69 protein-coding genes and 2 pseudogenes (1 of these 71 running past the window's edge) are annotated in these 86,256 nt (G+C 67.0%); 34 read left to right on the forward strand and 37 right to left on the reverse strand.

Features of this window, described 5'->3' with window-relative positions:
- The 3 genes in view from CK625_RS04090 to CK625_RS04100 are tightly spaced (at most 24 nt apart) and all read right to left on the reverse strand, a layout consistent with a single transcriptional unit that may run on beyond the window.
- A protein-coding gene (locus CK625_RS04090; protein WP_238945488.1) for a type 4a pilus biogenesis protein PilO crosses the window boundary here: on the reverse strand, window positions 1–358 show its 5' portion. 266 nt of this gene lie to the left of the window's left edge; the window shows 358 of its 624 coding nt (coding positions 1–358); its start codon is at window positions 356–358; its stop codon lies off the left edge, out of view.
- Between the two features lie 24 nt (window positions 359–382).
- A complete protein-coding gene (locus CK625_RS04095) occupies window positions 383–976 on the reverse strand; it encodes a PilN domain-containing protein (protein WP_095538924.1) in 594 nt (197 codons plus the stop codon).
- Window positions 973–2,052 (reverse strand): pilus assembly protein PilM, encoded by a 1,080-nt coding sequence (locus CK625_RS04100; RefSeq protein ID WP_095538925.1) that lies wholly within the window; start codon window positions 2,050–2,052, stop codon window positions 973–975. The genes CK625_RS04095 and CK625_RS04100 overlap by 4 nt, the downstream gene beginning before the upstream one ends.
- A gap of 333 nt (window positions 2,053–2,385) precedes the next feature.
- Between CK625_RS04100 and CK625_RS04105 the strand changes: the two genes are divergently transcribed.
- The 4 genes from CK625_RS04105 (at window position 2,386) to CK625_RS04120 (ending at window position 10,526) form a co-directional block, all read left to right on the forward strand.
- Window positions 2,386–4,824, forward strand: coding sequence for a penicillin-binding protein 1A (locus CK625_RS04105; protein ID WP_095538926.1), 2,439 nt, complete (start codon window positions 2,386–2,388; stop codon window positions 4,822–4,824).
- Window positions 4,825–4,951: 127 nt separating this feature from the next.
- Window positions 4,952–5,929, forward strand: a complete 978-nt coding sequence (locus CK625_RS04110; RefSeq protein WP_095538927.1) for a tripartite tricarboxylate transporter substrate binding protein — start codon at window positions 4,952–4,954, stop codon at window positions 5,927–5,929.
- A 330-nt stretch (window positions 5,930–6,259) separates the two neighbouring features.
- Entirely contained in the window at window positions 6,260–8,074 is a 1,815-nt protein-coding gene (locus tag CK625_RS04115) for a PhoH family protein (RefSeq protein ID WP_095539092.1), read from the forward strand.
- Window positions 8,075–8,429: 355 nt separating this feature from the next.
- Window positions 8,430–10,526, forward strand: coding sequence for a M3 family metallopeptidase (locus CK625_RS04120; RefSeq protein WP_095539093.1), 2,097 nt, complete (start codon window positions 8,430–8,432; stop codon window positions 10,524–10,526).
- Window positions 10,527–10,553: 27 nt separating this feature from the next.
- Here CK625_RS04120 and nrdR read toward each other — a convergent pair whose 3' ends face one another.
- From nrdR to CK625_RS04135, 3 genes are all read right to left on the reverse strand, one after another.
- A complete protein-coding gene (gene nrdR, locus CK625_RS04125; protein WP_095538928.1) occupies window positions 10,554–11,018 on the reverse strand; it encodes a transcriptional regulator NrdR in 465 nt (154 codons plus the stop codon).
- A 155-nt stretch (window positions 11,019–11,173) separates the two neighbouring features.
- The gene (gene glyA, locus CK625_RS04130) at window positions 11,174–12,418 is read right to left on the reverse strand and encodes a serine hydroxymethyltransferase (RefSeq protein ID WP_095538929.1); all 1,245 of its coding nucleotides are present in this window, start codon (window positions 12,416–12,418) and stop codon (window positions 11,174–11,176) included.
- 210 nt (window positions 12,419–12,628) lie between these two features.
- Window positions 12,629–13,705 (reverse strand): lytic transglycosylase domain-containing protein, encoded by a 1,077-nt coding sequence (locus CK625_RS04135; RefSeq protein ID WP_095539094.1) that lies wholly within the window; start codon window positions 13,703–13,705, stop codon window positions 12,629–12,631.
- Window positions 13,706–14,380: 675 nt separating this feature from the next.
- Here CK625_RS04135 and mnmD point away from each other — a divergent pair.
- Window positions 14,381–16,603, forward strand: a complete 2,223-nt coding sequence (gene mnmD / locus CK625_RS04140; protein ID WP_238945489.1) for a tRNA (5-methylaminomethyl-2-thiouridine)(34)-methyltransferase MnmD — start codon at window positions 14,381–14,383, stop codon at window positions 16,601–16,603.
- Between the two features lie 181 nt (window positions 16,604–16,784).
- Here mnmD and rpsT read toward each other — a convergent pair whose 3' ends face one another.
- The 5 genes from rpsT to CK625_RS04165 are packed head-to-tail and all read right to left on the reverse strand — an operon-like array spanning window position 16,785 to window position 21,023.
- Window positions 16,785–17,084 (reverse strand): 30S ribosomal protein S20, encoded by a 300-nt coding sequence (gene rpsT, locus CK625_RS04145; protein WP_095538931.1) that lies wholly within the window; start codon window positions 17,082–17,084, stop codon window positions 16,785–16,787.
- Window positions 17,085–17,130: 46 nt separating this feature from the next.
- Entirely contained in the window at window positions 17,131–17,940 is an 810-nt protein-coding gene (locus CK625_RS04150) for an ABC transporter ATP-binding protein (protein ID WP_095538932.1), read from the reverse strand.
- 46 nt (window positions 17,941–17,986) lie between these two features.
- Window positions 17,987–18,982, reverse strand: a complete 996-nt coding sequence (locus CK625_RS04155; protein ID WP_238945490.1) for an iron chelate uptake ABC transporter family permease subunit — start codon at window positions 18,980–18,982, stop codon at window positions 17,987–17,989.
- 35 nt (window positions 18,983–19,017) lie between these two features.
- Window positions 19,018–19,989 (reverse strand): ABC transporter permease, encoded by a 972-nt coding sequence (locus CK625_RS04160; RefSeq protein WP_095539096.1) that lies wholly within the window; start codon window positions 19,987–19,989, stop codon window positions 19,018–19,020.
- A 50-nt stretch (window positions 19,990–20,039) separates the two neighbouring features.
- Entirely contained in the window at window positions 20,040–21,023 is a 984-nt protein-coding gene (locus CK625_RS04165) for a siderophore ABC transporter substrate-binding protein (RefSeq protein ID WP_238945491.1), read from the reverse strand.
- A gap of 404 nt (window positions 21,024–21,427) precedes the next feature.
- Between CK625_RS04165 and CK625_RS04170 the strand changes: the two genes are divergently transcribed.
- Together CK625_RS04170 and cutA are read left to right on the forward strand one after the other, a co-directional pair.
- Window positions 21,428–21,697: an SWIB/MDM2 domain-containing protein gene (locus CK625_RS04170; protein WP_095538933.1), complete on the forward strand. Its 270-nt coding sequence runs from the start codon at window positions 21,428–21,430 to the stop codon at window positions 21,695–21,697.
- Window positions 21,698–21,910: 213 nt separating this feature from the next.
- Window positions 21,911–22,228 (forward strand): divalent-cation tolerance protein CutA, encoded by a 318-nt coding sequence (cutA, locus tag CK625_RS04175; protein ID WP_095538934.1) that lies wholly within the window; start codon window positions 21,911–21,913, stop codon window positions 22,226–22,228.
- Between the two features lie 5 nt (window positions 22,229–22,233).
- On the opposite strand, the gene CK625_RS04180 is transcribed toward cutA, so the two are convergent.
- Window positions 22,234–23,034 (reverse strand): RNA methyltransferase, encoded by an 801-nt coding sequence (locus tag CK625_RS04180; RefSeq protein ID WP_095539098.1) that lies wholly within the window; start codon window positions 23,032–23,034, stop codon window positions 22,234–22,236.
- 244 nt (window positions 23,035–23,278) lie between these two features.
- On the opposite strand from CK625_RS04180, the gene CK625_RS04185 reads away from it, so the two are divergent.
- Entirely contained in the window at window positions 23,279–24,244 is a 966-nt protein-coding gene (locus tag CK625_RS04185) for an inositol monophosphatase family protein (protein ID WP_095539099.1), read from the forward strand.
- A 152-nt stretch (window positions 24,245–24,396) separates the two neighbouring features.
- Entirely contained in the window at window positions 24,397–27,231 is a 2,835-nt protein-coding gene (locus CK625_RS04190) for a DUF349 domain-containing protein (RefSeq protein ID WP_095538935.1), read from the forward strand.
- A 171-nt stretch (window positions 27,232–27,402) separates the two neighbouring features.
- Here CK625_RS04190 and erpA read toward each other — a convergent pair whose 3' ends face one another.
- The 7 genes from erpA to cphA (CK625_RS04225) form a co-directional block, all read right to left on the reverse strand.
- Window positions 27,403–27,780 carry an iron-sulfur cluster insertion protein ErpA gene (gene erpA / locus CK625_RS04195; protein WP_172424698.1) on the reverse strand — a complete coding sequence of 126 codons (378 nt, stop codon included), beginning with the start codon at window positions 27,778–27,780 and terminating at the stop codon, window positions 27,403–27,405.
- 55 nt (window positions 27,781–27,835) lie between these two features.
- The gene (locus CK625_RS14245; RefSeq protein ID WP_095538936.1) at window positions 27,836–28,471 is read right to left on the reverse strand and encodes a bactofilin family protein; all 636 of its coding nucleotides are present in this window, start codon (window positions 28,469–28,471) and stop codon (window positions 27,836–27,838) included.
- A 152-nt stretch (window positions 28,472–28,623) separates the two neighbouring features.
- A complete protein-coding gene (locus CK625_RS04205) occupies window positions 28,624–29,466 on the reverse strand; it encodes a DUF6776 family protein (protein ID WP_095538937.1) in 843 nt (280 codons plus the stop codon).
- A gap of 346 nt (window positions 29,467–29,812) precedes the next feature.
- A complete protein-coding gene (locus CK625_RS04210) occupies window positions 29,813–31,525 on the reverse strand; it encodes a long-chain fatty acid--CoA ligase (RefSeq protein WP_095538938.1) in 1,713 nt (570 codons plus the stop codon).
- A 429-nt stretch (window positions 31,526–31,954) separates the two neighbouring features.
- Window positions 31,955–34,465: an RNA polymerase sigma factor RpoD gene (gene rpoD / locus CK625_RS04215; RefSeq protein WP_095538939.1), complete on the reverse strand. Its 2,511-nt coding sequence runs from the start codon at window positions 34,463–34,465 to the stop codon at window positions 31,955–31,957.
- A 537-nt stretch (window positions 34,466–35,002) separates the two neighbouring features.
- Window positions 35,003–37,585, reverse strand: a complete 2,583-nt coding sequence (gene cphA, locus CK625_RS04220; protein ID WP_095538940.1) for a cyanophycin synthetase — start codon at window positions 37,583–37,585, stop codon at window positions 35,003–35,005.
- A 36-nt stretch (window positions 37,586–37,621) separates the two neighbouring features.
- The gene (cphA, locus tag CK625_RS04225; RefSeq protein ID WP_095538941.1) at window positions 37,622–39,937 is read right to left on the reverse strand and encodes a cyanophycin synthetase; all 2,316 of its coding nucleotides are present in this window, start codon (window positions 39,935–39,937) and stop codon (window positions 37,622–37,624) included.
- Window positions 39,938–40,202: 265 nt separating this feature from the next.
- Between cphA (CK625_RS04225) and CK625_RS04230 the strand changes: the two genes are divergently transcribed.
- The 17 genes and pseudogenes from CK625_RS04230 (at window position 40,203) to CK625_RS04310 (ending at window position 58,237) form a co-directional block, all read left to right on the forward strand.
- Complete coding sequence (locus CK625_RS04230; RefSeq protein WP_095538942.1) at window positions 40,203–42,443, forward strand: ABC transporter ATP-binding protein; 2,241 nt, start codon at window positions 40,203–40,205, stop codon at window positions 42,441–42,443.
- Window positions 42,444–42,494: 51 nt separating this feature from the next.
- Window positions 42,495–43,130: a DUF1854 domain-containing protein gene (locus CK625_RS04235; RefSeq protein ID WP_095538943.1), complete on the forward strand. Its 636-nt coding sequence runs from the start codon at window positions 42,495–42,497 to the stop codon at window positions 43,128–43,130.
- A gap of 193 nt (window positions 43,131–43,323) precedes the next feature.
- Window positions 43,324–43,614, forward strand: coding sequence for a BTH_I0359 family protein (locus CK625_RS04240; protein WP_095538944.1), 291 nt, complete (start codon window positions 43,324–43,326; stop codon window positions 43,612–43,614).
- Window positions 43,615–43,624: 10 nt separating this feature from the next.
- The gene (locus tag CK625_RS04245; RefSeq protein WP_095538945.1) at window positions 43,625–44,848 is read left to right on the forward strand and encodes a hypothetical protein; all 1,224 of its coding nucleotides are present in this window, start codon (window positions 43,625–43,627) and stop codon (window positions 44,846–44,848) included.
- Between the two features lie 54 nt (window positions 44,849–44,902).
- Window positions 44,903–45,760 (forward strand): formyltetrahydrofolate deformylase, encoded by an 858-nt coding sequence (gene purU, locus CK625_RS04250; RefSeq protein ID WP_095538946.1) that lies wholly within the window; start codon window positions 44,903–44,905, stop codon window positions 45,758–45,760.
- 15 nt (window positions 45,761–45,775) lie between these two features.
- Entirely contained in the window at window positions 45,776–46,675 is a 900-nt protein-coding gene (gene ubiA, locus CK625_RS04255) for a 4-hydroxybenzoate octaprenyltransferase (RefSeq protein WP_095538947.1), read from the forward strand.
- Between the two features lie 16 nt (window positions 46,676–46,691).
- Window positions 46,692–47,327, forward strand: coding sequence for a cytochrome b (locus tag CK625_RS04260; RefSeq protein WP_095538948.1), 636 nt, complete (start codon window positions 46,692–46,694; stop codon window positions 47,325–47,327).
- Window positions 47,326–47,911, forward strand: a pseudogene (locus CK625_RS14065) (integrase core domain-containing protein); the annotation flags it as partial. The gene CK625_RS04260 and the pseudogene CK625_RS14065, both read left to right, overlap by 2 nt.
- Window positions 47,908–49,362: an FAD-binding oxidoreductase gene (locus CK625_RS04270; RefSeq protein WP_095538950.1), complete on the forward strand. Its 1,455-nt coding sequence runs from the start codon at window positions 47,908–47,910 to the stop codon at window positions 49,360–49,362. The pseudogene CK625_RS14065 and the gene CK625_RS04270, both read left to right, overlap by 4 nt.
- Before the next feature lie 74 nt (window positions 49,363–49,436).
- Window positions 49,437–50,159 carry a toxin-antitoxin system YwqK family antitoxin gene (locus CK625_RS04275; RefSeq protein ID WP_095538951.1) on the forward strand — a complete coding sequence of 241 codons (723 nt, stop codon included), beginning with the start codon at window positions 49,437–49,439 and terminating at the stop codon, window positions 50,157–50,159.
- A 106-nt stretch (window positions 50,160–50,265) separates the two neighbouring features.
- Window positions 50,266–51,477, forward strand: coding sequence for a tryptophan synthase subunit beta (gene trpB, locus CK625_RS04280; protein WP_095538952.1), 1,212 nt, complete (start codon window positions 50,266–50,268; stop codon window positions 51,475–51,477).
- A gap of 242 nt (window positions 51,478–51,719) precedes the next feature.
- Window positions 51,720–53,273: a DASS family sodium-coupled anion symporter gene (locus tag CK625_RS04285; protein ID WP_095538953.1), complete on the forward strand. Its 1,554-nt coding sequence runs from the start codon at window positions 51,720–51,722 to the stop codon at window positions 53,271–53,273.
- Window positions 53,274–53,605: 332 nt separating this feature from the next.
- The gene (gene grpE, locus CK625_RS04290; RefSeq protein WP_095539101.1) at window positions 53,606–54,121 is read left to right on the forward strand and encodes a nucleotide exchange factor GrpE; all 516 of its coding nucleotides are present in this window, start codon (window positions 53,606–53,608) and stop codon (window positions 54,119–54,121) included.
- 122 nt (window positions 54,122–54,243) lie between these two features.
- The gene (gene dnaK, locus CK625_RS04295; protein WP_275250407.1) at window positions 54,244–56,220 is read left to right on the forward strand and encodes a molecular chaperone DnaK; all 1,977 of its coding nucleotides are present in this window, start codon (window positions 54,244–54,246) and stop codon (window positions 56,218–56,220) included.
- Between the two features lie 34 nt (window positions 56,221–56,254).
- Window positions 56,255–56,620 (forward strand): four helix bundle protein, encoded by a 366-nt coding sequence (locus CK625_RS04300; RefSeq protein WP_238945492.1) that lies wholly within the window; start codon window positions 56,255–56,257, stop codon window positions 56,618–56,620.
- A 14-nt stretch (window positions 56,621–56,634) separates the two neighbouring features.
- A complete protein-coding gene (dnaJ, locus tag CK625_RS04305) occupies window positions 56,635–57,771 on the forward strand; it encodes a molecular chaperone DnaJ (protein ID WP_095538955.1) in 1,137 nt (378 codons plus the stop codon).
- A 25-nt stretch (window positions 57,772–57,796) separates the two neighbouring features.
- Window positions 57,797–58,237: an HIT family protein gene (locus CK625_RS04310; protein ID WP_095538956.1), complete on the forward strand. Its 441-nt coding sequence runs from the start codon at window positions 57,797–57,799 to the stop codon at window positions 58,235–58,237.
- Between the two features lie 205 nt (window positions 58,238–58,442).
- Here CK625_RS04310 and CK625_RS04315 read toward each other — a convergent pair.
- The 11 genes and pseudogenes from CK625_RS04315 to CK625_RS04350 all read right to left on the reverse strand — a co-directional run.
- Window positions 58,443–58,646: pseudogene (locus tag CK625_RS04315) on the reverse strand (integrase core domain-containing protein); the annotation flags it as partial.
- Between the two features lie 95 nt (window positions 58,647–58,741).
- The gene (locus CK625_RS13590) at window positions 58,742–59,041 is read right to left on the reverse strand and encodes a hypothetical protein (protein ID WP_143326171.1); all 300 of its coding nucleotides are present in this window, start codon (window positions 59,039–59,041) and stop codon (window positions 58,742–58,744) included.
- The gene (locus tag CK625_RS04320; RefSeq protein ID WP_238945493.1) at window positions 59,013–59,528 is read right to left on the reverse strand and encodes a helix-turn-helix domain-containing protein; all 516 of its coding nucleotides are present in this window, start codon (window positions 59,526–59,528) and stop codon (window positions 59,013–59,015) included. Before CK625_RS04320 ends, CK625_RS13590 begins: the two co-directional genes overlap by 29 nt.
- Window positions 59,525–59,992 (reverse strand): hypothetical protein, encoded by a 468-nt coding sequence (locus CK625_RS14070; protein WP_238945494.1) that lies wholly within the window; start codon window positions 59,990–59,992, stop codon window positions 59,525–59,527. The genes CK625_RS04320 and CK625_RS14070 overlap by 4 nt, the downstream gene beginning before the upstream one ends.
- Window positions 59,993–60,114: 122 nt before the next feature.
- Complete coding sequence (locus CK625_RS04325; RefSeq protein WP_343030377.1) at window positions 60,115–60,420, reverse strand: thermonuclease family protein; 306 nt, start codon at window positions 60,418–60,420, stop codon at window positions 60,115–60,117.
- A 115-nt stretch (window positions 60,421–60,535) separates the two neighbouring features.
- Window positions 60,536–61,189, reverse strand: coding sequence for a hypothetical protein (locus CK625_RS13600; RefSeq protein WP_143326173.1), 654 nt, complete (start codon window positions 61,187–61,189; stop codon window positions 60,536–60,538).
- A gap of 4 nt (window positions 61,190–61,193) precedes the next feature.
- Window positions 61,194–62,915, reverse strand: coding sequence for a C13 family peptidase (locus CK625_RS04330; protein WP_172425082.1), 1,722 nt, complete (start codon window positions 62,913–62,915; stop codon window positions 61,194–61,196).
- Between the two features lie 311 nt (window positions 62,916–63,226).
- Window positions 63,227–64,039: a sulfite exporter TauE/SafE family protein gene (locus CK625_RS04335; RefSeq protein ID WP_095538959.1), complete on the reverse strand. Its 813-nt coding sequence runs from the start codon at window positions 64,037–64,039 to the stop codon at window positions 63,227–63,229.
- A gap of 91 nt (window positions 64,040–64,130) precedes the next feature.
- The gene (locus CK625_RS04340) at window positions 64,131–66,098 is read right to left on the reverse strand and encodes a TRAP transporter large permease (RefSeq protein ID WP_095538960.1); all 1,968 of its coding nucleotides are present in this window, start codon (window positions 66,096–66,098) and stop codon (window positions 64,131–64,133) included.
- Between the two features lie 23 nt (window positions 66,099–66,121).
- Window positions 66,122–66,745 (reverse strand): TRAP transporter small permease subunit, encoded by a 624-nt coding sequence (locus tag CK625_RS04345; protein ID WP_095538961.1) that lies wholly within the window; start codon window positions 66,743–66,745, stop codon window positions 66,122–66,124.
- A 158-nt stretch (window positions 66,746–66,903) separates the two neighbouring features.
- Entirely contained in the window at window positions 66,904–68,337 is a 1,434-nt protein-coding gene (locus CK625_RS04350; protein WP_095538962.1) for an SLC13 family permease, read from the reverse strand.
- Between the two features lie 412 nt (window positions 68,338–68,749).
- Between CK625_RS04350 and CK625_RS04360 the strand changes: the two genes are divergently transcribed.
- On the forward strand, window positions 68,750–69,832 hold the full coding sequence (locus tag CK625_RS04360) for a TRAP transporter substrate-binding protein (protein ID WP_095538964.1): 1,083 nt from the start codon (window positions 68,750–68,752) through the stop codon (window positions 69,830–69,832).
- Window positions 69,833–69,967: 135 nt separating this feature from the next.
- Here CK625_RS04360 and dxs read toward each other — a convergent pair whose 3' ends face one another.
- The 3 genes from dxs to xseB all read right to left on the reverse strand — a co-directional run bounded on the left by dxs (window position 69,968) and on the right by xseB (window position 73,329).
- Complete coding sequence (gene dxs / locus CK625_RS04365) at window positions 69,968–71,935, reverse strand: 1-deoxy-D-xylulose-5-phosphate synthase (protein ID WP_095539103.1); 1,968 nt, start codon at window positions 71,933–71,935, stop codon at window positions 69,968–69,970.
- 103 nt (window positions 71,936–72,038) lie between these two features.
- Complete coding sequence (locus CK625_RS04370; RefSeq protein WP_429001291.1) at window positions 72,039–73,043, reverse strand: polyprenyl synthetase family protein; 1,005 nt, start codon at window positions 73,041–73,043, stop codon at window positions 72,039–72,041.
- A gap of 46 nt (window positions 73,044–73,089) precedes the next feature.
- Window positions 73,090–73,329 (reverse strand): exodeoxyribonuclease VII small subunit, encoded by a 240-nt coding sequence (gene xseB, locus CK625_RS04375; protein ID WP_095539105.1) that lies wholly within the window; start codon window positions 73,327–73,329, stop codon window positions 73,090–73,092.
- 553 nt (window positions 73,330–73,882) lie between these two features.
- On the opposite strand from xseB, the gene CK625_RS04380 reads away from it, so the two are divergent.
- On the forward strand, window positions 73,883–75,022 hold the full coding sequence (locus tag CK625_RS04380; protein ID WP_095538965.1) for an aromatic ring-hydroxylating oxygenase subunit alpha: 1,140 nt from the start codon (window positions 73,883–73,885) through the stop codon (window positions 75,020–75,022).
- Window positions 75,023–75,111: 89 nt separating this feature from the next.
- Here the strand turns inward: CK625_RS04380 and CK625_RS04385 are convergent, their stop codons facing one another.
- The 3 genes from CK625_RS04385 to rnhA all read right to left on the reverse strand — a co-directional run bounded on the left by CK625_RS04385 (window position 75,112) and on the right by rnhA (window position 77,516).
- Complete coding sequence (locus CK625_RS04385) at window positions 75,112–75,771, reverse strand: methionine ABC transporter permease (RefSeq protein ID WP_095539106.1); 660 nt, start codon at window positions 75,769–75,771, stop codon at window positions 75,112–75,114.
- A complete protein-coding gene (locus CK625_RS04390) occupies window positions 75,764–76,951 on the reverse strand; it encodes a methionine ABC transporter ATP-binding protein (protein ID WP_095538966.1) in 1,188 nt (395 codons plus the stop codon). Before CK625_RS04390 ends, CK625_RS04385 begins: the two co-directional genes overlap by 8 nt.
- 124 nt (window positions 76,952–77,075) lie before the next feature.
- The gene (rnhA, locus tag CK625_RS04395; RefSeq protein ID WP_095539107.1) at window positions 77,076–77,516 is read right to left on the reverse strand and encodes a ribonuclease HI; all 441 of its coding nucleotides are present in this window, start codon (window positions 77,514–77,516) and stop codon (window positions 77,076–77,078) included.
- Between the two features lie 257 nt (window positions 77,517–77,773).
- On the opposite strand from rnhA, the gene CK625_RS04400 reads away from it, so the two are divergent.
- Window positions 77,774–78,796 carry a Bug family tripartite tricarboxylate transporter substrate binding protein gene (locus tag CK625_RS04400; protein ID WP_238945495.1) on the forward strand — a complete coding sequence of 341 codons (1,023 nt, stop codon included), beginning with the start codon at window positions 77,774–77,776 and terminating at the stop codon, window positions 78,794–78,796.
- A 70-nt stretch (window positions 78,797–78,866) separates the two neighbouring features.
- Here CK625_RS04400 and CK625_RS04405 read toward each other — a convergent pair whose 3' ends face one another.
- Window positions 78,867–80,072, reverse strand: a complete 1,206-nt coding sequence (locus CK625_RS04405) for a M20 aminoacylase family protein (protein ID WP_095538967.1) — start codon at window positions 80,070–80,072, stop codon at window positions 78,867–78,869.
- 159 nt (window positions 80,073–80,231) lie between these two features.
- Here CK625_RS04405 and CK625_RS04410 point away from each other — a divergent pair, with 159 nt between their 5' ends.
- The 5 genes from CK625_RS04410 to CK625_RS04430 all read left to right on the forward strand — a co-directional run.
- Window positions 80,232–81,293, forward strand: a complete 1,062-nt coding sequence (locus tag CK625_RS04410; protein ID WP_172425083.1) for a phosphoglycerate mutase — start codon at window positions 80,232–80,234, stop codon at window positions 81,291–81,293.
- 73 nt (window positions 81,294–81,366) lie between these two features.
- Window positions 81,367–83,076, forward strand: a complete 1,710-nt coding sequence (gene recJ / locus CK625_RS04415; protein WP_095538969.1) for a single-stranded-DNA-specific exonuclease RecJ — start codon at window positions 81,367–81,369, stop codon at window positions 83,074–83,076.
- A 100-nt stretch (window positions 83,077–83,176) separates the two neighbouring features.
- Window positions 83,177–85,267, forward strand: coding sequence for a DNA primase (gene dnaG, locus CK625_RS04420; RefSeq protein ID WP_095539109.1), 2,091 nt, complete (start codon window positions 83,177–83,179; stop codon window positions 85,265–85,267).
- Between the two features lie 135 nt (window positions 85,268–85,402).
- Complete coding sequence (locus CK625_RS04425; protein ID WP_238945497.1) at window positions 85,403–85,879, forward strand: DUF302 domain-containing protein; 477 nt, start codon at window positions 85,403–85,405, stop codon at window positions 85,877–85,879.
- A gap of 132 nt (window positions 85,880–86,011) precedes the next feature.
- A partial coding sequence (locus CK625_RS04430) for a transposase domain-containing protein (protein WP_172425090.1) occupies window positions 86,012–86,256 on the forward strand: 245 nt, incomplete at its 3' end.

The raw sequence follows: 86,256 nt of genomic DNA on the forward strand, positions 1-86,256 counted from the left end.
TGAACAATTCAAACTGCAAGCCTCGCCCGACTCCTGCCTGGTTGATGTCGGAAAGCAAGGCAGCCATCTCTGCTTGATTGGGAAGCTGTTTTTCCAACAGGTTCACATACTGAATGGCTTGCTCGCGCTGCTTCTTCAAGGCTTCCAGGTTAATCGCTTTCTTGTAATCCTTGCTGAACTCTGCGCGCAGTGTTTCCTCTTTGGCCCGGGCCGCTTCCAGTTCATCCTTGAAGTTCACGAGCCACAAAAACCACAGCAGGACAGCAACACCTGCAGCGATGAGTGCAAACACGAACAGGCGTGGAACGATCGGCCACAACCAGGGGTCCCGGCCACTGGTTTGCTGAAACTGGGACATTAAACTAGCCATGATCCCCTCCTGTCATTTCTTTGCGCCTGACGATTCTTCATCAGCGCCTTTTTTGTTCAAACCAAAATTCAAGGAGTAGCCAAATGCCTGACGCTCCCTGTTGGCCCCAAGGTTGATCTTGGCCACCTTGGTCTCAACCAGCTGCGGCTTGGAATCCCAAGGCATATCGTCAGTGATGTTTCTCAACAAATCGGCAACGGTCTGGTTGGATTGGGCAATGCCCATCAACGCCACTGTTTTTGCTGTTTTGTTCAGCGATGTCACGTAAGAGCCATTGGGGGTCTCCTGCACGATTTCGTTGAGCAACTCCACAGGCAGGTTACGCTCGGACTGGAGATTCTCCACGGCTTCTTGCCGGGCTTTGAGCGCCGCAATTTCCGCCTCGATATTGGCAACCTCCTTGATTTGATCCTTGAGCCGGGCATTTTCCTGCTCAATCATGCGGTTGGCATTTTCCTGATCGGCGATCAAGGTTTGGAAAAACAGATAAATCCCCCCGGCAATGGCCGCCCCGGCAATGGCCGAGAGCACGCAACTGGCCATGAAGGTTTCTTTGCGGACCTTTTTCGCAGCCTCCCGGTGAGGCAACAGGTTAATCTGAATCATTGATCAAATCTCCTCAAGGCCAGACCACATGCCGTCAAATAACTGGGGGCCTCGCGCATGACGGTTTTCATGCGCACGCCACCGCCCATTTCCATGCCTTCGAACGGGCTGACGACCTGACACACCGTCTCGGTAGTCTGCGTGACGGCGGCAGCCAACCCATCGACGATGGCAGTGCCGCCAGCCAGCAGGATTTTGTGCACCGAGTTATAGGGCGAGCTGGTGTAGAAAAACTGCAGCGAGCGGCTGATTTCCTGCGTGATGCTGTTGACGAACGGGCGCAGCACCGCCAAGTTGTAATCCTCCGGCATATCCCCGCTGCGCTTTTTGTTTTCCGCCTCTTCGGCAGAAATCCCATAGTGACGCGCAATGGCCTGGGTCAACTGCCCACCGCCGAAGGACTGCTCTCGCTCAAACAGAATTTCCTCGCCCTGCATCACCAGCAGGTTGCTGGTCGAAGCGCCGATTTCCAACAAGGCCACCAAGGGGGCTTCGGAAGACTTGGGCCAGGCCTTGGCCAGGCGCGTGACGGCCAGACGCGATGCGTAGGATTCGATGTCCAGCACCACGGCTTTCAGGCCAGCGGCCTCTGCCAGCCCCTGGCGATCCTGCACGCGATCCTTGCGCGATGCGGCGATCAGCACCTCCACATCGTCGCTGGAATGCTTGGAAGGACCTATGACGCAAAAGTCCAGGCTCACCTCATCCAGGGAGAAAGGGATGTAGTGGCTGGCCTCGGACTCCACCTGGATTTCCAGCTCCTCTTCCGAAAGCCCCGATGGCAGCACGATCTTGCGCGTAATCACCGCCGAGGACGGCAAGGCCAACGCAGCCTGGCGCGTCTTGGTGCCGCTTTTCTTCACCAGACGGCGCAAGGCCTCTGCCACCTCATCGAAGTTCTCGATGTTGCCCTCACTGACCCAGCCTTTTTCCAGGCGCTCAAGAGCCGCGCGCTCCAAGGTGATCTTGCCATCGCGCGAGCCACTGAGCTCGACCAGCTTCACACTGGATGTGCTCACATCGATGCCGACCAGCGGCGTCGACTTGGCACCGAACAGAGATCTCGTTGAGACCACATTACCCCCTTCTTGCCCTGTTAAATAGAGCAACAAAATGTACGACTTGACACACATACTATCAGCATGACTGGGCAATGCAAAGAACAAGTTACGCTTGTTTTTGCGCCTCTGTTGTCAAAAGCACACGTGATTGTCATTATTCTGTCGGGCGGGGATTGTGCGTTATCCTCGCTGCCGCAATCTCGTCACCGATACGCGTAGACAACGACATTTGAGGAAGGTCGAACGGATCTCAGAGCGCCTGATCAAGCTCTCGGCGCACACTTTGCCGCCCGATCCCCGTGCAGACCTTTCTTTGAGCACGCCCTGCCAGGCCCAAGCCCCTCAAACATGCCCTTGAACTCCTCCCGCGGCGGCAGTGGCCGTCAGCGCGCCTCTGCCAATCCGCCCCCCCCGCAAGCTGCCGCGCCTGCGGCATCCAAAGAACAGGCGCGGCCGCGGCGCACTTCGCTGCTGTGGCGCGTGCTGGCCTGGCTGGCAGGGCTGACCATCACAGGCATCGTGGCGGGCCTTGCCGTCCTCGTCGTCGTCGTCGCCACCATCTACCCCAAGCTGCCGGACATTTCGGATCTGGCCGACTACCGGCCCAAGCTGCCGCTGCGGGTGTATTCGGCCGAAGGCGCGCTCATTGGCGAGTTCGGCGAGGAGCGCCGGCGCCTCATGCCCATCGAGGAAATCCCGCAGGTCATGAAGCATGCCATTCTGGCCGCCGAAGATGCGCGCTTCTTCCAGCACAGCGGTGTGGACTACCGCGGCATTGCCCGCGCTGCGCTGGCCAATATCCGCGATCTGCGCAGCCAGGGCGCCTCGACCATCTCCATGCAGGTCGCGCGCAATATGTACCTGTCGTCCGAGCGCACCTTCACCCGCAAGCTCTACGAAGTGCTGCTGACGATGAAGATCGAGCACATGCTCTCCAAGAATGAAATCCTGGAGATCTACATGAACCAGATCTTCCTGGGCAACCGCGCCTACGGCTTCTCCGCCGCCTCGGAGACCTATTTCGGCAAGCCCCTGGAGGAAGTCAGCATCGCCGAGGCGGCCATGCTCGCCGGCCTGCCGGTCGCCCCCTCGCTGTACAACCCCATCCGCCGCCCCGAGCGCGCCCGCATCCGCCAGCTGCACATCATCAACCGCATGCTGGAAAACAACTTCATCACCGCCGAGCAGGCCCAGCAGGCGCGCGATGAAAAGCTCCACATCCGCCGCACGATGGACAGCTTCCCCATCCGCGCGGAGTTCGTCGCAGAGATGGTGCGCCAGTCCATGGTCGAGCGCTATGGCGACGAGGCCTACACCCGCGGCCTGAACGTCTACACCACCATCGCCCTCTCCGACCAGGAGGCGGCCTACCAGGCGCTGCGCACCGGCATCATGAACTACGAGAAGCGCCAGTACTACCGCGGGCCGGAGAACTTCATCACCTTGCCCGCCGATGCGGCCGAGCGCGAGGACGTCATCGACAAGGCCCTGGTGGCCCACCCCGACAATGGCGAGCTGCTCTCGGCCGTGGTACTGCAAGCCTCGCGCCAGAAAGTCACCGTGGTGCGCGCCGACGGCAGCCAGATCGACATCACCGGCGAGGGCCTGCGCCCAGTGCAGTCGGGCCTGTCGGGCAAGGCCGCGGCCAACATCCAGATCCGCCCCGGCGCCATCGTGCGCATCATGCAGACCGCCAAGGGCGGCTGGGAGATGACGCAACTGCCCGAGGTCGAAGGCGCCTTCGTTGCCATGGACACCCAGACCGGCGCCATCAAGGCCCTGGTCGGGGGCTTTGACTTCAACAAGAACAAGTTCAACCACGTCACGCAGGCCTGGCGCCAGCCGGGCTCGGCCTTCAAACCCTTCATCTACTCGGCCGCGCTGGAGGAAGGCTTCATGCCCGCCACCCTCATTGCCGACACCCCCATGTACTTCCCCCCCTCCAGGGCCGGGGGCAAGGCCTGGGAGCCGCGCAATTACGACCGCAGCTTCAGCGGCCCGATCAGCATGCGCGTGTCGCTGGCCAAATCGCGCAACATCCCCACCGTGCGCCTGATCCAGGCCGTCGGCGCCAAGAACGCCCAGCAATGGGCCACACGCTTTGGCTTCGACGCCAGCCGCATCGTGCCCGTGCTGCCCATGGCCCTGGGCGCGGCCGAGGTCACGCCGCTGCAAATGGCCGCCGCCTACACCGTGTTTGCCAACGGCGGCCACCGCGTCGATCCCTGGCTGATCGAGCGCGTGACCGACTACCGCGGCCGCGTCCTCTCGCAAACCACGCCGCCGGCGCTGGCCGACATGCCCCAGGCCATCGACCCGCGCAACGCCTTCATCACCAGCAGCCTGCTGCAGGAAGTCACCCGCTCGGGCACCGGCGCCAAGGCGCGCGGCATGCTCAAGCGCCCCGACATCTACGGCAAGACCGGCACCACCAACGACGCGCACGATGCCTGGTTCGCAGGCTTTCAGCCCTCCATCAGCGCCGTGGCCTGGATTGGCTACGACAACCCCCGGGATCTGGGCAGCCGCGAGACCGGCGGCGGGCTGGCGCTGCCCATCTGGGTGCAGTTCATGCGGCATGCCCTCAAGGACGTGCCCGTGGCCGAGCTCAAGCCCCCCAAGGGCGTGACCCGCTCCGGCGGCGACTGGGCCTACAACGAATTCTCGGCCGGCCGCGGCGTTGCCAGCCTGGGCATGGAGAGCGTCTACAGCGAAAGCGTCACCGGCGGCTACACCGCCCCGACCAGCCAGGAGCGCGAGCAAATCATGGACTTGTTCCGCAATTGAGAGGCCTGTTCAAAGCCTCATTGCAGCCCGCTGAAGCCCCCGGGTTTGCATCGAGTCATTCCATAGGATTCCCCCCACGGCCACTTCCAGCAAGTGGCCTTTTGATCTTTTGCCCCTCGCCCACGACATGTCTTACCTGCACAAACTGCTGTCCCTGTCTTTGCTGCTGACCTGCCTGAACGGCTGGGCGGCAGCCCCCGCCGCCGATGGCACAGCCCCAGAAGCGCGCATCGCCGGCCCGGCCGCCGAGCTGGTCGTGCCCTGGCCGCCTGGCGGGGGCACCGATTCCGTGGCGCGGGCCTTCGCCCAGCTGGCCGCCCCTTTCACACAGCAAGCGCCGGCCGTGGTCAACCGGCCCGGGGCCAGCGGCGCCATCGGCTTTCAATACGCATTGACGCCCGCCCCCAACAGCAAGCTGGCCATGGTGTCGGCCGAAATCCTGCTGCTGCCTCTGCAAGGCATTGGCCAAGTGCAGCTCGGCCAGTTCGAGCCCATCGCCCAGCTGACCAATGACCCGCTGGCCATCACCGTGCGCGCCGATGCGCCATGGCAGTCGATCGAAGAATGGCTGGCCTCCGCGCAATCGGCGCCTGGCCTGACCATCTCCACCGCCGGCGTGGGCACCACACACCACATGGCCGTCATCTCGCTGGCCCAGGCCACGGGCGCGCTGCTGACCAGCGTTCCCTACCAGGGCACGGCCCCTGCAGTCATGGGCGTGCTCAGCGGTGAAGTGCACGCTACCATCGCCGCCTATGCGGAGCTGGCCCACTTCGTCGAGGCCGGCAAGCTGCGCACCCTGGCCGTGCTGGCCAAGCAGCGCATCCCCGCCATCGCCCAGGTGCCCACGCTGCGCGAGCGCGGCCACGACCTGCAGTGGAGCGTCTGGCGCGGCCTGGCCCTGCCCAAGGGCAGCGCGCCAGAAGTCGTGCAAGCCTGGCAAGAGGTGGCGCACCGCGTCGCCACCTCGCCGCAGTTCGCCCGCACGCTCAAGGGCCTCTCGATCACGCCCGCCTATCTGGACCGCCAAAGCTTCACCGCCCGGCTGCAGGCTGAGGAGCGGGCCTACCGCGCCTTGCTGCCGCACCTCAAACCGGCGCAATAGCGCCAGGGATGCCCTGCAGCATCCCAGTCGGCAGCCAGAGACCAAGGCCGGCAAAACCCTGGGCTATGATGAGCGCCGGCTCAGAACCTCTGCACAGCGGGCCATCCGGCGGCATCGAGATGTCTGCGGCTTTGCAACGCCTTGCAGCCCATCCCCAAACCACTTCCTGGCCACTGGCGCCAAAACTTTGAACAGGTTCTGAGCGCGCACTTCCCCTCGGGCCCCAGCCCAACCTCAGCAGTCAGCGCCGGCCATGATGGCGGGCGCCGCACGCGAGGGTTTTGCAAAAGCGCCCTGATTGCCATCTTTCGCTTGATCCATCGCACTGCCATGCCCCTGCCACCAGCCCCCAAACGCCGCGGCGACAGCGTCCAGGCCACCAGCGCCACGCCGGCTGCCGGCCCCAACCGGAAAAAACTGATCGCCACCAGCGCCAGCGGCGATTTGCTGCCCCCCGCTGAGGCAGCAGCCAGCCCCGCTGCCGCAGGCAAGGCGCGTCAGACCCCAGCCCCCGCAGCCCCAGCGCCCCAGGTGGCCGCCGCCACGCCCCGCCAGCGCGCCGCCAGCCAGAAGGCCAAGGCCACTTTGCCAGCCCAGGCCAGCGCCACGCCGGCAGCGGCGCCGGCCAGCGTCAACAGCCCGGCCAGTGCCGCCAATACAACCAATGCCGCTGCGCTGTCGCAGCGCAGCAAACGCAGCGCCTCCAAGGCGCGGCGCGGCGGCAAGGCCCAAACCCAGGCCAATGGCCAGCACACGCGCCTGTTCGTGCTCGACACCAATGTGCTCTTGCACGACCCCACTGCCTTGTTCCGCTTTGAAGAGCATGACATCTACCTGCCGCTGGTGGTGCTCGAAGAGCTTGACACCCACAAGCGCGGCGCCACCGAAGTGGCGCGCAATGGCCGCCAAGTCAGCCGCAGCCTGGACGCGCTGGTGTCCATCGCCGGGCAAAACGATCTCAGCGCCGGCCTGCCGCTTGACTCCACAGGGCAAAAGCAGGCGCGCGGCAAGCTGCTGTTCCAGACCGCGCTGCTGGAGCAGGAGCTGCCCCAGGCCCTGCCCCAAGGCAAGGCCGACAACCAGATCCTGGGGGTCGTGCACGCCCTGCAAAAGCTGCATCCCGAGCGCGAGGTGATCCTCGTCTCCAAGGACATCAACATGCGCGTCAAGGCCCGCGCGCTGGGCATGGCGGCCGAGGACTACCAGAGCGACCGCACGCTCGATGACGACGAGCTGCTCTACAGCGGCGCGCTGGCCCTGCCCGAGAACTTCTGGGCGCGCCAGGGCAAGAAGCTCGAGAGCTGGCAATCGCAGGGCGATACCTTCTACCGCGTGCATGGCCCAGCCGTGCAAAGCATGCTGCTCAACCAGTTCGTCTACTACGAAAAGCCGGGCGAAGCGGGGCTGTACGCCATCGTCGAATCGCTGCAAGGCGACAGCGCCGTGCTGCGCACGCTGCGCGACTACACCAGCATCAAGCACAACGTCTGGGGCGTGACGGCGCGCAACCGCGAGCAGAACTTCGCGCTCAACCTGCTGATGAACCCGGAGATCGACTTCGTTACCATCACCGGCACGGCCGGCACGGGCAAGACGCTGCTGGCCCTGGCCGCCGGGCTGACGCAAGTGCTCGACGAGCGCCGCTACAGCGAAATCATCATGACCCGCGCCACCGTCAACGTGGGCGAGGACATCGGCTTTCTGCCCGGCACCGAGGAAGAAAAAATGGGCCCGTGGATGGGCGCGCTGGACGACAACCTGGAGTTCCTCAGCAAAGGCACGGGCAACCAAAGCGGCGGCGACTGGGGCCGCGCCGTCAGCACCGACCTGATCCGCAGCCGCATCAAGATCAAGAGCATGAACTTCATGCGCGGGCGCACCTTCCTGAACAAATGGGTCATCATCGACGAGGCGCAAAACCTCACCCCCAAACAGATGAAGACCTTGATCACCCGCGCCGGCCCGGGCAGCAAAATCATTTGCATGGGCAACCTGGCGCAGATCGACACCCCGTACCTGACCGAGGGCTCCTCGGGCCTGACCTACGCGGTCGATCGCTTCAAGGGCTGGCCTTACAGCGGCCACATCACCCTGGAGCGCGGCGAGCGCTCACGCCTGGCCGACTTTGCCAGTGAGGTGCTGTAAGCGCCTGCTCAAGTGGTCTGCTTGGGCGGGCAATGAGCGCCGCCTGGGGCAATCTGCAGCCATTGCAAAGCATTGCTGGCCTGCCCCCGGTGCCGCGCCTGGGCACGGCCATGCGGCTTGCGCCATGCCGCCGCGCCTGGCCCCCAAGCGCGCACCGCCTTGAAATCATCCCGCCCCACCCCAACTGCAACGGCACCGGGCAGGCTGCGCGCCTACCCCTGGCTATGCCCTGTTCACCCCCCATCACCTGTTCCATCTGGCGCTGTCGCCCTGCCCCTGCCATCTTGCCCGGCATGATGCCGAGCCGCAGCCAATGGGGCCGCGCACCGCTGGCGCCTTGTCCATTCCCATCACCATGAACCCATCCAGCCCTGCCCCTGCCAACACCGCCGCCGAGCCAACCAACCCGCTGCTGGCCATCACCGACTTGCCGGCCTTCGACCAAATCGAGCCGGCCCAGGTGATGCCGGCCATCGAAGCCTTGATCACCCAGGCCGACGAGGCCCTGCAGCGCGTCACCCAAGCCGATTTCCCGGCCGACTGGCAGGCGCTGGCGCGCGTGCTGGACGTGGCCACCGAGCGCCTGTCCAAGGCCTGGGGCGTGATCGGCCACCTCAGCGGCGTGGCCGACGACGCCCAGCTGCGCGCGGCCTACAACCAGGCATTGCCCATCGTCACCGACTTCTGGACCCGCCTGGGCGCGCACGAAGGCCTGTACGCCAAGTACAAGCAGATCGACCCCGCCGGGCTGAATGCCGCGCAGCGCCGCGCGCTGGAGCTGGCGCTGCGCGGCTTCGTGCTCTCCGGCGCCGAGTTGCAGGGCCAGGCGCGCGTGCGCTTTGCGCAAATCCAAGAGCGCCTGGCCGCGCTGCAACAGAAATTCAGCGAGAACGTGCTCGACGCCACCGACGCCTACCACTACTACGCCAGCGAGGACGAGGTGCGCGGCCTGCCCGAAGACGTGCTGCAGGCCACGGCCGAGGCCGCGCGCGCCGATGGCCAGCAAGGGCGCTACAAGCTCACGCTGAAAATGCCCGTCTACCTGCCCGTGCTGCAGTACGCCGAGGACCGCGCACTGCGCGAGCGGCTGTTTCATGCCAACGCCATCCGCGCCTCCGATCTGGCCCCTGCCGAGCAGCGCCACCTGGACAACAGCGCCGTGATGGACGAAATCCTGCAGCTGCGCGACGAGGAGGCACGGCTGCTGGGCTTTGCCAACTATGCCGAGCTCTCGCTGGCGCCCAAGATGGCCCAATCGCCCGAGCAGGTCGTGGACTTTCTGCGCGACCTGGCCCGGCGCGCGCGCCCCTTCGCCGAGCGCGACGTGGCCGACCTGCGCGCCTTCGCGCGCGAGCAGCTGGGCCTGGACGACCCACAGCCCTGGGACTGGACCTACATCTCCGAAAAGCTCAAGCAGGCCCGCTACAGCTTCAGCGACCAGCAAGTGCGCCAATACTTCAGCGCCAGCAAGGTCGTGGCTGGGCTGTTCGCCATCATCGAGCGGCTGTTCGGCGTGCAGATCAAGGCCGACCAGGCCCCCACCTGGCACCCGGCGGTGCAGTTCTTTCGCATTGAGCGCGGCGGCCAGCTGGTGGGGCAGTTCTACCTGGACCAGCCCGCGCGCGCCGGCAAGCGCGGCGGCGCCTGGATGGACGACATGCGCGGGCGCTGGCTGCGCCCGGACAGCGGCGCGCTGCAAACGCCGGTGGCCTACCTGGTGTGCAACTTCGCCGCCGGCAGCGGCGGCCAGGACGCGCTGCTCACGCACGACGACGTCATCACGCTGTTTCACGAGTTCGGCCACGGTCTGCACCACCTGCTGACCCAGGTCGATGAGCGCGATGTCTCGGGCATCAGCGGCGTCGAGTGGGACGCCGTGGAGCTGCCCAGCCAGTTCATGGAGAACTTCTGCTGGGAATGGCCCGTGCTGCAGGACATGACCGCCCACGCCAAGACGGGCCAACCGCTGCCGCGCGCGCTGTACGACAAGATGCTGGCGGCCAAGAACTTCCAAAGCGGCCTGCTCACGCTGCGCCAGGTCGAGTTCGCGCTGTTCGACATGCTGCTGCACCAAAATGCCCAGCCGCAGGTGCTGGAGCTGCTGCGCCGCGTGCGCGACGAAGTGGCCGTGCTGCCGCCGGCCCCCTACAGCCGCACGCCGCACGCCTTCTCGCACATCTTCGCCGGCGGCTACGCGGCCGGCTACTACAGCTACAAATGGGCCGAGGTGCTCAGCGCCGACGCCTATGCCGCGTTCGAGGAGGAAGCCCTGGCCCCAGGCCAGCCCGATCCGGCCACCGGCCAGCGCTACCTGCACAGCATCCTGGAAGTGGGCGGCAGCCGCCCGGCCATGGAATCGTTCAAAGCCTTCCGCGGCCGCGAACCCCAGCTCGACGCCCTGCTGCGCCACCAGGGCATGGCCGAGACGGCGCAGGCCTGCACGGTCGAATAACGCGCGAGGCGCGCCCGTGCGCCAGCGCTACTTGCCGGCCTGCTCGTTGCCGGCCTGCTCGATCAGGTGCTTGAAGGCATCCAGATCGCCCACGCTGCGGTAGACGCTGCCATAGCGGATGAAGGCCACCTTGTCCAGCCGCTGCAACTCGTGCATCACGGCCTCGCCGATGCGGCGTGATTCCACTTCACGCCCGCCCAGGCCGATCAGATGCAGCTCGATGCGCGCCACGGCGTCGTCCACATCCTGCGTCTTGACCGGGCGCTTGCGCAGCGCCAGGTTGATGGAGTCGCGCAGCTTCTGGCGCTGGTAGTCCACGCGGCGACCATCGCTTTTGACCACCGCCGGCATGCTCACCTCGGCCCGCTCGTAGGTGGTGAAGCGCTTCTCGCAGGCGCCGCACTGGCGCCGGCGGCGGATGCTGGTGTTGTCATCGGACAGGCGCGTTTCCACCACCTGGGATTCTTCATGTCCGCAAAAAGGGCATTTCATGCTGCTTGGCTGCGATGGCGCAATCGGTAGGGGGGGCAGAACCTGCGGCGGATACAAGAACCGCGCCGTGGAGTGCGATGGCTCCATGGCGCGGTCAAAGCAAATCTGAGCCTATGGCCGCTGCCCGGCAGGGGCCTTGGCAGCGACCGGCCGCATCAGCGATAGACGGGGAAGCGGTAGGTCAGCTCATGCACCTTCTCGCGCACCTTGGCAATGTGCTGCGCATCGCTGGGCTTGTCCAGCACATCGGCGATCAGGTTGGCGGTGACGAAGGCTTCCTCATCCTTGAAGCCGCGCGTGGTCATGGCCGGCGTGCCCACGCGGATGCCGCTGGTGACCATGGGCTTTTCCGGATCGTTGGGGATGGCGTTCTTGTTGACCGTGATGTGGGCCTCGCCCAGCACGCGCTCGGCTTCCTTGCCGGTGATCTGCTTGGCGCGCAGATCCACCAGCGCCAGGTGGCTTTGCGTGCGGCCGCTGACGATGCGCAGGCCGCGCTCGGCCAGCACGTCGCTGAGGATCTTGGCATTGGTCAGCACCTGCTGCTGGTAGGTCTTGAAGGCCGGCTGCAGCGCCTCCTGGAAGGCCACGGCCTTGGCGGCGATGACGTGCATCAGCGGGCCGCCCTGCAGGCCGGGGAAGACGGCGCTGTTGATGGCTTTTTCATGCTCCTTCTTGCACAGGATGATGCCGCCGCGCGGGCCGCGCAGGCTCTTGTGCGTGGTCGAGGTCACCACGTCGGCATGGGGCACCGGGTTGGGGTACAGCCCGGCGGCGATCAGGCCGGCGTAGTGCGCCATGTCCACCATGAAGATGGCGCCCACGGCGCGCGCGACCTTGGCGAAACGCTCGAAGTCGATGTGCAGGCTGTAAGCAGAAGCGCCGGCAATGATGAGCTTGGGCTTGTGCTCGTGCGCCAGGCGCTCCATCGCGTCGTAGTCGATCTCCTCCTGCTCGTTCAGGCCGTAGGAGACGACGTTGAACCACTTGCCGCTCATGTTCAGCGGCATGCCATGCGTCAGGTGGCCGCCTTCGGCCAGGCTCAGGCCCATGACGGTATCGCCCGGCTGCAAAAAGGCCAGGAACACGGCCTGGTTGGCCGAAGCCCCGCAGTGCGGCTGCACATTGGCCGCCTCAGCGCCAAAGAGTTTTTTCACGCGCGCCAGCGCCAGCTCCTCGGCAATGTCCACGTACTCGCAACCGCCGTAATAGCGCCGGCCCGGATAGCCCTCGGCATATTTGTTGGTCAGCTGCGAGCCTTGCGCCCACATCACGGCCGGCGAAGCGTAGTTCTCGCTGGCAATCAGTTCGATGTGCTCTTCCTGGCGCTTGTTTTCGGACTGGATGGCGGCGAACAACTCGGGGTCGACCTGTTCGACCAGCAGATCGCGTTGGTACATGGTGGTGGTGATCCTTGACTGGGAGAAAAGACTGGGTGCCACGGCCGAGCCTAGATCAAACGGCAAGAGGCCTTGGCCGGGGCCTGCGCGGCAAAGGCGCTAGTGTAATAGGGCCCGCAGCCTGTTGGTAAAAGGTACAAGCGGCGTGCAGCCAGCCCTGGGGCTGGCTGCTCATCTGCAAGAAATGCCGCATACGGGCCCGTGCCCGCATCACTGCGCCAGGGCTTCGGAGACCTGCTGCGGCACGCCATCCAGGTTGGAGCGGGCTGCCAGCAATTGCTGCGCGCCATGCTCTTCCACCAGGCGCGCCAATTGCTCCATGTGTACGGCCGATTGCACCGTCTGCGCCTGCGCCACCTGCGCGGCCTTCTCGGGCTGCGCCGGCGCGGCACTTTCGCCCGTCTTGCGCAGCTGTGGCGCAGCCTGCGTCAGCGCGGCCACCGTGGGCTGCAGGCCCAGCGGCTGGGCGGTGGGCGCCAGGCCGGTCGTCTGGGCCGGCTCTTGCTCGGCCAGGGCCAGATCGGCCTGGCGCTGCAACCGGGCCGTCTTGAACGAGGCCGGCAGAACCTTGGCGGCATTGCGCGTGGCCTCCTTGAGCCGCTCGTGCTCGGCCAGCACCTTGCTGGAATAGCCGCCATCGTTGGGCAGCTTGGCCGCGCCGACATAGCACACCAGACCGCGCTGCACGCCGCCAAAGCGGTCGATGCAGTCCTTGAGGATCAGCGAGCCAACCTGCATGTTGCTCACCGGATCGAAGGCGGCCAGCGTGCCGCCGAAGTGCTGGTATTTGTCCTCATGCACGCTCGTCATGACCTGCATCAGCCCTTGCGCGCCCACGGCGCTTTGCGCAAACGGGTTGAAGCGCGATTCAATGGCCACCACCGAGAGGATCAGACGCGGATCCAGGCCGCGCTTTTCGCCCAGCGAGTAGGCCTGCGCCACCAGCGCGCCCATGGGCTCGGGGGCGACGCGGTATTTCTTGCTCAGCCAGAAGGCGGCCGCGGCCTGCTCCTCGGACAGATCCAGCAGATCCACGGCCGTGACGCGCTCCAGGGCTTCGTGCTCGACGTCCAGATCGACTTGCGCCACCTTGCGCTGATAAAGATGGCTGTAGAGCCATTGCTCGCCCCGGTTCAGCAAATCGGGGTGGGTGTAGAGCACCAAGGCGGCAAATACGGCCACGGCGCCCAGCATGGCCAGGATGTTCAGCATCACCGTGTGGATGCCTTTACCCACCCAGCCCAGACCAGCGGCCAGCAGCCGCAGCCAATGCGTCAGCAGAGACATTCGCTTCTCCAACGTGCGGCTGAGCCAATTCAGCCGCTTCAGTGTTTCGACCCGCCGCCGCACATGCTGTGCAGCGCCCACAGGGCCATGCTTGCCATGGCCCGCGTCATGCGGCTTGCCGGTCTTGGCATTGAACAATGCGAGCTTGCTCCAGGTCTTGTGCCTGTCCCCTGTTGCACTGCGCCGCCGGCGCCCGGGCTGAAAGCCGTTGGGCCGATGGCGTTGCAATCCCAAGCATTCAGGGCCAGCGCGATTGCGATGGCCGTGGCCGGCGGGCGATGCCCGCCAGTGCCTGCGCTTGCCAGCAAACTCCTCGTAGGGCTCAGGGCCTGCGCAGGATCTCGGCGCGGGCCGAAATCCTGCGCAGGCCTTCAATGGATTGTGCGCTGCACAAATATTGCAAAAATGTGGATTTTCTGAATCTGCACATGGCTGTCAATGCACTGCCGCCCGTCTTTCATGTAATTTTGTGTATATAAATTCGTGCCAACGCAGATGCCCGATCAGCACTTGGCCTTAACTGGCTGATTTGCATGGGCCTTCTGCGCCGGGCCCGCCGCGCCATTTGTAAGCCTGCGGCGACGGCCCGGATGGCACTCCGAACCACTGTTTTCGCAGCGAAAAAACAACATGTGCAGCACCGCACCCCCTTCTTGCCCGCCCCCAGGCCAAGCCTTGCAAGGGCCGGCCCCAGGCCCGCTGCAGCCGGGGCCAGCCGTGCAGTGGCTGGCCGATGGCAGCCCCTATTCGCCACAGTTCGGCGATCGCTACCACAGCCATGCCGGCGGCGGCCTGGCCCAGGCGCAGGGCTGCTTCTTGCAGGGCTGTGGCCTGCCCGAGGCCTGGCGGGGCCAGCGCCAGTGGCGCATCCTGGAGACGGGCTTTGGCCTGGGCCTGAACTTTCTCGCCACCTGGCAGGCCTGGCGCGACGATCCGCAGCGTTGCGATCGGCTGCACTTCATCTCCACCGAGGCCTGGCCCGTCTCGGCGCAGGACTTGCTCGCCGCTGCACGCAGCCGCTACCCGCAGCTGCTGCCACTGGCCGAGGAGCTGGCCTTGCAGTACCGCGATCTGCACAGCGGCATCCATCGCCTGAGCTTTGAGCAGCAGCGCGTGCATTTGACGCTGGCCATCGGCCCGGCGCACGAATACCTGCGCAGCGAGGGCTGGCAGGCCGACAGCGTGTACCTGGATGGCTTCAGCCCGGCCAAGAACCCGGACATCTGGAGCGCCGCCGCCCTGCGCGCCGTGGCGCGCTGCTGCATCCCCGGCCACACGCAGCTGGCCACCTGGTGCGTGGCCAGCGCGGTGCGCCAGGCCCTGGAGCAGTGCGGCTTCAGTGTGCAGCGCGTGCCTGGCATCCCGCCCAAGAAGCACAATCTGCACGCCCGCTATACGCCGCCCTGGCCCACCCGGGTGCGCAGCGCGCCAGCCGCAGCCCAGCACCTGCCCTGGCCTGCGCCGCTGCCCGTGGCCTGGCATTCGGCCGCCAGGCCGCGGGCCATCGTCATCGGCGCCGGGCTGGCCGGCGCCAGCATGGCCCATGCCCTGGCCGAGCGGGGCTGGCAGGTCGAGGTGCTGGAGCAGGCCGATGCCCCCGCGCAAGGCGCCTCGGGCCTGCCCGTGGGCCTGTTTGCGCCGCACATCTCGCCCGACGACGCGCCGCTGTCGCGGCTCAGCCGCGCCGGCCTGCGCTGCACCCGGGCCCTGGCCGCGCGCCTGCTGCGTCACGGGCAGGATTGGCAGGACAGCGGCGTGCTGGAGCACCGCATCGGCAAACGCCTGGGCCTGCCCACACCTGGCGCCCCCACCGCACCAGGGCAGCCCCCGGCAGACTGGCCGGCAACGCCGCAGATGGCCAGCCAGGCCTCGCGCCCGGCGCAGGCCAGCCAGCGCCTGGCCGCCGGCCTGGACTGGGCCAACCCCGACACAGCGCAGCCACCGCAACAGGGCGAGCACCCAGCCGTCTGGCACGCCGAGGCCGGCTGGATTCGCCCCGCCGCATTGGTGCAGCGCCTGCTGCAACACCCCCAGATCACGCTGCGCACGCGCTGCCGGGTGCAGGCCATTGCACCAACCACGCCAATCGCGCCAACCACGCCCATCGCCCCCACCAGCGCCGAGCAACCCTGCAACCCACGCCCCGACGCCCCGGCGCTGCCGCGCTGGCAGGTGATGGTGCAGGCCGATGCGGCCGGCAGCGGGCAGGTGCTGGAGGCCGATTGCCTGGTCATCGCCGCCGCATTCGACAGCCTGGCCCTGGCCCAGCCCTGGGCCCAGGCCCGGCTGCCGCTGAACCCCGTGCGCGGCCAGATCGCCTGGGGCGTGGCGGCGGCTGATGCGGCCGGGCCTGTCTGGCCAGCGATGCCGGTCAATGGCAAGGGCAGCTTTGTGCATGTCCCAGCGCCCCCCGATTGCAGCACCCCAGGGCAGGCCGCCGCCCAAAGCGATCACGCAGCCAGCGCGGCGCAGCCGCTGCGGCTGTGGGTCAGCGGCGCCACGTTCGAGCGCGAAGCGCCATTGGAGCCGCCCAGCGCCGAGGCCATGGCCGCCGCCTGGTGGCAGAACCGGCAACGCCTGGCGCAGCTCATGCCCGCCATCGGCCCGGCCCTGGCGCAGCATTTGTTCCAGCACAGCGCCCGGGGGCCGCAGCGCTGGGGCGCCGTGCGCTGCACCACGCCCGATCGCACGCCCTGCTACGGCCCCATCGGCCCGCAGGCTGCCAATGTGCTGCTGGCCACGGGGCTGGGCGCGCGCGGCCTGACGCTGGCCGCGCTGTGCGCGGACATCCTCTGCGCCCTGCTGCACGATGAGCCGCTGCCGGTGGCGCGCCAGCTCGCGGCCTTGGTGTTGAGCAGCCGCCTGCCCCTGGCCGCCAGCGCCGCTGCGCCGCGCTGATGCGGCGCCGGCACAGGCCCTGCCCCGCCACGCTGAGCACGGCCCAGGCAACAAAAAACCGTTTGAAGCGCCAGGGCTTCAAACGGTTCTTGCTTTTGCAAACAGCGCACCCGTTGCAAACGGCAGGCTGGTTCAGTGCCCAGCCTGGGCGGGTGGATGAGATGGGTTTTTGAGCAGGCTCTTAGGCTGCGGCCTTGACCAGGGCCTTGACCTTGGCGCTGAGGCGGCTCTTGTCGCGGGCGGCCTTGTTCTTGTGGAAGATGCCCTTGTCGGCCACGCTGTCGATCACGCTCTGGGCCTTGGCAAAGGCTTCGGTGGCCTTTTCCTTGTCGCCAGCCAGCACAGCCTTTTCAACGTTCTTGACGAAAGTGCGGTATTTGGAGCGCAGCGAGGTGTTGGCTGCGTTGAGCTTGACATTCTGGCGAGCGCGCTTGCGGCCCGATGCCAGGCGGGGGTTTTTCTTGGCGGGTTTGGTTGCCATGGTATATGTCCTTGGTGTTTGGGGATGTTGTTTGCAAAACCGACGATTATAGCCTCTGCGCAGCCAACTGCTGATCAGCAGCGGCCTGTGCCGGGCGGGCGCGGTAGTACACGCAGATGCGCTGCCCAGCCAACTCGTGCACCTCGATGGGCATTTGGTAGAGCGGCTGCAGCACCTCTGGGCGGATGAGCTCGGCCGGGCTGCCCTGGCAGGCCAGGCGCCCCTGCTTCATGGCGATGATGTGATCGGCGTAGGTGGAGGCAAAGTTGATGTCGTGCAGCACGATCAGAACGGTCTTGCCATGTTCGTCGGCCAGGGCGCGCAACAGCCCCATCATGGCCACGCCGTGGTGCATGTCCAGGTTGTTCAGCGGCTCATCGAGCAGCACGTAGTCCGTGTCCTGGCACATCACCATGGCCACGAAGGCGCGCTGACGCTGACCGCCGGAGAGCTCATCCAGATAGCGCCCGGCCAGCTCGGTGAGCTGCAAATGCGCCAGCGCCTGGTCGATGTGCCGGGCGTCCTCCGGGCTCAGCCGCCCCTTGGAATGCGGAAAGCGGCCAAACGCCACCAAGTCCCGCACCGTCAGGCGCAGCGTCATGGGGTTGTCCTGACGCAGGATGGCCAGCTTGCGCGCCAGCACGTCGCTGGGCGTGCGGGCCACGTCCAGGCCGTCGATGCGCACCCGCCCGGCGCTCAGCGGCGCCAGCCGACTGATCAGCGACAGCAGCGTGGACTTGCCCGCGCCATTGGGGCCGATGATGGCCGTCACGCCGCCGCGCGCGATGTTCAAGCTGACGCCATCGACCACGGCCGCCGCGCCATAGTGTTTACTCACTTGCTCCAGTTCGATCATGCGCACTCCATGCCCAGACCAGTCGGCCCGGGCGAACCCGCCTGCCTCATTGCCCTTTGCTGCGCAGCAGCAGCGCCAGAAACACCACGCCACCCAGCAGCTCAATCACCGTGCTCAACGCGGCATTGAAGCCCAGGCCATGCTCCAGCAGCAGCTGCCCGCCCAGCAGCGCAATGCAGCCCACCAGCACCGCCGCCGGCAGGCTGTAGCGGTGGCGCATGTCGCCCATGAGCTGGTAGGCCAGGTTGGCCGCCAGCAAGCCCAGGAACGTCACCGGCCCCACCAGCGCCGTGGAAATGGACACCAAAATGGCAATGCACAGCAGGATCTGCATCACCTGCCGAGGGTAATCCACCCCCAGGCTGATGGCCATGTCGCGCCCCAGCGCAATCACATCGAAATTGCGCCGCATGCGCCACAGCCACAGCGTCACGCCCAGCAGCACCAGGGCCGCGCTCCATAGCAGGTGCGTGGCCATCAAGTTGAAGCTGGCAAAAAAGCGATCCTGCAGGCTGCCGAACTGGTTGGGGTCGATCAACCGCAGCATCAGCCCCGTCAGTGCGCGAAACAACACCCCCATGACCACCCCCACCAGCAGCATCAGGTGCAGGCTGCGCACCGCGCCGGTGAACAGGCTGCGAAACAGCAGCCAGGCCATCAGCACCATCAGCAGCGTCTCGGCCGCAAACTTCAGTGTGGGGTTGAAGGCCGAGACCGCCTGCATGCCAAAGGCGTAGGCCAGCGCCGTCTGCAGCAGCAGGTACAGGGCGTCAAAGCCCATGATGGCCGGCGTGAGGATACGGTTGTGCGTGATGCTGTGAAACAGCACGGTGGACACCCCCACGGCATAGGCCACCATCGCCATGGCCGCCAGCTTGGCGCCACGGTGCTGCAAGGCAAAGGCCCAGTCGGTCTGCACGCCATAGGTCAGAAACAGGCCAGCGCAGGCCAGGGCCAGCCACAGCAGGGCCAACAGCCGCTGGCGCGGGGGCAGCGCCAGCCTGCGGCCTGCCCTGGGCAGCGGCGGCTTGGCCCCTGCCATGATCGTTGATTGCTGCGCTATCTTCATCTTGCCGCTCACCCCAGCTCGGCCCGCTTGCGCCACAGCAGCAGCAGGAACACGGCGCTGCCCAGCACCCCCATGATGGTGCCGATGGGGATTTCGTAGGGCCGGATCAGCAGGCGCCCAAGAATGTCGCAGACCAGCATCAGACCCGCGCCACACAGCGCCACCCAGAAGACCGAGCGCCGCATGCGATCGCCCAGCCACAGGCTGACCAGATTGGGCACCAGCAGGCCCAGAAAAGGGATGACGCCCACCGTCACGACCACTGCGGCCGTGACCATGGCCACGATCGTCAGGCCGATGAACATCCAGCGCCCATAGGGCACGCCCAGGCTGACGGCCACGGGCTCGCCCATGCCGATGACGGTGAAGCGGTCTGCCGCGGCAAAGGCCCCCAGCGTCAGCGCCAGGGCCAGCCACAGCAGCTCATAGCGCCCCTGCAGCACGGCCGAAAAATCGCCCACCGTCCAGGCGCGGATGGCCTGCAGCATGTCAAAGCGGTAGGCCAGAAACGAGGTCACGGCCTCGATCACGCCGGCAAACACCAACCCCACCAGCGGCACCAGCAAGGTGCTGCGCAGCGGCAGGCGCTGCAGCAGCAGCAAGAACAGCCCCGTGGCCGCCAGCGCGAACAGCGCCGCCACCAGCATCTTGCCCAGCAGCGCCATGCCCGGCCAGCACAGCGCCACCACCAGCATGCCCAGGCTGGCCGCGCCCACGGTGCCCACGGTGGCCGGCTCCACAAAGCGGTTGCGCGCCACCATCTGCATGATCATGCCGGCCACGGCCATGCTGGCGCCGGCCAGCATCAGCGCCAGCGTGCGCGGAATGCGGCTGATGAACAGCACCTGCGAGACCGTATCGCCGGGCGTGGGGGCCAGCAAGTCGCGCCAGCCGATGGTGATGGCCCCCACCAGCGTGCTGCACAGGGCCAATGCCGCCAGCAACAGCAGGCCCAGCGCATAGGCAGCCGCGGCGCGCATGCCCGCATGGCGCTGGCCTGCTGCGGCGGCCTGCTCTTGCGGCGGCGGCCTCACTGCGCCGCCTGCTGCTTTGCCGCGCCCAGCACCTGCTGCAGCTGGCGCACGTTCTGGCGCAGCGCGGTAATGCCCGCGCCATCGAGCACGTACCAGTTCATGGCGTCCAGATAGGCGATCTGGCCCTTCTTGCCCGCATTGGTGGCCTTGATCAGGGCGTTGTCCAGCAGGCGCTGCGCCGCCGCGCCCTCGCGGCCGATGGCGGCATCGCGGTCGAGCACCAGCAGCCAATCCGGGTTGGCCTGCAGGATGTACTCAAAGGAAATCGACTGGCCGTGGCGCTCCTGCCCGCCACGAGCCTGGGCCGGCTGCACGCCAAAGGCCGTGAACAGCATGCCCATGCGCGAATCGGGCCCGTAGCTGTTGATGCGCCCGCCGCTGACCAGCAGCAGCATCGCCTTGCCCGCCGAGGGCGCCAGCGTGCGCAGCGCGGCAATTTCCTGCTCGGCCTGGGCGATCAGCTCCTCGGCGCGCTGCTCGCGCCCGAACAATTGGCCCAGCTTGCGCAAGTTGGCGAAGATGCTTTGCACCGCATCGGCCTCGTCGATGGCCATGTCCAGCGTTGGCGCCAGCAGCGACAGCTGGGCATAGCGCGCCTGCGCGCGGCGGCCCACGAAGATCGCATCGGGCTGCAGCGCGCGAATGGCCTCGTAATTGGGCTCGAACAGGCTGCCGACCTTGGCGCGCGCATCGCCCTCGAAGGCGCTCAGAAACTGCGGCATCTTGAACGCCGGCACGCCCACCACCGCCGCCTCCACGCCCAGGGCCTGCAGCATGTCCAGCGTGGCCAGATCGAACACCACCACCCGAGTCGGCGGCTTGTTCAGGCGCACGCTGCCCTGGGCATGGGCGAACTCCATGCTCGCCGCTGCCGTGCCCTCGGCCGCCGCTGGCCCGGCGGCCAGCGCCAGCCCCATCAACAGCGCCAATGCCCCGGCTGCCCAGGCTCCGCCGAGGCGCTTTTGCGCAGATTTCCACATGGCCAGTCCCGCCCTTCAAAACAAAAAATGGCTGCGCCCATTGCCATGCCCCAGCCATGGCGGGCGCAAGGCAAATGAGAACGATATTCAAAAAAAGTCGTGCATTGTATGCGCCCGGCCCACTGTTGCAGGGAACCGCCAAAGCGCCCGACTGCAACACATGTTTACGATGAAAGGCGCACAAAATCGCCTGCGGCCAGCGGCAAATGCGCCATACTGGCCGCTCTTGCTGCATGCTGCCCCTGGCGCGTGCGCCGGCATCCCCGCCTCTCGGGCCACACCCTTGCCTGGGCCCAACATGGGCCCAGCACCCCGCATCCGGGGCCCGAGGCGGCAGGCCAGGGCCTGTTGCGGCGGCCTGCCGGTTCACTTTCACCATCAACCTGATTCAGAGGACTTTCCCCATGGCCACAGCCAAGAAACGCACCCCCAATGCCGCTTTCATGAAGCCGCTCCAGCCCAATGCCCAACTCGCCGCCGTGATTGGCAACACCCCGCTGCCGCGCACTGAAATCGTCAAGAAGCTGTGGGACTACATCAAGGCCAACAACCTGCAAGACGCCAAGAACAAGCGCAACATCAATGCCGACGCCAAGCTGCGCCCGCTGTTCGGCAAGGACCAGATCACCATGTTCGAGCTGGCCGGCCTGATCGGCAAGAACGTCGAGAAATAATCGCTGCCACAGGGCCTGCCACAAGGCCTTGGGCGCCCCGCGATGCGCACGATGGCGCTGCTTGGCAGCCCTGGTGCCCCATTGCAGCTTTCACCGCAGCCCGCGCTGCTGGCCCCTCTTGCCGAGGGTTTTCGCCAGGCGCGGGTTTGTCGCATCTGACCTTGCCAGTGCCACGCCTTGAAGCTGGCGCCCTCTTCGGACACGCTCCCAGCAATGGAACTACTGATCGTCGTCACCACAGTGGCCCAACAGGCCGACGCCCGTCGTCTGGCCCAGCAGGCCGTGACCCAGGGCCTGGCAGCCTGCGTGCACATCGACGCCATCGACAGCGTCTACCAATGGCAGGGCCAGGTCGAACAACAGCCCGAGTGGCGGCTGTGGTTCAAGACCACGCCGTCAGGCCACGCCGCCCTGTGCGACTGGCTGCAAGCCCAGCACCCCTACGAGCTGCCGGCGCTGTACACACTCACCCCCAGCCACACCACCGCGCCCTTTGCCGCCTGGCTGCAGCAGCAGGTGCGCGCGCCGTAAGCTGCTCACTCACGCCGCCGGGGCTGGCAGCTCGCTTCCAGCATGGCCTTGGCGATGCCGCGCAGGATGTGGATTTCCTGCTCGCGCAAATCGGCCCGGTTGAACAGCTGCTGCAGCCTTGGCATCAGCTTTTTGGGCGCCGCCGGGTCCAGATAGCCAATGGCCTGCAGGCCCTGCTGCCAATGCGCCAGCATGGCCTGCACGGCCTGGGCATCGGCGCGGCGCGCGCCTGCCGGCGCGGCCTGGTCAGCGCCGCTGCCTTCACATGTCGCTTGCGCCTCCTGGCCACGCTCCAGGCTGTCGAGCAGCAGCCGCCACTCATAGGCAATGACCTGCACGGCCGCTGCCAGGTTCAGCGAGCCAAAATCCGCCGCCGTGGGGATTTGCAAGGCCACATGGCAGCGGTACACATCCTGGTTGCGCATGCCGTAGCGCTCACTGCCAAAGACAAAGGCCACGCCATACGGCGCCTGGCCCTGCAGGCCCTGGCCCAGCTGCTCTCGCAGCCAGGCCATGTGCTGGCGCGGGCTGCGGGTGGGCGGGCCGAAATCCCGGGCCACCATGGCCGTGGCGCACACGTGGTGCATGCCCTGCAAGGCCTCATCCAGCGTGGCCACGGTGCGCGCCTTGGCCAGCACGTCGGTGGCGCCACTGGCGCGCTCGATGGCCTCCTGGCGCTGCAGCACATCGGGCCAGCGGGGCTCGACCAGCACCAAGTCATCGAAGCCCATGGTGCGCATGGCCCGCGCCACCGCCCCCACATTGCCTGCGTGGCTGGTCTGGATGAGAACAAAGCGGGTGTGCAACATGGCTGGGGGCGGGATCAAGTGATGAAGGTTGGAGCGCCCGGGGCGCGGGTAAAATCCCGCCTTGGCAGGCGCGCTCGAGGGATCTTGAGTGTGCCTGCATTTTGTTGCGCTGCCGCGCTCGCCGCCCCGGCCCACGGCCTGGCCCCCACACCACCTGCCAACATTGCCGCAGCACGCGGCCAGGGCCCCAGGCCCTGGCCGCTGGGCTGCACGCATGCTGATTTGCCCCACCATCGCCCCCATGAGCACCAGTTCCACCAGCCTCCATCCCATGCTCAACGTTGCCATCAAGGCAGCGCGCGCGGCCGGCAGCGTCATCAACCGCGCCGCGCTGGATGTGGAGGCCGTGCGCGTTTCCCAGAAGCAGATCAATGACTTCGTCACCGAGGTCGATACCGCCGCCGAAGAGGCCATCGTGCAAACCCTGCTGGGCGCCTACCCCAGGCACGGCATCCTGGCCGAGGAAAGCGGCCAACGGCACGGCAACCCCGACGCCGAGCACGTCTGGATCATCGACCCGCTGGACGGCACGACCAATTTCATCCACGGCTTTCCGGTCTATTGCGTCAGCATTGCGCTGTCCGTCAAGGGCCGCATCGAGCAGGCCGTGGTCTATGACCCCAGCCGCAACGACCTGTTCACCGCCACGCTGGGGCGCGGCGCCTTCCTCAACGACCGCCGCATCCGCGTGAGCAAGCGCACGCAGCTGCACGACTGCCTGATCTGCACCGGCTTTCCGTTCCGCAAGGGCGACGACTGGGCCCAGTACCTGCAGATCTTCACCGAGCTGACGCAAAAAACCGCCGGCCTGCGCCGCCCCGGCGCTGCGGCGCTGGATCTGGCCTATGTGGCCGCAGGCTTCAGCGACGGCTTTTTCGAAACCGGCCTGAACATCTGGGACGTGGCCGCCGGCAGCCTGCTGGTGACCGAGGCCGGGGGCCTGGTGGGCAATTTCACCGGCGAGGCCAACTTCCTTGAGCAGCGCGAATGCATGGCCGCCGCGCCGCGCGTCTATGGGCAACTGGTGCCCATCCTGGGCAAGTACAGCCGCTTTGCCGGCGCCCAGGCCAAGCAGGAAGTGGCCACGCGCTCGCGCGCGCTGCGCCAGGTGCTGGGCCTGCCGGCCATGCCCGAGCCCGCCGACCAGGCCGCGCCAGCGGCCAGCGAAGAAGGCGCTGGCCAGCCAGGCGAAGGCCCAGCGGCATGAGTGCCCTGCCCGCCGCCTGGGCCGTGGCCGGGCGCGCAGGCTGAGCCCCGCGCGGCCCACACACCGCCGGCCCTCGCCGTGCGGGCTGCGCCGCTTTCAGCGGCAACGCCCCCCTGCGATGGCCCTTGTTTGCTTGACTGGATGAAAAGGCCATGGCCCTGTTTCCTTTCTTCTCGCGCAACAAAAACGCTCCGACGCCTGCAGCGCCGCCCGCCCAGGCCAAGGCCCCTGCCAGCGCCCCGGTTGCAGAGCCCCACCCGCTCGACACCGTGACGGGCGGCATTTTTTCCGCGGAGAATTCCGCCCAGCGCCAAGAGCGCGTGGCCCAGTGGCTGCAAAGCCAGCCAGACGCTGCGCTGCTGCAACAAGTCTATAAAGCCCTCAGCGCCCGCGACCAGGGCGCTGCCAAACCCATTCGCCAACGTATGAACGACATCCGCCAATCCCAACACCAGGAAGAAGCCAGCCAGGACTGGGCCGCCAAAGCCGAAAAAATCCTCGGCGCCGGCACCTTCCGCATTGCCGACGGCATGGCCTGGCTGCGCGATGCCGCCAAGGCCGGCGCGCCGCTGTCCAAGGAGCCCCTGGCCGAGCTGCGCAGCCGCATTGCCGAGCGCGTCAAGGCCCTGGAAGACCTGCAGCACAAGGCCATGGTGCAGAAAGAGGCCGCCGTGCTGCTGGCCCAGCGCATCGACGTGCTCTCGACCAAGCCCTGGCAGCACGCCAGCGAGGCCGAGGCCACGCTGGCCCAGGACGTGCAGAAGTGGCACGCCACCGCGCAAGAGCTCAGCCAGGCCGAGCTGTGGGGCAGTGTCGAGCCGCGCCACAGCAACGCCATCGACAGCTCGCGCGTGCAGCTGCAGCAGGTCTTCGAAGCCTTTGGCGCCGCGCTGGCGCAGGCCCGCCAAGCCGCCGAAGACCCCCAGGCGCCGCTGCCGCAGGTGCAGGTCTGGGCCGATGAACTGCGCACCCTGCACGGCGGCCAGGCCGCGGCCAGCGCCGGCCAGGCCGCCGCGCCGCTCTCGCCCGAGCAACAGGCCAAAATCAGCGCCGCCCTCAAGGCCCTGGAGCAAACCGTGCGGCAAGGTCAGGCCAAGCAAAGCAGCCAGGCCGCTGCCGCATTGCGCGAGAGCCTCAAGGAGCTGCACGGCAGCGTGGACGCCGAGCTGGAGCGGCGCATCAACCGCGCCCTGATCGACGCCGGCGATTTGCAAGGCTGGCAGCGCTGGGGCGCCAACCAGGTGCGCGAGGAGTTGATTGCCCGCGCCGAGCAACTCATGGATGCCCAGGGCAAGCCCCAGGCCAGCGGCAAGGCCCTGCAGGCCCAGGTGCGCGAGCTGCACGAGCAATGGCGCCAGGTCGACCGCTCCAGCCCGCCCAACGGCCACCTGTGGAAGCGCTTTGACGAAGCCATGGGCAAGGCCCGCGCCGTCGTGGACGAATGGCTCAGCAAGGTCAAGGCCGAAAGCCAGGCCCACAAGGCCCAGCGCCAGGCCATCATCGACGAGCTGCGCGCCTTCGCCGGCGGCCCCGAGCAGGCCAGCGCCGACCTCAAGGCCCTGAACCGCCAACTGCGGCAATTTGCCGAGCGCTGGCGCAACGCCGGCCACGTCAGCGACAAGATCTTCACCCAGCTGCAAACCCAGTGGAAAGAGGCCTACGACGCCGCCAGCGCCCCGCTGGAGCAGGCCCGCAAGCGCAGCGCCGAGCTGCGCCGCAGCCTGATCGAACAGGCCCAGACCCTGGCCGAACGCCAGCCGCTGGACATCCGCGCCATCAAGGAGCTGCAACAGCGCTGGCAGACCGAAGCCCAGAGCGTGCCGCTGGAGCGCAGGCTCGAGCTCAAGCTCTGGGACGCCTTCCGCCAGCCGCTCGATGCCGCCTTCAGCCGCAAGAGCGCGCAGCGCCACCAGGCCCAGGCGGCCGCATCGGCCCACGACCAGGCCGTGCTGCAAGCCGCCCAGACCCTGGAGCAGGCCGTGGCCAGCGGCGACGCCCAAAGCATCCGCGATGCCATGCAGGCCCTGCAGGGCGCCGTGCGCAGCGCCCCGGCAGACGCCACCCCGACGACAGCCACCCCCGAAGCCACAGAAGGCAGCGCGCCAGCGGCCGCCGCGCCCGGCCATGAGGCCGCCGCCAATGCGCCCACAGCCACCAGCGCCCAAGCCCAGCCGGCCCCAGCCGCCGCGCCCGAGGCGGCTGCCGCCGACGGGGCAGAACCTGCCGCGCCGGCCGAGGACGGCGCGCCAGCAGCGGCCAGCGACGATGCTGCTGCCGAACCCACTACCCCTGCCGCATCCGCTGCCCCCGCTGCGGCACCGGCCAGGCCCGTCATCGCCGTGCGCGGCGACGACCGCCCAGGCGCCCAGCCCGCCAGTGGCGCACACTCCGCTGCGCGCAGCGCAAGGCCCGGCGCACGCCCCGATGCCCGCCGCGAACGCCATGAGCGCAACGACCGTAGCGAGCGCCATGAGCGCCATGAGCGCCATGAGCGCCGCGAACGGCCGGCGGCCGCGCCGCGCCTGGGCGATGCCGCCTTCCGCGCCCAGCGTCAGGCCATGGACAACGCCCAGGCCGCGCTGCGCAAGCTGGCCGCGCAAGCCCATGGCGAAACCCTGACACAACTGCTGCAGGCCTGGAGCCAGCGCGACGCCCAGGCCGTGCCGGCGCACGCCCAGCTGGGCAAGCACCTGCCGGCCAGCCAATACAACGAGTGGAAGCAGCAAATCGGCCAGGCCGTCAGCGCCAGCTCCGAAGCCCAGGCCCAGGCCCTGCTGCGCCTGGAAGTGGCCGCCGACGTGCCCACGCCGGCCGAACACCTGAGCGAGCGCCGCGCGCTGCAGTTGCAGCTGCTCACCCAGCGCCATGCCGCCGGCCCCGAGCAAACCTGGGCCGAGGATGTGCGCAACGTCCTGGCCGGCGCCGCCGACGCACACAGCAGCAAGCGGCTGCAGGCTGCGCTGAAGGTCTTGCTCAAGCGCAGCTGACGCCCAGCGCCCCACGCGCCCGCCCATGCAAAAAGCCCCGCAGACTACGGTCTGACGGGGCTTTGTCTTGGGGCCTTGCCTTTGTCGGCTTGTCGGCAGCGCTCAGTATCTGCTGGGGTTTGTCTTCACGCGGGGGCTGGGGCGCGCGCAAGCGCCCTGCACTTCAAATGCTCACACCGAGAAGCTTGAGCCACAGCCACAGGTGGTGGTGGCATTGGGGTTCTTGATGACGAACTGCGCCCCTTGCAGGTCTTCCTTGTAGTCGATCTCCGCGCCCAACAGGTATTGGTAGCTCATGGCGTCGATCAGCAGCGAGACGCCATTCTTGGTCATGGTCGTGTCGTCCTCATTGGTGATCTCGTCGAAGGTGAAGCCGTACTGAAAGCCCGAGCAGCCGCCGCCCTGGACGAAAACCCGCAGCTTCAGATCCGGGTTGCCCTCTTCGGCAATCAGGTCGGCCACCTTGGCGGCGGCGGCGTCCGTGAAGTGGATCGGGGCGGGCATGGACGTGGCCTCAGGGCTGGTGGTGTTTTCAACGGCGGTATTCATCGTATTTCTCCGGTCGATGGCAAATGCAAAATGGTTGGCGGCGCAGGCGGCGATGCTAGGCCAATTTGGATGGCTGCGCTGCCGGGCTGGTCTTTGTGGCGGCGGCATTGCGGCGCGCGGCGTCGAGCGCATCCAGCGCCTGCAATGGATTGTCTTGCGCCGCCAGGGGCGGCACGGCAGGGGCGCGCTGCGGCTGCGGCTGCGGCTGCGGCTGCGGCTGCGGCTGCGGCTGCGATTGTGACTGCGGTTGAGGGCCGCGGGCCGCGGCAGGCTCGGGCACGCCAGGCGGCGCAGCCTGTGCGGCCGGGCCGCGCTCCTCGGCAGCCGCAGGCGGCACAATGGGCTGCATGCGCCCGGAGATCAAGGCGCCCTGGTGCATCTCAAGCTGCCGGTAGCTGACATCGCCATTGACGCGCGCCTTGGGCTGCAAGTCCAGCATCAGCGCGGCATGCAGCGGGCCTTCGACCACGCCATTGACGATGATGGTGTCGGCCTGGATGCCGCCGCTGACCCGCCCGTGCTCGGAGACGAACACCAGCGTGCCTTTCTTGGACTTGGCCTCATCGCCCGAGAGTGTGCCCTCGACCGTGCCATCGATGCGGATGCCATCGGCAAAGGTGATGTCGCCGTGCACGTGGCAGCCTTGGGCGATCAGGCTGCGGATAGGGGGTTGCTTGCTTTTGGAAAACATCGTTGGCTTTCAGGCAAAAGAGAAGGCGCTGCAGGGCGGGCCATCACGGCATGGCCCCAAAAGCCGCAAGGGTACTACGGAACCCCGGGCGCCAGCGAGCCCCCGGCCATGCACCGGCAGCGCGCGCTCAGCCTGCCGTGCAGGCCCGCAACTCAAGGCCCAGCCGCCGGCGACTTCACGGCCTGGCCCCGGGCCAAGCGCACCGTTTGCCGCGCGCGCTCCTGCCCGCCCTCGCGCACGATGGCGGTGATGCTGCGCACTTTCACGTCTGCGGGCACTTGCCAGTGCCCTTCCAGGCGCTGGTAGCGGCCAAACTGCAGCGCCTGCTGGCGCTGCGCGGGCGGCAGCCCCCAGGGCTTGCCGCCTTGCTGTGCGTCGATCTGCCAGTGCAGCTGGCCATTGAATGGCGCTGCGTCGCGGCGCGGCTGCATCAGCAGGATCTGCCAGTGCAGCTGCTGGCCATCGCCGCTGCGTTGCGCCTCCAGGCTGCGGATGCTCAGGGCCCCGCCTTCACCGGCGGGCAGCAGGTTTTCGTAAAAGCCCAGGTCATCGCGCAGGCGCTGGTTTTCGGCCTGCAGCTGCTCGATGTGCTGCTGCAGCTGGGCGATGGTGGCCGCATGCGCCAGGCGCAGCGCATCGGGCAGGGGCTGCTGGCCGGCGTCGTCTTCAGTTTCAGTCTCGGTCGGCGGCCGCGCCTTGCCATCGCCCTGCTGCGCGGCCACCGCCGGGCCCATGGCGGCCTGTGTGGCCTGGGCCTGGTTTTGCAACTGGCGCTGCAGCGCCAGCATGTCCTGGCGCAGGCGCTGCAATTGCTGCTGCGCCACGGCCTGCTCGCGCCAGCGCGCCAGCAGCTCCTGGCCCCAGCGCAGCCCGCCATAGAGCAGCACCAGCAAGGCCGCCAGCAGCAGCAGGCGCAAGGGCCAGGGCAGCAGTCTGCGCGGCGTCAGGCGGCGGCTGGCGGCTGGAATGCGGCGGGGAAATGGGCGCAGGCGCATGTGGTGTAAGTGGCTAAGCGGCGCCGCTGCGCAGCACTGGCTTGCCAGTGTGCCGTGTGCGGCAGGCAGCGCGGCACTGCCAGTCAGGGCCTGTTCAATGGCTCAGGGCCAAGCCCTGCTGGGTCATGCGCAAGGCGTCGGGGTCGATGCCCACGCTGCGCAGATTGAGCAGTTGCGCGATGAACTCGGCAGTCACCTGGTCGCTGCCGACCTGAGAGAAGCTGTATTGATAGGCCAGGCATGACGAGCTCTCCTCAAAAAGTGGGCAAGGGGGATGCGAGCGCCGCCACTATGCCAGCAGCGCGCGGGGGCTTGCAACACCCCCCGGGCGCGCCGGCGCGGCGCATCAGGCCACTTGGCTCGCCTGGCCCGCCTGGCTCAGCTCCTGCTCTTGCAGCACGCGCCACATCACCTTGCCGCTGCCGCTCTTGGGCAGGGCCGGCACGAACTCGATCAGACGCGGCACTTTGTAAACCGCCATGTTGTCGCGGCACCAGGCCAGGATGTCCTCGGCCGAAGTTTGCGCGTGATCGGGGCGCAGCACGACCACGGCCTTGACGGTCTCGCCCCGATAGTCGTCGCGCGCGGCGATGATGCAGGCTTCCTGAATGGCCGGGTGGCGGTACATCAGCGACTCGACCTCCGCCGGCCAGACCTTGAAGCCCGAGGCGTTGATCATGCGCTTGAGGCGGTCGGTGAGGAAGAAATAGCCTTCCTCATCCACATGGCCCAGGTCGCCGGTGCGGAAAAAGCGCTGCCCGTCGAGGGTGACAAAGGCCTGCTGCGTGGCCTCGGGCTGCTGCCAGTAGCCTTCGAACACCTGCGGCCCGCTGACCAGGATCTCGCCCTGCTCGCCCGGCGGCTGGGTTTGCAGCGTATCGGGGTCCACCACACGCGCTTGCACGCCGATGAAGGGGATGCCCAGGCACTGCAGCTTGGGGGTTTCCATCGGGTTGCTGTGCGAGGGTGCGGCTGTCTCGGTCAGGCCATAGCCTTCGATGTAGCGCAGCCCGAACTGCTCGTACAGCCGCTGGGCCACGGCCTGCGGCATGGCCGCGCCGCCGCCGCCGATGTGCTCCAGGCTGCTGAGGTCGAACTGGGCAAAGTTGGGGCTGGCCATCAGGTCGATCACCATGGTGGGGATGTTGGTCCAGCTGTTGACGCGCCATTTGGAGATCAGCCGCCCGGCCAGCTCCCGATCCCAGCGGGGCATCAGAATCTGCGTGGCCCCCAGATAAACGCCGCCGTGCATGACCACCACCATGCCCGTGATGTGGAACATCGGCACCACCGACAAGGTCACCGAGGCCATGCTTTGCCGCCCCCACAAGGCCGCGGCCATGATGTTGTAGTTGATGCTGCGGTGCAGGTGCATGCAGCCCTTGGGCAGGCCTGTGGTGCCGCTGGTGTAGGGCAGCACGGCCAGGTGCTCGGCCGTGGCGCAGTGCGCAGGCGGCGCGGCCTCGCAGGCCAGGGCGTCCAGGTAGCGGTGCACCTGCACGCCTTGCGCGCACGGCGCCGGGTAGTGCGTGCACAGCCAGTCGCGCCAGGCCGGCGGCGGCGCATCATCGCCCTGCACGTTGGCCTCGAAGGCATCGGTGAACTGCGTCACGATCAGGTGCTGCAGGCGCTGCTGCGCCTGCAGGGCATCACTGGCCTGGGCCAGCTGCGGCGCCAGATCCCCGGTGACCAGCGCCACGCGCGCGCCCGAGTCGGCAATGTAGTGCTGCAGCTCCTGGGCCAGGTTCATCGGGTTGACCGGCACCACCACCGCATTGGCGCGCAGCACCGCATAGTGCGCAGCCACCAGCTGCGGGCAGTTCTGCATCAGCACGATGACGCGATCGCCCTGCTGCACGCCCAGGCTGTGCAGGAAGGCCGCCAGGCGCTCGACCTGCTCGGCCAGCTGGGCATAGCTGGTCTGGGTGCCGAAGAAAACCAGCGCAGGCTTGTCTGGAAAGCGCTGCGCGCTCACGGCCAGGTTGTGCCAGACCGAAGTGGCGGACTGCGGAATCTGGTGTGGCATGTTCTTGGGCCAGTGGGCATGGTGCAAGGTCATGGTCAACGCGCTCCTTCAATGGGAATGGCAATGGGAATGGCAGAAATGGCATTGGGCGCAGCAGGCGCCCGCCGGGCAAAACGCTCTGTGCAGACTCCAAGAGCCTGTTCAAAGTCTCGGCGCGGGGTGGGCAGCAAGTGATTTGGGATGGGCTGCAAAGCGCAAAACGCAGCCATGGCCGCAGCCATGGCCGCAGCTGTGGCCAAGCTTTGCAACGGAGGGCAGAGCCGCCCCAATCCGCTGGGATTTACCCGCCATGCAGAGACTTTGAGCGGGTTCTAAAGGCAAATGCCGCCGCGCTCAATGGTGGCAGCCCCAGGGTTTGCGCCTCTCCAGCCCTTTTGCGTCACTTTGGTTACATGACGGGACCAGAAACAAAAAAACCCGCCCAGGGCTGGGCGGGTTGGGTGCGCTCCATGGCGGCGCGGCTCACAGGTTGTCGATGAAGCTGCGCAGCTTGTCCGAGCGGCTGGGGTGCTTGAGTTTGCGCAGCGCCTTGGCCTCGATCTGGCGGATGCGCTCGCGCGTGACGTCGAACTGCTTGCCCACTTCCTCCAGCGTGTGGTCGGTGCTCATCTCGATGCCAAAGCGCATGCGCAGCACCTTGGCCTCGCGCGGGGTGAGGCTGTCGAGGATGTCCTTGACCACATCGCGCAGGCCAGCCTGCATGGCCGCATCCATGGGGGCGACGTTGCTGGTGTCCTCGATGAAGTCGCCCAGGTGGCTGTCGTCGTCGTCGCCGATGGGCGTTTCCATCGAGATCGGCTCCTTGGCGATCTTCATGATCTTGCGGATCTTGTCCTCGGGGATTTCCATCTTCTCGGCCAGGATGGAGGCATCGGGCTCATAGCCAAATTCCTGCAGGTGCTGGCGCGAGATGCGGTTCATCTTGTTGATGGTCTCGATCATGTGCACCGGGATGCGGATGGTGCGCGCCTGGTCGGCGATCGAGCGCGTGATGGCCTGGCGAATCCACCAGGTGGCATAGGTCGAGAACTTGAAGCCGCGGCGGAATTCGAACTTGTCCACGGCCTTCATCAGGCCGATGTTGCCTTCCTGGATCAAGTCCAGGAACTGCAGGCCGCGGTTGGTGTACTTCTTGGCGATCGAGATCACCAGGCGCAGGTTGGCCTCGGTCATCTCCTTCTTGGCATCGCGCGAGGCCTTCTCGCCCGCGAGCATGCGCTTGTTGATGTTCTTGAGCTCCTCCAGCGGCACGACGACCTGGTTTTGCAGATCCAGCAGGCCTTGCTGCAGCTCCTGCACCGCCGGCACGTTGCGCCCGAGGATGTCGCTCCAGGGGTGCTTGCCCGCGGCCTCGCGCTCGACCCATTGCAGGTTCAGCAGGTTGGGCGGGAACTCGGCGATGAAGCGCTCTTGCGGCATGCCGCACTTGTCCACGACGATGGCCTTGATCTTGCGCTCGGCCTCACGGATGGACTTGACCTGCTCGCGCACCATGTCGCACAGCGTGTCGATGGTCTTGGCCGTGAAGCGGATGGTCATCAGCTCACGCGTGAGTGTGGTCTGTTGCTCGTTGTACTGCTTGGAGCCCCAGCCGTGGCGGTCGTAGGCCTTGTGCAGGCCCTCGAACAGCTCGCGCAGGTGGTCGAAATGCGCCATGGCCTTGTTCTTGAGCTCCTCCAGGCGCTTGGTCATGGCCTTGGAGCCGCCCTTGCCGTCGTCGTCATCGTCCTCGTCGAACTCGTCGAAGTCCTCCTCGGCCACGAAGTCGTCGGCCTCGTCGGGGTCGGCAAAGCCGTCCACGATGGTGGTGATCAGCACCTTGCCCTCGCGGATTTCCTCGCCCATGTTGAGCACGGCGGCGATGATGGCCGGCGAGGTGCTGATGGCCTCCATCATGTCCTGCATGCCGCCCTCGATGCGCTTGGCGATCTCGATCTCGCCCTCGCGGGTGAGCAGCTCCACCGTGCCCATCTCGCGCATGTACATGCGCACCGGGTCGGTGGTGCGGCCGAACTCGCTGTCCACGTTGGACAGCGCCGCCTCGGCCTCTTCCTCGGCCTCTTCCTCGGTGGTGACGTTCTGGCCGCTGTTGGACAGCAGCAGCGTCTCGGCATCGGGGGTTTGCTCGTACACGTCCACGCCCATGTCGCGCAGCAGCGCCACCACGACCTCCAGGGTCTCGGTCTCGATCAGCTTGTCGGGCAGGTGGTCGTTGATCTCGCCGTGCGTGAGGTAGCCGCGCGTGCGGCCCATCTTGATCAGCGTCTTGAGGCGCTCGCGGCGCTCGCGGTCTTCCTCTTCGGAGATCTCGCCCTCGTCCAGGCCGAACTCCTTCATCAAGGCGCGCTCCTTGGCCTTGCTGATCTTCATGCGCAGCGGCTTGGCCTTCTCCGCCTCGTCGCCACTGGTCTCGGCAGTCTCGGCCGCGCTGTCCTCTTCGGTTTCGTCCTCAAATTCCAGATCGTCGTCGAGATCGAAGCTGTCCTCGTCATCGAAGGCAGAGGCTTTGTCCTTGCCCTTGCCCTTCTTGGCAGCGGCCTTGCCGCCCTTGGCGGAAGACTTGCTGGCCTTGGCGGCCGTCTTGGCGGGCTTGTCGGCCGCAGCGGCGGCCTTGCTGGTTTTCTTAGCGGCCGCGCGCGGCTTCTTGCCGGCCTCGGTGTCGAGCTCGACTTCCTGCAACGGCTCCTGGGCCTTGCTCTTGGTGGCCTTGGTGGTTTTCTTCTCGGTCTTGGCGGCCGTCTTCGCAGCGGCACTGGCCTTGCTGGCGGCGGTGGTCTTTTTCTCTGTAGTCACTGTCTTGCTGGACGAGGGGGTTGGGGAGGATTTGGGCGTCTGGCTCGCGCGCGAGCGCACAGGCTTGCTCTGGCCGGCTGGCGCCGTGCTTTGCACGCCCTTGGCTGCCGCCTTGCCGGCACGCTGGGTGCTGGGCTCTGCAGCCTTGGGGCTATTGCTGGATTTCTTACTGGTAGCCATGGTGCACTCTCATTCGATTTGGACACGATCAATGTGGAGACGATCAATGGGCAAGACGCGCAATAGGCAAGACACGCAATGGGCAGGCCGCGCCAAGCGGCCCGGCGCCATGCCTGCTTCGCAGTCTCGAGCGCTGCAGCGCCATGATGCGGCCGCTGCTGCCAGGGCCGACCCGCAGGCAGCGCAGGCTGTCGCAAGGGCCAGGGGCGCGGGCAAGGCGGCGGCCGATTGGCCAACAGGCAAGGGCAAGCTGGGGGGCGAACATTTGGCATACAGTCCTTGCGGTCATTGAGGCGGTGTTTGTCCTGGACACGCTTGCCTGCTCCGGAGGTGCTGCTGTCGCGCTTGCTGGTTCGGGCCTGTCGGGCGCGCAAAAAAGCTTGAATCTGCACACCGGCCCGGCAATGCCGGGCCTTTGGATCACAGATTCACAGCCCCATATTATATTCGCGCGCCCTTTTTCAAGCCCCCCGGCGGGGCCATCGTGAAATACGCCGATGCCACGCAAAAAGGCGTTCACAGCAGGCTCTGAGGCCCTCACAAAGCCGCCAGGCGCCGCAGGTGGGCCAGCGCCTGCTCGACCTGGTCGATCAGCACCAGGCAGAAGTCCCCAGGCTGCAGGCGGGCGATAGCGGCGTCGATGGCCTGCATCTCGCCATGGATTTCCTCCAGATGGCCGATGCGGTAGCCGGGCTGATCGCGCATGCGCTCAAAACCCTCGCGCAGCAGCGCCAGCACCTCGCCATGCGCCCTGCCGCGCTGGGCAGCGTCCTGATAGAGGATGGCCTCGTCGAAGGCCGTGGCCAGGATCGAGGTCTGCGCCCGGATGTCCTCGTCGCGCCGGTCGCCCGCGGCACTGATGACCAGCACCCGCTTGCCCGCCGGCGTGGCCTGCACCACCTGCACCAGCGCGCGCATGGCGTCGGGGTTGTGGCCGTAGTCGGCCACGACGGTGGCGCCGTTGATCTGCAAGGTGTTGAAGCGCCCCGGGGCGTTGTCGCTGTCGTTGACGAAGCTGGCCAGGCCGCGGCGGATGGTTTGCGCCGGCAGGCCCACGGCCCAGGCCGCAGCCACGGCAGCCATGACATTTTGCACCTGAAAGCCGATGCGGCCGTGCTGCGTGATCGGGATTTCGGCCAGCGGGATGCTGTCGCGCCAGGCGCCCTCGGTGGCCACGATGGCATCGCCTTCGACGAACACGCTGCGCCGCCCCTGCGAGCGGTGCGCCGCCAGGATGGGGTGGTGCTTGTCCATCGCAAAGTAGATCACCTGCCCTGGCGTGGCGCTGGCCATGGCCGCTACCAGCGGGTCTTCGGCATTGAGCACCGCATGGCCCTTGGGCGAGACGTTGCGCACCGTCACGGCCTTGACCTGGGCCAGCTCCTGCACGGTGTCGATGTAGTTCAGCCCCAGGTGGTCGCCCTCGCCAATGTTGGTGACCACGGCCACCTGGCTCTGGTCGAAGCCCAGCCCTTCGCGCAGGATGCCGCCGCGCGCCACCTCCAGCACGGCCGCATCCACCAGCGGATGGAACAGCACGTTGCGCGCGCTGCGCGGGCCGCTGCAGTCGCCGCTTTCGATCTGCCGGCCATTGATGTAGATGCCATCGGTGTTGGTCATGCCGGTGGTCAGGCCGTGGGCCATGAGCAGGTGCGCGATCAGGCGCGCCGTGGTGGTCTTGCCGTTGGTGCCGGTGACGCTGATGAGCGGAATGCGGCCGTCGTTGCCCTTCTCGAACAGCATGTCCACGACGTATTTGCCGATCGGCCGGGGCTGGCCGAACGAGGGCGCCAGGTGCATGCGCAGCCCGGGCGCGGCATTGACCTCGACCACACCGCCGGCCTGCTCCTCCAGCGGACGCTCGACGCTCTCGCACACCACATCCACGCCGCAAATGTCCAGCCCCACCATCTGCGCGGCGGCCACGGCGCTGGCGGCCACGGCCGGGTGCACGGAGTCGGTCACGTCGGTGGCCGAGCCGCCCGTGCTGAGGTTGGCGTTGTGGCGCAGCACGACCTTGCGCCCTGGCTCGGGCACGGATTCGGGCGTCAGCCCTTGCAGCTGCAATTGCCCCAGTGCGATGTCGTCGAGCCGGATGCGCGTGAGCGAGGTGGCATGGCCATCGCTGCGGCGCGGGTCAAGATTGACGATGTCCACCAGCTCGCGCACGCTGTGCTGGCCGTCGCCGATGACCTGCGGCGGCTCGCGCCGCGCAGCAGCAGCCAGGCGACTGCCCACCACCAGCAGGCGGTAGTCCTGCCCGGGCAGATATTTCTCCACCATCACCACGCCATATTTTTCCGCCGCGCGGTAGGCGGCCTCAAGCTCGGCGCGGGTCTGGATATTGACTGTCACGCCCTTGCCCTGGTTGCCATCCTGCGGCTTGGCCACCACTGGCAGGCCCACCTCCTGCGCCACCTGCCAGGCCTCGTCCAGCGAGGCCACCGGGCGGCCCAGCGGCACGGGCACGCCGGCGGCCAGCAGCAGCTTCTTGGTCAGCTCCTTGTCCTGCGCGATCGACTCGGCCACGGTGCTGGTGGCATCGACCTCGGCGGCCTGGATGCGGCGCTGGCGCGAGCCCCAGCCAAATTGCACCAGCGAGCCGCGCGTGAGCCGCCGCAAGGGGATGCCGCGCGCCAGCGCGGCCTGGGCGATGGAGCCGGTGCTGGGGCCCAGGCGCTCGTGTTCGTCAAGCTCGCGCAAGCCGTTGATGATGGCCGCGCCGTCAAAAGTGGTCTGCGCCTGGCCCGAGGCGGCCTGGATCAGCGCCAGCGCCGCATCGATGGCCTGGCGCCCCACGGCCTCCTCGCGGTACTCGACCACGACCTGGTACACGCCCGCCTCGCTCGTGGGCACGGTGCGCGCAAAGCCGATGGCCACGCCCGCCTCCTGCTGCAGCACGGCCGCGGCAAACTGCAGCACATGCGCCAGCGAGGTCGGGCTGCCGTCTTCCGTGGTGAGCGTGCCAATGGCCGGGAACAGCGCCCGCAGGCGCGAAGCCAGGCCAGGCAGGCGCGTGAGGTCGCATTCTTCGGGCGTGCAGTGCACCGTGACCAGCATGGCGGTCTTGCGGCTCCACAGGTTGGGGCCGCGCAGGGCGCGGATTCGCAGAATTTCCATGGCGTGCAGCGTGTGGGGTGATCGGGAAAAGCCTTGTCAGTGAAGCGCCGGCGTGCGCGCAGCCTGTGGGCCGGGCAGGCGCGGATCGAAGGTGCGGATGCCCGCGCCAATGAGCTCGGGCGCGATGCCCATGGTCCAGGCCATGGCCACTGCGGCCAGCAACTGCGTTTGCTGCAGGCCCAGCGTGGCCGCGTGCTGGCACAGCGCCGGCCAGTCTTCGATGCGCTCGCAGCCGGCTTCGCCGTGCAGCTCGATGGCGCTCTCGCCTGGCAGCACCCAGCGCGCCTGGGGCGCCTCGGGCGCTGGCTCGTCGCCCTGCGGGGCATCGTGCGCCTGTTGCGCCTGCTGCTCCTGTTGTTGCTGCAGCCAGCGCTGGCGCGCCGCGGCATCGCTGGCGTAGAACACCAGCGCGCCATCGCACAGCGGCGCCAGCGCCGCGACCTGCTCGTCATCGGCATTGAGCACGGCCACGCCACTGGCCAGCACCACGTCCACCTGGGTGCGCAGCACGCGGGTCATTTGCTGCTTGTCCTGGATGTCGTAATCGGCCAGTTCCTCATGGCCGGCCATGTCGGTGACGGCGCCGATGTGGCAGCGGTCGTAGCTCAGGCCCTCGGCCAGGATGCTGCGCGGGCTGTTCTCGATCACGGCCACCTCGATCTGCTGGTTCATCAGCAGGCGGTTGCCGGCCTCCCAGTGGTCGCTGGCGCGCCGGTCGATGAGGCGCTTGTCCAGGAAGATGCCCTGGCGGCAGGCCACGCCCACGTGCCGGCCCGAGAGGTGCAGCAGCCAGCCCACCAGCCGCGCAATGCCGGTGGTGCCGTGGCGCCCGGCGATGCCGATGATGGGGATGCGCCCGGAGAGATCGGCGCCGTCCTGCAGCGGCGGCGTCGGGAACAGGTATTCGACGATGGCCTGGCCCACCGGCTGGGGCGAGCCCACGGCGGGCTTGAGGTGCATCAGCAGCCCTGGGCCGGCGTTGACCTCGATCACCGCCCCGCCCTGCTCGCCCAGCGGGCGGGCGATGTCTTGGGCCATCACGTCCACGCCGGCGATGTCCAGGCCGACCACGCGCGCGGCCAGCGCCGCAGCCTCGGCGGTTTCCGGGTGCACCTCGTCGGTGCAGTCCACCACCACGGTGCTGCTGCGCTGGATCAGCACCAGCTTGCCGCGCGCGGGCACGCTGTGCGGCGTCAGCTCCTGGGCCTTGAGCTCGCGCAGCACGTCGGGCTGCTGCACGTCCACCCATTGCGCGGTGGCCGCCTCGGGGCCCTCATCGCCCTCGCCCACAGCCGCGCCCGCGCTGCGGCGGCGCGGGTCGCTGTTGAGCTGCGCCTGCACCAGCTGCTGCACGGTCAAGACGCCATCGCCGGTGACTTTGAGCGACTCGCTGCGCGCTGCGGCCACCACGCGCCCGCCCACCACCAGCAGGCGGTGCTCGTTGCCCGGCACCATGCGCTCGACCATGACCTCGTAGCCGTGCGGCTCAGCCGCGTGCCAGGCGGCCTCGACCTCCTCCTGGGTCTGCAGGTTGACGAACACGCCGCGATTGCGCGAGGCGTCCGAGGGCTTGACGACCACGGGCAGGCCGATGTCCTGCGCGGCCTCCCAGGCCTGCTGCGCGCTGGCGGCAATCTGCCACTCGGGCACCGGCACGCCGCAGATCTGGATCAGCGTCTTGGTCATGTCCTTGTCGTTGGCAATGCCCTCGGCAATGGCGCTGGTGTTGGCCGTCTCGGTGGTCCAGATGCGTTTTTGCGCCGCGCCGTAGCCCAGTTGCACCAGGTTGCCGTCGTTGAGGCGAAAGGCCGGGATGCGGCGCTCGAACGCGGCATCGACGATGGCCGTCGTGCTCGGGCCCAGGTAGCGCTCGTCAATCACCTCGCGGATTGCCGCCACGGCCGCGGGCACGTCAAAGGGCCGGTCGTTGATGGCCGCCATGATGAGGCGGTGGCCCTCGCGCAGCGCCGTGCGCGCGACCTGCTCGTCACGGGCGCGAAACACCATGCGGTACACGCCCGTCTGCGAGGTGCTGCGCGTCTGGCCAAAGGCCGTGGGCATGCCCGCCAGGTTCAGCAGCTCGATGATGATGTGCTCCAGGATGTGGCCGCACCAGGTGCCTTCATCGAGCCGCATCAGAAAGCCGCCGCGCTCGCCCACGCCGCAGTGGTGCTCGATCAGGCCGGGCAGCCAGGCCTTCAGGCGCCCTGCAAAGCCCTCGATCTTGTTGGAGGGAAAGTCCTCCAGCCGGCCCAGATCCAGCCAGACCTCCAGCACCTCGCGGTAGGTCCAGATGCTGGGGCCGCGCAGGTAGTTCACGCGCAGCAGCGCAATATCCTCGAAAACTGGCATGTGGTGATGGTGTGGTGATGGTGCAAAACGGCTTGGGGGATGCCCCGCACGAATGGCGGCGATTGTGGCACGGCCGCCACGCACGCCGGCTGGCAAGCGTCAAAAGCTGTTGCGCCTGCGCCGCCGTGGGCGGCGCCTGCCAGAGGCGTGTCAACAAAGGGCGATGCAGGCGCGTTGTCGGCAGCTTGTGGCCGCTGGCCGCCCAGCCCTTGCGCCAAGCGCCCAGGCCCGGTGGCAAGATAGCGGCCTCCAACTCCCGCCCGACATGACTGCTGTTTCACCGCCCCCTGCCGCACCGCAGCTGCCCTTGGCTGCGCACGAGAACGTGCTGTGCGCGCTCGACGTTGACCTGAGCCAGGAGCTGCGCTTCGCGCCCGGGCGCGTGGTGCTCACCGACCAGGCGCTGTACGGCTGGCAAGCAGGCCAGGCGCAATACCAGCGCTGGCCGGCCAGCGGCCGGCTCGACGCCCGCCACACGCTGCAATTGCACGAGAGCGCCGGCCTGCTGACGCTGGGCCTGCACACGCCCGAGCAGCGGCTGGCGCACTGGCACCTGAGCCAGCAAGGCAGCATCCAGGCGCAGCGCCTGCTCGAGCACTTCAAGGCCCAGGTGCATGGCGACGCGCAAAGCGCCCAGCGCGCGCAGGACCTGTCCACCTGCACCGCCTGCGGCGCCGCCCTGCCGCAAGGCAGCAGCGCCTGCACCGCCTGCGCCGAGAAGGAAGAAGAAGCGCCCGTCTCCAGTTGGGTGCTGCTGCGCCTGCTGCGCTTTGCCAAGCCCTACCGCAAGCTCATCGCGCTGGGCTTTGTGCTGACGCTGGCATCGACGGCCGCCACGCTGGTGCCGCCGTACCTGACCATCCCGCTGATGGACGACATCCTCATCCCCTACCAGTCGGGCCAGCCCATCGACGCCGCTCTGGTGGCCTGGTACCTGGGGGCGCTGCTGCTGTCGGCCATCGTCGCCTGGGCGCTGGGCTGGAGCCGCACCTACGTGCTCTCGCTGGTCTCCGAGCGCATCGGCGCCGATTTGCGCACCACCACCTTCAACCACCTCATGCGCCTGTCGCTGGACTACTTCAGCAGCCGCCGCACGGGCGATCTCATCACCCGCATCGGCTCCGAGACCGACCGCATCAACACCTTTCTCTCGCTGCACGCGCTGGATTTCGCCACCGACGTCATCATGATCGTCATGACGGCGGCCATCTTGCTGTCCATCGACCCCACGCTGGCGCTGGCCGCCCTCGTGCCGCTGCCCTTTATCTTCATCCTCATCCAGCGCGTGCGCGCCAAGCTCAAGGTGGGCTTTGAGCGCTCCAGCCGCGTCTGGTCGCAAATCACCAACGTGCTGGCCGATGCCATCCCCGGCGTGCGCGTGGTCAAGGCCTTTGCGCAGGAAGGGCGCGAGCAGGAGCGCTTTGCCGAGGCCAACCGCGTCAACCTCATTGCCAACGACCGCGTCAACCGCGTCTGGTCGCTGTTCTCGCCCACCGTCACGCTGATGACCGAGGTGGGCACCCTCGTCGTCTGGGCCTTTGGCATCTGGCTGGTGGCGGGCAACACCATCACCGTGGGCGTGCTGGCGGCCTTCATCGCCTACATCGGGCGCTTTTACACGCGGCTCGATTCCATGAGCCGCATCGTCAGCATCACCCAGCGCGCCGCCGCCGGGGCCAAGCGCATCTTCGACATCCTCGACCACGTCTCCACCGTGCCCGAGCCGGCCCAGCCCACGCCCCTGCCCGCCGTGCAAGGCCATCTGCGCCTGAAAAACCTGGGCTTTCGCTACGGCAGCCGCACCGTGCTGCGCAACCTCAACCTGGAGATCGCGCCGGGCGAGATGATCGGCCTGGTAGGCCACAGCGGCTCGGGCAAATCCACACTGGTCAACCTCATCTGCCGCTTCTACGACGCCAGCGAAGGCGCCATCCTGTGCGACGGCATTGACTTGCGCCACATCGCCGTGGCCGACTATCGCCGCCACATCGGCCTGGTGCTGCAAGAGCCTTTTCTGTTCTTCGGCACCGTGGCCGAGAACATCGCCTACGGCAAACCCGATGCCACGCGCGAGGAAATCATCGCTGCCGCGCGCGCCGCGCACGCGCACGACTTCATCCTGCGCCTGCCCCACGGCTACGACTCGCTGGTGGGCGAGCGCGGCCAAAGCCTCTCGGGCGGCGAGCGCCAGCGCATCAGCATCGCCCGCGCGCTGCTGATCGACCCGGCCATCCTCATCATGGACGAGGCCACCTCCGCCGTGGACACCGAAACCGAAAAGGAAATCCAGAAAGCGCTGGACAACCTCGTGCAAGGCCGCACCACCATCGCCGTGGCGCACCGCCTCTCCACCCTGCGCAAGGCCAACCGCCTCGTCGTCATGGACCGCGGCCACATCGTCGAAGTCGGCGGCCACGACGAGCTGCTGGCGCGCCAGGGCGCGTACTGGCGGCTCTACCAGGCCCAGCAGCGCCGCGAGCAGCAGCAACAGCAGCTCGGCGACTGACTTGACTGACGCCCCCGCCAAAGCCCCTGCCGCCCATCGCAAGGACACGCCATGACCTCCCAGCCCCCTGCCAAGCCCAGCGCCTCGCACCTGCGCTACCTGCCCGCGCACGTGCTGGTGCTCGGCGCCGACACGCCAGCCGAGCAGCTCCAGCTGGATCAGCACGGCCAACTGATCCTGCACCTGCCCGCCCAGGCTGCCCAGGCCGCTCTGGCCGCTCACGTCGCCCACGATGGCGCCGAAGCGCCAGCGCCTGCAGCCGCCGCGCAGCCGCCACTGCAGCAGCCCATCGCCGTGCAGCCCGTGCCCGCCTTTGCCCTGAGCGCGCCGCGCCAATGCCTCTCGCTGGTCGATCAGCAAGGCAAGGAGCGCGCCTACATCGAGCGGCTCGACGCCCTGCCCCAGCCTTGCCAGCAGGCCATCGCCACCGCCCTGGCCGGGCGCGAGTTCATCCCCAGGATCACCGCCATCGAGGCCGTCAGCAGCTTCTCCACCCCCTCGCTGTGGCAGGTGCACACCGACCGCGGCCCCACCGCGCTGCTGCTGCAAAGCGAGGACGACATCCGCAAGCTCGACGCCCAAGGCCAATGCCTGCGCATCACCGACAAGCACAGCCTGCAATACCAGATCGACGACGTCGAGGCCCTGCCCAAGGCCTCTCGCAAGCTGCTGGCGCGCTTCATTTGAGCGCTGCTCCCAAACCACGACACGCCGGCTGCGCCCACGGGCAAACCCCGATTGCGGCACCCTGCGCAAGGCCTGGCAGGCGGCGGTTTTCGTGCATACTGACCCCATACAACCTCAACCCTGCCCACACCTCTTGAAAGCCCAGCCCCGGACCCTATCCATGAGTCATGCTCCCATCGCATTGGAGGATTCCATGAACACTCTTTATGACTCCGAAGCCTTTTCGGTCGTGCACATGCAGCAGGACATCGCCCCGCCGCCGCACGATGGGCAGCGCCCCGGCGCCGGCGTGCAGTTGGTGCGCCACGGCTTTGAAATCGTGGACAAGCGCTCCGGCCGCGAGGTCTATCTGGACGGCAGCTGGGCCGAGCTGTTCCACGCCCAGATCCAGGAATGGCAGCGCAACACCCCCACGCAGGAAGAAGTGGAGGACACGCTGGACAGCTACACCGGCCTGGCCCAGCACCCAGTATTGGTGCACTGAACCTGCACGCATGCCCTTCCCTGCACGGCCAACCCCACAGCGCCACACCCGGGCTGGCCTGCGTCTGGCCTGCCAGGGCCTGCTGGCGCTTTGGCTGACAGTTGCGGCCCCACCGGCACAAGCCCTGAACGCCCCTGCGGGCTGGAGCGTGCAAGCCCAGCAGAACATGACGGCCTTCGTGCCGCCCGGCCTGGGCCAGGCGGGCCAGGGCCGCTTCGTCATGCTGCTCTCGGCGCCGCTGCCGATGCATGGCATGCCGCTGCAGGAGTGGGCCCAGCAGATGGCCGACAAGCTCTCGGGCAGCTACGGAAAGCTGCTCTCGCGCGGCAGCCCCGGCTTTCAGGCGCCGCTGTGGCGCGTGCAGCACCAGGTGCAAGTGCAAGGCCAGACGCTCAGCGCCTTCTACCATGCCTTCGTGCATGCGCCAGATCAGGCGCGCATTTCCGTCATGCTGGGCCAGCCCTCCCTGCTGGAGCAATACGCCACCGGCGGCGCGCAAATCATCGCCTCGGCGCTGCGGGAAGCGCCAGCCATCCGCATCGCGGCCCAAGCCCCTACAGCCACCGCAGCCGGTCGCCGCAATGGCAATAGCCAGATGGACCAGCAGCGCCCAGCCCAGCCGCCGCAGGCCAACCAGAGCCGCCAGGCCGCCAGCGCCCAGCTGCCCTTTGCGCCGGGCGACATCCACGCCGTGCTCAACCACAGCGAAACCAGCTACGGGGTTTATGGCCTGGAGGTGATCGAAACCACGCACGTGCTGCTGAACAATGGCCGCCTCTACACCAATGGCCAGGCCCAGGGCCAATGGCGCAAGGCCGGCAGCGGCTACCAGCAGCAGGGCCAGGGCGGCGGCTGGCAGGCCCTGCCGGGCGATGCCGTGCACGGCCTGAGCGTCCAGGCGCTGGTAGGCAGCTTCAACGCCGACCGCGGCGCCTCTTTTGGCACTACCAGCGCCGTGACGCACAACCGCCTGCGCCTGCTGGCCAATGGCCGCTTCGAGGCCGATCGCGGCTTCAGCGGCCACACCCAGATGGGCGACGCCATCACCACTCCGCGCGCCAGCACCTCGCGCAGCCACAGCCGCCAGCGCCAGGGCAGCTGGCGGCTGCTGGGCCCGCACGTGCTGGAGCTGCGCGGCGACGATGGCCACACGCAGCAGCTGATCGGCTATTTCACCGACGCCCAGCGCCGCTGGCTGAACCTGGGGCAAACGGCTTACCAACGCAGCCAGTAAGCAGGGGGGCCTGGCCTTGGGCGGCGCGCATTCGGTGCGACAATCACGCCCCTTATGAGTCACGCTTGCCCTACTTTCATCCTGACCCTCTCCTGCCCTGACCAGAAAGGGCTGGTGCATGCCGTCTCCGGCTTTTTGCTCGAGCAAGGCGGCAACATCGAGGAAGCTGCGCAGTTCAACGACCACTCCACCGGCCTGTTCTTCATGCGGCTGCAGTTTTCCGTGCAGCAACGCAGTCTGGCGCAATTGCAGGAGGCCTTGCAAAGCTTTGCCCAGCCGCTGCAAATGCGCTGGAGCCTGCACGATGCGGCCCAGCCCGTGCCCACGGTGGTGTTCGTCAGCCGCGAGGGGCATTGCCTCAACGATTTGCTGTTTCGCTGGAAAAGCGGGCTGCTGCCCATCGACATCCGCGCCATCATCAGCAACCACCGCGACTTCTACCAGCTCGCGGCCAGCTACAACGTGCCCTTTCACCACATCCCGGTCACCAAGGACAACAAGGCCCAGGCCGAGGCCCGGCAGTACGAGGTCATCCAAAGCGAACAGGCCGAGCTGGTGGTGCTGGCGCGCTACATGCAAATCCTCTCGGACGATCTGAGCCAGAAACTCGCTGGCCGCGCCATCAACATCCACCACAGCTTCCTGCCCAGCTTCAAGGGCGCCAAGCCCTACTACCAGGCGCACGACCGGGGCGTCAAACTCATCGGCGCCACGGCGCACTACGTCACCGCCGACCTGGACGAAGGCCCCATCATCGAGCAGGACGTGGCGCGCGCCTCGCACACCGACACGGTCGAGGACCTGACCGCCCGCGGGCGCGACACCGAAAGCCAGGTGCTGGCGCGCGCCGTGAAATGGCACAGCGAGCACCGCATCCTGCTCAACGGCCACAAGACGGTGGTGTTCCGCTAAGGCCCAGCCCCTGCCATGCACGCCGAGCCCCGCCCTCCCGCCGCGCCGATCGACCTGGCGCAGCGGCTGCGCAACTACCTGGACCTGATCCGCTGGAACCGCCCGGCGGGCTGGCTGCTGTTGCTGTGGCCCACGCTCAGCGCGCTGTGGATTGCCGCGCAAGGCTTTCCCGGCTGGCATTTGCTGCTGGTGTTCACGCTGGGCACCATCCTGATGCGCAGCGCCGGCTGCTGCGTCAACGACATTGCCGACCGGAAATTCGACCGCCACGTCAAGCGCACCTCGCAGCGCCCCATCACCACCGGGCGCACCAGCGTGCGCGAAGCGCTGGCCGTGGCGCTGGTGCTGACTCTGCTGGCCTTCGCGCTGGTGCTCAGCACCAATGCGCTGACGATTGCCTGCTCGGTCTTTGCCGTGGCCATCACCGTCTTCTACCCCTACACCAAGCGCTTTTTCTCCATGCCGCAGGCCGTGCTCGGCGTGGCCTTCAGCTTCGGCATCCCCATGGCGTTCGCTGCCGTGCAGGCGCGCATCCCGGCTGCGGCCTGGTGGCTGCTGCTGGGCAATTTGTGCTGGGTCATCGCCTACGACACCGAGTACGCCATGGTCGATCGCGACGACGACCTGCGCCTGGGCATGAAGACCTCGGCCATCACCCTGGGCCGCTGGGACGTGGCCGCCATCTTGCTGTGCTATGGCCTGTTTCTGGCCTGCTGGGCCTGGGTGCTGCGCCCGCAGGCGCTGGGCTGGCCCTGGCACTTGGCTTTGGCGCTGGCGGCTGCGCAGGTGCTCTGGCATGGCTGGCTGATCCGCCTGCGCCGCCGCGAGGACTGCTTTCGCGCCTTCACGCAAAACCACTGGCTGGGCCTGACGCTGCTGATCGGCATCGCGCTGGGCTACGCCCTGAAGGCTTGACCGCCCAGGCAACGCCATGCCTGCACCGAACCTTCGCCGCAGCCACTTGAGCGCCGCCCCGGCCGCCCTGCCCTGGCGCGACAACCCGCTGCGCTTTGGCCGCATCAGCCGGCTGCTGCACTGGGCCATGGCGCTGCTGCTGGCCTGGCAGTTCGTCGGCATGGCGCTCAAGCTGGCTTTTGATCTAAGCCCGCGCGACTCCTGGCTGGTGGGCACGCACAACCACGTGGGCATGGTGCTGTGGCTGCTGGCCGTGCTGCGCGCCCTCTGGGCGCTGGCGCAATGGCCGCGGCGCCCGGCCTACGGCCCAGGCCTCATCGCCCAGTGCGCGCGCGCCGGGCATGGGCTGCTGTACCTGCTCATGCTGCTGGTGCCCACGCTGGCGCTGCTGCGCCTGTATGCCTCGGGCCGGGCCTTTGCGCTGTTCGGGCAGTGGCCAATCTTTGGTGCCTCAACGCCCAATCAGGCCCTGGTGCAGGCCATCAACGCCCCGCGCGACAGCCTGGGCGCCAGCTGGCATGGGCTGCTGGGCTGGCTGCTGCTGGCCGTGATTGCCGGGCACATCGCCATGGTGCTGGTGCACCATTTCATCTGGCGCGACGACACGGCGCGCCGCATGCTGGGCCGCCGCGGCCCTGCCTCTACGGACTAGGCGCACTGATGCGGGCAAGATCGAACGCGCTGCGGCCCTGCGGCGCACACGAGGGCTGACCTGCGCACGGATTGCCGAGCGCTTGGGCTTATCCCAAAGCACCGTGGCACGCGCCTGCCAAGCCGCAGGCTTGGCCCGCTCGCCGCCCTTGCAAGAAGCACCGCCCGTGTGCCGTTACTGCCGCAGCCCATGGCGTGAAGATCGAGCGGATGATGACCGACAATGGAGTCGCCTGCCGATCACGGCGCTTTGTCAGGCTGCGGCAGCGGCTGAAGATCAAGCACCTTCGCAGCAAACCCTGTACGCCGCGCACCCATGGCAAGGCCAAGCGCTTCATCCAGACACTGCTGCGCGAATGGGCTGATGCGTATCGCTTATGCATATCGGTATCCCAGCTCAGCTGCATCGTGCGGCTGAGCTGGCGCCCCGGATGCATCATGACAACTTCCATCGCCCTCACTCGGCCACAGGGCCACAGGGCCACAGAGCACTTGCCACCTGCTACCCGGCTGGGCTCTGCGGGCAACAACGTGTTGAGAGACTCCACCTCGCTTTACCGCACAGAAAGGACACGCGCGCCATGACCACCGAATCCCTGCTCCATCTGTTGCGCCAGACTGTGGGCGACGCCCACGTGCTCACCGGCGCGGGGCTGGAGCGCTACGAGCGCGACTGGCAGCAGCGCGTGCATGGCAAGGCCCTGGCCGTGGTGCGCCCGGCCAGCACGGCCGAGGCGGCCGCCGTGCTGGCTGCCTGCGCCCAGGCGCGGGTGGCGGTGGTGCCCCAGGGCGGCAACACCGGGCTGGTGGCCGGCGGCGTGCCCGATGCCTCGGGCACGCAAGTGGTGTTGAGCCTGCAACGCATGCAGGCGGTGCGCGCCATCGATGCGCACAACATGACCATGACGGTCGAGGCCGGCTGCACGCTGCAGCAGGTGCAACAGGCTGCCGCCCAGGCCGGCCTGCTGTTCCCGCTCAGCCTGGGCTCGGAGGGCAGCTGCACCATCGGCGGCAACCTGGCCACCAACGCCGGCGGCACGCAAGTGGTGCGCTACGGCAATGCGCGCGAGCTGTGCCTGGGGCTGGAAGTCGTCACCGCCCAGGGCCAGATCTGGGAGGGGCTGTCGGGCCTGCGCAAGGACAACACCGGCTACGACCTGCGCGATTTGTTCATCGGCAGCGAAGGCACGTTGGGCGTGATCACCGCCGCCACGCTGCGCCTGTACCCGCAGCCGGTGGCGCAGCTGACGGCCTGGGTGGCGCTGCCCGATCTGCAGCAGGCCAGCGCCTTGCTGCAACTGGCGCGCCAGCAGCTCGATGCGGGCCTGAGCGGCTTTGAGGTCATGAACCAGCTTGCGCTGAGCCTGGTGGCCAAGCACCTGCCGCAGCTGCGCCCGCCGATGTGGCAAAGCCAGCCTTGGTGCGTGCTGCTGGAGCTCTCGGACAGCCAGTCCGAGCAGCACGCCCGCGAGCGTTTGGAGCGCCTGCTGGAAGCGGCGCTGCAGCAGGGCCTGATCAGCGACGCCATCGTCGCCGCCAGCGTCCAGCAGGCCCAGGCGCTGTGGCACGTGCGCGAGGGCATCACCCTGGCGCAGGCCCAGGAGGGGCAGAACCTCAAGCACGACGTGTCGATCGCCATCTCCGCCATCCCGCAGTTCGTGCAGCAGGCCAATGCCGCGCTGCTGCAGGCCTGGCCCGACGTGCGCATCCTCACCTACGGCCACCTGGGCGATGGCAATCTGCACTACAACGTGCAGCACCCGCAGGGCCAGACGCCGGCGCAGTTCAACGCCCGCCACGGCCAGGCGATTTCCGAGACGGTGTACGCGCTGGTGCGGCGCTTTGGCGGCTCCATCTCGGCCGAGCACGGCATCGGCGCCCTCAAGCGCGATACGCTGCCCCAATACAAATCCCCCGTGGCGCTGCAGCTCATGCGGGCCATCAAGCAGGCGCTCGATCCGCAGGCGCTCATGAACCCGGGCAAGGTGCTGGCCGCCCTGCCTGCCCAGCCAGGCGCCCAAGGCGGTGCAGAATAGCGCTTGCCGAAAAGAACGGCCCTGCAGGCGCAGCGCCGGCCAATGAACCATTGACTGTTTTGGGAGAAACGACCATGAAAAAAAGCCTGTATGCCATGAAACCGCGCGCCGCCCTGGCCGCCGCGCTGGCTGCCGCCCTGCCGCTGCTGGTGGCCTGCCAGAGCAACCCGGCCACCTCCAGCGCGCAAGAGCTGGAGGCCAAGACCCAGGCGCTGGCCTCGCCGGTGCCGGTGCTGGCGCTGGACGCCAAGGGCCAGGCCATCATTGCCTACTTCGGCGCGGCCGACACGCCCCAGGAAGGCCAGCTGATGCAAGCGCCGCAGGAGCGCGGCTTCTACCGCGTCTACCTGGGCAAGAACAACGCCGGCCAGCACCTGATTCAGGACAAGTACCAGTCCAACGGCGCCGCGCAGACGGACGCTTTTGCCGTCGAGGCCAACGCCAATTTGCAGGAGTGGGAAGTCATCGCCCAGGATGGCGAGATCGTCTACTACCGCCCCAGCGGCGAAGTGCGCGGGCGCACCGGCTACCGCGGCGGCCAATTGCACGGGCGCGATGTGTACTACAACAACGATGGCTCCGAGCGCTCGCTGTTCAGCTGGCGCGATGGCCTGCTCGAAGGGCCCTTCTTCGCGCGCGAGCCCGGCACGCAGCGCAGCGTCAGCGGCATGGCGCAAAACGATGAAATCGTCGACATCGGCGGCACGGATGCCCAGGGCGCGCCCCTGACGCCCGAACAGGCGCTGGATCTGCTCGAGACCTCGCTGCACGAGTGGCACAAGGACATCTTCGAGTAACCCGCCCCAGCACCACATCACGCAGGCACGGCCCAGCGCGCGCGTGCCGGCGTGATGTTCTGATGGCCCTGCGCCATCCGCACGCATTGACTGAGAAAAGGCAGCCATGAATTCGCCCACCCCGACCTTCGCCCCCATGCCCGATGCCCAGGGCTTCTTCGGCCCCTATGGCGGCCAGTTCATCCCGCCGGCGCTCAAGCAGGCCATGGACGAAATCGACCGGGCCTATGAAGACATCCGCCAGCGCGAGGATTTCCAGCAGGAGCTCGCCGAGCTGTTTGCCGATTACGTGGGCCGCCCCAGCCCGATCTTCCACGCCAAGCGCCTGTCGGCGCAGCTGGGCGGCGCGCAAATCCACTTGAAGCGCGAAGACCTCAACCACACCGGCGCGCACAAGATCAATCACTGCCTGGGCGAGGCGCTGCTGGCGCGCTTCATGGGCAAGAAAAAGGTGATTGCCGAAACCGGCGCGGGCCAGCATGGCGTGGCGCTGGCCACTGCCTGCGCCATGGTCGGCATCCCCTGCGAGATCCACATGGGGCAGGTGGATGTGGAAAAAGAGCACCCCAATGTCACCAAGATGCGCATCCTCGGCTGCAAGCTGGTGCCGGTGACACGTGGCGCAGCCACCCTGAAGGAGGCCGTGGACAGCGCCTTCGAGGAATACCTGAAGAACCCGCAGGACTACCTGTACGCCATCGGCTCGGTGGTCGGGCCGCATCCGTTCCCGAAGATGGTGCGCGATTTCCAGGCCATCATCGGCCGCGAGGCGCGTGCGCAGTTCCTGGCCAAACATGGCCGCCTGCCCGACTTTGTCACCGCCTGCGTGGGCGGCGGCTCCAACGCCATCGGCATGTTCACCGCCTTTTTGGACGATGCCGATGTGCAGCTGGTGGGCGTCGAGCCCGCTGGCGAGGGGCTGGACAAACCCGGCCGCCACTCGGCCACGCTCACGCGCGGCCATCCGGGGCAAATCCACGGCATGGCCTGCTATGTGCTGGAAGAGGCCGAGGGCGTGCCAGCGGCCGTGCATTCCATCGCATCCGGGCTGGACTATCCGGGCGTTGGCCCGCAGCACAGCTACCTCAAGGACATTGGCCGGGTGCAGTACCAGACCGCCAGCGATGAGGAAGCGCTGCAGGCCTTCATGACCCTGTCGCGGGTCGAGGGCATCATCCCGGCGCTGGAAAGCGCGCACGCAGTGGCCTGGGCCATGCGCAGTGCGGCCACGCTGCCTGCCGATCGGCACATCCTGGTCAACCTCTCCGGGCGCGGCGACAAGGATGCCGACTATGTGGCCGACAAGCTCGGGCTGTGACTTGCATCACACTTTGGGCCTGACGCCATGAACCCGCCCGCGCGGCCGCTGAACACACAGCGGCCGCGCATTTTTTGCCTGCCTGACGAGCATGGCCGCGCGCAGAAACTGCGCAGCCCGCTCAACAACCCTGCCCCTGGCCACGCCCGGCACTTAGAGTGTGTTGTGCACATACCCACAACCACAGCGCCGCCAGCGCAGCCGGCAGCAGCGTGCGCCACCGGCACAGACAAGGAGGATTCATGACCACAGCCCATGCCGCCCAGGCCCCTGCCCCTACGCCGCCTGGCAGCAAATCCCCCATCCCCATCGGCCTGTTGGCCGCGCTGGCGGCGCTGCTGCTGGTGTTGGCCCTGCCCACGCCCGAGGGGCTGTCCACTGCCGGGCACCGCATGCTGGCCGTGTTGCTGTTTGCCGTGGTGGTCTGGGTCAGCGAAAGCGTGAGCTACGAAGTCAGCTGCATCGGCATCGTGGCGCTGATTGCGCTGCTGGTGGGCTTCTCGCCACAGGTCAAGCTCGATGCGGCCAAGGCCTTCATCGCGCAGGATCCGGCCCAGCTGATCACCACCAGCAAGGCCATGGGCATGGCGCTGGCCGGTTTTGCCAGCCCGGCCTGGGCGTTGGTGGCCGGCGCCACCTTTCTGGCCGCGGCCATGAGCCACACCGGGCTGGACCGGCGCATTGCCTTGCTCATCCTCAACATCGTGGGCACCAGCACGCGGCGCATCTTGCTGGGCGTGATCGCGGTGACCATCGTGCTGAGCCTGCTCGTGCCCAGCGCCACGGCGCGCGTGGCCTGCATCGTGCCCATCATGAGCGGCATCGTGGCCGCCTATGGGGTGGACAAGCGCTCGCGCATTGCCGTGGGCATCTTCATCATGGTGGCGCAGGCCACCAGCGTCTGGAACGTGGCCATCCAGACAGCGGCGGCGCAAAACCTGCTGACCATCGGCTTCATGCAAACGCACATCGGCCAGCAGGTCTCGTGGTTCGACTGGCTGATTGCCGGCGGGCCCTGGTCGATCGCCATGTCGGTGGTGCTGTACTTCACCGTGCTCAAGTTCATGCCGCCCGAGGCCGATGAGATCCCCGGCGGCAAGCAGGCCATCGCCCACGAGCTGCAGGCCCTGGGCCCCATGCCTGGCAACCAGCTGCGCCTGCTGCTGACCATGCTGGCGCTGCTGTTCTTCTGGGCCACCGGAGGCGGGCTGCTGCACCGCATCGACACCACCACCGTCACCGCCGTGGGCCTGACGCTGCTGCTGCTGCCGGGCATCGGCGTGATCCACTGGAAGGAGGTGCAAAAGCGCGCCCCCTGGGGCACGATCTTGGTGTTCGGCGTGGGCATCAGCCTGGGCACGGCGCTGCTCAACACCGGCGCGGGCCGCTGGCTGGGCGACTGGGTGGTGCGCGCCGCCGGGCTGCAAAGCCTCTCGCCGTTCATGATCTTTGCCATCCTGGCGGCGTTTCTGATCCTCATCCACCTGGGCTTTGCCAGCGCCACGGCCATGGCCTCGTTGTTCATGCCGATCATGATCGTCATGTTCCACACCATCGGCCAGGACAACGCCGCCCTCACGCCGCAGGTGCAACTGGGCCTGTCGATGCTGCTGGGCTTTGTCATCAGCTACGGCTTCATCCTGCCCATCAACGCGCCGCAGAACATGGTCTGCCTGGGCACGGAGACCTTCACTGCCAAGGAGTTCGCCCAGGTCGGCATCGTGCTGACCATCGTCGGCTACCTGCTGATGCTGCTCATGGCGCTGAGCTACTGGCCACTGCTGGGCTGGCTGTAAGCGGCCGCGCCGACGCAGACGAGCCCAAGCCGCGCCGCGCTGCCACGCCAGGCGCGGCACTTTTGCCGCCCGGCCCTTGAAAAACCGGCCCCATGCCCCCAAACGCATGGGGACTGCGCAAATCATTTGCCAACTTGCTGCATGCAGCCCCTAGGGCAGTGGTGCATTGCAAGCCATTTTTCTTGACTTGGTCGCGCCGCATGCGGCGCGCTGTTTTTCTCTTGTCTGCCATGTCCATGCCACACGATCCCCATTCGCCCCTTTCCCCGTCCCATGCAGAGCAGCCCGAGGCCGATCTGCCCAAGGGCGCAGCCAGCGCCAGCCACGGCGACATGGGCGAGCCCGCCGACGTCAACGAGGAGCTGGCCGGCCTGTACGCCGAGATCGAGCAGCTCAAATCCAACGCCCAGCAACTGCAGGCGCTGCAAAGCAAGAACGCCGAGCTCGCCGACCAGTACCTGCGCGCCAAGGCCGATGCCGACAACGCCCGCCGCCGCGCCGAGGACGACGTGGCCAAGGCGCGCAAGTTCGGCATTGAATCGTTTGCGCAGGACTTGCTGGCCGTGGCCGACAGCCTGGACGCTGCACTGGCCATTGAAGCGGCCAGTGCCGAACAATTGCTCGAAGGCACGCGCGCCACGCAGCAGCAGCTGCTGTCGGTGTTCGAGCGCCACAAGCTCAGCCCCATCGCGCCAGAGCTGGGCAGCAAGTTCGACCCCAACCTGCACCAGGCCATCAGCGCCGTGCCGGCCGAGCAGGACAGTGGCACCATCGTCAGCCTGCTGCAAAAAGGCTATGCCATTGGCGAGCGCATCCTGCGCCCGGCTCTGGTCACCGTGGCTGCCTAAGCACCTTTTCTAAGAGGCCTGCCGCCGTCCAGGCCAGGCCACCCCAGGCACATTTTTCTCCGGCCCGGCCCTTGAAGCCAGGGCGGCCGGCCCTAGATAGCGCTCAATGCAATCCTTTGCGGATCGCGGAAAAATCAATCCAACAGGAGTCCAAACACATGGCAAAAATCATCGGCATCGACCTGGGCACGACCAACAGCTGCGTGTCCGTGATGGAAGGCAACAGCACCCGCGTGATCGAGAACAGCGAAGGCGCGCGCACCACGCCCTCCATCGTCGCCTACCAGCAAGATGGCGAAATCCTCGTGGGCGCATCGGCCAAGCGCCAGGCCGTGACCAACGCGGCCAACACCATCTACGCCGTCAAGCGCCTGATCGGCCGCCGCTTTGGCGACGCCGAGGTGCAAAAGGACATCGACAAGATGCCCTACAAGATCATCAAGGCCGACAACGGCGACGCCTGGGTCGAAGCCCGTGGCGAAAAGCTCGCGCCCCAGCAGGTCAGCGCCGAAATCCTGCGCAAGATGAAGAAAACCGCCGAGGACTTTCTTGGCGAGCCCGTGACCGAAGCCGTCATCACCGTGCCGGCCTACTTCAACGACGCCCAGCGCCAGGCCACCAAGGATGCCGGTCGCATCGCCGGGCTGGAGGTCAAGCGCATCATCAACGAGCCCACCGCTGCGGCCCTGGCCTTCGGCCTGGACAAGGCCGGCAAGGGCGACCGCAAGATCGCCGTCTATGACCTGGGCGGCGGCACGTTCGACGTGTCCATCATCGAGATTGCCGACGTCGATGGCGAAAAGCAGTTCGAAGTGCTCTCCACCAACGGCGACACCTTCCTGGGCGGCGAGGACTTCGACCAGCGCATCATCAACTACATCATCGATGAGTTCAAAAAAGAGCAAGGCGTCGACCTCTCCAAGGACGTGCTGGCCCTGCAACGCCTGAAGGAAGCGGCCGAGAAGGCCAAGATCGAGCTGTCCAACAGCACGCAGACCGACATCAACCTGCCCTACATCACCGCCGATGCCTCTGGCCCCAAGCACCTGAACATCAAGCTCACGCGCGCCAAGCTGGAGTCGCTGGTGGACGATCTGATCGAGCGCTCCATCGAGCCTTGCCGCGTGGCCATCAAGGATGCGGGCGTGAAGGTCTCGGACATCGACGACGTGATCCTGGTGGGCGGCCAAACCCGCATGCCCAAGGTGCAGGAGAAGGTCAAGGAGTTCTTCGGCAAGGAGCCGCGCCGCGACGTCAACCCCGACGAAGCCGTGGCCGTGGGCGCCGCCATCCAGGGCCAGGTGCTCTCGGGCGACCGCTCCGACGTGCTGCTGCTGGACGTCACCCCACTGTCGCTGGGCATTGAAACCCTGGGCGGCGTGATGACCAAGATGATCACCAAGAACACCACCATCCCGACCAAGCACGCGCAGACCTTCTCCACCGCCGACGACAACCAGCCGGCCGTGACCATCAAGGTCTACCAGGGCGAGCGCGAGATGGCCGCAGGCAACAAGCTGCTGGGCGAGTTCAACCTGGAGGGCATTGCCCCCGCGCCACGCGGCACGCCACAAATCGAGGTGAGCTTCGACATCGACGCCAACGGCATCCTGCACGTCTCGGCCAAGGACAAGGGCACGGGCAAGGAAAACAAGATCACCATCAAGGCCAACTCCGGCCTGAGCGAGGACGAAATCCAGCAAATGGTCAAAGACGCCGAGCTCAACGCCGCCGAGGACAAGAAAAAGCTCGAACTGGTGCAGGCCAAAAATGAGGGCGAAGCCGCGCTGCATGGCGTGCGCAAGTCCCTGGCCGAGCATGGCGACAAACTCGACGCCGCCGACAAGGAGGCCATCGAGAAAGCCGCCGCCGATCTGGAAGCGGCCCTCAAGGGCGACGACAAGGACGCCATCGCCAGCCAATCGGCCGCGCTGATGACAGCCAGCCAGAAGCTGGGCGAGAAGATCTACGCCGATGCCCAGGCCACCGCCGGCGCAGGCGCAGGCGCCACAGCCGATGCGGCCGCAGCCGGTGCAGGCGCCAAGGCGCAGGACGACGATGTCGTTGACGCCGAGGTCAAGGAAGTCAAGAAGGACTGAAAGAGGGTTGAGCGTTCGGCGTTGAGCGTTGGACGTGAAAGTGCGCAACTTCCGTGACCTGATCGCTTGGCAAGTCTCGTTTGAGCTTGCCAAGCGTATTTATTGGGCCACGGAAAACTATCCGCCATCTGAGCACTACGGGCTCAGGGCCCAGATGCGCCGCGCCGGCGTCTCCATCGCCTCCAATCTGGCCGAAGGCGCTGGCCGCTCGACCAAAAAGGACTTTTCCAGCTTCGTCACCATTGCACGCGGCTCGCTCAACGAGTTGCAAACCCAGACTCTTCTGTCCGTGGAGCTGGGATATCTCGCTCAGGCAGACGCGGCACAACTGCAAGCGCTCATCGATCGGCTCTATGGCCTGCTCAATGGATTGCGCAGCTCGCTCAACGCTGAACGCTGAACGCTCAACCATCCATGTCCAAACGCGATTACTACGAAGTGCTGGGCGTTCCCAAAAACGCCAGCGACGACGAAATCAAGAAGGCTTACCGCAAGCTGTCCTCCAAATACCACCCGGACCGCCACCAAGGCGATGAGGCCAAGGCCAGCGCCGAGGCCCGCTTCAAGGAGGGCAAGGAGGCCTACGAAATCCTCTCCGACCCGCAAAAGCGCGCCGCCTACGACCAGTACGGCCACGCCGGCGTGGACCCTAACATGCGCGGCGGCTTTGGCGGCGGCGCTGAAGGCTTTGGCGGCTTTGCCGAGGCCTTTGGCGACATCTTTGGCGACATCTTCAACCAGCGCCGTGGCGGCGGTCGGCAGGTCTACAAAGGCAACGACCTGAGCTACGCCATGGAAATCACGCTGGAGGAAGCCGCCCGCGGCAAGGATGCGCAGATCAAAATCCCCTCGTGGGAAGACTGCAGCACCTGCGAGGGCAGCGGCGCGCGCCCCGGCACCAAGGTCGAGACCTGCTCGACCTGCCACGGCCAGGGCATGGTGCAGATGCGCCAGGGCTTCTTCAGCGTGCAGCAGACCTGCCCCAGCTGCCACGGCAGCGGCAAGCGCATTGCCGAGCCCTGCTCGGCCTGCCACGGCCAGGGCAAGCTCAAGACGCAGAAAACGCTGGAAATCAAAATCCCCGCCGGCATCGACGACGGCATGCGCATCCGCTCCAGCGGCAATGGCGAGCCGGGCAGCCACGGCGGCCCGCCGGGCGATCTTTATATTGAAGTGCGCGTCAAGCCGCACGACATCTTCGAGCGCGACGGCGACGACCTGCACTGCACCGTGCCCGTGAGCATGACCACCGCCGCGCTGGGCGGCGAGATCGAAGTGCCCACGTTGGAAGGCAAGGCGGCCATCGACATCCCCGAAGGCACGCAGCCGGGCAAGCAGTTCCGCCTGCGCGGCAAGGGCATCAAGGGCCTGCGCTCAAGCATTGCCGGCGACCTGTACTGCCACATCCAGGTGGAAATCCCGGTCAAGCTCACCGAATTCCAGCGCAAGACCTTGAAGGAGCTGGACGATTCGCTGAAAAAAGGCGGCGGCAAGCACTCGCCCAGCAGCCAGTCCTTTGCCGACAAGTTCAAGCGCTTCTTCGGCGGTTGAAGCCCTCCATCATCACCGTCCTGCCATGCCTGAATTCGTCGACACCTCGCCGCCTGGCGTCTGCATTTTCTGCAAGCTCGCCGCAGGGGAAGTCCCTGCCGCCCTCGTCTACCAGGATGCGCTGACCCTGGCTTTCATGGATCTGGGCCAGGTCACGCCCGGCCACGTGCTGGTGGCCAGCCGGCGCCACGCCGTGGACTTGTTCGAGCTCACGCCCGAGGAATGCGCCGCCGTGATGCAAAGCAGCCAGCGCGTGGCGCGCGCCGTGCAGGCGGCCTTCCAGCCCAGCGGCATGACGCTGCTGCAGGCCAATGGCCGCAGCGGCGGACAGACCGTGTTTCACTTTCACATGCACGTCGTGCCCCGCCACGAGGGCGACGGCGTGGGCCTGATCTGGCCGCGCCAGGAGCCCGGCCACGAGGTGCTGCAGGACTACGCCCGCCGCATCCGCGCCGCCATGGCCTGAGTACCTGTCGGGCGTCGGCCAAATGGCTGCCGCCCAGCAAGCCGCGAGAAGAGGGCCGGAACATCCGGGGCGCATCCTCTCACAACCCGGCATTGCCTTGCCTTCGCTGCCGCGCTCCGACACATCCGCTGCGCGGCGGTTTGGTGTGTTGATGGGCAGGGGCGTATTCAAACCAGCTTTTTTGTCAAACAAACATAGTTCTTGGCTAGGTGTGAAGTGTCAAGAGGTTGTTTCTCGGCGTGGGAAGTCGGCTCATGGGAAGTAGGCGGCCGATGCCATGGTGCGGTCGGTGCCAGTTGTAGTGGTGCTGCCAGCTGAGCAGCGCCTGGATGCGTCGGGCTGAGTTCTGGTAGCTCCAGCCGTATGCCCACTCGCGCAGGGCCGACTGAATGAAGCGCTCGACCTTGCCCTCGATACGCGTCAGTCTCTCGCGCATGTTGAGGGTGTGGGTTTGCATTGCTGCATTATGGACGTCTTGTACGCGCATTGTCCATGTCATGGGCCTTACTGCTTGCGCTTTCCTTTGGCGGCTGGTTTGCGTTTTTCCGGTAGGGGATTGAGCAAGGCCGCATCAAAGACCAGAGGGGTATCGTCTGGCGCGTTTGTGGCGTCAACCAACGCCAGTTGATTGAATGCCAGCATGTGCGCAGGGCGAGGCTTGCCATCCGCAGCGCCCCGAAAGGTACCTGCCGATATTTCCACATTGACTGAAAATGCCCACCTGCCCTGGTGGATTTTTGCGTCTTTGAGCATCAGCCGCATCAGATTTTCAACATCAAAGATAAATTCTTTCTTTTCTTTCATGGCTAATGACTTTCGTGGAGATTTCAATCATGCTTGGCTGAACCACATCATGAAGCCGCATGTATTTATCATCTAATTTTCTGGCTATCTTAGCTTTGACCTGGCGATTTGCATCAAAGACGTCCTTCTCGTATTTCGTTCTAAGCTCCCAAATCTGCGGAATCGGCTTTTCATCCAAAGACCTGAAGACGATCTCCACCTGAATATTTAAAGCATCGGCAAATTCAAATAGCGTGGTAGCTGTTGGGTTGGCATCGCCGCTGAGTAATCGGGTGATGCGACCTTTGCTGACGGACATCTTTTCCGCCAACTCGGCGCGCTTCTTGCCAGACCAAGCCAAGGCGGCGGCCATATGTGCGCCAAGCCGTTCCAACCTAACCTGATTGGCAGTTGGAGGCCCTAATTCTTGGAATAGCGTCAACAGGCTTTCATATGCTTGCTGTATGTCATTGTCGTCGCGCGCAACACTTGTTTTTTCTGCATTCACTGCAGCTGCGCGGACTGCCGCAATTTGGCGACTCGGTCGCACATGCGCTTTTGATCGCCCTTGCTCAGTTTGTCTACTCTTTTGCATAACAAGCCTACCAAAATCAGCTGGCGGCACTGGCCGTAAACGAAATAAATGCGTGTGCTGCCAACCAATCGCAACCGGAATACAGATGTTCCGCTTGAGCACACAAACCCAGTGTGGAGCTGTTTGTCATCAAACAAGTCACTGAGCAATTGCCCTGTTGCGGTGAATTCCTGCAGTTTTCGCAACGCAGTTTGCATCGCCTGCAGGTCTCTTTGGGACGCCAAGGCTTTCATGTCATCGAAAGCCCAGCAACTGACTTGACGCCCATCATCATCTTGCTCAACGCCAATCATTGGCCGCCAAGAAAGCTGATGGAGTTCTGGCTCGTAGGGCGGGCCGGGGTATCCGGTGCTGAGCGGCTTCAGAAAGACTGGCATGTTACCTTAAAAGTTAACTAACTGCGCTAACTTTTTTTAGTTACGTAATGAAACCCATTGGCTTGACATCATGCCCCTTGTAGCAGAGTGCCATGTGCTTTAGCTATCGCGCCCGCTGTAAGCTACGCCACTCCCACGGTGGCACGGGCCACAGCATCGGTCCACAGGCCGCGCCTGGCAGCCTTGGCTGCATCCTGCTGATACCGATATAGCCAGCCGCGATCCTTGGCGTACCACTCAAACACCCAGGCCATGCCGCTGCTGACCCGGTGCGAAGCCACATCCTGCCCCTGGCACCCCACATCGGCCACCCAGCGCTTGTATCGGTCGGTGCTGCGCTGGGCGATCTTGGCCTGCTGCTGGTGGCACAGCTCGGTCAGGCTTTGGCGAGACCGATTGCCCCAGGGTTGTTTTTTCCGGCGCGTCAATCGCGGCAACGCGCACCCGCACCTGCTGATACTGACCGGGCTGGCCGCAGCGGGCTGTGAGCGTGTCGACGTCGCTGATGGCTACGATCAGGCAGATGGAAAGCAGCATTTCCTCTTACTTGCCAGACTTGTTGCACGCAATCTTACCCTTCCAATAGGCAATTGAGCCATCCACAATTGGCCCCCATTTATCAGGGTTGCTTTTCTCAAGGTCTTGCTTTGTCTCGCCTTCAGCGATATATCGAGTCAGGTTCTTTTTACAATTAAACTCTCGCCTTGTATATACAAGATAAATTTTCCCCTGCCTTTCCGACGAAATTTCTGCAATGTCTCCCTTTCTCTTGATTGAAAGGATCTTGTGTGTCGCACCAGGATCGCTTGGAATTACAAAAGATTTATTCAACCCAATCTTAGAAAGATTCTTTTCGCTCAAAATTTCTTGCGAATTTGCCTGCGCCAAGCAAGTTCCAAAAGATGCGGCTGAGAGAAACAAGAAGGAAGCGATTTTTGTTTTCATGAACATGAAGCGATTAGGCGGCATCAGCCACCTGGTTGTTGAAAGGACAGATGGCATTATCGGCCGCATCGATGCTGCGCGGGCGATATTTGAAGGTGGCTTTTCGCTCTCGCTTTCCTCGGTCTGGCCGTTGACTGCGCCCCAATGACTGACGCCTGATCTGGCCTGAGCCTGCTCTTTCAAAGCCTTGGCCTGGCTTGGAGCGCCGCAAAGCTGCCCGAAAGCACTGCTGCCGTGCTGAAAAGCAAGCACCAGCTCATTGCCCAGGCTCTGAGCGAGTCGGCTGCTGCCAGCGTTGCCAGTGCTGGTCCAGCCACTGCAGGTATTCGGGGCTGGCGTCGAGCATGGGCTCGGAGTGCTCGATGCGCTCCTGGCTGCGCTGCGCCAGGGCCTGCACGGCTTCGGGCATGGCCTCCAGCCGCGCCTCGGGCGACAGCTCTTCTGTGGCGGCGGCCTGGCCCTCGCCCGGCTGGGGCTGCAGGGCGCGTTCCCATTGCTGCACCAGCGCGCTGGCCTGCGCAAAGGCCTGGCTCAGGCCCAGGCCAGCGGCGGCGGGTTTGGCCAACACTTCCTTGAACAAGGCCCGGCCAAAGTAGGTGAACTCGTTTTCATCGGCGCAGCCGAACGAGGCGCGGTCGGCGCGCGAGGCCGTGATGACCAGCGTGTGCGGATCGCGCAGCGCCGGGACGAAGCCGCCCGAGTAGCAGGCCGAGACGATGACCACGCGGTGGCGGATGCCCGATTCGCGCAGCAGCCGCCCCAGCGTGGCCGCCGGCAGATCGCGCAGCGGCATGCCGCGCATCTGCAAACTCAGCTCATGGTCGCGCGAGCCGTGGCTGGTCAGAAACAGCAGCAGCACGTCGCGCTGCACGTCCATGACCTGGGCCAGCGCCTTGATGCTGCGGCGCAGGCTTTCCTGCGTGGCCAGGGGCGTCTGCGCCACGCCGGTTCGGCTGTTGATCAGCGCCAGCGAGCGGCCCCGGGTGCCGTAGCGCGAGTCCAGCAGCTCGCGCACATAGGTCGCCTCGCGGCGAAACACCTCCTCCGTGCCGTCGCCTGCGACCACCAGCGCGTACAGATCGACCTGCTGCGGGTCCTGCGGGCGCAACTGCGCGAAGGCGCGCGCCAGCAGCGCATTCTGGTTGTACAGCGCCGTGTCGATGTTGGCCAGCCACTGCTCGGGCGTGTTGGGCGCGGCATCGCCGCCCTGCTCCCCGCCCAGCCAGCGTCCGGCGCGCCACTGGCCCTTGAGCTGGCGCTGGCCGTCGGCCTGGGGCTTGGCCAGGCGCAACGTGCCCTGGCCATGCATCAGGCCCTGCCTGAACTCGCCCCGATAGACCGCGCCATCGGCGCGGCGCAGTGTGCCGCTGCCGTGCGGCAGGCTGGCGTACAGCTGGCCCTTGTAATGCGCGCCGTCCGGGTAATGGACCACGCCGCGGCCCTGGATGCTCAGGCCGCCTTCGGCAAAGCGCCCTTCGATGCGCGTGCCATTGGGCAGCACGATGCGCCCTGCCCCCGTGGGCATGTTCTCTTCGATCCGGGCCTCGTAGCGCACGCCATCCCGGTCAATCAACACGCCTGGACCACGCGCCTGCCCTTTCTCGAAGCGCCCTTCGATGCGCTGCCCGTCTACCAGCTCCAGCACCCCTTGGCCATGCGGCAGGGCGTCGGCGAACTCGCCCGTATACACCTCGCCATCGGCATAACGCAGGCGCCCATGGCCCGACAGCACACCGGCGCGAAACTGCCCTTGGTAGCTGCTGCCATCGGGCAAGCGCAGCTGCCCCTGGCCATGCATTAGCCCTTGCTCGAAGTCGCCCGTATACACCATGCCGTTGCGCCACTCCAGCCGCCCCTGGCCGTGCAGCTGGCCCTGGCGCAGCGGCCCGTAATAGAGCCCGCCATCGGGCGTGCGCGCATCGGGCGCGCTCGGCTTGGCCAGCGCCACGCCTGCGGCCAAGCCCAATGCCAGCGCCATTGACAGCGCAGCCGCGATGCGCCTGGCCTGCCCGCCACACCCGGCCGCGCCACGGCCGGCCCTTGCTCGGTTTGTTTCCCACATGCTGTTGCACCTCTTTGATTGTTGGCCTGCCCCGGCCTGGCCATTGCTGGCGCAGATTGTGGCACGGCGCACGGTCACGCCCATTCACGCATGGTCACGCCCAACCTGACCCGGTGCGGGAGTGCTGCGGCGTGGTCGCCATTGACATGGCGCGCGCTCAGCGCCTGCCCTCGCCCTGCCCTCATCCAGCCCATGCCCGGCTGTGCAGGCAGGCCACCGTCAAGCCGTCAGGCCAGGGCCTTGTGGAGCATGTGCGCGCCCAGCCCGTACAGCACCACGGCCAGCACGCGCTTGAGCCGGGCCACGGGCAAGGCATGGGCGGCCCTGGCGCCCAGCGGGGCCATCAGCACGCTGCAGCAGGCAATGACCAGCAGCGCCGGCAGCCAGACGTAGCCCAGCGACAGCGGCGGCAGGCCCGGCACGCCCTGGCCGCCCAGCACATAGCCCACGGTGTTGGCCAGCGCAATTGGAAAGCCCAGCGCAGCGCTGGTGGCCACGGCGTTGTGCACGGCCACGTTGCACCAGATCAGAAACGGCACGCTGACGAACCCGCCGCCAGCGCCCACCAGGCCGGAGAGAAAGCCGATGATCCCGCCCGCCCCCAGCAGGCCAGCCGTGCCAGGCAGCTGCCGGCTGGCTGCGGGTTTGCGGTCGAGCAGCATCTGCGTGCCGGAAAAGAACACGAAGGCCGCAAAAATCAGCGCCAGGCCAGGCCCTTTGAGCAAGGCAAACACCCCCAGGCTGGCGGCCATGGCCCCCAGCACAATGCCTGGCGCCAGGCGCCGCACCACGCCCCAGCGCACCGCGCCGCGCTTGTGGTGCGCGCGCAGGCTGCTGATGGAGGTGAAGACGATGACGGACATGGCAGTGGCAATGGCCATCTTCAGGGCCAGGCCTGGCTCCACCGCGCGCGCGGCCAGCAGGGCCGAGAGAAACGGCACCATGATCATGCCGCCGCCAATGCCCAACAGGCCAGCAAGAAAACCGGACACCAGGCCCAGCGAGGCCAGCGATGCAATGAACCAAGGCTCCAAAGGCATGGTGTTGTTGCTTTCGTATCTGGTCAGCAGGTCAATGCTGCGCGCAGGGCCGCAGCCTCAGGCCAGGCCAGGCCCAGAGGCTGCTCACCCATCAGCCGCCCATCGCCCTGCGCACGGCATCGGCGGCCGCGTCCTCATCGCTGGATACGGCCTGCGGCTGCTCGGCCTGGGCAGGCATGGGCTGTTCGGCGCCAGCCTCGGGCGGGGGCTGCTGCAAGCCAGGCAACAACAAATCGCCGCTGCCGCTGTCCGCCGCCGCGCCGTTGTCTGCTTGGCCAGCGCTTGTATCAGCGCTCTGGCTGAATGGGTCGTTGATGCTTGGGCTGAAAAGATCATTACCTCCACCGGCCCCGTCGCCATAGCCCTGGCTGAACGGATCGTTGGCGCTGCCGCCATCTCCATAGCCCCCGGTGCCGAGGGCATCGAGCATTTGCGCGCCAGCGGCTTCCAGATCCACCTCAACGGGTTTGTCCAAACGGCCCGTGACCAGGCCAGGGAAGGCCACCAACATGCCAACCATGAACAACTGGATGAACAGGAACGGGATGGCGCCGCGGTAGATCTGCATGGTCGTCACCGGCTCCACCACCTGGCGCGTGACGCGATCCACATAGGGTTTATCCGGCGCGACCGAGCGCAGGAAGAACAGCGCAAAGCCAAACGGCGGGTGCATGAACGAGGTCTGCATGTTCATGGCCAGCAACACGCCAAACCAGATCAGGTCAATGCCCATGGACTCGGCCACCGGCGCCAGCAGTGGCACGACGATGAAGGACAGCTCGAAGTAATCCAGGAAGAAGGCCAGGAAGAACACCAGCACGTTCACCACGATCAAAAAGCCCACCTGGCCGCCGGGCAGCGCAGACAGCAGGTGCTCCACCCACAGCGGGCCATCGGCAGCCTGGAAGACCATGCTGAACGTGGTTGCGCCGATCAGGATGAACATCACGAAGCTGGTCAGCCGCGTCGAGGCCGCCAGCGCCTGCTTGAACAGCGCCATGTCCAGGCGGCGGCGCAGCACGCCCAGCACGATGGCGGCCATGGCGCCCATGGCGCCGCCTTCGGTGGGCGTGGCAATGCCCAGGAAGATGGTGCCCAGCACCAGGAAGATCAGCAGCAGCGGCGGAATCAGCACGAAAGTCACGCGCTCTGCCAGTTGCGACAGCAGGCCCAGGCCCAACAAGCGATTGACGCTGGCAATGACGAAGGCCACGAAGGTGCCGCCACACAGCGCAGTAACGATTTTTTCGTCCAGCGGCACGTCCTGCACCGGCTGGCCGCTCCACCAGGTGTGCAGCTGCGCCATTTGCGAGGCCAGCAGCAGCGACACCACGGTCGACAGGCCCAGCAGCACCATCAGTGAGGGATAGCCAGAGCTGCCATTGGCCTCGCGGTAGGTGCGCGCCTCAGGCGGCAGCGCCGGCACGCGCTCGGGCTTGAAGATCGCCAAAAACAGCACCCAGGCCACATAGCAGCCCACCAGCATCAGCGCCGGCACCATCGCGCCCTTGTACATATCACCCACGCTGCGATTGAGCTGGTCGGCCATCAAAATCAGCACCAGCGAGGGCGGAATGATCTGCGCCAGCGAGCCCGAGGCGGCAATGGCCCCGCTGGCCAGGCGCCGGTCGTAACCGTAGCGCAGCATGATGGGCAGCGAGATCAGGCCCATGGAAATCACCGAGGCGGCCACCACCCCGGTCGTGGCCGCCAGCAGCGCGCCCACGAACACCGCCGCCAGCGCCAGGCCGCCACGGATCGGGCCGAACACCTGGCCGACCGTCTCGATCAAGTCCTCGGCCATGCCGCTGCGCTCCATCACCAGCCCCATCAGCGTAAAGAACGGCACGGCCAGCAAAGTATCGTTGGCCAGAATGCCCAACAGGCGCTGCGGCAGCCAGGCCAGGATCGAGGACGGAAACACCCCCAGCTCGATGCCGATGAAGCCAAACAACAGCCCGCAGGCCCCCAGGCTGAACGCCACCGGAAAGCCCAGTAGCAAGAACACCACCAGCCCCGCAAACATGATCGGGGCGTAATTGCTCGCAATGAATTCCATGCTCGTGTACTCCGGCTGCGCGATCAGGACTGGGGCTGGCCCGCTGCAGGCTGCGCCCCCTGCTCTTCTTGCGTTTGCTGGCGCAACGCCTCGGCCAGTTCCTGTTCGGCCGTGGCCTGACTCAAGCGGCCCATCGGGTCAGGGCCCTGGCCGCGCAAAAAGGCAATGCGCTTGATCAACTCTGACCACCCCTGCAGCATCAGCAGCGTCACGCCCACCGGAATGGCCAGCCACACTGGCCAGCGCACCAGGCCGCCGGAATTACCCGAAGTCTCACCCGACTGGTACATCTGCAGCACCACCGGCCAAGTCAGGTAAATGATCACCAGGCACAGCGGCGTGAGAAACAACGCAAAGCCCACGATGTCAATCCAAACCTGCACCTTCTTGGGCAAGCGGCTGTTGAGCACATCAATGCGCACATGCTCACGGTGCAGCAGCGTATAGCCGGCCGCAATCAGAAACGACCAGGCGAACAAATACCACTGGATCTCCAAAAACGCATTGGAGCTGACCCCCAGCAACTTGCGCACCAGCGCATTGACGGCGCTGATCAGCGTGGCCACGAAAATCAACCAGATCGCATAGCGGCCAATGAAGGCATTGAGCCAATCAACGCCCCGTGAAAAAAGCAGCAGCAGGTTCATCTCTGTAATGGGCTGGGGGAGTGGGGGCCGGGGCAGGCGCCGCACCGGCCAGGCCGCACGCCAGGCGGCCATTTTGAAGAGGCGCGATTGTACGAACTCCCACCCCCGCCAAAGCGCCCAAAAGGCGCGATACCGTGAAAGTACCTAAGCACCTGTCCTCACAACAGGAAATAGGCCCACAGCGACACGACGGCGGCGCACAGCAGGTTCAGCACCAGGCCGGCGCTCATCATCTCCTGCTGGCGGATCAGCCCGGAGCCGAACACGATGGCATTGGGCGGCGTGGCCACGGGCAGCATGAAGGCGCATGAGGCGCCTATGCCGATCACCATGACCAACATTTCCCTGGGCATGCCCAGTTCGGTGGCGATGCCGGCAAAGACTGGCACCAGCAAGGCCGCCGAGGCCGTGTTGCTGGTGAACTCCGTCAGAAAAACGATGAAGACGGCCACCACCGCCACAACCACCAACGGGTGGGCCTGGCCGAAGGTGCCCGCCACGGCCTGGCCCAGCGCGGCCGAGGCGCCGGAGTTCTTCATCAGCGCGCTCAGCGTAATGCCGCCGCCAAAGAGCATGAGCACGCCCCAGTCGGTGTTCTCGACCACGTCGCGCCATTGCACCGTGCCCAACAGCACGACGGCCACGGCCGCGGCCAGGGCAATGAAACTGTCGATGGAGGCAATGCCCGTGGCCTGCGCGATGGCGCTGCCCATGATCCAGGCGGCGGCGGTGGCGCAAAACACCAGCACGGTGAGCACGCGTTGCGGCGTCCAGGCGATGAGCTCCTGCTGCCGGGTATCGACACGCTGGCTGAAATCAGGGCGCAGCACCGCGTACAAGGCCATCAGCATGGTGGGCAGCAACAGCAGCATGATGGGCAGGCCCAGCCGCATCCAACCCCAGAAATCCAGGCCCAGGGCGCGCGCCGCAATGCCGTTGGGCGGCGAGCCCACGTAGGTGCCCATGCCGCCGATGCTGGCGCAGTAGGCCACGCCCAGCAGCACAAAGACAAACGTCTTGCGCTGCCTTTCGCGGTCGATGTGGCCCATCAGGCCCAAGGCCAGCGGCAGCATCATGGCGGCGGTGGCCGTGTTGCTGATCCACATGGAGAGAAAAGTGGTCACGGCAAAGAGCAGCAGCACGGCCACCCGCATATTGCCGCGCGAGAGCGAGATCACCCACAGGGCAATCTTGCGATCGAGCTGCTGGATGTGCAGCGCCGTGGCCAGGGCAAAGCCGCCAAAGAACACGAAGATGATCGGATCGGCGAAATGGGCCAGCACCGAGCGCGTGTTCATGTCCGGGATTTTGAACAGCAGCGCCAGCAGCGGCACCATCAGCGCCGTGACCGTGATGTGCAAGGCCTCGGTGAACCACAGCACCGCCACAAAGCACAGAATCGCCAAGCCGCGATTGACCATGTCCTCGTAAGGCAGCACGTGGTAGAGCCCGAACGCCAGCAGCGCCGCCACCAGTGTGATGAGCAGCCCGCGCAAGCTACCCGCAGGCTGAGCTTGCGCCGGCGCAGGCTGGGCTGCAGTTTGGGTTGCGGGCTGGGCCGCGGGATGGGAAGCGGACTGGGACTTTGGCATGCAATGTTCCTGGTTTGCCGTCAAAGCCATGATCCTCTGCGCTGCGCACGCCTTGGACAAGTGGGGTTTTGCAGGGGGCGCCCATGCCAGCCGGCCCGGTGCCTGCCCTGCCAGGCGCCAGCGTCGCACCGCAAGCCATGGCGAAATCCCCAAGACGCAGTGGTTTTGGCACTGCCAAGGGATGGCCTCGCTCGCCTGATGGAAAAACTCTGCGCCCCAAACACCGCTGAGCAGTGTCTCCAAGACCATCCTGGCGCAACAATCCTGACGCTTGGATTGCAGGGCTGTTGCGGCCCAAAAACAGGGCTTTCCCTCAGCCGCAGCGGGCAGGCTTTTCACTAGAATCCAGGGGCTTTTTTTGTGACCCCCGCCTGGCAGGGCCAGGCACTGACCTCTGATCGGAGAAACACACATGGACCGTCGTTCCATTCTCAAAGGCGCTGGCATTGCCGGCGTGCTCGCAGCGGGCGTGGCGCCTGCCGTTCACGCGCAAAGCACTGTGCGCTGGCGTCTGGCCTCGAGCTTTCCCAAGTCGCTGACGACGCTGTTTGGCGCGGCCGAGAAGATGGCCGCCGAGGTCAAGGCCCTCTCGGGCGGCAAGTTCGAGATTTCCACGCACCCCGCCGGTGAGCTGATGCCCGCCTTCGGCGTGGTCGATGCGCTGCAGGGCGACACCATCGAGATGGCGCAGACCGCTGCCTATTACTTCACCGGCAAGAGCCCGATCTTCGCCTTCAGCTGCGCCATTCCATTTGGCCTGACCACGCTGCAGATGAACGCCTGGAAGGACCATGGCAATGGCCGCAAGTACCTCGATGCCTTCTTCGAGCAGTACAACTTCTTCACCGCCAGCTCGGGCAACACGGGCACGCAGATGGGCGGCTGGTACCGCAAGGAGATCAAGTCGGTCGAGGATTTCAAGGGCCTGAAGATGCGCCTGGGCGGCGGCCTGTTTGGCGAGGCCATGGCCAAGCTGGGCGTGGTGGCGCAGAACATCCCGGCCGGTGACATCTACACCGCGCTGGAGAAGGGCACGCTCGATGCGGTGGAGTTCGTCGGCCCGCTGGACGACGAGAAGCTGGGCCTGAATAAGGTCGCGCCCTACTACTACGCGCCGGGCTGGTGGGAGCCCAGCGCCGAGCTGGAGTTCTTCGTGAACCTGAAGAAGTTCAACGAGCTCTCGCCCGAGTTCAAGGCCATCCTCAAGGCCGCGATGCGCGTGGCTGCGGCCGAGACCACTTCGCTGTATTCGGCCAAGAGCGCCGGCGCGCTGAAGAAGCTGGTGGCCGAGAAGACCCAGCTCAAGCGCTTTGGCAAGGACATCCTGGATGCGGGCTTCAAGGCCTCGATGGAGGTGTTTGCCGAGCACGAGGCCAAGTCCGAGGAGTTCAAGAAGATCTACCAGGATCTGCGCGCCTTCCAGCGCGATCAGATCCTGTGGAACATGGCCTCGGAGTTCCCCTACAACCAGTACATCAACAGCGTCAAGATTTGATGCCTGCCGCCTGCCCGGCGTGCGCGCATGCCGCCCGTGGGGACCAAGCAAAAAGCCAGCTTCGCGCTGGCTTTTTGCTTGGGCAGCCAATGCACGGTGTGCGCCGTGCGTCAGGCCCGCGCGGTCATTGTGCCGTCACGATGCCGCAGCCACGGCAGCGGCAGCCGGGCCTGCGGCCAGCCAGGCGCGGATTTGGCGCTCGATGCCCTGCTCGTCCAAGCCGCATTGCGCCAGCAGTTTGGCCGGGTCGCCGTGTGCGATGAATTGGTCTGGCAGGCCCAACTGCAGCACCGGGCGCGGCAAGCCGGCTTGTTGCAGGGTTTCGAGCACGGCGCTGCCGGCGCCGCCCATGGTGCAGCCCTCCTCCACCGTGACCAGCACATCGTGGCTTTGCGCCAGCTGCAGCAGCAGGGTTTCGTCCAGCGGCTTGGCCCAGCGCATGTTGGCCACGCTGGCATCGAGGCGCTCGGCCGCAGCCAACGCCGGGTACAGCAGCGTGCCAAAGGCCAGGATGGCGATGCGCTGGCCTGGCTGGGCCTGGGCGCCGGCCTGGCGGCGCAGCTCGCCCCGGCCATAGGGCAAGGGCTGCAGGTCGGCCAGGGGCTCGGCGCCCACGCCGGCGCCGCGCGGGTAGCGCACGCACACGGGGTGGTCCTGCGCATAGGCGGTGCTCAGCAGTTGGCGGCATTCGCGCTCGTCGGCGGGGCAAGCCATGGCCATGTTGGGGATGCAGCGCACGTAGGCGATGTCGTAAGCGCCGGCGTGCGTGGCGCCATCGGCGCCGACCAGGCCGGCGCGGTCCAGCGCGAACACCACCGGCAGGTTTTGCAGCGCCACGTCGTGGATGAGCTGGTCGTAGGCGCGCTGCAGGAAGGTCGAGTAGATCGCCACCACGGGCTTGAGCCCTTCGGTGGCCAGGCCGGCGGCAAAGGTCACGGCGTGCTGCTCGGCAATGCCCACGTCGTAATAGCGCTTGGGAAAGCGCTGGTGGAACTCCACCATGCCCGAGCCTTCGCGCATGGCCGGCGTGATGCCGATCAGGCACTGGTCCTGCTCGGCCATGTCGCACAGCCACTGGCCAAAGATTTGCGTGAAGGTGGGCTTGGGCGGCGTCTGCGGCTTGACGATGCCCACCGAGGGGTCGAACTTGGAGGGGCCGTGGTAGGCCACGGGGTCGGCCTCGGCCAGCTTGTAGCCCTGCCCTTTCTTGGTGACCACGTGCAGGAACTGCGGGCCTTGCAGATGGCGCAGGTTTTCCAGCGTCGGGATCAGCGAGTCCAGGTCGTGGCCGTCGATGGGGCCGATGTAGTTGAAGCCGAATTTCTCGAACAGCGTGGCCGGCACGACCATGCCCTTGGCCTGCTGCTCAAAGCGCCGCGCCAGCTCCAGCAGCGGCGGCACGGGCTTGAGCACCGTCTTGCCCACGTTCTTGGCGGCAGCGTAGAACTGCCCGCTCATCAGCTGGGCCAGGTAGCGGTTGAGCGCCCCCACCGGCGGGCTGATGCTCATGTCGTTGTCGTTGAGCACCACCAGCAGCCGCCCGCCCTCGGCCACGCCGGCGTTGTTCAGCGCCTCGAAGGCCATGCCGGCGGTCATGGCGCCATCGCCAATCACGGCCACGGCCCAGCGGTCCTCGCCCTTGAGGGCGGCGGCCTGCGCCATGCCCAGCGCCGCCGAGATGCTGGTGCTCGAATGCGCCGTGCCGAAGGTGTCGTACTCGCTTTCGCTGCGCAACGGAAAGCCCGACAGGCCGCCGAGCTGGCGCAGCGTGGCCATGCGCTCGCGCCGGCCGGTGAGGATCTTGTGCGGATAGGTCTGGTGGCCTACGTCCCAGACCAGCCGATCCTCGGGCGTGTTGAACACGTAGTGCAGCGCAATCGTCAGCTCCACCGTGCCCAGGTTGGAGCTGAGGTGGCCGCCGGTCTTGGAGACGCTCTCGAGCACGAAGGCGCGCAGCTGCCCGGCCAGCTCCTTGAGCTGCTCGCGCGGCAGGCGGCGCAGCGCGGCCGGGCTGTCGATGCCCTGCAGCAGCGCATAGGGATTGCCGGCGCTGCCTGGCTCAGGGGCGGTGGAAGGGCTTGCGGGGCTGCCGGTATCGCTCATGGTGCTGTGGCTGTTGTGGTGCTTGCGTGGCTTGGCTGGCCCGGGAAGGGCTGGGTCATGGCTCACTGATTGCATGGTGTTCGGTCACGGTCTCTCACGGCCTTCAGTGGCTGCGCTGCACCACCCAGGCCGCCAGCGCGCGCAGCGCGGCCACGTCGGGCAGGCCGGCCTCATCCAGCGCGGCCTCGGCCTGCGCGTGCAATTGTCGCGCCAGGGCCTGCGCGGCCTGCACGCCCAACAGCGACACATAGGTGGGCTTGTTGTCGGCCGCATCCTTGCCGGCGGTCTTGCCCAGCACGCTGGAGTCGGCTGTGGCATCGAGCACGTCGTCCACCACCTGGAAGGCCAGGCCCAGGGCCTGGCCGTAGCGCTGCAGCGCCTGCAGGGCCTGCGCCGGGGCCTCGGGCACGCAGTGCGCCCCCATCAGCACGCTGGCCTGCAGCAGCGCGCCGGTCTTGAGCTCGTGCATGTGCTGCAGCTGCCGCTGATCCATGGGCTTGCCCACGTGCGCCAGGTCAATGGCCTGGCCGCCGGCCATGCCGGCCGGGCCGGCCGCGCGCGCCAGCAGCGCGCACAGGCGCGCCTGCACCACTGGCGCAATGGCCGCGCCGTGCGGCGTGGCCCCCGCATCGCCCGGCTGGGGGGTGAGCAGCTCGAAGGCCAGGGCCTGCATGGCATCGCCGGCCAGCAGCGCCGTGGCCTGGCCAAACTGCACGTGCACCGTGGGCTTGCCACGGCGCAGCACGTCGTTGTCCATGCAGGGCATGTCGTCGTGCACCAGCGAATAGGCGTGGATCAGCTCGATGGCGCAGGCGCTGCGCAGCGCGGCCTCCTGCCAGGCGGGCTGCTCATCGGCCCGGCCTGCGGCCACGGCCTGCTGCGCTGCCAGCACCAGCAAGGCGCGCAGGCGCTTGCCGCCGCCCAGCACGGCATAGCGCATGGCCTGGCTCAAATCCGTGGGCGCGGCCAGCGGCACGAAATGCTCCAGCGCCTGCTCCACCCATTGCGCATGCTGGGCCAGCCAGCCGGAAAAATCCTGCTGGGCGCTGACGGCGCGGCCCGGCGCAGCGGCCAGGCGGGCATGGGGCGTGGGGGTGGATGGGGTCAAGGCAATGGGTCTCCGAAAAACGCTTGCGCCAAGGCCGCTGGCGGGCTCAGGCTTCTTGCTCGCCCAGCGGCCGCACCAGCTGCCCGTCCAGGATCTGCACCTGCGCCTGCACCTGCTGCAGCCGCTCGCTGCAAAAGGCCAGCAGCTGCGCGCCGCGCTGGTAGCCCGCCAGCAGCTGCTCCAGCGGCAGGGCGCCGGATTCGATCTGGGCCAGCAAATGCTCCAGCTCTTGCATGGCCGCCTCATAGCTGGCGGGCTCATTCTTCTTGGACTTGGCGGCGTTCATGGCACAGGGGAAAGAAAACGCAAGACGGGCCTTGGGCGGCCCAGGCGCCAGCGCCAGCGGGCGGCAAAGCGCCTGGCGGCCATCGGCGCTGGCGCGGCATGCCGCGCGCACGAAAACGGCGGATTTTAAGAGCTTGTTCAAAGTCTTGGCGCGAGCGGGCAAAAAGTGGCGGGGTGGGCTGCAAGGCGCAAAACGCGGGCGGCCCGGTGGCGCGGCCGAGGCCTTTCGAGCGCCGCAGACCCGCCCGGCTGGCAGCGCCACGGCCCGGCCTGCGGCGGCAATTCACGTAGGTGCTGCTCAAGCATTCAGCGCGCTTTCCCCTGCCTGGGGGGCACTGATAGAATCGCCCCTCGTTGACCAAGGCCGGGCGGTGCATTGCATTGACCGGCTTGTTTTTTCGTCGCGCGCCTTCAATTGGTTTCATCTTCGCGCGCCGCTCGAAATGACGAAAGCCCATGCCAGCCGGGGCCATGCCAGGCCCCGCGGCGCGCGGCACCAGCGGCCCGGCCCAGACGCACCGGGCCTGTTCGAGTCGTCCATGGATCAGGATGCGATGTCTGATTTGAGTCTTCCCCTGCAGCAGGCCAAGAGCCAGTTGCCCGTCTCCAGCTATTTCGACCAGGCGCTGCTGCAGCGCGAGCTGCAAACCCTGTTTGCCGCCGGGCCGCGCTACATGGGCCACCAGCTGGCCGTGCCCGAGCCGGGCGACTACTTTGCCCTGCCGCAGGAGCAGCAAGGCCGCGCGCTGGTGCGCCAGCGCGATGGCTCGGTGGCGCTGATCTCCAACGTCTGCCGCCACCGCCAGGCCGTGATGCTGCACGGCCGCGGCAATCTGCAGGACAACGCCAAGGGCAGCGCGGCGGGCAACATCGTCTGCCCGCTGCACCGCTGGACCTACAGCGAAAACGGCACGCTGCTTGGCGCGCCGCATTTTCCGCAGGACCCGTGCCTGAACCTCAACCAGTACCGGCTGCGCGAGTGGAACGGCCTGCTGTTCGAGGACAACGGCCGCGACATCGCCGCCGACCTGGCCCGGCTGGGCCCGCGCCATGCGCTGAGCTTCGAGGGCTTTGCGCTGGACCACGTGGAAATGCACGAGTGCAACTACAACTGGAAGACCTTCATCGAGGTCTATCTGGAGGACTACCACGTCGGCCCCTTCCACCCCGGGCTGGGCAACTTCGTCACCTGCGATGACCTGCGCTGGGAGTTCGGGCAGGAATACTCCGTGCAGACCGTGGGCGTGGCCAATGCGCTCCAGCAATCGGGCAGCGCCGTGTACCAGCGCTGGCACGAAGTGCTGCTGCGCTACAACGAAGGCCGCCTGCCCGAGCACGGCGCCATCTGGCTGACCTATTACCCGCACATCATGATCGAGTGGTACCCGCACGTGCTGACGGTCTCCACGCTGCACCCCATCAGCGTGGACAAGACCATGAACGTGGTGGAGTTCTACTACCCCGAGGAAATCGTCGCCTTCGAGCGCGAATTCGTCGAGGCGCAGCGCGCGGCCTACATGGAAACGGCCATCGAGGACGACGAAATCGGCGAGCGCATGGACGCTGGCCGCAAGGCCTTGTTCGCACGCGGCGACAACGAAGTCGGCCCCTACCAAAGCCCGATGGAAGACGGCATGCAGCACTTTCACGAGTGGTACCGCCGCGCCATGGGCTTCGAGGACGCGGCAGGCTAGAGCGTGTTCAAAGCGCCAACCCACACAAAGACAAAGCCCGTGCCGGCAAGTGAGAGCGGCACGGGCTTTGTTTTTGCGCAGGCGCTGGCTCAGCGGTGCTTGAGCCAGTGCACATAGGCATCGCCCAGCCACTGCACCAGCGTCACCAGCACGATCAGGATGGCAATGACGATCAGGCTGACCTGGTTGTCAAAGCGCTGGTAGCCGTAGCGGATCGCCAGATCGCCCAGCCCGCCCGCGCCCACCGCGCCGGCCATGGCGGTGTAGCTGATCAGCGCCACCAGCGTGACGGTGAAGCCGCCGATGATGCCGGGCAAGGCCTCGGGCAGATAGACGTGGCGCACGATGTGCCATTTGCGGCAGCCCATGGCCTGCGCGGCCTCGACCAGGCCGCGGTCCACCTCGCGCAGGCTGACCTCGGCAATGCGGGCAAAGAACGGCGTGGCGCTGATGGACAGCGGCACGATGGCGGCCCACACGCCGATGGAGGTGCCCACCAGATAGCGCGTGACCGGCAGCAGCGCCACCAGCAGCACGATGAAGGGCACGGCGCGAAAGCCGTTGACGACTGCGCCGAACACGCGGTGCACCGCCGGCGAGGCCAGCAGCCCGCCCGGCGCCGTGAGGATCAGCAGCAAGGCCATGGGGATGCCGCCCAGCAGCACGATGGCGCCCGAGACGGACACCATCAGCAGCGTATCCAGCAAGGCCTGCCAGTAAGTGGCCAGCGGAATGCTGAGTTCAAACATGGCGCTCTCCTGAAATTGCGGCCGGGCCGGCATCGCCCAGCGCGACGTGCTCCAGCGCGACGTGTTCCAGCTCGATATGGCCCAGCAGCTGGGCGCTGTGGGCGATGGCCTGCTCGCCCTGGCACAGGGCCTGCAAGTCGGGCAAGGGGGCGCTGCCGCCCACGGCCAGCAGCAAGCGCCCGTAGGCATGGCCCTGGATGCGATCGACCCCGCCGTGCAGCAGGCGCACCGGGCCAGGCAGCGCCTGGGCAATGCGCAGCAAGTCGGGCTCCAGAGCGCCCGCGCCGGTGTAGCCCAGCTGCAGCACGCGCGCATGGCCTGCGCCATCGGCCGGGGCCTGGGGCAGCAGCCGCACGCGCAGCTCGTCGGGCAACTGCTGCTGCAGCGGCGCCAGCAGCGCCTGCGTGGCCGGATGCTGGGGGGCGCCAAACACCTGCCAGACCGGGCCCAGCTCGGCGATGCGGCCTTGCTCCAGCACCAGCACGTGGTCGGCGATTTCGCGGATCACGCTCATCTCGTGCGTGATGAGGATGACGGTGATGCCCAGGCGGCGGTTGATGTCGCGCAGCAGCTGCAAGATGGCCTGCGTGGTCTCCGGGTCCAGCGCCGAGGTGGCCTCGTCGCACAGCAGGATCGGCGGGTTGTGCACCAGCGCCCGGGCAATGCCCACGCGCTGCTTTTGCCCGCCCGAGAGCTGGCGCGGGTACATGGATTTCTTGTCGGCCAGGCCCACCAGCTCCAGCAGCTCCTGCACGCGCGCATGGGTCTGCGCTGCGCTGCAGCCGGCCACCTGCATGGGCAGCGCCACGTTGTCCCACACGGTCTTGAAGGCCAGCAGGTTGAAGTGCTGGAAGATCATGCCGATGCGCCGCCGCTGGCGCACCAGCTCGTGCTGCGACAGGCGGCCGATGTCCACGCCCTCGACCAGCACGCGGCCCTCGGTGGGCTCTTCGAGCCGGTTGATGGTGCGCAGCAGGCTGGACTTGCCCGCGCCACTGCGGCCAATGATGCCGAACACGCTGCCGCGCGCGATGGCCAGGTCGATGCCGGCCAGCGCCTGCAGGGGCCCGGCCGAGGACTGGTAGGTCTTGCCCACGCCCTCGAACACCACGGCCGCATCGGCATGACCAGGGGGCCGCGGCGGCTGAGGCAGCTGCGCCGGCATGGCTTCATGCGTCATTTCTTACTCTCATTCATCAGGGGGCGGCCTGTGGATCACCGCGCGATGGCTGCGGCTCCAGGGCCGCCGGGCACGGCGCAGATGGCACGGCGCAAATGTGCGCCAGGCTCAGGCCAGGGCCTGTTCACCCCAGCTCCTCAACGCCGCGGTTGGCCAGCGCATCGGCGCGCTCGTTGCCGGCAATGCCCGCATGGCCCTTGACCCAGCGCCAGTCGATCTGGTGGCCGCGCTGGTGCACCAACGCATCGAGCTCGCGCCACAGCTCGGCGTTCTTCACCGGCTGCTTGCTCGCCGTCTGCCAACCCTTGGCCTTCCAGCCGTGGATCCATTCGGTGATGCCCTTGCGCACGTACTCGCTGTCCAGATACAGCGTGATGCGGCAGGGGCGCTTGAGCAGCGCCAGCGCCTCGATCACGGCGCGCAGCTCCATGCGGTTGTTGGTGGTGCTGCGCTCGCCGCCCCAGATCTCCTTGCTGTGGCCCTGCGACTGCAGCAGCGCCCCCCAGCCGCCCGCGCCAGGATTGCCTTTGCAGGCGCCATCGGTGTAGATCGTGACCTCGTTCAGGGCGGGGGGCATAGCAGCAAGAAAAACAAAACGCTGGCCGCGCCAAAACCGCGGCAAAAGCGCGCATTCTATGCGGCTGCGTTACCGGGGATGAACTTGCACGCAGGCCCTCCAGGGAATTTGCAGCGCCAGAAAAAGGATTGAGACTGAGCATCAAAACCACTTGCAGCTCATGTATGGTGGCGGCCTGATTGCAACGCGCCAGGCCGGCCTGGCCGGCGCGGCCCATCCACCCCAGCCCCTTTGAGGAGTTTTTCGTGAGCCCCATCCGCCCCCTGAAATCACCGCAGCGCCCCGGCCTGCTGCGGCGCGCCCTGTGCGCCGCCCTGCCCGCTTTGCTGGCCCTGCCGGCACTGGCCCAGGCCCAGCCGGCCGCAGCGCCGTTCCCCAGCCGCACGGTGACGCTGATCGTCAACGGCGGCGCCGGCAGCCTGCCCGATTTGTTTGCGCGCCCGCTGGCCGAGAAGCTGCACGCCGCGCTGGGCCAGCCGGTGGTGGTGGACAACCGCCCCGGCGCAGGCGGCATGGTGGCCATGAAGCAGCTCAAGGACAGCGAGCCCAGCGGCCACACGCTGGCCATCATCACCAACGCCCATGCGGTCTGGAGCCCCTACATCTTCCCCAAGCTCAGCTATGAGCCCGCGCGCGATCTGCTGCCCGTCAGCCCCATTGCCGTGCTGCCCATGGCGCTGGTGGCCCACCCCGGCCTGGGCGCGGCTAACGTGGCCGAGCTGGTCGAAAAGGCCAAGGCCCAGCCCGGCGTGCTGAACTACGCCAGCTCGGGCAATGGCAGCCCGCCGCACGTGCTGTTCGAGTTCTGGCGCCGCCAGGCGGGCATTGAGCTGCAGCACATTCCTTTCAAGACCGGCCCGGATGCGCTGACGGCCACGCTGGCAGGCGATACGCAGCTGTACTTTGCCGGCACGGCGCTGGTCGAGCCCATGGTGCGCCAGCAGCGCCTGAAGGTGCTGGCCGTCAGCCCCCAAGTGGACAGCCCCAGCTTTGCCGGCGCGCCCACGCTGGAGCAGGCCGGCTACCCCGGCTTTGAAAGCGCCGTCTGGCTGGGCGTGGCGGCCCCGGCGGGCACGCCGCAGCCAGTGGTCGAGCAGCTCAACCAGGCCATCGGCCAGGCCCTGCGCGACCCGGGCTTCATCGACACCATGCGCCGCAACGGCTCCATCCCCCTGCACGAGAGCGCGGCCGCGTTCGCGCAGCGCATTGCGCAGGAGCGCAGCCACTGGGGCCCGCAGCTGCAAAAGCTGGGCATCCTGCCCGATTGATGTGGGGCGCCGCTTGCGGCGGCGCGCGGCGGCTGGGGGCTGACCTTCAAGCCGCCAATCAAGCCGCCAATCAAGCCGCCGCAGGCGCCAGCCAGCGCTCGGCCAACCGCGCCAGGTAGCTGGCCCCCAGCGGCAAGATGGCGTCGTTGAAGTCGTAGCTCGGGTTGTGCACCAGGCATGGGCCCTGGCCATGGCCGTCAAGGCGGTGGCTGCCGTCGCCATTGCCGATGAAGGCGTAGCAGCCGGGGATTTTCTGCAGCATGAAGGCAAAGTCCTCGGCGGCCATGATGGGCGCCTGGCGCAGCACGCGCTGCGGCCCGACCAGCTCCTGCAGCACGGCCTGCGCGAACGCCGTCTGCGCCTCGTGGTTGACGGTTGCCGGGTAGATGCGGTTGAACTCCAGCTGCCCGCTGGCGCCGTGGGCGCGGGCCGTGAACTCCACCAGCTCGCGCATGCGCTGCTCGATCACGTCCAGCACCGGCTCGGTGTAGGCGCGCACCGTGCCGCCCATGCGGCATTGCTCGGCGATGACGTTGAAGGTATCGCCGGCCTGCAGCGTCGTGACCGAGACCACGGCCGCCTCCAGCGGCGGCTTGCTGCGGCTGACGATGCTTTGCAGCGCGCCGATCAACTGCCCGGCCACGACGATGGGATCGACCGCCAGATGCGGCATGGCCGCATGCCCGCCCTTGCCCTGCAACGTGATCTTGAACTCGCTGTTGGAGGCCAGCACCGGCCCGCTGGACAGCGCGAACGCGCCCGCCTCGATGCCCGGCATGTTGTGCATGCCGAACACCGCCTCCAGCGGATAGCGCTGCAGCAGCCCCTCGCGCAGCATCACGTCGGCGCCGCCGCCGAACTCCTCGGCCGGCTGGAAGATCAGCGCCACCGTGCCGGCGAAATCGCGCGTCTGCGCCAGGTACTGCGCCGCGCCCAGCAGCATGGCCGTGTGCCCATCGTGGCCGCAGGCGTGCATGCGCCCGGGCGTGCGGCTGGCGTGGGCAAAGCGGTTGAGCTCGTCCATTGGCAGCGCGTCCATGTCCGCGCGCAGCCCCAACATGCGCGGCTGCGCCGCGGCATGCCGGCCCTCGATCAGGCCCACCACGCCGGTGCGCGCCAGCCCGGTGTGCACCTCAATGCCCCAGCTGCGCAGCTTGTCGGCCACCAGCGCTGCGGTGCGAAATTCCTCGAAGGCCAGCTCCGGGTGGGCATGCAGATCGCGGCGGATGGCCGTCAACTCGTCATGGCGCGCGGCAATGGCAGCAATGGGGGACATGGGCTCTCCTGCATCGAAAAACCGCGCATTCTACGAACGCCCAAGCGGCCCCATGAAGTGGCCAATCAAGCGCCCCATGGCATCGGCCGCCCGCGGCCCCAAGCCACCCCAAGCTGCGCGACAATCGCGCCCTTCAACACGCCCATGCCCGCAGCCGCCATGCCCATCACCACCCACATCCTGCCCTTTGCCGCCGTGCACGGCATGCAGGCCTTTTTTGCGGCCAGCGGCGCGCAGCTGCCGCTGCCGGCGCTGCAGGCCCTGCTGGGCCAGGCGGCCGCGCCGCAGTGGCTGAACTTGCCAGGCGACAGCCCGCTCATGCCCCACGAGCTGGCGCTGCTGCAAACTGCCTGGCCCGATGCGGCAGAGGCCGCCGCCGCCGCGGCCACGGCAGCGGCAGGCGCGCCCGGCAGCGAGGGCCTGCCCGCGCTGGCGGCGCTGCGCGCCTTGCAGCATGGCCTGGCCGTGCAGCCCGGCCAGGGCTGGGCGCTGGTCACGCCCTGCCATTTGCAGATCCGCACCGATGCCATCGTGCTGCACGACCCGGCGCAACTGGCGCTGAGCGCGGCGCACAACGCCGCGCTGCTGGCGGCGCTGCGCGCGCTGTGGGGCGATGGCGCACAGGGCCAGGCCGAGGATGGCCTGCAGCTGTGGCCGCTGCCCGATGGCCAATGGCTGGCGCAGGCGCCGTGGCTGGCGGCTCTGGTCATGCCCTCGCTGGAGCGCGTCATCGGCCAGGACGTGCGCCACTGGCTGCCCGGCCTGGGCGGCGCGAGCGGCGCGGCCAGCACCTTGCAGCGCCTGCAGACCGAGGCGCAAATGCTGCTCTACACCCACCCGGTCAACGACGAGCGCGCCGCGCAAGGCCTGGCCCCGGTCAACGCGCTGTGGTTCTCCGGCACGGGCGTGGTGCCGCCGCAGGCCGCCGCCGCGCAACCGCGCCTGGCGCATATCCACCTGCACACGGCGCTGCGCGACGCCGCACTGGCGGGCGACTTCCACGCCTGGGCTGCGCAATGGCAGGCGCTGGACGCCAGCTTGCTGCAACAGCTCTTGACCGCGCCGCCCGGCGCCGAAGGCCCGGCCTGGCAATTGCTGCTGGCCGGCGAGCGGCGCGCCGCCTGGCTCAGGCCGCAGCCGCCGCACTGGCGCCAGCGCCTGCGCCAGGCCCTGGGCCTGCGCCCGCGCGACGCCGCCATGCAGCTGCTGCAGCAACTGTAGATCGACCGCCTGCGCCCCGAACACCTCGATCACAGCACCACCGAACAGGACAACCCAACAGGACAACCCCGCCTTGAAATACCGCCAGCGCCCCGCCGCCCCGCACGCCCAGCAAGCCCTGCAGCAAGCCGGCATTGCGCCGCTGCTGGCCCAGCTCTACGCCGCGCGCGGCATTGCCGATGTTCGTGAGCTGGACACCCGGCTGCAGGCCCTGCTGCCGCCGGCCACGCTCAAGGGCGCGGCCAGCGCCGCCGCCCTGCTGGCGCGCGCCATCGCCCAGCGCCAGCGCATCGGCATCGTGGCCGACTACGACTGCGACGGCGCCACCGCCTGCGCCGTGGCGCTGCGCGGGCTGCGCATGCTCGGCGCGCAAGAGCTGCACTACCTGGTGCCCAACCGCATCGAAGACGGCTACGGCCTCACCCCCCGGCTGGCCGAGCGCATGCACGCCAGCGGCACGCAGCTGCTGGTGACGGTGGACAACGGCATCGCCAGCATCGAAGGCGTGGCCCGCGCGCGCGATCTGGGCATGCAGGTGCTGATCACCGACCACCACCTGCCCGGCCCGGCCCTGCCGCAGGCCAACGCACTGGTCAACCCCAACCAGCCCGGCTGCGCCTTCCCCAGCAAACACCTGGCCGGCGTGGGCGTGATGTTCTACACCCTGCTGGCGCTGCGCAGCCTGCTGCGCGAGCGCGGCCAGTTCACGGCGCACAACCAGCCCCGGCTGGACAGCCTGCTGCCGCTGGTGGCGCTGGGCACCGTGGCCGACGTCGTGCCGCTGGACGCCAACAACCGCCTGCTGGCCAGCCAGGGGCTGGCGCGCATCCGCGCCGGGCACATGCCCGCCGGCATGGCCGCGCTGTTCGAGCTCAGCCGCCGCAACCCGGCGCGCGCCCACGCCAGCGACCTGGGCTTTGCGCTGGCGCCGCGCCTGAACGCCGCCGGCCGCCTGACGGACATGACCATCGGCATCGAATGCCTGCTCACCGACGACGCCCAGCGCGCCGCCGAGCTGGCGCAGATGCTCGAGGACATCAACCGCCTGCGCCGCGACCTGGAAGCGGACATGAAGCAAGTGGCCATCGGCAGCGTGCTGCAAAACCTGGCCCGCGCCCCCCGCCTGCCCGCGGCCATCACCGTCAGCGACGGCGGCTTTCACGAAGGCGTGGTGGGCATCGTCGCCGCGCGCGTCAAGGAGCAATTTCACCGCCCCACCTTCGTCTTCGCCCCCAGCGCCGCCGAGGACGGCGCCGGCCTGCTCAAAGGCTCGGGCCGCTCCATCGCCGGCTTTCACCTGCGCGACGCGCTGGACCTGCTGGCCAAGCGCCACCCCGGCGTGCTGGAAAAATTCGGCGGCCACGCCATGGCCGCCGGCTGCACGCTGCGCAGCCAGGCCCTGCCCATCTTTCAGGACGCGCTGCAGCGCATCGCCGAAGAATGGCTGGACGAAGCCGCCCTGCACGGCCAGACCTGGTGCGACGGCCCGCTGCCGGCGCAATACCGCAGCATCGAAACGGCCGAACTGCTGCAAACCCAGGTCTGGGGCCAGGGCTTTGCCGCGCCGCTGTTCATGGAGCCGCTGCACGTGCTGGAGCAGCGCGTGGTCGCCAGCCGCCACATGGCGCTGAAAGTGCTGCACCACGGCCAGGTCGTCGAAGGCATCTGGTTCGGCCGCACCGAGCGCCTGCCCGAACAGGCCGAGCTGGCCTACCGGCTGGAGACCGACGAATGGATGGGCCGCAAACGCCTGCGCTTTCTGGTCGAGGCCATGGCCGATTGAGCGTTTGTTCAAAGAAAGGGCTGCCCAGCGCACCGGACTGAGCACTGCGCCACGGCGATAATGCGGCCCTTTGCCCCTGGCATTTTCCTGCCCGCACGCCGTGGCCATTCCGCAGCATTTTCTGGACGAGTTGAACGCGCGCACCGACATCGTGGATGTGGTCGGGCGCTACGTCACGCTCAAAAAGGGCGGGGCCAATCTGCTGGGGCTGTGCCCGTTTCACGAGGAAAAGTCGCCCTCCTTCACCGTCAGCCCGAGCAAGCAGTTCTACCACTGCTTTGGCTGCGGCAAGCATGGCAACGCCATTGGCTTTTTGATGGATTACGCCGGCTTGGGCTTTGTCGATGCCGTCAAGGAGCTGGCACAGCGCGCGGGCCTGCCCATGCCGCGCCAGGAGCGCGAATCGCCCACGCAGGCGGCCGAGCGCCAGCAGCGCCGCCAGCAGCAAAAGACGCTGGCCGAACTCAACGCCCAAGCGGCTGCGGCCTACAAGCAGCACCTCAAGCAGGCCAGCGAGGCCATTGTGTATCTGAAGGGCCGGGGCGTGAGCGGCGCCGTCGCGGCGCGCTTTCAACTGGGCTATGCGCCGCCGGGCGAGCACGCGCTGGCGGCGGTGTTCCCAGACTACGCCGACCCGCAGCTCGAAGACGCCGGTCTGGTGATCTACAAGGCTGAAAGCGGCCGCCGCTACGATCGCTTCCGCGACCGGCTGATGTTCCCGATCCGCAATGTGCGCGGCGAGACCATCGGCTTTGGCGGGCGCATCATGGGCAGCGGCCAGCCCAAGTACCTGAACTCGCCGGAGACGCCCATCTTCCACAAAGGCCGCGAGCTGTATGGCCTGTTCGAGGCGCGCCAGGCCATCCGCAGCCAGGGCTATGCGCTGGTCTGCGAAGGCTATATGGATGTGGTGGCGCTAGCGCAATGGGGCTTTGCCAACGCCGTGGCCACGCTGGGCACGGCCTGCACCGAGCACCACGTGCAACTGCTGCTGCGCCACACCGATCAGCTGGTGTTTGCTTTTGACGGCGACAGCGCCGGGCGCAAGGCCGCAGCCAAGGCGCTCGAATGCGCCCTGCCCTTTGCCGACGAGCGACGCAGCATGCGCTTTTTGTTCCTGCCCAAGGAGCACGACCCGGACAGCTTCATCCGCGAGCGCGGCCAGCAGGCCTTTGCCGAGCAAGTCGAGCTGGCCATCCCGCTGAGCCAATACCTGCTGCAAGTGGCCAGCCAGGATTGCCAGCTGGCCACCGCCGAGGGCCGCGCGCGCATGGCGCACCGCGCCCTGCCGCTGTGGGCACTGCTGCCCGAGGGGGCGCTGAAGCTGCAGATCCGTGACGAGGTGGCGCGCATCGCCCAGCTGGCGCGCGAGGATTTGCAGCAGCTCTGGCAGCAGCAGGCCGCCGCCCTGCGCCCCTTGCGCCCTCAAAGCGCCCAGCCCCCCCAAGCCGGCGCGGCCAGCGCGCACGCACACTCACACACGCAAGGCAGCGCCTACGCCCCCGCCGCCATGCCGCCACCGCTGCACGAGCCGTCCATGCAGGCCTGGCCTGATGGGTTCGACGGCCCGCCCCCGGGCCTGCCCTACGAGCCACTGGACGACATGCACGACGGCGGCGCGCCGCAATACCCGCCCGCCGCCTGGCCCGGCGCGCCCGCGCCCCATGCCTGGCCGCCGCGCGACGGGCAGCCGCCCGCATGGCGGCGCAACGCCGCGCACGGCGGCGGCGGGTTGGGCGGCCTGGGCGCTGCGGTGCGCATGCCACAGCGCCTGCGCCCGCTGCGCCGCGAGGAACACGCCGCCTGCGTGCTGCTGGCCCACATGCCGCTGCTGGAGAGCCTGAGCCAGCAGGACCTGGGCCTGCTGTGCCGCCTGCCCGCGCCGGACGGGCAGCTCTTTGCCTGGCTCGACGACCACTACCAGCAGCACGGCGCGCAAAGCTGGGCCGAGCTGCAACCGGCGCTGCAACAGGCCCCGCCCGCCGCTCTGGCCCGGCTGCTGCCGCACATCCAGCGCATCAGCGAACACCCGCTGGAGGACTACCGCGACGAAATCGCCAGCGCACTCAAGCACATCATGATCCGCCAGCTGCAGATCGAAATCGACGCCGTGACGCGAACCTACGAGCACGACAGCCAGGCCGGCGCCAAGCTGCGCCAGCTCACCAGCCACCTGGCCGCGCTGAAGTAAGGGCCTCTGTACAAAATCTCGGTGCCAGCGGGCAAGAAGCGGCCTGGGATGGGCTGCAAGGCGCAAAACGCAGCAGGCGCGCCGCGCCCGCATGGCCTATGATCGCTGCCCTCTTGTTGCACAAGGAGCATGAAATTGCTGAAACTCCCCAAACTCCAAGGCTTGGCGCTTGCCATGGCCATGCTGGGCGGCACGGCCATGGCCGCCGATGAAGCCAAGAAACCGGCCGAAGTGAACGGCCTGCTGACGGTCCAAAGCGCGCACTCGGCCGCAGAGTCGGTCAAGCGCATCGAAGAGGCGCTCAAGGCCAAGGGCCTGACGATCTTTGCCGTCATCGACCACCAACAAGCCGCCAAGGACCACCAACTGGACATGCCAGCGGCCAGCGTCATCGTGTTCGGCAATCCCAAGCTGGGCACGCCGATGATGCAGCAGGCCCCTACGCTGGCCATCGATCTGCCCTCCAAAGTGCTGGTCTGGGAAGATGGCAAAGGCCATGTGTTCGTCTCCATGAACACCGCCAGCTACATGGGCCAGCGCCACCACCTGCCCGAGGCCGTGACCGCGCCGCTGGCTGGCCTGGAAAAACTGGTGCCCGCTGCAGTGCAGTAGAGCACCGCCACGCCACAAGCCGAAAAAAGGGGGCCCTCAAGGCCTAATGCCGTTCACTTAACCCAGTGAACGGCATTTTTGTTGGATAGCTGCGGCACACTTTCTGCCAAGTCATTTTTTTCCTTGGCACAGATGCCCCGCAAACACCACCTTTACCCTGACTTTGGCTCACTCACCCGCAACCTTGACCCTCAATGGATAGCACAAGCCCTGGCAACCACGGGCTGCGCCAGTGTGCGCAAGCGCAAGTTGCCTGCCGAGCGGGTGGTCTGGCTGGTCATTGCCCTGGCGATGTACCGCCACCAATCCATGGCGCAAGTCGTTGCCGACCTGGATCTGGCTCTACCCGATGAGATCAACCCCGACATCGCCAAGAG

Source organism: Vandammella animalimorsus, from assembly GCF_002285265.1.
Lineage (GTDB): Bacteria > Pseudomonadota > Gammaproteobacteria > Burkholderiales > Burkholderiaceae_C > Lampropedia.

What these genes read in the sequence shown, in the direction of transcription:
- CK625_RS04095 (WP_095538924.1), bottom strand. Translation starts at nt 976, where the DNA reads ATGATTCAGATTAACCTGTTGCCTCACCGGGAGGCTGCGAAAAAGGTC.
- CK625_RS04105 (WP_095538926.1), top strand. Translation starts at nt 2,386, where the DNA reads ATGCCCTTGAACTCCTCCCGCGGCGGCAGTGGCCGTCAGCGCGCCTCT.
- CK625_RS04110 (WP_095538927.1), top strand. Translation starts at nt 4,952, where the DNA reads ATGTCTTACCTGCACAAACTGCTGTCCCTGTCTTTGCTGCTGACCTGC.
- CK625_RS04115 (WP_095539092.1), top strand. Translation starts at nt 6,260, where the DNA reads ATGCCCCTGCCACCAGCCCCCAAACGCCGCGGCGACAGCGTCCAGGCC.
- CK625_RS04120 (WP_095539093.1), top strand. Translation starts at nt 8,430, where the DNA reads ATGAACCCATCCAGCCCTGCCCCTGCCAACACCGCCGCCGAGCCAACC.
- nrdR (WP_095538928.1), bottom strand. Translation starts at nt 11,018, where the DNA reads ATGAAATGCCCTTTTTGCGGACATGAAGAATCCCAGGTGGTGGAAACG.
- glyA (WP_095538929.1), bottom strand. Translation starts at nt 12,418, where the DNA reads ATGTACCAACGCGATCTGCTGGTCGAACAGGTCGACCCCGAGTTGTTC.
- CK625_RS04135 (WP_095539094.1), bottom strand. Translation starts at nt 13,705, where the DNA reads ATGTCTCTGCTGACGCATTGGCTGCGGCTGCTGGCCGCTGGTCTGGGC.
- rpsT (WP_095538931.1), bottom strand. Translation starts at nt 17,084, where the DNA reads ATGGCAACCAAACCCGCCAAGAAAAACCCCCGCCTGGCATCGGGCCGC.
- CK625_RS04150 (WP_095538932.1), bottom strand. Translation starts at nt 17,940, where the DNA reads ATGATCGAACTGGAGCAAGTGAGTAAACACTATGGCGCGGCGGCCGTG.
- CK625_RS04155 (WP_238945490.1), bottom strand. Translation starts at nt 18,982, where the DNA reads ATGGCAGGGGCCAAGCCGCCGCTGCCCAGGGCAGGCCGCAGGCTGGCG.
- CK625_RS04160 (WP_095539096.1), bottom strand. Translation starts at nt 19,989, where the DNA reads ATGCGCGCCGCGGCTGCCTATGCGCTGGGCCTGCTGTTGCTGGCGGCA.
- CK625_RS04165 (WP_238945491.1), bottom strand. Translation starts at nt 21,023, where the DNA reads ATGTGGAAATCTGCGCAAAAGCGCCTCGGCGGAGCCTGGGCAGCCGGG.
- CK625_RS04170 (WP_095538933.1), top strand. Translation starts at nt 21,428, where the DNA reads ATGGCCACAGCCAAGAAACGCACCCCCAATGCCGCTTTCATGAAGCCG.
- cutA (WP_095538934.1), top strand. Translation starts at nt 21,911, where the DNA reads ATGGAACTACTGATCGTCGTCACCACAGTGGCCCAACAGGCCGACGCC.
- CK625_RS04185 (WP_095539099.1), top strand. Translation starts at nt 23,279, where the DNA reads ATGAGCACCAGTTCCACCAGCCTCCATCCCATGCTCAACGTTGCCATC.
- CK625_RS04190 (WP_095538935.1), top strand. Translation starts at nt 24,397, where the DNA reads ATGGCCCTGTTTCCTTTCTTCTCGCGCAACAAAAACGCTCCGACGCCT.
- erpA (WP_172424698.1), bottom strand. Translation starts at nt 27,780, where the DNA reads ATGAATACCGCCGTTGAAAACACCACCAGCCCTGAGGCCACGTCCATG.
- CK625_RS14245 (WP_095538936.1), bottom strand. Translation starts at nt 28,471, where the DNA reads ATGTTTTCCAAAAGCAAGCAACCCCCTATCCGCAGCCTGATCGCCCAA.
- CK625_RS04205 (WP_095538937.1), bottom strand. Translation starts at nt 29,466, where the DNA reads ATGCGCCTGCGCCCATTTCCCCGCCGCATTCCAGCCGCCAGCCGCCGC.
- CK625_RS04210 (WP_095538938.1), bottom strand. Translation starts at nt 31,525, where the DNA reads ATGACCTTGCACCATGCCCACTGGCCCAAGAACATGCCACACCAGATT.
- rpoD (WP_095538939.1), bottom strand. Translation starts at nt 34,465, where the DNA reads ATGGCTACCAGTAAGAAATCCAGCAATAGCCCCAAGGCTGCAGAGCCC.
- cphA (WP_095538940.1), bottom strand. Translation starts at nt 37,585, where the DNA reads ATGGAAATTCTGCGAATCCGCGCCCTGCGCGGCCCCAACCTGTGGAGC.
- cphA (WP_095538941.1), bottom strand. Translation starts at nt 39,937, where the DNA reads ATGCCAGTTTTCGAGGATATTGCGCTGCTGCGCGTGAACTACCTGCGC.
- CK625_RS04230 (WP_095538942.1), top strand. Translation starts at nt 40,203, where the DNA reads ATGACTGCTGTTTCACCGCCCCCTGCCGCACCGCAGCTGCCCTTGGCT.
- CK625_RS04235 (WP_095538943.1), top strand. Translation starts at nt 42,495, where the DNA reads ATGACCTCCCAGCCCCCTGCCAAGCCCAGCGCCTCGCACCTGCGCTAC.
- CK625_RS04240 (WP_095538944.1), top strand. Translation starts at nt 43,324, where the DNA reads ATGAACACTCTTTATGACTCCGAAGCCTTTTCGGTCGTGCACATGCAG.
- CK625_RS04245 (WP_095538945.1), top strand. Translation starts at nt 43,625, where the DNA reads ATGCCCTTCCCTGCACGGCCAACCCCACAGCGCCACACCCGGGCTGGC.
- purU (WP_095538946.1), top strand. Translation starts at nt 44,903, where the DNA reads ATGAGTCACGCTTGCCCTACTTTCATCCTGACCCTCTCCTGCCCTGAC.
- ubiA (WP_095538947.1), top strand. Translation starts at nt 45,776, where the DNA reads ATGCACGCCGAGCCCCGCCCTCCCGCCGCGCCGATCGACCTGGCGCAG.
- CK625_RS04260 (WP_095538948.1), top strand. Translation starts at nt 46,692, where the DNA reads ATGCCTGCACCGAACCTTCGCCGCAGCCACTTGAGCGCCGCCCCGGCC.
- CK625_RS04270 (WP_095538950.1), top strand. Translation starts at nt 47,908, where the DNA reads ATGACCACCGAATCCCTGCTCCATCTGTTGCGCCAGACTGTGGGCGAC.
- CK625_RS04275 (WP_095538951.1), top strand. Translation starts at nt 49,437, where the DNA reads ATGAAAAAAAGCCTGTATGCCATGAAACCGCGCGCCGCCCTGGCCGCC.
- trpB (WP_095538952.1), top strand. Translation starts at nt 50,266, where the DNA reads ATGAATTCGCCCACCCCGACCTTCGCCCCCATGCCCGATGCCCAGGGC.
- CK625_RS04285 (WP_095538953.1), top strand. Translation starts at nt 51,720, where the DNA reads ATGACCACAGCCCATGCCGCCCAGGCCCCTGCCCCTACGCCGCCTGGC.
- grpE (WP_095539101.1), top strand. Translation starts at nt 53,606, where the DNA reads ATGGGCGAGCCCGCCGACGTCAACGAGGAGCTGGCCGGCCTGTACGCC.
- dnaJ (WP_095538955.1), top strand. Translation starts at nt 56,635, where the DNA reads ATGTCCAAACGCGATTACTACGAAGTGCTGGGCGTTCCCAAAAACGCC.
- CK625_RS04310 (WP_095538956.1), top strand. Translation starts at nt 57,797, where the DNA reads ATGCCTGAATTCGTCGACACCTCGCCGCCTGGCGTCTGCATTTTCTGC.
- CK625_RS13590 (WP_143326171.1), bottom strand. Translation starts at nt 59,041, where the DNA reads ATGAAAGAAAAGAAAGAATTTATCTTTGATGTTGAAAATCTGATGCGG.
- CK625_RS14070 (WP_238945494.1), bottom strand. Translation starts at nt 59,992, where the DNA reads ATGCCAGTCTTTCTGAAGCCGCTCAGCACCGGATACCCCGGCCCGCCC.
- CK625_RS04330 (WP_172425082.1), bottom strand. Translation starts at nt 62,915, where the DNA reads ATGGCGCTGGCATTGGGCTTGGCCGCAGGCGTGGCGCTGGCCAAGCCG.
- CK625_RS04335 (WP_095538959.1), bottom strand. Translation starts at nt 64,039, where the DNA reads ATGCCTTTGGAGCCTTGGTTCATTGCATCGCTGGCCTCGCTGGGCCTG.
- CK625_RS04340 (WP_095538960.1), bottom strand. Translation starts at nt 66,098, where the DNA reads ATGGAATTCATTGCGAGCAATTACGCCCCGATCATGTTTGCGGGGCTG.
- CK625_RS04345 (WP_095538961.1), bottom strand. Translation starts at nt 66,745, where the DNA reads ATGAACCTGCTGCTGCTTTTTTCACGGGGCGTTGATTGGCTCAATGCC.
- CK625_RS04350 (WP_095538962.1), bottom strand. Translation starts at nt 68,337, where the DNA reads ATGCCAAAGTCCCAGTCCGCTTCCCATCCCGCGGCCCAGCCCGCAACC.
- CK625_RS04360 (WP_095538964.1), top strand. Translation starts at nt 68,750, where the DNA reads ATGGACCGTCGTTCCATTCTCAAAGGCGCTGGCATTGCCGGCGTGCTC.
- dxs (WP_095539103.1), bottom strand. Translation starts at nt 71,935, where the DNA reads ATGAGCGATACCGGCAGCCCCGCAAGCCCTTCCACCGCCCCTGAGCCA.
- xseB (WP_095539105.1), bottom strand. Translation starts at nt 73,329, where the DNA reads ATGAACGCCGCCAAGTCCAAGAAGAATGAGCCCGCCAGCTATGAGGCG.
- CK625_RS04380 (WP_095538965.1), top strand. Translation starts at nt 73,883, where the DNA reads ATGTCTGATTTGAGTCTTCCCCTGCAGCAGGCCAAGAGCCAGTTGCCC.
- CK625_RS04385 (WP_095539106.1), bottom strand. Translation starts at nt 75,771, where the DNA reads ATGTTTGAACTCAGCATTCCGCTGGCCACTTACTGGCAGGCCTTGCTG.
- CK625_RS04390 (WP_095538966.1), bottom strand. Translation starts at nt 76,951, where the DNA reads ATGACGCATGAAGCCATGCCGGCGCAGCTGCCTCAGCCGCCGCGGCCC.
- CK625_RS04405 (WP_095538967.1), bottom strand. Translation starts at nt 80,072, where the DNA reads ATGTCCCCCATTGCTGCCATTGCCGCGCGCCATGACGAGTTGACGGCC.
- CK625_RS04410 (WP_172425083.1), top strand. Translation starts at nt 80,232, where the DNA reads ATGCCCATCACCACCCACATCCTGCCCTTTGCCGCCGTGCACGGCATG.